The organism is Paenibacillus sp. PvR133, from assembly GCF_017833155.1.
In the GTDB taxonomy this organism is placed as follows: Bacteria; Bacillota; Bacilli; order Paenibacillales; family Paenibacillaceae; genus Paenibacillus; species Paenibacillus polymyxa_B.
In genome coordinates, this window is sequence record NZ_JAFIBS010000001.1 from 2058529 (window position 1) to 2173871 (window position 115343).

The 115343-nt window shown below is 46.0% G+C and carries 107 protein-coding genes, 2 pseudogenes and 1 riboswitch (2 of these 110 only partly in view); of the genes and pseudogenes, 78 read left to right on the forward strand and 31 right to left on the reverse strand.

Annotated features, from left to right (window positions below; genetic code table 11):
• The 3 genes in view from JOE49_RS09145 to JOE49_RS09155 are tightly spaced (at most 38 nt apart) and all read left to right on the forward strand, a layout consistent with a single transcriptional unit that may run on beyond the window.
• On the forward strand, nucleotides 1-10 hold the end of the coding sequence (locus JOE49_RS09145; RefSeq protein WP_023986929.1) for an ABC transporter substrate-binding protein. The gene continues 1271 nt to the left of window position 1, outside the view; the window shows 10 of its 1281 coding nt (coding positions 1272-1281); its start codon lies beyond the left edge, outside the window; it ends in the stop codon at nucleotides 8-10.
• A gap of 38 nt (nucleotides 11-48) precedes the next feature.
• Nucleotides 49-933 carry a carbohydrate ABC transporter permease gene (locus JOE49_RS09150; RefSeq protein ID WP_023986930.1) on the forward strand — a complete coding sequence of 295 codons (885 nt, stop codon included), beginning with the start codon at nucleotides 49-51 and terminating at the stop codon, nucleotides 931-933.
• On the forward strand, nucleotides 930-1757 hold the full coding sequence (locus JOE49_RS09155; RefSeq protein WP_013308681.1) for a carbohydrate ABC transporter permease: 828 nt from the start codon (nucleotides 930-932) through the stop codon (nucleotides 1755-1757). The genes JOE49_RS09150 and JOE49_RS09155 overlap by 4 nt, the downstream gene beginning before the upstream one ends.
• 235 nt (nucleotides 1758-1992) lie before the next feature.
• On the opposite strand, the gene JOE49_RS09160 is transcribed toward JOE49_RS09155, so the two are convergent.
• Nucleotides 1993-2391: a hypothetical protein gene (locus JOE49_RS09160; protein ID WP_209940949.1), complete on the reverse strand. Its 399-nt coding sequence runs from the start codon at nucleotides 2389-2391 to the stop codon at nucleotides 1993-1995.
• 173 nt (nucleotides 2392-2564) lie between these two features.
• On the opposite strand from JOE49_RS09160, the gene JOE49_RS09165 reads away from it, so the two are divergent.
• On the forward strand, nucleotides 2565-3611 hold the full coding sequence (locus JOE49_RS09165; protein WP_025722283.1) for a hypothetical protein: 1047 nt from the start codon (nucleotides 2565-2567) through the stop codon (nucleotides 3609-3611).
• Nucleotides 3612-3888: 277 nt separating this feature from the next.
• Here JOE49_RS09165 and JOE49_RS09170 read toward each other — a convergent pair whose 3' ends face one another.
• Complete coding sequence (locus JOE49_RS09170; RefSeq protein ID WP_209940950.1) at nucleotides 3889-7188, reverse strand: DUF5695 domain-containing protein; 3300 nt, start codon at nucleotides 7186-7188, stop codon at nucleotides 3889-3891.
• A 151-nt stretch (nucleotides 7189-7339) separates the two neighbouring features.
• On the opposite strand from JOE49_RS09170, the gene JOE49_RS09175 reads away from it, so the two are divergent.
• Complete coding sequence (locus JOE49_RS09175) at nucleotides 7340-7978, forward strand: pentapeptide repeat-containing protein (protein WP_209940951.1); 639 nt, start codon at nucleotides 7340-7342, stop codon at nucleotides 7976-7978.
• 9 nt (nucleotides 7979-7987) lie between these two features.
• On the opposite strand, the gene pdxR is transcribed toward JOE49_RS09175, so the two are convergent.
• The gene (gene pdxR, locus JOE49_RS09180; RefSeq protein WP_209940952.1) at nucleotides 7988-9502 is read right to left on the reverse strand and encodes a MocR-like pyridoxine biosynthesis transcription factor PdxR; all 1515 of its coding nucleotides are present in this window, start codon (nucleotides 9500-9502) and stop codon (nucleotides 7988-7990) included.
• A gap of 115 nt (nucleotides 9503-9617) precedes the next feature.
• On the opposite strand from pdxR, the gene JOE49_RS09185 reads away from it, so the two are divergent.
• The 7 genes from JOE49_RS09185 (at nucleotide 9618) to JOE49_RS09215 (ending at nucleotide 15257) form a co-directional block, all read left to right on the forward strand.
• On the forward strand, nucleotides 9618-10229 hold the full coding sequence (locus tag JOE49_RS09185; protein WP_023986938.1) for a pyridoxamine 5'-phosphate oxidase family protein: 612 nt from the start codon (nucleotides 9618-9620) through the stop codon (nucleotides 10227-10229).
• Nucleotides 10230-10483: 254 nt separating this feature from the next.
• Nucleotides 10484-11068 (forward strand): TetR/AcrR family transcriptional regulator, encoded by a 585-nt coding sequence (locus tag JOE49_RS09190; protein WP_023986940.1) that lies wholly within the window; start codon nucleotides 10484-10486, stop codon nucleotides 11066-11068.
• Nucleotides 11069-11181: 113 nt separating this feature from the next.
• A complete protein-coding gene (locus JOE49_RS09195) occupies nucleotides 11182-11283 on the forward strand; it encodes a hypothetical protein (RefSeq protein WP_014599460.1) in 102 nt (33 codons plus the stop codon).
• 350 nt (nucleotides 11284-11633) lie between these two features.
• Nucleotides 11634-12089 carry a MerR family transcriptional regulator gene (locus JOE49_RS09200; RefSeq protein ID WP_023986943.1) on the forward strand — a complete coding sequence of 152 codons (456 nt, stop codon included), beginning with the start codon at nucleotides 11634-11636 and terminating at the stop codon, nucleotides 12087-12089.
• A 40-nt stretch (nucleotides 12090-12129) separates the two neighbouring features.
• The gene (locus JOE49_RS09205) at nucleotides 12130-13341 is read left to right on the forward strand and encodes an MFS transporter (protein ID WP_023986944.1); all 1212 of its coding nucleotides are present in this window, start codon (nucleotides 12130-12132) and stop codon (nucleotides 13339-13341) included.
• 27 nt (nucleotides 13342-13368) lie between these two features.
• Nucleotides 13369-13797: a universal stress protein gene (locus tag JOE49_RS09210; protein ID WP_023986945.1), complete on the forward strand. Its 429-nt coding sequence runs from the start codon at nucleotides 13369-13371 to the stop codon at nucleotides 13795-13797.
• A gap of 41 nt (nucleotides 13798-13838) precedes the next feature.
• The gene (locus tag JOE49_RS09215; protein WP_209940953.1) at nucleotides 13839-15257 is read left to right on the forward strand and encodes an aldehyde dehydrogenase family protein; all 1419 of its coding nucleotides are present in this window, start codon (nucleotides 13839-13841) and stop codon (nucleotides 15255-15257) included.
• A gap of 111 nt (nucleotides 15258-15368) precedes the next feature.
• Here the strand turns inward: JOE49_RS09215 and JOE49_RS09220 are convergent, their stop codons facing one another.
• The 3 genes from JOE49_RS09220 to JOE49_RS09230 all read right to left on the reverse strand — a co-directional run bounded on the left by JOE49_RS09220 (nucleotide 15369) and on the right by JOE49_RS09230 (nucleotide 17676).
• A complete protein-coding gene (locus JOE49_RS09220) occupies nucleotides 15369-16163 on the reverse strand; it encodes an SDR family oxidoreductase (RefSeq protein ID WP_025722292.1) in 795 nt (264 codons plus the stop codon).
• A 162-nt stretch (nucleotides 16164-16325) separates the two neighbouring features.
• Nucleotides 16326-16676, reverse strand: a complete 351-nt coding sequence (locus tag JOE49_RS09225) for a nuclear transport factor 2 family protein (RefSeq protein WP_068941386.1) — start codon at nucleotides 16674-16676, stop codon at nucleotides 16326-16328.
• 88 nt (nucleotides 16677-16764) lie between these two features.
• Entirely contained in the window at nucleotides 16765-17676 is a 912-nt protein-coding gene (locus JOE49_RS09230) for a helix-turn-helix transcriptional regulator (protein ID WP_209940954.1), read from the reverse strand.
• A 427-nt stretch (nucleotides 17677-18103) separates the two neighbouring features.
• Here JOE49_RS09230 and JOE49_RS09235 point away from each other — a divergent pair, with 427 nt between their 5' ends.
• Complete coding sequence (locus JOE49_RS09235) at nucleotides 18104-18670, forward strand: NAD(P)H-dependent oxidoreductase (RefSeq protein WP_209940955.1); 567 nt, start codon at nucleotides 18104-18106, stop codon at nucleotides 18668-18670.
• A 177-nt stretch (nucleotides 18671-18847) separates the two neighbouring features.
• Here JOE49_RS09235 and JOE49_RS09240 read toward each other — a convergent pair whose 3' ends face one another.
• Both JOE49_RS09240 and JOE49_RS09245 read right to left on the reverse strand, forming a co-directional pair.
• Nucleotides 18848-19372, reverse strand: a complete 525-nt coding sequence (locus JOE49_RS09240) for a hypothetical protein (RefSeq protein ID WP_209940956.1) — start codon at nucleotides 19370-19372, stop codon at nucleotides 18848-18850.
• 497 nt (nucleotides 19373-19869) lie between these two features.
• Nucleotides 19870-20334 carry an AbrB/MazE/SpoVT family DNA-binding domain-containing protein gene (locus JOE49_RS09245; protein WP_013308700.1) on the reverse strand — a complete coding sequence of 155 codons (465 nt, stop codon included), beginning with the start codon at nucleotides 20332-20334 and terminating at the stop codon, nucleotides 19870-19872.
• Between the two features lie 249 nt (nucleotides 20335-20583).
• Here JOE49_RS09245 and JOE49_RS09250 point away from each other — a divergent pair, with 249 nt between their 5' ends.
• A complete protein-coding gene (locus JOE49_RS09250) occupies nucleotides 20584-20904 on the forward strand; it encodes a hypothetical protein (protein WP_245248361.1) in 321 nt (106 codons plus the stop codon).
• A gap of 267 nt (nucleotides 20905-21171) precedes the next feature.
• The gene (locus JOE49_RS09255) at nucleotides 21172-21576 is read left to right on the forward strand and encodes a VOC family protein (RefSeq protein ID WP_053325236.1); all 405 of its coding nucleotides are present in this window, start codon (nucleotides 21172-21174) and stop codon (nucleotides 21574-21576) included.
• A 498-nt stretch (nucleotides 21577-22074) separates the two neighbouring features.
• Here JOE49_RS09255 and JOE49_RS09260 read toward each other — a convergent pair.
• Nucleotides 22075-23336, reverse strand: a pseudogene (locus JOE49_RS09260) (IS110 family RNA-guided transposase).
• 355 nt (nucleotides 23337-23691) lie between these two features.
• Here JOE49_RS09260 and JOE49_RS09265 point away from each other — a divergent pair.
• Both JOE49_RS09265 and JOE49_RS09270 read left to right on the forward strand, forming a co-directional pair.
• Complete coding sequence (locus JOE49_RS09265; protein ID WP_245248362.1) at nucleotides 23692-24051, forward strand: hypothetical protein; 360 nt, start codon at nucleotides 23692-23694, stop codon at nucleotides 24049-24051.
• Nucleotides 24052-24166: 115 nt separating this feature from the next.
• Nucleotides 24167-24538 (forward strand): MerR family transcriptional regulator, encoded by a 372-nt coding sequence (locus tag JOE49_RS09270; protein ID WP_013308707.1) that lies wholly within the window; start codon nucleotides 24167-24169, stop codon nucleotides 24536-24538.
• 76 nt (nucleotides 24539-24614) lie between these two features.
• Here the strand turns inward: JOE49_RS09270 and JOE49_RS09275 are convergent, their stop codons facing one another.
• The gene (locus JOE49_RS09275) at nucleotides 24615-26330 is read right to left on the reverse strand and encodes an oxidoreductase (protein WP_080751594.1); all 1716 of its coding nucleotides are present in this window, start codon (nucleotides 26328-26330) and stop codon (nucleotides 24615-24617) included.
• 242 nt (nucleotides 26331-26572) lie between these two features.
• On the opposite strand from JOE49_RS09275, the gene JOE49_RS09280 reads away from it, so the two are divergent.
• Nucleotides 26573-27337, forward strand: a complete 765-nt coding sequence (locus JOE49_RS09280; RefSeq protein WP_160788762.1) for a MerR family transcriptional regulator — start codon at nucleotides 26573-26575, stop codon at nucleotides 27335-27337.
• Nucleotides 27338-27435: 98 nt separating this feature from the next.
• On the opposite strand, the gene JOE49_RS09285 is transcribed toward JOE49_RS09280, so the two are convergent.
• Nucleotides 27436-27912, reverse strand: a complete 477-nt coding sequence (locus JOE49_RS09285) for a hypothetical protein (protein WP_023986958.1) — start codon at nucleotides 27910-27912, stop codon at nucleotides 27436-27438.
• Between the two features lie 89 nt (nucleotides 27913-28001).
• Nucleotides 28002-28481: a GAF domain-containing protein gene (locus JOE49_RS09290; protein ID WP_023986959.1), complete on the reverse strand. Its 480-nt coding sequence runs from the start codon at nucleotides 28479-28481 to the stop codon at nucleotides 28002-28004.
• A gap of 341 nt (nucleotides 28482-28822) precedes the next feature.
• On the opposite strand from JOE49_RS09290, the gene JOE49_RS09295 reads away from it, so the two are divergent.
• The 8 genes from JOE49_RS09295 to JOE49_RS09330 all read left to right on the forward strand — a co-directional run bounded on the left by JOE49_RS09295 (nucleotide 28823) and on the right by JOE49_RS09330 (nucleotide 38544).
• Complete coding sequence (locus tag JOE49_RS09295; RefSeq protein ID WP_023986960.1) at nucleotides 28823-29128, forward strand: hypothetical protein; 306 nt, start codon at nucleotides 28823-28825, stop codon at nucleotides 29126-29128.
• 218 nt (nucleotides 29129-29346) lie between these two features.
• A complete protein-coding gene (locus tag JOE49_RS09300; protein WP_023986961.1) occupies nucleotides 29347-29943 on the forward strand; it encodes a GNAT family N-acetyltransferase in 597 nt (198 codons plus the stop codon).
• Complete coding sequence (locus tag JOE49_RS09305; RefSeq protein WP_209940957.1) at nucleotides 29927-30685, forward strand: energy-coupling factor transporter transmembrane component T family protein; 759 nt, start codon at nucleotides 29927-29929, stop codon at nucleotides 30683-30685. Before JOE49_RS09300 ends, JOE49_RS09305 begins: the two co-directional genes overlap by 17 nt.
• 157 nt (nucleotides 30686-30842) lie before the next feature.
• Nucleotides 30843-31430: an ECF transporter S component gene (locus JOE49_RS09310; protein ID WP_023986963.1), complete on the forward strand. Its 588-nt coding sequence runs from the start codon at nucleotides 30843-30845 to the stop codon at nucleotides 31428-31430.
• A 56-nt stretch (nucleotides 31431-31486) separates the two neighbouring features.
• Nucleotides 31487-33046: an ABC transporter ATP-binding protein gene (locus JOE49_RS09315; RefSeq protein WP_209940958.1), complete on the forward strand. Its 1560-nt coding sequence runs from the start codon at nucleotides 31487-31489 to the stop codon at nucleotides 33044-33046.
• A 175-nt stretch (nucleotides 33047-33221) separates the two neighbouring features.
• Nucleotides 33222-34736 carry an MDR family MFS transporter gene (locus JOE49_RS09320; RefSeq protein WP_209943581.1) on the forward strand — a complete coding sequence of 505 codons (1515 nt, stop codon included), beginning with the start codon at nucleotides 33222-33224 and terminating at the stop codon, nucleotides 34734-34736.
• Nucleotides 34737-35345: 609 nt separating this feature from the next.
• Entirely contained in the window at nucleotides 35346-36845 is a 1500-nt protein-coding gene (locus tag JOE49_RS09325) for a glycoside hydrolase family 68 protein (RefSeq protein ID WP_023986966.1), read from the forward strand.
• A 106-nt stretch (nucleotides 36846-36951) separates the two neighbouring features.
• Entirely contained in the window at nucleotides 36952-38544 is a 1593-nt protein-coding gene (locus JOE49_RS09330; protein WP_209940959.1) for a glycoside hydrolase family 32 protein, read from the forward strand.
• A gap of 175 nt (nucleotides 38545-38719) precedes the next feature.
• On the opposite strand, the gene JOE49_RS09335 is transcribed toward JOE49_RS09330, so the two are convergent.
• A complete protein-coding gene (locus JOE49_RS09335; protein WP_013369372.1) occupies nucleotides 38720-39184 on the reverse strand; it encodes a MarR family winged helix-turn-helix transcriptional regulator in 465 nt (154 codons plus the stop codon).
• Nucleotides 39185-39474: 290 nt separating this feature from the next.
• Between JOE49_RS09335 and JOE49_RS09340 the strand changes: the two genes are divergently transcribed.
• Nucleotides 39475-39909 (forward strand): hypothetical protein, encoded by a 435-nt coding sequence (locus JOE49_RS09340; protein WP_209940960.1) that lies wholly within the window; start codon nucleotides 39475-39477, stop codon nucleotides 39907-39909.
• A gap of 206 nt (nucleotides 39910-40115) precedes the next feature.
• Nucleotides 40116-41453, forward strand: coding sequence for an amino acid permease (locus JOE49_RS09345; protein WP_209940961.1), 1338 nt, complete (start codon nucleotides 40116-40118; stop codon nucleotides 41451-41453).
• 21 nt (nucleotides 41454-41474) lie between these two features.
• Here the strand turns inward: JOE49_RS09345 and JOE49_RS09350 are convergent, their stop codons facing one another.
• Complete coding sequence (locus JOE49_RS09350; protein WP_029515810.1) at nucleotides 41475-42107, reverse strand: LysE family transporter; 633 nt, start codon at nucleotides 42105-42107, stop codon at nucleotides 41475-41477.
• Nucleotides 42108-42378: 271 nt separating this feature from the next.
• Between JOE49_RS09350 and JOE49_RS09355 the strand changes: the two genes are divergently transcribed.
• The 6 genes from JOE49_RS09355 (at nucleotide 42379) to JOE49_RS09380 (ending at nucleotide 49933) form a co-directional block, all read left to right on the forward strand.
• On the forward strand, nucleotides 42379-43347 hold the full coding sequence (locus JOE49_RS09355; RefSeq protein WP_209940962.1) for an SIS domain-containing protein: 969 nt from the start codon (nucleotides 42379-42381) through the stop codon (nucleotides 43345-43347).
• A 28-nt stretch (nucleotides 43348-43375) separates the two neighbouring features.
• Complete coding sequence (locus JOE49_RS09360; protein ID WP_076295367.1) at nucleotides 43376-44188, forward strand: PfkB family carbohydrate kinase; 813 nt, start codon at nucleotides 43376-43378, stop codon at nucleotides 44186-44188.
• Between the two features lie 96 nt (nucleotides 44189-44284).
• Nucleotides 44285-44998, forward strand: coding sequence for a GntR family transcriptional regulator (locus tag JOE49_RS09365; RefSeq protein WP_028541026.1), 714 nt, complete (start codon nucleotides 44285-44287; stop codon nucleotides 44996-44998).
• A gap of 135 nt (nucleotides 44999-45133) precedes the next feature.
• Nucleotides 45134-46717, forward strand: coding sequence for an amidohydrolase (locus tag JOE49_RS09370; RefSeq protein WP_209940963.1), 1584 nt, complete (start codon nucleotides 45134-45136; stop codon nucleotides 46715-46717).
• A gap of 2 nt (nucleotides 46718-46719) precedes the next feature.
• Nucleotides 46720-48150 carry a YfcC family protein gene (locus JOE49_RS09375; protein WP_160788771.1) on the forward strand — a complete coding sequence of 477 codons (1431 nt, stop codon included), beginning with the start codon at nucleotides 46720-46722 and terminating at the stop codon, nucleotides 48148-48150.
• Between the two features lie 112 nt (nucleotides 48151-48262).
• Complete coding sequence (locus tag JOE49_RS09380) at nucleotides 48263-49933, forward strand: ribonuclease J (RefSeq protein WP_028541023.1); 1671 nt, start codon at nucleotides 48263-48265, stop codon at nucleotides 49931-49933.
• A gap of 282 nt (nucleotides 49934-50215) precedes the next feature.
• Here the strand turns inward: JOE49_RS09380 and JOE49_RS09385 are convergent, their stop codons facing one another.
• Nucleotides 50216-51478 carry a BaiN/RdsA family NAD(P)/FAD-dependent oxidoreductase gene (locus JOE49_RS09385; protein ID WP_209940964.1) on the reverse strand — a complete coding sequence of 421 codons (1263 nt, stop codon included), beginning with the start codon at nucleotides 51476-51478 and terminating at the stop codon, nucleotides 50216-50218.
• Between the two features lie 290 nt (nucleotides 51479-51768).
• Here JOE49_RS09385 and JOE49_RS09390 point away from each other — a divergent pair, with 290 nt between their 5' ends.
• The 3 genes from JOE49_RS09390 (at nucleotide 51769) to nadE (ending at nucleotide 54995) form a co-directional block, all read left to right on the forward strand.
• Nucleotides 51769-53508: a two-component system sensor histidine kinase NtrB gene (locus tag JOE49_RS09390; RefSeq protein ID WP_028541021.1), complete on the forward strand. Its 1740-nt coding sequence runs from the start codon at nucleotides 51769-51771 to the stop codon at nucleotides 53506-53508.
• A 141-nt stretch (nucleotides 53509-53649) separates the two neighbouring features.
• Complete coding sequence (locus JOE49_RS09395; protein WP_209940965.1) at nucleotides 53650-54084, forward strand: BrxA/BrxB family bacilliredoxin; 435 nt, start codon at nucleotides 53650-53652, stop codon at nucleotides 54082-54084.
• 101 nt (nucleotides 54085-54185) lie between these two features.
• On the forward strand, nucleotides 54186-54995 hold the full coding sequence (gene nadE / locus JOE49_RS09400; RefSeq protein ID WP_075153725.1) for an ammonia-dependent NAD(+) synthetase: 810 nt from the start codon (nucleotides 54186-54188) through the stop codon (nucleotides 54993-54995).
• Between the two features lie 211 nt (nucleotides 54996-55206).
• On the opposite strand, the gene JOE49_RS09405 is transcribed toward nadE, so the two are convergent.
• A complete protein-coding gene (locus JOE49_RS09405; protein WP_069080781.1) occupies nucleotides 55207-56034 on the reverse strand; it encodes an alpha/beta hydrolase family protein in 828 nt (275 codons plus the stop codon).
• 184 nt (nucleotides 56035-56218) lie between these two features.
• On the opposite strand from JOE49_RS09405, the gene acpS reads away from it, so the two are divergent.
• Together acpS and mutY are read left to right on the forward strand one after the other, a co-directional pair.
• The gene (gene acpS, locus JOE49_RS09410; RefSeq protein WP_071559312.1) at nucleotides 56219-56623 is read left to right on the forward strand and encodes a holo-ACP synthase; all 405 of its coding nucleotides are present in this window, start codon (nucleotides 56219-56221) and stop codon (nucleotides 56621-56623) included.
• Between the two features lie 4 nt (nucleotides 56624-56627).
• Nucleotides 56628-57860 (forward strand): A/G-specific adenine glycosylase, encoded by a 1233-nt coding sequence (gene mutY / locus JOE49_RS09415; protein ID WP_209940966.1) that lies wholly within the window; start codon nucleotides 56628-56630, stop codon nucleotides 57858-57860.
• Nucleotides 57861-58110: 250 nt separating this feature from the next.
• Here mutY and JOE49_RS09420 read toward each other — a convergent pair whose 3' ends face one another.
• The gene (locus tag JOE49_RS09420) at nucleotides 58111-59004 is read right to left on the reverse strand and encodes a TetR/AcrR family transcriptional regulator (RefSeq protein WP_029515796.1); all 894 of its coding nucleotides are present in this window, start codon (nucleotides 59002-59004) and stop codon (nucleotides 58111-58113) included.
• A gap of 125 nt (nucleotides 59005-59129) precedes the next feature.
• On the opposite strand from JOE49_RS09420, the gene JOE49_RS09425 reads away from it, so the two are divergent.
• Complete coding sequence (locus tag JOE49_RS09425) at nucleotides 59130-59708, forward strand: hydrolase (RefSeq protein WP_029515795.1); 579 nt, start codon at nucleotides 59130-59132, stop codon at nucleotides 59706-59708.
• A gap of 94 nt (nucleotides 59709-59802) precedes the next feature.
• On the opposite strand, the gene JOE49_RS09430 is transcribed toward JOE49_RS09425, so the two are convergent.
• Together JOE49_RS09430 and JOE49_RS09435 are read right to left on the reverse strand one after the other, a co-directional pair.
• Nucleotides 59803-60084, reverse strand: a complete 282-nt coding sequence (locus tag JOE49_RS09430; RefSeq protein ID WP_209940967.1) for a hypothetical protein — start codon at nucleotides 60082-60084, stop codon at nucleotides 59803-59805.
• A gap of 228 nt (nucleotides 60085-60312) precedes the next feature.
• Entirely contained in the window at nucleotides 60313-61134 is an 822-nt protein-coding gene (locus JOE49_RS09435) for an AraC family transcriptional regulator (RefSeq protein WP_023986988.1), read from the reverse strand.
• 174 nt (nucleotides 61135-61308) lie between these two features.
• On the opposite strand from JOE49_RS09435, the gene JOE49_RS09440 reads away from it, so the two are divergent.
• Both JOE49_RS09440 and JOE49_RS09445 read left to right on the forward strand, forming a co-directional pair.
• Nucleotides 61309-63501 carry an alpha-galactosidase gene (locus tag JOE49_RS09440; RefSeq protein ID WP_209940968.1) on the forward strand — a complete coding sequence of 731 codons (2193 nt, stop codon included), beginning with the start codon at nucleotides 61309-61311 and terminating at the stop codon, nucleotides 63499-63501.
• Nucleotides 63502-63525: 24 nt separating this feature from the next.
• Nucleotides 63526-64959: a PTS transporter subunit EIIC gene (locus JOE49_RS09445; RefSeq protein ID WP_209940969.1), complete on the forward strand. Its 1434-nt coding sequence runs from the start codon at nucleotides 63526-63528 to the stop codon at nucleotides 64957-64959.
• 191 nt (nucleotides 64960-65150) lie between these two features.
• On the opposite strand, the gene JOE49_RS09450 is transcribed toward JOE49_RS09445, so the two are convergent.
• Both JOE49_RS09450 and JOE49_RS09455 read right to left on the reverse strand, forming a co-directional pair.
• The gene (locus tag JOE49_RS09450; RefSeq protein WP_023986991.1) at nucleotides 65151-65642 is read right to left on the reverse strand and encodes a DinB family protein; all 492 of its coding nucleotides are present in this window, start codon (nucleotides 65640-65642) and stop codon (nucleotides 65151-65153) included.
• Nucleotides 65643-65776: 134 nt separating this feature from the next.
• Nucleotides 65777-66391 (reverse strand): superoxide dismutase, encoded by a 615-nt coding sequence (locus tag JOE49_RS09455; RefSeq protein WP_023986992.1) that lies wholly within the window; start codon nucleotides 66389-66391, stop codon nucleotides 65777-65779.
• 521 nt (nucleotides 66392-66912) lie between these two features.
• Here JOE49_RS09455 and JOE49_RS09460 point away from each other — a divergent pair.
• The 7 genes from JOE49_RS09460 to JOE49_RS09490 all read left to right on the forward strand — a co-directional run bounded on the left by JOE49_RS09460 (nucleotide 66913) and on the right by JOE49_RS09490 (nucleotide 72448).
• On the forward strand, nucleotides 66913-67338 hold the full coding sequence (locus JOE49_RS09460; RefSeq protein ID WP_023986994.1) for a GNAT family N-acetyltransferase: 426 nt from the start codon (nucleotides 66913-66915) through the stop codon (nucleotides 67336-67338).
• 131 nt (nucleotides 67339-67469) lie between these two features.
• Nucleotides 67470-68054, forward strand: coding sequence for a signal peptidase I (lepB, locus tag JOE49_RS09465; protein WP_028541011.1), 585 nt, complete (start codon nucleotides 67470-67472; stop codon nucleotides 68052-68054).
• A 93-nt stretch (nucleotides 68055-68147) separates the two neighbouring features.
• Nucleotides 68148-68585, forward strand: coding sequence for a ribonuclease HI (gene rnhA / locus JOE49_RS09470; protein ID WP_023986996.1), 438 nt, complete (start codon nucleotides 68148-68150; stop codon nucleotides 68583-68585).
• A gap of 95 nt (nucleotides 68586-68680) precedes the next feature.
• Nucleotides 68681-70429, forward strand: coding sequence for a tRNA epoxyqueuosine(34) reductase QueG (gene queG / locus JOE49_RS09475; protein ID WP_209940970.1), 1749 nt, complete (start codon nucleotides 68681-68683; stop codon nucleotides 70427-70429).
• Nucleotides 70430-70534: 105 nt separating this feature from the next.
• On the forward strand, nucleotides 70535-70789 hold the full coding sequence (locus JOE49_RS09480) for a YneF family protein (RefSeq protein WP_013308742.1): 255 nt from the start codon (nucleotides 70535-70537) through the stop codon (nucleotides 70787-70789).
• Between the two features lie 54 nt (nucleotides 70790-70843).
• Entirely contained in the window at nucleotides 70844-71437 is a 594-nt protein-coding gene (gene folE, locus JOE49_RS09485) for a GTP cyclohydrolase I FolE (RefSeq protein ID WP_013308743.1), read from the forward strand.
• A gap of 165 nt (nucleotides 71438-71602) precedes the next feature.
• On the forward strand, nucleotides 71603-72448 hold the full coding sequence (locus tag JOE49_RS09490) for a lipoate--protein ligase family protein (protein ID WP_160789328.1): 846 nt from the start codon (nucleotides 71603-71605) through the stop codon (nucleotides 72446-72448).
• A 20-nt stretch (nucleotides 72449-72468) separates the two neighbouring features.
• On the opposite strand, the gene JOE49_RS09495 is transcribed toward JOE49_RS09490, so the two are convergent.
• Complete coding sequence (locus tag JOE49_RS09495; RefSeq protein ID WP_209940971.1) at nucleotides 72469-73848, reverse strand: Fe-Mn family superoxide dismutase; 1380 nt, start codon at nucleotides 73846-73848, stop codon at nucleotides 72469-72471.
• A 253-nt stretch (nucleotides 73849-74101) separates the two neighbouring features.
• Complete coding sequence (locus JOE49_RS09500) at nucleotides 74102-75139, reverse strand: alpha/beta hydrolase (RefSeq protein ID WP_023987001.1); 1038 nt, start codon at nucleotides 75137-75139, stop codon at nucleotides 74102-74104.
• 298 nt (nucleotides 75140-75437) lie between these two features.
• On the opposite strand from JOE49_RS09500, the gene JOE49_RS09505 reads away from it, so the two are divergent.
• A complete protein-coding gene (locus JOE49_RS09505; protein WP_209940972.1) occupies nucleotides 75438-76181 on the forward strand; it encodes an IclR family transcriptional regulator in 744 nt (247 codons plus the stop codon).
• Nucleotides 76182-76336: 155 nt separating this feature from the next.
• A riboswitch (TPP riboswitch) is annotated at nucleotides 76337-76449 on the forward strand.
• A 187-nt stretch (nucleotides 76450-76636) separates the two neighbouring features.
• Nucleotides 76637-78481 carry a phosphomethylpyrimidine synthase ThiC gene (gene thiC, locus JOE49_RS09510; RefSeq protein WP_245248363.1) on the forward strand — a complete coding sequence of 615 codons (1845 nt, stop codon included), beginning with the start codon at nucleotides 76637-76639 and terminating at the stop codon, nucleotides 78479-78481.
• 119 nt (nucleotides 78482-78600) lie between these two features.
• Here the strand turns inward: thiC and JOE49_RS09515 are convergent, their stop codons facing one another.
• A complete protein-coding gene (locus JOE49_RS09515) occupies nucleotides 78601-78753 on the reverse strand; it encodes a hypothetical protein (RefSeq protein ID WP_010348453.1) in 153 nt (50 codons plus the stop codon).
• Nucleotides 78754-79259: 506 nt separating this feature from the next.
• Here JOE49_RS09515 and JOE49_RS09520 point away from each other — a divergent pair.
• Nucleotides 79260-80096, forward strand: a complete 837-nt coding sequence (locus tag JOE49_RS09520) for a YitT family protein (RefSeq protein WP_023987004.1) — start codon at nucleotides 79260-79262, stop codon at nucleotides 80094-80096.
• A gap of 267 nt (nucleotides 80097-80363) precedes the next feature.
• Here JOE49_RS09520 and acnA read toward each other — a convergent pair whose 3' ends face one another.
• On the reverse strand, nucleotides 80364-83075 hold the full coding sequence (gene acnA, locus JOE49_RS09525) for an aconitate hydratase AcnA (protein WP_160789324.1): 2712 nt from the start codon (nucleotides 83073-83075) through the stop codon (nucleotides 80364-80366).
• A gap of 421 nt (nucleotides 83076-83496) precedes the next feature.
• Between acnA and JOE49_RS09530 the strand changes: the two genes are divergently transcribed.
• From JOE49_RS09530 to JOE49_RS09595, 14 genes are all read left to right on the forward strand, one after another.
• A complete protein-coding gene (locus JOE49_RS09530; protein WP_209940973.1) occupies nucleotides 83497-84492 on the forward strand; it encodes an amidase domain-containing protein in 996 nt (331 codons plus the stop codon).
• Nucleotides 84493-84565: 73 nt separating this feature from the next.
• Entirely contained in the window at nucleotides 84566-85654 is a 1089-nt protein-coding gene (locus JOE49_RS09535; protein ID WP_068939418.1) for a D-alanine--D-alanine ligase, read from the forward strand.
• A gap of 101 nt (nucleotides 85655-85755) precedes the next feature.
• Complete coding sequence (locus tag JOE49_RS09540; RefSeq protein WP_023987008.1) at nucleotides 85756-86079, forward strand: hypothetical protein; 324 nt, start codon at nucleotides 85756-85758, stop codon at nucleotides 86077-86079.
• Between the two features lie 138 nt (nucleotides 86080-86217).
• On the forward strand, nucleotides 86218-87219 hold the full coding sequence (gene uvsE / locus JOE49_RS09545; protein ID WP_160789719.1) for a UV DNA damage repair endonuclease UvsE: 1002 nt from the start codon (nucleotides 86218-86220) through the stop codon (nucleotides 87217-87219).
• Between the two features lie 174 nt (nucleotides 87220-87393).
• Nucleotides 87394-88260, forward strand: a complete 867-nt coding sequence (locus JOE49_RS09550; RefSeq protein ID WP_023987010.1) for an inositol monophosphatase family protein — start codon at nucleotides 87394-87396, stop codon at nucleotides 88258-88260.
• 37 nt (nucleotides 88261-88297) lie between these two features.
• Complete coding sequence (locus tag JOE49_RS09555; RefSeq protein WP_023987011.1) at nucleotides 88298-88540, forward strand: hypothetical protein; 243 nt, start codon at nucleotides 88298-88300, stop codon at nucleotides 88538-88540.
• A 124-nt stretch (nucleotides 88541-88664) separates the two neighbouring features.
• The gene (locus tag JOE49_RS09560) at nucleotides 88665-90395 is read left to right on the forward strand and encodes a sensor histidine kinase (protein ID WP_023987012.1); all 1731 of its coding nucleotides are present in this window, start codon (nucleotides 88665-88667) and stop codon (nucleotides 90393-90395) included.
• Nucleotides 90373-91932 carry a response regulator transcription factor gene (locus tag JOE49_RS09565; RefSeq protein WP_023987013.1) on the forward strand — a complete coding sequence of 520 codons (1560 nt, stop codon included), beginning with the start codon at nucleotides 90373-90375 and terminating at the stop codon, nucleotides 91930-91932. Before JOE49_RS09560 ends, JOE49_RS09565 begins: the two co-directional genes overlap by 23 nt.
• 175 nt (nucleotides 91933-92107) lie before the next feature.
• The gene (locus JOE49_RS09570; protein ID WP_028541002.1) at nucleotides 92108-93397 is read left to right on the forward strand and encodes an ABC transporter substrate-binding protein; all 1290 of its coding nucleotides are present in this window, start codon (nucleotides 92108-92110) and stop codon (nucleotides 93395-93397) included.
• Nucleotides 93398-93635: 238 nt separating this feature from the next.
• On the forward strand, nucleotides 93636-94544 hold the full coding sequence (locus tag JOE49_RS09575) for a carbohydrate ABC transporter permease (protein WP_023987015.1): 909 nt from the start codon (nucleotides 93636-93638) through the stop codon (nucleotides 94542-94544).
• 5 nt (nucleotides 94545-94549) lie between these two features.
• On the forward strand, nucleotides 94550-95389 hold the full coding sequence (locus JOE49_RS09580) for a carbohydrate ABC transporter permease (RefSeq protein ID WP_023987016.1): 840 nt from the start codon (nucleotides 94550-94552) through the stop codon (nucleotides 95387-95389).
• Nucleotides 95390-95502: 113 nt separating this feature from the next.
• The gene (locus tag JOE49_RS09585) at nucleotides 95503-96615 is read left to right on the forward strand and encodes a rhamnogalacturonan acetylesterase (protein WP_209943585.1); all 1113 of its coding nucleotides are present in this window, start codon (nucleotides 95503-95505) and stop codon (nucleotides 96613-96615) included.
• A gap of 72 nt (nucleotides 96616-96687) precedes the next feature.
• Nucleotides 96688-97722 (forward strand): glycoside hydrolase family 88/105 protein, encoded by a 1035-nt coding sequence (locus JOE49_RS09590; RefSeq protein ID WP_023987018.1) that lies wholly within the window; start codon nucleotides 96688-96690, stop codon nucleotides 97720-97722.
• Nucleotides 97723-97775: 53 nt separating this feature from the next.
• Entirely contained in the window at nucleotides 97776-98189 is a 414-nt protein-coding gene (locus JOE49_RS09595) for a sensory rhodopsin transducer (RefSeq protein WP_023987019.1), read from the forward strand.
• 94 nt (nucleotides 98190-98283) lie between these two features.
• Here the strand turns inward: JOE49_RS09595 and JOE49_RS09600 are convergent, their stop codons facing one another.
• The 3 genes from JOE49_RS09600 to JOE49_RS09610 all read right to left on the reverse strand — a co-directional run bounded on the left by JOE49_RS09600 (nucleotide 98284) and on the right by JOE49_RS09610 (nucleotide 101973).
• Nucleotides 98284-99243, reverse strand: a complete 960-nt coding sequence (locus JOE49_RS09600) for a DMT family transporter (protein WP_071559300.1) — start codon at nucleotides 99241-99243, stop codon at nucleotides 98284-98286.
• 208 nt (nucleotides 99244-99451) lie between these two features.
• A complete protein-coding gene (locus tag JOE49_RS09605) occupies nucleotides 99452-100768 on the reverse strand; it encodes a glutamate-1-semialdehyde 2,1-aminomutase (protein WP_280922058.1) in 1317 nt (438 codons plus the stop codon).
• An 83-nt stretch (nucleotides 100769-100851) separates the two neighbouring features.
• Entirely contained in the window at nucleotides 100852-101973 is a 1122-nt protein-coding gene (locus JOE49_RS09610) for an LCP family protein (protein WP_023987022.1), read from the reverse strand.
• 103 nt (nucleotides 101974-102076) lie between these two features.
• Here JOE49_RS09610 and JOE49_RS09615 point away from each other — a divergent pair, with 103 nt between their 5' ends.
• Genes JOE49_RS09615 through bcp form a run of 4 tightly spaced genes read left to right on the forward strand, consistent with a single transcriptional unit; the run spans nucleotide 102077 to nucleotide 105216 of the window.
• Entirely contained in the window at nucleotides 102077-103117 is a 1041-nt protein-coding gene (locus tag JOE49_RS09615; RefSeq protein ID WP_023987023.1) for an ABC transporter ATP-binding protein, read from the forward strand.
• Nucleotides 103110-103904, forward strand: coding sequence for an ABC transporter permease (locus JOE49_RS09620; protein WP_053324641.1), 795 nt, complete (start codon nucleotides 103110-103112; stop codon nucleotides 103902-103904). Before JOE49_RS09615 ends, JOE49_RS09620 begins: the two co-directional genes overlap by 8 nt.
• Before the next feature lie 4 nt (nucleotides 103905-103908).
• Nucleotides 103909-104697 carry an ABC transporter permease gene (locus tag JOE49_RS09625; RefSeq protein WP_028540996.1) on the forward strand — a complete coding sequence of 263 codons (789 nt, stop codon included), beginning with the start codon at nucleotides 103909-103911 and terminating at the stop codon, nucleotides 104695-104697.
• 42 nt (nucleotides 104698-104739) lie between these two features.
• Entirely contained in the window at nucleotides 104740-105216 is a 477-nt protein-coding gene (bcp, locus tag JOE49_RS09630; RefSeq protein WP_209940975.1) for a thioredoxin-dependent thiol peroxidase, read from the forward strand.
• 206 nt (nucleotides 105217-105422) lie between these two features.
• Here bcp and JOE49_RS09635 read toward each other — a convergent pair whose 3' ends face one another.
• Nucleotides 105423-105776 (reverse strand): spore germination protein, encoded by a 354-nt coding sequence (locus JOE49_RS09635; RefSeq protein ID WP_068939403.1) that lies wholly within the window; start codon nucleotides 105774-105776, stop codon nucleotides 105423-105425.
• A gap of 156 nt (nucleotides 105777-105932) precedes the next feature.
• On the opposite strand from JOE49_RS09635, the gene JOE49_RS09640 reads away from it, so the two are divergent.
• Nucleotides 105933-107165: an MFS transporter gene (locus JOE49_RS09640; RefSeq protein WP_209940976.1), complete on the forward strand. Its 1233-nt coding sequence runs from the start codon at nucleotides 105933-105935 to the stop codon at nucleotides 107163-107165.
• On the opposite strand, the gene JOE49_RS09645 is transcribed toward JOE49_RS09640, so the two are convergent.
• Entirely contained in the window at nucleotides 107166-107822 is a 657-nt protein-coding gene (locus tag JOE49_RS09645) for a DedA family protein (RefSeq protein ID WP_209940977.1), read from the reverse strand.
• 145 nt (nucleotides 107823-107967) lie between these two features.
• Here JOE49_RS09645 and guaA point away from each other — a divergent pair, with 145 nt between their 5' ends.
• From guaA to JOE49_RS09675, 6 genes and pseudogenes are all read left to right on the forward strand, one after another.
• Nucleotides 107968-109506 (forward strand): glutamine-hydrolyzing GMP synthase, encoded by a 1539-nt coding sequence (gene guaA, locus JOE49_RS09650; protein ID WP_023987031.1) that lies wholly within the window; start codon nucleotides 107968-107970, stop codon nucleotides 109504-109506.
• 227 nt (nucleotides 109507-109733) lie between these two features.
• Nucleotides 109734-110834, forward strand: a complete 1101-nt coding sequence (locus JOE49_RS09655; protein ID WP_245248364.1) for a DNA cytosine methyltransferase — start codon at nucleotides 109734-109736, stop codon at nucleotides 110832-110834.
• Nucleotides 110835-110852: 18 nt separating this feature from the next.
• The gene (locus tag JOE49_RS09660; RefSeq protein WP_209940978.1) at nucleotides 110853-111473 is read left to right on the forward strand and encodes a hypothetical protein; all 621 of its coding nucleotides are present in this window, start codon (nucleotides 110853-110855) and stop codon (nucleotides 111471-111473) included.
• Entirely contained in the window at nucleotides 111463-112593 is a 1131-nt protein-coding gene (locus JOE49_RS09665) for a DUF262 domain-containing protein (protein WP_209940979.1), read from the forward strand. Before JOE49_RS09660 ends, JOE49_RS09665 begins: the two co-directional genes overlap by 11 nt.
• Nucleotides 112594-112627: 34 nt before the next feature.
• Nucleotides 112628-112804 (forward strand): annotated as a pseudogene (locus JOE49_RS09670) (GMP synthase (glutamine-hydrolyzing)); the annotation flags it as partial.
• Between the two features lie 474 nt (nucleotides 112805-113278).
• Nucleotides 113279-113896, forward strand: a complete 618-nt coding sequence (locus JOE49_RS09675; RefSeq protein ID WP_209940980.1) for a Type 1 glutamine amidotransferase-like domain-containing protein — start codon at nucleotides 113279-113281, stop codon at nucleotides 113894-113896.
• A 70-nt stretch (nucleotides 113897-113966) separates the two neighbouring features.
• Here the strand turns inward: JOE49_RS09675 and JOE49_RS09680 are convergent, their stop codons facing one another.
• Nucleotides 113967-115097 (reverse strand): Gfo/Idh/MocA family protein, encoded by a 1131-nt coding sequence (locus JOE49_RS09680; protein WP_209940981.1) that lies wholly within the window; start codon nucleotides 115095-115097, stop codon nucleotides 113967-113969.
• A gap of 131 nt (nucleotides 115098-115228) precedes the next feature.
• Between JOE49_RS09680 and JOE49_RS09685 the strand changes: the two genes are divergently transcribed.
• Nucleotides 115229-115343 carry the start of a LysR family transcriptional regulator gene (locus JOE49_RS09685; RefSeq protein ID WP_209940982.1) on the forward strand. It continues 731 nt past the right edge of the window, so the window shows 115 of its 846 coding nt (coding positions 1-115); its start codon is at nucleotides 115229-115231; its stop codon lies beyond the right edge, outside the window.

Below are 115343 nucleotides of genomic sequence, written 5' to 3' on the forward strand. Positions count from 1 at the left end.
GAACAAGTAACGGTAACCTACAGAATTACACCGGGAGGGAGAGACTCCATGCCTTTTAAAATCTATAAAAAATACGTCATGTTACTGGCGTTTACAGCCCCGGCGCTGATCTTTTATGCTATCTTCCTGCTCATTCCAACGATCAGCGGCATGTACTACAGCTTTACAGACTGGAACGGATTGAATCCTAATTACAGCTTTATCGGCTTGGGGAACTTTGTGGAATCGTTGAAGGAAGACCCCGATTTTCTCAATTCCCTTTGGTTTACCCTTAAATACGTATTGGTCATGATTGTGCTGCAAAATGTACTGGCACTGGCACTGGCAGTGTTGATTGAGTCGCGTACACGTACCAAAGGATTTTTTCGGACGATATTTTTCATGCCCAATATGATCAGTACCATTATTAGCGCATTTATGTGGACCTTCGTTTTTTCTTCCGTGCTGCCACAGATCGCCGAAAAGACGGCTATCGCATTTTTGGGCCAATCGTGGCTGGGCGATCCGAAAGTATCTTTCTTCTCAATTATTATCGTGTCGCTCTGGAATGGTGTCGGTTATATGATGATCATCTATCTGGCTGCGCTTCAAGGTGTACCACAAAGCTTGAAGGAGGCTGCTATTATTGACGGGGCGAACGCATTTCAGACATTGCGAAGCGTAACGATGCCAATGATTACTCATGCGATTACGATCTGTTTCTTCCTGACGCTGAATGGTGCCTTCAAAGTGTATGAGGTCGTATACGGACTGACTGGCGGGGGGCCGGGGCGCAGTACACAGGTGATTACGATGAACATTTATGAGGAGGCGTTCTCCAACAACTTCCGTTATGGTTATGCGAGCGCCAAATCCGTTATTTTGTTCGCAATCGTTCTCATTTTCACCCTGATTCAGCTGCGTGTCATGAAGAAGAGGGAGGTGGAGGCATGAGGCTGAAGAAAGCCAATTCCTTGTTGATTACGCTGATTCTGTGCGTGGGCGCAGTCGTGTCCTTCTTCCCAATCTACATGGCGGTAATTAACTCGTTTAAAACACAGGGTGAGATGTTTGCATCCTTTACGGCGCTGCCGACGAAGCTTCACTTTGAAAATTACAGTCAGGCTTTTCATCAGACTCATTTGCTGAACAGCGCTCTTAATTCCACGATTATTTCTTTTATCGGCATTGGTGGCATTGTGATCTGTTCGGCACTGGCAGGCTACAAGCTGTCTCGTACACAGGGGAAACTGAGCAGTGCGATTTTCTTCCTGTTTGTCGCATCGATGCTGGTGCCGTTTCACTCTATTATGATACCGCTTACGCGAATGGCAAAAGATTTGTCCGTTCAGGGCAGTACGTACGGCTTGGCCCTGATCTATATCGGCTTGGGTGTGAATATGGCGATCTTTTTGTATCATGGATTCGTCAAATCCATTCCGCGTGAGCTAGAAGAATCCGCGCAAATGGACGGCTGTAATGAGTTCCAAACGTTCTTTCGCATTATATTTCCTTTGTTGCTGCCGATCACAGTTACCATCGCGATTTTGGATTTTCTGTGGATTTGGAACGACTTTTTGCTTCCATTGTTAATGCTGACGGATGTAAACCATTACACCCTGATTCTCTCGACCAATATGCTGTTTGGAGAGTACAACAAGGATTGGTCGCTTATTCTGGCCGCACTTGTGCTGACCTCCATCCCGGTTATCCTGATCTATGCCTTCTTTCAGAAATTCATCATGGAGGGCATTGCGGAGGGAGCGGTTAAGGGATAACTGGAGACGGCGGGCAGTCAGATGGTACTTCCCATCGCCCTCATATCATAAAGATCAAAGCCTTCCTATAAACAAGGAAGGCTTTTGTTTTGGAACAACTGTACACCCAACTTTCACTTCGAGAAAATGCTGATAATAAGCATTTTGCATAAATCCCAAGAGCGTTTTCAAATCAGTAATATATAGATCGAAACGCTTTAGTTCGTCTATATATTGTACTTACGAGCGTTGGAAATCAATTATGCAAAATACTGATAATAAAAAATAAAAGCGAAATGATGATCAAAAATAGATATATACTAGAAATCCGTTTTCCAATTGTAGCTCCAAACTCCTTAGGATTTTTATATCCAATGATTAAACTGGGAATAAAAAAAATACTGGATAGAAAAATGGTGTAGTGAAACCTAGTATTATCAACACTGTTAGACCAGGTGGGCAATCCTAAAAAGGAAAGCAACTGGTCTCCCAATATGTAATTACCAAATTCGAAAGAAACAGCCATACCAAGAAGAGATAAAAGCAGTGAAAGTGATCCCCAGCCTATTTTTTTTCTGTTTTTTCTCAACAATTCAAAGATAATCAGTAAAATTACAATTGCTTGTATGCTGTATGTCAACATGATTGAAAACATAAAGTACCTCCTTGAACATCAGAATCAAATGATAAGATGTCAATTTCGGAAATGAGTATACCATTTTTTGGAATGTTTTCATATGCCTTTCAATACAGCGATCGTATGATCAAATGGAACGCGAAGCGGCCTTAGCCATACAATATTTCATCTGAATGTAAAAGGAGATGATTATGTTGGCTACCTTCTCGGCCGCGCTTCAAGTGAAAAAGCGGATGGCCAAGCGAGTCTTAAAAATGTCCGGTGTCCACGGCATTGGCGTAGGGTACAGGGACCCTGCCCATCCCAAAAGAGGAGCCGCTGTCATTGTGTACACAGACCGTCTCGTTTCGGCCTCTACCGGACTCCTGTCGGCCACCGCATTAGGAAAGAAAACGAACGTTCCAGTCCGAATTGTAAAGACTGGAAAGATCAGAGCCAATGCCACGGACTACAAAGTGCGCATACGCCCGGTCATCGCCGGCTACAGTGTCGGGACGATTGAAGGCTCCGGTTCAACCGGACTCATCGTTGCTCCAACTGGAGCGCCGGCGACACGTTATCTTTTTAGCAATAACCATGTCCTCAATCCCTCCAATACAGACAATCGAGAGGCTACAATTCAGCCAGGCGGAGCCGATGGTGGGACGGTTGCCCAGGATCGTATAGGACGGCTTTATCGTTACGTACGCTTGAATCCCACCGGAACGAACCTGATTGATGCGGCGCTTTCGCTTCCGACCCGTAACAACTTGCTCAATCCGCGTTATGCTACAGTAGGAGCGATTCCGGGTCATGTGACCGCTTATCGCATAGGGGAAAGATTGAAGAAGGTAGGGCGTACGACCGGGCGGGTCAATGGCACGGTAGAGTCCGTCTATACGGACTTGCAAATCAATTATGGTGGAGAGTTGGGCTTACTGACCTTCGAAGATCAGACGGTTATTAGAGGTACGACTCCCGTATCACTACCTGGGGATTCCGGCTCTGTATGGCTCAGACAGTCAGATAATTATGCAGCTGCGGTCAACTATGCAGGTACGGCAGATGGTCGCTTATCCATAGCCTTTCCGGTGCAGTGGGCCATGCAGGTATTCAACACACGGGTAGCCCGCCCCAACGGGGCAGGCAGAGTACTGAGGGTAGATACAGGATCTTCCCCTCGCTCCTATACTAGGCAACTCACTAGTGAGGAACTGGTTCGCTTAAGACCAAGAACGACACGCATTAGACGGAGCTAAACGCCCTCCAGATGGAAAAGTTGCCGCTGATCGTCCCGGTAAGGCGGTCGCTTTAAATGCTTTCCATAGGGTGGCTCGCTCGGAAGCATCATCTCCCCGGATTTCTCCCCTGATTACAGACTTAACTTAAGAAATCCGGGGGTAGAGCTAATATAAGCAAGAATCATTCACGATACCAATCATTCACGACACAAATGATTCACGACACAAATGATTCACAGTACAAATCATTCACAATCTAAAACGTTAACGGCATGAATGAATGCGTAAATGTATTCTAATCTGCTCCTTCGGCATATGAACGGGCTCCCTCATCATGGGCTGTAATGGTGCTGCTTGCAGAGGCCAAGCCCCGGATTTCCTGAGCGGTCAGGGCTCTGTTGTAAATGATCAGTTCATCCACTGCACCGTTCAGGTAGGGATCATCAAACTGGGATTTCCCAATATAGTTCCGGTCTGTCAGTCCAAGGCTGGAAGGCTTCAGCGTCATGTTGGTGTTACGCGTCGCCTCTACACCGTCCACATACATCATTCCAGTATTGCCTGACAAAGTCACGGCGACATGCTTCCAAACCCCTGTTGCCAGCTCTGGCGCATTCAACTGTTGTTCCTCTCCGTTCCCCGAGACGGTGATAGCAAAGCGCATACCAGTTCCCTCGGCCTTGGGTGTCAAAAACATATACCGATCCGTGCCTGCTCCAAAATCAAACAGGCGTGCCCAGCCGTTATGCGTGTTCACCCGTACCCACGCGGCAATCGTAAAGTCATTTATGCTGCTAACGATACCACCGGGCAGACTAGCATAGGCGTCTGTACCGTTAAAGTGCAGGGCATTGCCTTTTCGTCCGGCTCCCCACGCGCCTCCACTTACACTGGCCTGCTGTCCATAACCTGATGAATCGGCTGCGGTAGATCCGGCCGTTTCGTCAAATTCATAACGGGCTACAATGTCTCCGGCGGGAGACGGGTTGTCTGTACTCGACTGGATACGGATATCATAGTTGGCTGCCGTACCAATATTCAGTCTGACCGTGGTCGCAGAGCTGTTAGCAGCCGTGACGGACCCGGTTTTTGTGCCATCTACAAGCACGTCATACGTACCTGCCGCGAGTCCGGTCAAGCTCATAACGGTGGTATGAGTCGTGCCTGGGGTCATATTTTTCAGTGTCAGACGGATGTTGTTCTTGGACTTGGACACGATGGCCGAGCTATATTGATCCCGATTCAGCTCCAAACTCAGCTTTTGGGTGATCAGATGCAGTCGTTGGAATACACCGTCCTTTGGAGTAATCGCGTAGCTGTTACTGCTTTCTGTAACGTCACAGCCATAGCCGAACAAGCCGAATATTGGATCTACAGCAACATCCGAGCTTAGGATTTTGATGGCTCCAAACAGTCCCAGATCGGCTTCCCCGGACATGCCGCGCCATCCGTTAAAGAGAGGGCCGCCGTCCAGACCAAGTGCGCCATAATTGCCTTTGCCCGCCTGATATGTCCATGATACTGCCCCGATGTTGGCAGGATCAGAGCTGATCTGTCCCGAGTTAATCGCTCCGATGTTCGCCAGCTTGGCGGCATAGGATAGACGCTGATCCACTTCGGGCTTGGACGAATGCCGACGTGTCCAGTCATCCATCACATAGCCGGCAAGTGAGGTGGTGTACTGGAAGTTCCACCAATTCTCTCCGGTGATGGTGACCGGATCGGCGTAATAGTACCAGACAGGCATATGACCGCGTGCAGCACGCGTTTTGGAGTTGATTTTGCTCATCATCGTCGTGTTGTTGTTCATTTTGGCGAGTGTATATACGGCTTCTTCGCCTGTATTGTCATAGTTATACTCAGAGCCATAAGGATAGGTGGTGTTTTTGAAATTGTTGTACTTGGTAGCCATTTTGCCAATCAGGTCGTTAGCCTCGGTGGTCAAGCCTTCTTCCTGAAGCGCTTTAATCATATCAGGTGTAGTTAGCTCACCCATGAGTCCCGTGTTCCAGTTATAAGCAACAGGGCCTTCATACAACGCTTTAAAAATACGATAAGCACGTAGCAAATATGTGTTTTTGCTATTGCGATAGCTGATCAGGTTGGGATACAGCTTGGCAATTTTATACATGCTAAAAAACGTATTATAAATGTGCGGATAGGCATAGCCACGGTACGTTGGTGTCGTGTTAGGCTGCGGCATCAGGAAATCAGGGACCAGATAATCGGTATGATGGCCTTCCATCAAATTCGTCCAGATGGCTACTTCCAAATAATCATCGACTGCCTTGATCTCAGATGCCACGGGCTTCTGAACGTTTTTCTCCGCCAGAAACTGGCCGTGAGTTAGTCCCCAATCATCACCCCAGCCCCAGTAACCAGCAAAGCTGTTGCGTCTAGCCTTGTACTGCATCATCCAGTCATCAAAGACCTTGTCCCTCAGGTCGCCCGGCACGTTCCATTGGGTGCTGTTGACCATGAAGGTAGAGTGACGCTGAAGTGCAGCTTCGACTGGCTCGATGGCATAGAACTGGAGAACGGTTTTTTCGCCGTTACCATAGTTTACAGTAATATTGTTATGTCCCAGTCGTCCCAGTGTAAGTTCATATATTTTATGGTTTGTAGGGGCTGTTTCCAGATAGCTGATGGTCGTTTCAGACGGATATTGCGCTGTGACAGAGGTAATGGATTTGCTGGTATGCAGATCGAATTTGGCCTTGAGATTGGTCGGGAAAATCATGCCCGGAACCACGGTCACATCCACATGTCCCTCACTGTACAGCCTGTCCTTTACGGCCTGCTCGTCCGCTACCTTGTAAAATTTAAAGGCATACGTTTTGCTTTCACCAGGAGCCAGCGACAGACTGGTGCTTCCAAGATAGCCACGGTTGGTGCTCTTGATGACATTGGAATGGATATAGAACACATTCAGTCCTTCGGACCAGCCACCTTGCTCCATAGCCCATGTGCTGCCGGGATGCTCCTCAGTTCTCCAATGGTCCTGATATTCGAGACCAGCACCCGTTGAGGCATCAGGGATCAGCAGTACATACGGTCCGATGCCGCTAGGTCGTCCAGCGGTAATAAAGGAGCTGTTATGGCCTACAAAGGAGTGTGAGAGTACTCTGGTTTCATAAATTTGTTCATTATTGCCGCCGGACCAGTACTCGTTAAACGGAAGCGGCAGTCCCCAATCTCCGATTTCCAACGTTTGATTAGAGGTGTTCGTTACTTTCATTTGCCAGTGCAAATAATCGTTAACCAACGAATAAGTTTCATGTAAAATGAAATTACGTATTCCCTGATTGTTTGATGAATTCTGATAGGCTACCTGGACACTGTTTCCAGAAGAGGTGATCTGGCGCGCATCAGCAGAATTACTTGTCCATGCCCGAGTCCACGCTCCGTTGCCGAGACGATAGGTGAACATCAGTTCACCTAGCCACTGATGATCCGACGTATTCTGTTTAGGTGCGTTAGAGCTGTTCATGACATAGTTGGTATTAAAAGTGTCCCCTACCAGCCGCAAGGAAGAGAGATCCCCGTAATCTCCGACAGAAATAGAGAACACTTGATTAGACAGCTGTACTGCCATGCTATCAACCTCCTAACAAAGGTTCGTGAGCGTGCTCACAACGTTAATATATGTGTGAGAAATACTTTTGCTACCCTATGTATGAGAATTGATAGAAAATAGATTCATATAGATGTCCTAGAGGGCTCTCAATCGTGGAGGTAGAGTTATTATGAAAATTAAAATGGAGTTGCCAAAAATTCCTGTGGACTTACCCGTACTAAACGAAGAAATGTATTCCTTACGGTCCAAAGGCGAATATAGTATGGGGTCTGTAGAAGATATGATTTTGGATAATGTGGAAGCGGTTAAGGTTTCATTAGAGAAGATGACTTTTAAAAATGTAACGATCATGGAATCGTCATTACTGGAAAGTGAATGGACAGACGTCATTTTTGATAAATGCGATCTGTCTAATGTTCATTTTTCCGGTTCCTTTATCCATCGGGTAGAGTTCAAAAACTGCAAATTGCTTGGAACAGACTTTTCCAGAAGCAGACTCCAAAACGTTCGTTTTTCGGATTGCTTAGCGGATTATTCGATGTTCCGTTTTGCTAATTTTAAGCAAGTTGGTTTTGAGGATTGTTCTTTAATAAGTGCCGATCTGTATCATTTAACACTACAAAAAACCTTTTTTAACCGTTGCAATCTGGATCAAGCGATGCTATCGGGGTCCAAGCTCAACGGGATTGATCTGAGCGATTGTGAATTTGATGGGTTACAGGTGGATATAGAAGATTTGAATGGCTGCATCATCTCACCGCATCAAGCTTCATCATTTGTAGGGCTGTTGGGGCTAGTGATTAAATAAGGGAACTCCTCATTGATTTTTAATATGGTCCCAAGCCTGGCGCAGACGGTTAAACCCTTCAACAATTTGTTGCTCCGTTAAATGGGCAAAGATAAAGCAGGCTGATGGAGGTCCCGGTGTCAGTTGGTAATCGGCGGCATCACGCCATGTGACTCCGTAAAACTGTGTTGTCTGCATCAAATGATAATACTGGGCAGGCTCATGCTTCCAGATGGCATAGGCATGTAGTCCACAATCGTTCTGATGCCAGTGAAACAGTTCACTTAACTGCTGTATTTCACGTTGGAACACGTCGTAGCGTGATCTGTATATTCGAGTCATCCGTCGCACATGGCGAACGTAGTCGCCGCGCATCATAAAACGTGCCAGTGCGCGCTGTTCCAAGCGGGCAGGCGGCAGGGGATCGTATAGTCGTTTGGCAGCTGTCAGCGCTTGGGCTAATTCAACGGGCAAGATTGCAAACCCGAGTCGAAGGCTGCTGAACATGCTTTTGGAAAAGGAGCCGACATAGATGACACATTCTGTGCGATCCAGTGCTTTTAATGGTTCAATGGGTCGTCCTGCCCAACGGAATTCACTGTCATAATCGTCCTCAATGATCCACGCTCCCTTGGATGCTGCCCATTGCAAAATATGTTGACGGCGTGTTAATGGCAACACTGCACCGGTTGGAAACTGTCGTCCAGGTGTAACAAATAGGAGTTTGGAATCCCAATCCTGTGGGACAATTCCATGTTGATCCATCTCAGCAGCATGTATCTGTCCGCCTGAGGCAGTAACTGCACGGTAGATGCCGGAATAACAGGGGTTTTCTAATACAATTCGATCTTGTTCATGAATAAGCAACTGACTTAATAACGTGATCACTTCCATGGAACCACTGCATAATACGACTTGATCCGGCGTGGCTGTAATTCCGCGTGTTCTGCCAACATGATGGCAAATCGCTTCACGCAGCCATTCATCACCGCTCACTGGTGCAGTCGTCGCGTCAGCCGAGGGCTTTTGCAGATCCTTTCCAGCGGCAGTCATTGCGCTTTTCCATGCGATCTGTGAACTGCCCTCCAATACAACTTCTCCTGCCTGAAAAGAAATCAAAGGCTGTTGCGCACTGTCTCTATATGTAGCAGAAGCAGGAGACGGCTGTAAGTTTCGTTCCCTTTCGATCTGCATGATTCGTTGTCCCCAAGCTGATAGAGCAGGGGCTTTTTGTTTTACAACAGGTGAATTTTGGTTCTGCTGTTTGATTAAAGATTTGTCGGGCAGCACCGCTGTCTGTTCCATAACAAAGGTTCCTCTGCCTACTGCCGAATCTATATATCCTTCTGCCAACAGCATATCATATGCCTCTTTAACGCTCCCTCGTGAAATTCCATACATCACAGCCAGATCACGAGTGGAAGGCAGACGCGTACCACTGGCAAGGGAACCATTGAGGATTCCCTCACGAAGAGCATGATACAATGCCAAATATTTCAAATGATATTTTTGAAGCGCACGCTGATAGGCAATCGTGATATCCATACTCTTCTCCTTCGATTGGGCCACTCATTTTCGTTCATATTGGATCTTTTTATGAATCCATTTTCAACATAATCTGAAATGTATCATTGGTCAATAGATGGAAGGAGAGTTCCCTGTGAGAAGAAAAGAATTTACGGTGGCAGAACTAGAGGAAATAGAGCAGTTTCTAAGCGAGGTCAGTTTCGGATTTTTAGGCATGAACAGCGAGGATGGTTTTCCGCGTGTGGTTCCCTTGAATTTCGCTTATGGAAATGGCGTTTTTTATATTCATGGCAGCCGTGCTGGAGAAAAGATGGAACGGATGAAAGAAGATAATCGAGTTACTTTTTCAGCCGCCAAAGAATATGCGCTCATTCCGTCTTATTTTACGGATGAACATATGGCATGTCCGGCGACTTCATTTTTTAAAAGTATTACCGTGCGTGGTCATGCGGAGCATGTAGTGGATTTGGAAGAAAAAGCATCGGCCTTTTCCATTTTTATGAGTAAGCTGCAACCGGAAGGCGGGTATGACACGATTGATGCCAGCGATTCTCGGTATGCTTCACGTTTAAAAGGGGTCGCTCTGATCAAAATTGTACCGGAGGAATGGACTGCCAAGTTTAAATTCGGTCAAAATGTTAAAGATCAGGAACGTCAGCAAATTATCGACGGCTTGCAACAACGGGGGTTGGATGATGATCTGACAACGATTGAGATGATGCGCAAATATTGTCCTCATCACTGATATATATCGAAAGTCAGGGTTGTGCAAAATCCTCAAGTATAAATATTTGAATTCGGCTTAATAATTCCTGCTCGCTCACCGTCAGATTGGTTAATTATACCTTGCAGGGAGATGCCCTTGATTTTCCAAAACGTTCAGTCCTTCTGTATTAGGACTTTTGAAGGACAGGTATATATCATCCTCAAGCCCGTTGTTCTTACTGCAAAGGAACTTTATAATACGATAGATTTGTGGCGTAAGGGGGCAAGACCGTGATGAGAGCAGGAGTCAGAAGTCGGGAGAGTCGACGGTTGTTACTGGAAGCGGGGGCTGAAGAGTTTGCTCAGACGGGGTTTTATCAGACAAAGGTAAGTTCGATCGCGGCACGTGCAGGATTGACGCAGCCGGATTTTTATATTCATTTTGAAAGCAAGGAACAGTTGTACGAGGAGCTTGTGGAGAGCTTCGGTACTTTGGTGAATGATACGGTACAAAGCATGAAGATAGGCCCAGACCTAAGCGAGGCTGAAATTTTGAGACGGGGACAAGTGTTTCTGGAAGCTATTTTTCGCGTGTTGTCTAATAATCCGGCGATCACTCGTGTCGGATTTTACCAGGCGACAGATTCGGTGCGTATTAAGGCGGAAATGGCTGAGCATATCAAAAAACATCTGCTGGCGGCGCAACGATGGGGCTCCTGCCGTGAGGAGCTGGACCCTGAACTGACAGCAGAATGCGTGATCGGCTTGATTGAACGGCTGACGTTAACTAAATTGCTGCCTGGACGTGAAAGTCCGTCTGTGCTAGCCAAGCAGGCACGAAACCTCCTGTATCACGGCATGCTCGGGTCCGAAGAATAACAGGACAGTACAACCCCAACCTAGATTTGGGCGGTTGGCGCGGCATTTGTCCCTATCATGGAAGACTGCATAAGCATAAGATGCTCTTGTAAACCATGAAGGGAGGAATCAGCATGTCTGGAGTAGGCGCTGGTTATGGAGCTTTTACATCTACAGGAGCGATTCTGGTACTTTTCATTCTGCTCGTTATTATTTCCAAAGCATTCGTCATCTAATTCGTAGCTCATGAATCTGATTTCGGGCGATTTGTTGTAATCGACAGAGAGAGGAGGAACTTAAGATGGGTGAAGTAGAAAGAGGTTGCGGTGGTGGCGGCTACAACATGTTTACTTCCACTGGTGTTATTCTGGTACTCTTCATTTTGTTGGTTATCATCACACGTACCATTTTCATCTAAAGCTATATTCATGGGCTTGAGCACCGATGCTCGGGTCTATGACCGTGCAAGCCAAACTAGGAACCGTCTCTAATAGAGGCGGTTTCTTTTTTATATAAAAGTTTACGTTGACGTTAACGTTATAGAGGCGTAGTATTTATATATAATCTTTTTCATAAGGTGGGTGTCATGGTTACGTATAAAATTGATGAGGTCGCCAAACAAAGCGGATTAACCAAGCGAACCATTCGTTATTATGAGGAAATCGGCTTATTGCCCTCTCCGCAGCGCAGTGAAGGAAATATGCGCCTGTATACGCAGGAGGATGTGGACTTACTAAAAAAAATAGTGAGTGCCAAGGAAGTACTTGGATTCTCCTTGCAAGAGCTTCAGCGTTACATGTCCGCAGCGGAAATGCTTAAGGGTCAGCGGGAGGAATATCGCGAGCGAACGGAGCATTTGCAACCGAACGAGCGACGGGCCATGTTGGAGGATATGGAAAGTACATTGAACGAGCAGTTGGAATTAATGGAGGGAAAAATCAACAGCATCCGTATGCTCCAGACTGAGTTGGAGGAGTTACGGGTTAGGGTGCGTGAACGCAAGGTTCTTCTGGATGATGAACTTGATCACGACCCGTCATAACAAGAACATTTACATTCAGATGTGGAGGTAACATCATAATATGAGTTCACAACATGCATTACCTGAAGAGTTAAAAGAACGCTCAGGCTTGCTGTCTCAACCTAAAGCGGTCTGGGCAGTCGCCTTTGCTTGTGTTATTTCATTTATGGGTCTGGGATTGGTCGATCCGATTCTTCCGGCCATTGCTGATCAGCTTCATGCTACGAAAAGCCAAGTGTCATTGCTGTTCACCAGCTATAATCTGGTAACAGGCGTTGCGATGCTGATTACAGGCGTTGTATCTAGTCGATTGGGTGTCAAATGGACACTACTAACCGGGATTTTATTTATTATTGTGTTTGCTGGACTGGGCGGCACAGCCAGTACAGTTGGCGGAATTGTGGGCTACCGGGCAGGCTGGGGTTTGGGGAACGCTTTGTTTATCGCAACAGCGTTGTCTGCGATTGTAGGTCTGTCCACTTCTGGAACAGCTAAAGCAATTATTTTGTATGAAGCGGCATTGGGCCTCGGGATTTCAGTGGGTCCGTTGCTGGGCGGTGAGTTAGGTTCCATTTCCTGGCGCGGTCCGTTTTTCGGTGTAGCCGGACTGATGGTAGTGGGATTTTTGTTCATTACGTTTATGCTGCCTTCCATTCCAAAGCCCAAAAAACGCGGTTCCATTGCCGATCCGTTCAAAGCGCTCAGTTATCCGGCTTTGCTCACGCTCGGTATTGTAGCGTTGTTATATAACTTTGGATTTTTTACGTTGATGGCGTATTCTCCATATGTAATGAATCTGGACGAGCATGGTTTGGGTTATGTGTTTTTTGGCTGGGGAATTATGCTGGCCTTTACCTCGGTGTTTGTAGCACCGAAGATTCAAGCACGCTTGAGCGTGGTATCTTCCATTAGTATCATGCTGACGCTGTTTGCCATTGATTTAGGTGTTATGGCGATCGGGACGGTAGCTGGTTCACCAACGACTGTCATTGTCGCCGTCATTGTGGCTGGTATTTTTCTGGGGATTAACAATACATTGATTACAACTGCTGTTATGCAGGCTGCTCCAGTGGAGCGCTCGACAGCATCTGCGGCCTACAGCTTCATGCGGTTTTTGGGCGGGGCAATTTCGCCGTGGCTTGCAGGGAAGCTGTCAGAGTGGTACTCAGCAGAAACCCCATTTTATTTTGGAGCATTGATGGTACTGATTGGCGTAGCTGTGCTGATCGTACGTCGTCGACATATGCAGGATATTCAGGTGGATGCACACTAAGATCGAACTTCTGAGGAGGAAAAGAGTATGAGCGAATACAAACATATTCTGGTCGCGATTGATGGTTCGGAACATGCTATGAATGCGTTGCAGACAGCCAAAACGTTGTCTAAGCAGCTTCAGGGGAATCCACATCTGACTGTATTACATGTAAACCCGGCTTTATCCATGAATGAGCCCCCGGTTGGGGTTGATGTGGATGAGCGAATCGAAGAGGAAGGTCGTCATATCTTGGAACCAGCATCCGACTATTTGAAGGACGAGGGTATTTCTTACCGTATGCTGGCGGGTCACGGTGATCCGGCGAGTGTCATTTGCGAAAGTGCAAAGCAGGAAAAGACGGATTTGATCATTATGGGAACGCGGGGCAAAGGACTTGTTTCTGAAATGATACTGGGTAGCGTGAGCCATCAGGTGATTCAGCATGCACCTTGTCCGGTGTTGACGGTAAAATAGATGGTAAAAGGAACGTGATATCAAGAGAAGGAGGAAAAAGCATGCAGCAGCATTTATTTATCGGTGGAGAATGGAAAGCAGCTTTATCGTACACGACGTTGAAATCACCGTATTCCGGGGAAATCATTGCTGAGGTGGCAGAGGCCACAGCAGAGGATGCCAAGGCTGCTATTCAGGCGGCCTCTGATGCACGCTCGGAGATGCGGGCCATGCCAGCGCACCAGCGGTCAGCCATTTTGGAGAAGCTGGCCGACCTGCTGGAAGAGCGGCGTGAGGATGCAGCGCGCATCATTGCACGTGAAGCGTCCAAACCATGGAAGGCTGCGCTGGCGGAGGTTGACCGGACGGTGCAAACCTACAAGTTCGCAGCTGAAGAAGCCAAACGGATTCACGGGGAAACCATTCCGCTGGATGCCGCACCGGGCGGCGAGGGTCGTATGGCCTACACGCTCAAAGAACCTGTAGGGGTAGTAGGAGCTATCACACCATTTAACTTCCCGTTGAACCTGGTCGCTCATAAAGTGGGTCCCGCGCTGGCAGCAGGCAATACGGTCGTATTGAAGCCTGCGGAGCAGACGCCGCTGTCGGCTTACTTGATTGCGGAGCTGCTGGAGCAGGCTGGATTGCCTGCGGGCGCTCTTAACGTGATCAGCGGCGATGGTAAAACCATTGGCGACATACTTGTCACTGATCCGCGCGTCAGCTATATCACTTTTACCGGTAGCCCGGCGGTCGGTACAGAAATTCGCTCCAAGGCTGGCTTGAAGCGGGTCACGCTGGAGCTGGGTTCCAACGCGGCCGTTATTATCGACCGTGATACGGATGTAGACGCGGTCATCGACCGTTGTGTGAGTGGAGCCTTTGCCAATCAGGGGCAGGTATGTATCTCAGTTCAACGTATTTACGTTGTCGATGAACTGTATGATACCTTTGTATCCCGATTTATAGAAGCAACTCAACGTTTAAAAATTGGAGATCCGCTAGAGCCGGACACGGATGTATCCGCGCTTGTTTCAGCCAAGGATGTCGAACGTGTCCGTGAATGGCTGGAAGAAGCGGTTCAAGCAGGCGCAAGGATCGCTCTGGGGGGCCAAGCCAAGGGAGGTATTCTGGAGCCGACGGTTTTGCTTAATGTGGACCCGACTTCCAAGGTGTCCTGTCGTGAAGTGTTTGCCCCGCTTGTGCTGATTCATTCTGTTAGCTCTATAGATGAAGCCGTAAACCATGTAAATGATTCGATCTATGGCCTGCAGGCGGGAATTTACACTCGTAATATCACGACCGCGCTGGATGCAGCGGACAAGCTTGAGGTGGGCGGCGTGATGATCAATGACATTCCAAGCTTCCGTGTTGATCATATGCCGTATGGTGGTGTGAAGCAAAGTGGCACGGGACGCGAAGGTGTAAAGTATGCCATGGAAGAAATGCTGGAAACAAAGCTGATCGTTATTAAACGGTAGTGGTTATTTAAAAGCCTATCTGATGAACATAGATAATACGTTTTGCGTATGTCTGCTCATTAGATGGGCTTTTTTTCACCTTTTGCGCGATTGTCAGATGAAAATAAAGTGTTAGACCGTTGGAACTGTTCCACCGTCAATATTATATTCACTTCCTGTAATTGAAGCGGCCCGGTCGGATACCAGAAAAGCAACAAGCTCAGCGACTTCTTCTGGTAGTCCTGGACGACCAATTGGAATTCCTCCCAACGAGTCCATCAGTTGCTTTAATGCACTTTCTCGGTCACCTGTCGTCTCAGCAATCCGATCAATCAAACTTTGTGCTGCCTTCGTTTCGATAAAGCCTGGCGCAACTGTATTAATACGAATGCCTTGAGGTGAAAACTGCTTGGATAACCCTTTGCTGTAAGTAGTTAAAGCTGCTTTGGCTGCAGCATAAGCCAATGTTGCATCATATAGCGGCAAGCGACGTTGAATGGATGAAATATGAATAATAACACCGGAACCCTTTTCCACCATAGCCGGCAGCAGTCCACGGTCTAAACGGACGGCAGCAAACAGATTGGCGTTAAAAGTTTGCTGCCAATGCTCGTCTGTCAAGATAAGAGCTCCCCCAGATGGGGCTGACGAGCCTCCAACATTGTTGACAAGAATATCTACACCGCCTAGGCGCTCAAGAACACTGTTTACTACTTTATCTACACCTTCAGGCGTACTAATATCGGCTGGAATAAACAGGTCTGGATTTTCTAAATTAACTGGAGTCGTTCGAGCCGTAGTTATTACGGTAGCACCTGCAGCCGTAAGTCTCTTAGCAATAGCCTCTCCCATTCCTTTGGTACCGCCTGTGACCAAGGCCCTTTTGCCTTTAAACTCACTTAATATGTTTTCTAATTGAAAACTCATGCGAATAATTCCTCCTAAATTTTACAATGTGGTTGAGGAATACCTCTAGGTATCTCCACTCCGAGAATAGAGTTGGAGTTCAGTTTGATCGGTACTCTGTTCACGTATAAAAACAACATAAGCAGGCATATTCGTTTTCCCTTTCTTATTTTTTAAATTCCTTTATGGAAGTGTAATAATCAGTTCTTTAATATTATTGTTGTTTACTAGAAATTGATGTTTAAGGAGGAGTGGGTCGGGAAGATTCGATTTATCAAAGTCTCCGTCTACTTTCGCAATTACGACGATGGTGTTATTACTGTCATCCATATCCACGATCTCGAAGGTGACATTCGGCTCCAATATTTCTGCTTCACACCATGATTTTATGGCTTCCATACCTTTGATTTCGCGATGATTATCCAAGATCAACGCATCTTTATCGAAAGCGGAAGTAAATACTTCAAGCTGGGATTTGTTCGCTGATGTAAAGTAAGTTTCTACTGCCGGTGGCATGGTTTTATGTGGATTCATTAATCCTTCAACCTCCTATGGTGAGTATGTTGTGAGCGATAACTTCAAACTCATCATAGCAGTAATAATATGACTACATGGTGTCATATTATAGAGGATCATTTAAATTTCTTTTCATCGTTTCTAAATGAGACAATATTCTTGTACGTACTTGTTCGGGGCTAACCTCTATAAGGAGGGGACCAAAGGACAGCAGATAACTGTCCAGCCAATTGCCTACAGGAAATTGTGCCGTGACGGTATAAGAGCCGTCTTCCTTCTGAGTAATTGTTTTCTCGGCAAATTCATCGTATACGCGGTAAGCTCCTTGAGCAGAAATGTGAAGAGTTACTTCAATGGTATGAAGCAAGTCGTTCATCTTTGTATCTGTAGATGCTACGACCGTTCTTGGCTCATAACTAATTTCGGTAACTGCAATCTCTTTCATTCGGCTAATCTTAAATACACGATGACTTTCGGTATTTAAACAGTAACCTTCCACATACCAGGATTTATCTTTAAACAAGAGCTTGGCAGGTTCGACGCTACGATAACTCTGTTCCCCGGCGACGTTATAATAGCGGAACTTTATAACACGGTTTGTGATTATTGCGTTGCGTATAAGAGTGAATAGCTGTCTCTGGCTGTTTTGGCTTCCCCATGGCGAAAAATCTACTTCGATCCAGTTTCCCATGTCTTTTTTAAAAAGCCTACTCAACTTGTTTAGCACTTCTTCTACCTGTGGGATGGTAGCTGTAGCCACACTCTGAAGGGCCATTAAGATATCATCTTGTTCCTGCTCGGACAGTAAAGAGGTGTTAAAGACATAACCCTCCATCAATGATATTCCGCCACCCTTGCCTCTACTGCTGTAGATGGGAATCCCAGCTGCGCTTAAGGCATCTATGTCCCGATAAATCGTTCGTGTGGAAACCTCAAAATGCTCTGCCAATTCATCAGCAGTCACTTTTTTCTTATGGAGTAATATATAAACGATTTCAAAATGTCTGCTTAACGGCATACGCTTCACCTCTCTCAGTAGCATACAACTTATAATATGACATTATAAAGTCATATTAAGTGATTGCTTGACATCACACCATGATGGACATCAATCTGTTTAAAACCAACTGGGGGACTTTATTTACTTTGAACAGCGATAATAACACTGTTTTGGGATCAGACCTTTTTACAATCTTTTATATAAAGTTGAACAAAAAGCACTTGTAAAGTAAAAAGGAATATACTATACTGAGGCCAATCATTAGTAATTGATCAATCACTAACTAACTAAGCAACGGAGGTGATATTCATGAGCAGGATACCGCTAAAGTTTACTCAAACGTATCTTTATCCGAACTATGGATTAAGCATATTCAGTTGATTGAAGGAGTACGAAGTTAAGTAATTGATCAATCACTTATTTTAAAGTAAATGGAGGAGAGAACATGAAGCATCTTATTATTTACGCACATCCATCCGAGGGAAGCTTTAATCATGCAATTTTGACCACAGCAGTCGAGGGGCTAAAGCAAAAAGGACATGATGTGGTTGTTCGTGATCTATATGCAATCAACTTTCAACCTGTGATTAGCAGCAGCGAGGTCATTGAAGGAATCGGAGAAGATGTTGTACGGGAACAGGAATTTTTGCAATGGGCAGAGGTAATCACCTTTATTTATCCTATTTGGTGGACGGGGATGCCAGCTATTATGAAGGGGTATATTGACCGTGTATTCTCTTATGGATTTGCTTATAAATATGTAAATGGAGTGCAGATGGGAATGCTCAAGGGAAAGAAAGCTATTATCCTCAATACGCAAGGGAAATCACATGAGGAGTACGCCAGCATTGGAATGGATCAAGCAATTCGCTTGACGTCTGACAAAGGCATATTTGAATACTGTGGACTTGACGTCATGTATCATCTATTTTTCGAGTCGGTACCCCATTCTGATGAAGATACGCGTAAGAAGTGGCTTCGCCAGATTGCAGACATGGCCAGCAAAGCCTAATATTTATGTTCAGAGCCAGAGGATTAAGCATTAGGGGAATCGAAGTAGCCAGTGGCTAACCCAAAAGGCATCGCGTGCATCTACAGGCGATGCCTTTTTGGGTTGGTCCAATATTGAATGTGTTCCAATCGACACTCGCTCATGGCAAGCGGCAATTGCTACAATAAGGGTTGGATATTAGTTTTTCCGATTTTTCCGATTGGCGCTACGAGATCCACCGGAAGGCCACTGTGATCCACCACCTTGACCATGTTGAGGCCACCACTGTGACCCACCGCCCTGACCGCCGCCTTGACCATGTTGAGGCCACCACTGCGATCCACCGCCCTGACCGCCACCTTGACCATGTTGAGGCCACTGCGATCCACCACCTTGACCGCCGCCCTGACCATGAGGAGGCCACTGCGATCCACCGCCTTGGCTCCCACCCTGACCACCGCTTTGTCCTGGAATAGAAGGCATACTTGGATAAGGGCCTTGTGCCTGACTGATTTGAGTAACATCAATATAAGACTGTGTGCCATTAGGATATAGCACTAACATTGATTTGTTAGTGGGATCTACGCTTTTTACAAAAGCAACGATCTGTTGACCATTTACAGTAAATATACCCCATAAATTAACAAAATTGTTCACTTCAGTAGTGGTCGTGAAATGTGGTTGTAACGGCCCCATCGAACGATGAGAAGAATGTTTAGACAAGGTGTGTATCTCTCCTTTAAATTGAATTTTGCAACATCATATGTGCAAACGTACTCGTTGGAATGGGCAATGTTCCTACAAGATATTTTCTTGAAAAAATTCATTATCCCAAAAAAGTACAAAAAGGAGCATTTTTGCAACGGTCCCTATTGTTAACCCGTTAATTAAAAAAGGCAGTCATCCTTTTTGGACGGCTGCCTTTATTAGAAGTGTGTGGTGGTTTACTATAGAAAAATGAATAAATAAATGAAATGACCTTCTCTAATTAAAGAAGGTCATTTTTTAATTCAGGAACCATTATTAAATGTAGCACAGCCTTCTGCTTATAGGCGTTCTCGCTTGCAAGTCATTCACTGGTTCTTTATACCTAGTGTGGAATTTTCGCATGGACGTTCATGCGTTTTGTCGGTTAGCTATGATGCTGCGTATCACGGTTCAAAAGTAGCTGCACATGATGAAATCTCTGGTGTATATCTATGTAGGGTATCAAGCTGTAGTTAGAGCATTTTTTTGAGCTGGGATATACGGGCTTGGGAAACCTCAAGTATTTTGGCATATTCGTGCTGTGCTGCATTGGGGTGTTTTTGCATTAATTCTTTTAGACTTTCGATCATCTGTTGTGTCGATCGCCGCAGACGTTTGGGCTCTTTAATAGATCGTTGTGAGTTGGATAAAGCTGATTTGGCTGGTCTTAGGATAGGGCTAAAATGTATTCCCTTTTTTAAACTTTCAATACATTCCCCGCAAATAAAGCTGTCTCTAAAATAAGTTAATTGTTCTGTTGAACCACACATTTTACACGTCACCCCAGTATATTTTCGAAAGGCAAGAATACCAGTTTCCTCATCTGCAAAAATCTCAACAGGATCACCCACATTATAATCCATGGAAATTCGCATTTCTTTGGGGATAACGATACGGCCTAACGCATCTAGGGGACGTGTCATACCTGTACTTTTCAAATGATAACCTCCTTTTTTTATATCCTTATAATACTAAATAGTTATGATAAAAAAGAATAGGCTTAGAGAAGCAATCGCATATATTTAGTAAACTGTTGAAAAGTATACAAGTAATTCCCAAAATATGTTTTATTATTGGGGGAAACGTGTTGAGGAGATTATAAAGAATTTCCGATATATATTCATAAAGGATATTCTAGTTGGCAATGAAATTGTTAGTAACACGGGATAAGGAGATGTGAATTACATATGAGAATACTTCAATTTTGGAAGAAGAATAAGAAAGCTGTGGTGGCAATCGATTTGGATACTGCTATTCCAGCAGCGATTATAAAGGTTGGCGGATTAATAGATCAACCAGAGGAATTTACCGTCGAGGCGAAGAAGTCTGCTGCTATGCTGGGGGAAGAGGCACTGGCTCTATTTCCGCGTTATTTTTTTGGGACGGAGTTGCAGAAACCAGAGAGCTTGGCGGGAAAGTACGAAGGTTTGGGCGACTGGCTTCATATTCAACAGGATGCGATTTTTGAGATCATCTACTTGTCAGAAGAAAATAAAGTATTAGACTGAAAAATAAAGTGTTAGACTCGGAAAATAAAGTTGTAGACTGAGAAAATAAAGAATTAGACTGGCGGGTGCTTCATTACGCTAACAGGCAGAATATATAAACGGGTATCAACTTTAGCAGAGAGAATACCCGAAAATGTTAAAATGCTACTGACATAACGTTGTCAGTAGCGTTAGTTTATTATCGATTAGGTAAACATAATGGGGTGGATAGCTTGTTCTTGCCCTGATAAGATACTGTATCATTTATTATAGGAAGGATGGTATTTTATGAATTTTGCTTCTGTACGTATCATTACCGACGATGTGGATCGTCTTGTTGAGTTCTATGAGAGAGTCATGGGTGTTTCAGCGGAACGTCCCGCGGCAGCCTTTGCCGAACTCGTTGTGCCATCGTGCACCCTGGCGATCGGTCACTCCCATACTGTGCCGCTGTTCGGCATTGGTTCCGCAGTGGCGGCCGACAATCGCACTGTCATACTCGAGTTCCTCGTCCATGATGTCGATGCCGAATACGAGCGCTTGAAGCCGTTTGTCGACGAGTGGGTAAAGGAACCGACCACGATGCCGTGGGGGAACCGTGCTGTGTTGTTCCGTGATCCCGACGGCAACCTCATTAACCTCTTCAAGCCGGTGACCGAGGAAGCGATCAAAAGGTTCAGTGGTAGGGGGTGACTCATGGGGAAACAGTTTTGCCTCTCCTTATAGCCTCACTCACTGTGAAATTGAGACTGGCCCTTGTAGCGCGGTACCTAGAAAGGTTATCTGTTTAGAAGGGAGGAGGTTCCTTTGATTCACTAAACTCCCTCAATATGATTTAGTTTCCTCACTCAGGCTCATGAATTCGCAGGATTTCACCCTTAATTAAGTGTGAGAGGAGAAGGTTCACGGAGGGGCCGGTGGTTTGGAGTAGTACAAAGGGCATGCGGGAACAAGGGTGAGGAGTATTCACCCAGTTTATCCCATATTATGCACGTCTCCAAGTCGCCCCTAGCGATTCTCACTCCCATGTCTCAACGGGTCTAAGCCCTTTCATTCCTTCGTCACATCTAACTAAGGGGTGGAGTTCGGTTTTTCTAACGGAACGGGTCCGAGCCCTTTTGTTTAATGCCTCCCGATACTCCGTGCTTCTTGTCCATCCTGCGAATGCATGAGCTGGTGAGAGAATGCTGCTTAAGCTGCTTGCGGAGACACTTTAGTCGAATCGTAAGCTTCGCTGCTCTTGGCCAGACTGACAAGCATTCGGGCGACTTTACCGCACAATTTCATAATAGATTTCATTTTCTTCAATTTTTTCACGTTGACATTGTGGTGATGCAGGGCTCGAATATCTGGATTGGTCATGACCATGCACATCGTTATGAGATAGAGAAAACGCCGGAGACGGGGGCGCCCGCGCTTGCTGAGCACCATTTTTCCACGCCACTTCCCCGAGCAGGCCTCAGATTTAAACCCGCATGTCGTAGTAATGCGTTTCCGTGCGCATAGCCGCTCAGATCACCGGCTTCGCCTAGAACCCCAGCTAAACTCGTTGCATTTACGCCCCGAATGGTAAGGATTTTCTGAGCGTATGGAATACGCTCCAGGATGTGATGAAGCTCGTGTTCAATCTGCTCAAGCTGTCGCTGCGCCAAGTCGTATTCTTCAAGCAGTTGACCCAAGTGCAGCTTGTAGGCATGCAGCGCCTGCGTAACGCCCACGCTGCGTTTAGCCAGTGCAATGAGTTGCTCGGCTCGATGCACCCCTGCATGACGCTTCACGTATTGCTTCCAGCCAGCAATGACTTGCTCCGTCGTTAAACGGCTAATTTCCTCCGGGAGAGGAAATAGCCTTAACGTGGCAATGGCACTGGTGCAGGTAAGGATTTTAAAGACATGACGAAGTTCTGGAAACACAATATCTACCCAGCGGTGAATTTGATTAACGGCGCTGTTAAGCCGTTTGGCAACCGTGTCGCGATTAGCCATGAGAATCCGAAGTTCCTCGTAGACTTCCGGATTAAAGCGTACAGGGGAATAGTATCCGTTTTTGACCATATCCGCGATGACAAGTGCATCTTTACGATCACTTTTGGATGGGGTATTATCTCGGTTTTCCTTGTTCTTTTTGACGAGATGAGGATTTGCGAGAACAGCCTCAACTCCTTTGGCTGAAAGCCAACGAGCCAGGCTTAGCCAGTAGTGGCCGGTTGGTTCCATGCCAACGATGATTTTGTTCAGCTTGTACAACTTAAGCAGATCTTGAATCCAGCGGCTGAACAACTGAAAACCCTCGTCATGGCTGCCAAACTCGAGTGGAGATCCGAGAGCAATTCCTCGGTAGCTAACCGCACGAGCTACGTGAGCTTCCTGGGCAATATCTACACCAACAACAAGGTGGGATGGGGAAATGTTTTCAATGAGTTGATTTTGTTTGTCCTGGGCTTTAAACTTCATAGTAGAGCGACCTCCTGGATGGGCTTTTTGAGGCTATGACCTCGTGCGCAACCCCATCGTACCGAGGCGCTCGTTTTTATGCAAAGAGCAAATTATTCGTTTTACAGGAATTCTAACGGGAAACGTTAGTTCAATGAAATAGCGACAGTCTAGGACTTTATTTTCTCGTCCTTGGCTGTCGCTGTTCCAATTTTTAAGGTCAGTCTAAAACTTATTTTATGAAGTCTGGGGGGAACAATTCGAAAAGTCGCATGGAATACGGACACCCAGTCTAGTACTATATTTTCTTTTGACACTACTATTACAAGGAACAATCGATTCCCATGTTGTATGAGGTGGCGTTTGGTGTGTACGATTGCCGATCGATGCCTTTGATATTTTCGAGAATTTGTACCGTTGTTCGCCGGATGTTGCCATGAGGCATGCCGATTTTCTCAAAGCAATTGCCCGCGGTGAAGGCCTAGAAGGCCGTTCTCCCTTGCTGGATGGAGCTATAGGGACTACCGATGAGAATGGAAAGCAAGAGTACCACTGGCCCGACGATGAACCTGTCGAAGAGCATCACCAATTACGAGCGGCCATATTTTATTATCGGCTGAATCGTCAGGATGAGGAGGTTAATCGGCTGTTGGATCATTGGGAAGTGAACCATCCGGAGGAGAATGTTAGGAGTTATATTGGGAAATTGAGAGAAGAAGGACAGGGAGAGGGCTAGCTTTTCTGCTAGACGAATATAGGAATCTTAATTTTGCACTCTTTACTATGAAAACTTATACTTATCGTTAAAGCTGACTTGAAGAGAAAATAAAAGAACGAGGAGGGGAATAACCATGTACTCCATTAAAGAAGTTCAAATCAAGAGCGGATTGCCCGCATCCACCCTTCGTTATTATGAAAAAGAAGGCATATTACCTGATGTCGGTCGGGATGAAGGTGGAAGAAGGGTATATACCGAAAAACAAATCGATTGGATTAGGTTCCTTATGGCTATGAAAGATACAGGGATGACTATTGAAGAAATTAAGGCATACCTTGAGCTAAATGTAAAAGGAGAAGCCACAATCCAAGAGAGAAGAGATTTCCTTGTAGCCCACAAAAAGAAAGTGGAAGCACATGTGGCACAAACGCAGCACAATTTGGAGAAAATTATTCAAAAGATAGCTTTTTATGATCATGTGGTTATGGGGAAAAGCCTCTCTTAACTAAGCAATTGCTGCAAAGGTAAAAAAGCCAAAGCCGCCTGCTTACATAGTAAACGGCTTTGGAGGTAGCGGGGTACTATATATTTCTAGTAACCTCATAGGCGTCCCAGACAGCATACATAATATTTTGTACTTGCTTGGCATCGCCGATTAAGTAGGACTCGGAAACCTCATTTTGAATGTCTTCATAAAGCGATTGCTGAGGAGTATATCCTACAGCCAGAATCGCTGAATCTGCGTTTAGAATCGTTTCTTCACCATCTTTATTTTGAAGAACGAATTCTTGATCGTTGGCATCGACAATTTTGGCGTTGGTCAGGAGATGGATATCCTTGTATGCAACAAGGTCACGCAGCATATCTTCATTTGCATGGCACAGGGGGCCGCCGACGGTTAAAATATCTTCTTGCATTTCCACCAGCGTTACTTTTTTACCTTGATCAGCAAGCCAAAGTGCAGTTTCGCATCCCACAAGCCCACCTCCGACAATTACGGTGGAAGCACCGGGATCTTTTTTCCCAAGCAAAACTTCTTCTGCGGAATACACCTTAGTAGATGTACCAATGGAGAAGGTTTTGGGAGAGGAGCCGGTAGCAAAAATAACAACATCTGCTGCATATTCATTTACGGTAGTCCGATTAACCTCGGTATTCAATTGGACGTCAACTTTTAAATCCTTTAGCTCCCCTTCATACCAGGTCGCAAGTAAATGATCGTCTTCTTTGAAGTCTGGAATTCCACCCGGGATCAGATTACCTCCCAATCGGTTATTTTTATCGAATAAGGTAACGTGGTGTCCGCGAATAGCAGCTACACGGGCAGCTTCACATCCTGCGGGTCCTCCACCGATCACCAAGACTTTTTTGGACTGATCTGCTTTTCCGAGTGCATAGTCTTTTTCTCTGCCGCAAGCCGGATTAACGGCACATGAAATCGTTGCAAAAGATGCCAATCGACCCATGCAGCCCTCCTGGCAGGAGAGGCAAGGACGAATCTTTTCTATTTTCCCGGCCTTGATTTTGTTGGGGATGTCAGCATCAGCCAACAATGGCCGACCCAGTGCAATCATATCGGTTTTTCCTTCACGTATAGCCTTGCTGGCCAAGTCTGGATTATCCAATCTGCCAGCAGTAATGACAGGTACCTTTAGAATGGTTTTTAAAATTTTGTTATAAGGAAGATAGAGTCCTTTTTCCTGATACATTGGTGGATGTGCCCAATACCATGAATCGTACGAACCAACATCACCATTAAAAGCATCATATCCAGCTTCCTCTAATATTTTGGCCGCTTCAATTCCTTCTTCAATATCCCGTCCCTGTTCCTGAAACTCTTCGCCTGGCAATCCACCCTGACGCCAATCTTTAATAAAGCTTTTGATGCTGTATCGAAGAGATACCGGGAAATCCTGTCCACATTCGGCTTTGATGGCTTGGACGATCTCTATGGCAAATCTTAAGCGGTTTCTCAGATTTCCGCCGTATTGGTCTTTCCGATGGTTAAAGAAAGAAATCGCAAATTGATCCAGTAAATAGCCTTCATGAACCGCATGGATTTCAATACCGTCAAAGCCTGCCTTTTTGGCAATAGCCGCAGATTCCGCAAATTTTCTGACGTAGGTGTGAATTTCATCGATAGTTAGCTCACGACAGATTACATCGGGAAGCCAGCGATGAGGGATAGGAGAGGGAGCGACAGCCGTTTTACCTACAATTGAAGGGATGCTTACCCGTCCAAAGCCTGCGGATAATTGTAGAAATATTTTTGTGCCGTATGCATGAATCCGCTGCAGCTCGTGGGGTCATGTACAACTGGTGTCTTCATGATGGCGACTCGAATTTAATTGTAAATATGCGTGAATATATGAGTCGTCTGATCACGATCTTTAAACAAAAGAATTGATTGTATCCTTGTCACAGGGACGGTTCATCACACGCTTAACGGGTAAAATTGTAGTACCAAGGTGGGCAAGTGGGGTGTTGACTCTCACGCCACGTGAGACACTAGACTGTCAAGCAAGGGAGGTGAAGCGGAATGGCCTATACGGTAAAGGAAGTATCTAATCTGTCGGGAATCAGCGTACGAACTTTGCATTATTATGATGAAATCGGATTGCTGAAACCGCATCATATTGGAAATAATGGATATCGCTATTACGAACATGAACAACTTTTGAGGCTTCAGCAAATCATGGTGTACAGGGAACTGGATTTGCCTTTATCTGAAATTGGAAAGGTGCTGGAGCAAACCAAGGAACAAAAAGCTGAGGTTTTACAGGAGCATCAAGCCAAGGTCGAGGCCAAAGTCTTCCGCTTGCATACTCTCCTACAGACCATCGACGAAACGGTGGCTCATTTGAAAGGGGAACAAGCAATGAAACCAGAGCACATGTACCAAGGGTTTAACCCGGAAAAGCAGGAAATGTACGAACGTGATTTGACAGACCGTTATGGTCAAGAGGCTCAGGAAACAATTCAGGAAAGCAAGACGGCGACAAAGAACTGGAGCAAAGAGGATTATTTGGATTCACAGGCAGAGGCTGATCAGATTCATCGGCAGCTGGCTGAAGCCATGAATAAAGGATTGAAGCATAATAGTGAAGAAGTACAGGCGCTGATCCGCCGTCATCTTCAATGGGTAAGCCGATTCTATACTCCTACAGCAGAAATTTATAGCGGGCTGGGAGACTTGTATGTGGAGCATGAGGATTTCAGTAAAATGTATGAAGGCTATCGCCCCGGACTAGCTGAGTATTTGCGAGACGGGATGAAGGTTCTAGCCAAACGGGAATTAAATTAACAAAGTTTGGAAGAAGGGCTGTAAAAGGTCTGAAAAAGAGGTGAACAACAAGCCAATTCCGATGGCCTGCTGTTCACCCTTTTTGTGTGTAGAGCAGTTTACATGCTGCTTTGTGTCGCTCTCATGCCTTGCTGGCTGTTGTTACCGTACTGCTGCATGCCACTACCGCTTACATAATGCTGTCCAGTCGTCCCCATGTGTTGCGGGAAGCTGTGATTCATGTGGCTTCCTGCATTATAGGAGGATGGTTGCATACTGCGTGAGGCGTAGCTATCGCCAAATCCGGGCTGAGTCATTTGACTGCTGGAACGGATGGAGTTTTCCAACTGACTACACAGTTGAATAACTTGCTGGTACTGCTGCATAGCCTGCTGGTGATGCTGAATTGCAGTTTGGATCATTTGAGCTGCACTTCGTTCACGTTGCACCAGGCTTTCAAGACTGGATGCATTTTGTTGTTCCTGTTGCAGCAACTGCTGATACATGGCAGTTCCTTGCTGTGTTTGTTGTACCAATTGCTGCATGATTTGTTCACATTGATGAAGTTGTTGTTGTGGAGCCATGTTGTTGTACATGAATCATCAATCTCCTTCGCCGCATAATTTTGGGTTTCAGACCCTCATTTATTGTGGCGAAGGGAGACCATATATATGCACAATTTTGGTTACAAGCTAGACACCAGAATAGCCGTAAATTCCTCTAGGAATACACGATCTTCGTGATCAAAGCGGCCTTTTAGCGGGCTGTCAATGTCCAGCACTCCAATCAGTTCCCCATTCTTGACAAGGGGAATAACAATTTCACTATTGGAAGCAGCGTCACAGGCAATATGTCCTGGAAACGCATGCACATCATCTACAACAAGTGTTCGTTGTTCAGCTGCTGCGGTACCGCATACGCCACGTCCCAATGGAATCCGTATACATGCAGGTAAGCCCTGGAAAGGACCAAGTACAAGCTCAGTACCATCATAAAGATAGAAGCCGCTCCAATTAATATCTGGAAGGAAATGACCAAGTAGTGCTGAAGCATTCGCCAGATTGGCAATGGTATTGGATTCATCATGAATAAGTGCCCGGAGTTGTCCGAGAACCGATTCGAATTGTTCATGACGTGTGCCCTCGTAAGGTATAGTTTGAAACATGTAGAGTTCACGCTCCTAACATTAAATTTTTACATCAACTGTTGTATATATCGTAAAAAATAGGTAATTATGCAATTCGCTTTTACCATTGGTTAATTAATTTAAGATATAACGATTGTATATATTCAGTCAAGTGAAAAATCACTCTGTAACCTTTGGGTATCTCCGTACTCTAACCTCTGTACAGAATCATTTTGGGAAGGGGATAAGCTATACGTTTTAGCGGGGCAAACAGTATAGAAAGTAATCCAGCAAGGGTTGCCCTCATCTGTTTCCAGCTTATCCTCTATGGGTAAAAACATTGTAACATGGTTGGCCTAGGCCAGGGAGGAGTTGCAATTATGCATGCAGATGTTCAGAACTTGTTTATCCGTATACAGATGCTTTCTTATGCACATCAGAACGATCTCACGGTAAGAGATATTCAACCTGTGTTGGAAGAACGCGGTTACCGTGTAGGAGAACGTGAGGTCAAGCAGGAGCTTGAAAACTTGACGCAGGAAAACTTTCTGACACCGCATGATGATATGTTTAGCATTACCGGTGCAGGGATCGATGAATTACAGGAAATTCAGTCGATGCTAGGCGTACTGTACAAGGATGTTGTGAAGAAACCGACTCGCACCACTACCCGAGTCTCTTCTTAAAGGCTTAGAGGCTCGATAATTTTGATTTGGAAGACAAGCTCGCACAGTTTAATCTCTTATAATATAGAAGATGCCCTTCTAATTCCTAATCCTAGGAACAGGAGGGCTATTTATATATTTAAGCTTCTCAGCTTTAAATAAGGTTGTGTTTGTTAAAGGTGTATGCTTAAATGTAGCGTATATTTATTGTCATTTTAATGTTGGAAGGATGATTGAACATGTGTGCATATGCATGTAAGGGGCATATACCACCGCTGGAAAGTCCTCGTCTTCGGCTGCGAAGGATGGAAAGCGGGGATGCGGCTACGATGTTCGCTTGCTGGTCTGACCCGGAGGTTCACCGTTATATGAACCTTTCTGGTATGTCAGGACGTGAGGATGCAGAGGATATGATTGAGTTGTTGAATGAGCTGGCGAAGACGGAGGATGCGCTGCGCTGGGGAATAGAACTGAAGGAGAATGGGAAGTTGATTGGAAGCTGTGGGTTTAATTATTGGCAGACGGAGGGAGCTTATAAAGCCGAGATTGGTTATGAGATAGCCAAGCCTTATTGGCGTCAGGGTTACATGACCGAGGCGCTACGCTTGGTGCTGTCATTCGGGTATAACACGATTCGGTTAAATCGGATCGAAGCGCTGGTGGACCCGCGTAATACAGGCTCGCAAGCCCTGCTGTCCTCGATGGGCTGGACACAGGAAGGACTGTTGCGGCAGGTACAGCATACATCTACAGGCTTTAAGGATATGCTGATGTATTCTTTACTGCATGAAGAATGGCTCAGACTGGAGGCACAACGAAATGCTGTTTCAGTATAACGGCGGTTCGTCGCCGCTGCACAGGCTAGGGCCGTTAAGTAAGCTAATATGGGTGGGGTGCTTTAGCCTCCTGTCGATGGCATGGGATTCGACGTTGCGGGAAGCAGCACTCTTGGCTGTACTGATTGCTGTGGCTGGCTTGGGCGCACGTTTGACCTTAGCACGCCAATTTCGGGCTATGTCGTTCCTGATTGGTTTAGGTATCCCGTATTTTATACTGTCTATCCTAGCGATTCGAGAAGGACATACCGTGGCTTCATGGGGACCCATTGTCATTACAGCAGAGGGACTGGATATCGCAGGGGCGTTAACGTTGCGGATTTTTGTGTTGTTTTTGGCATCTTATATCTATCTCTCGACGACGGATCCCCGAGATTTTGTGCAGGCATTGAATCTGCGCTTGCGTGTTCCTTATCGGTTTGCGTTCGGTATTTCAGTGGCACTGACGTTTCTCCCCTTATTGGAAGAAGAAGGGCGAACAATTATGGCAGCACGGCGTGTTCGTGGACAGGAACCACCACAAGGGTGGGGCAATCGGTTATCATGGTGGAGCGGGTATGCGGCTGCCGTGTTGGTGAATGCTGTAAGACGGGTTCAGCAGACGGCGCTGGCTATGGAGGGCAAAGGTTTCGGCGCTTATGCAGAACGGACATACCTTCGTACACTGAACAATGGGCGTGTAGGCAACTTATGTGCTGTGACTGCTGTATTAACTACGGCTGTTTTATGGTGGAGCTTATAAAGTGAAGCCTCTTATTTTTGTTCTTATTGTCAACCTGTAAAATATAATTAGGTTGACAATAAGGCTGCAAATGAATACATTTATACAGTAGCAGCTTGTACAAGGATCAGAGCTGTAATCTTATAGATTAGATAGGGAGAGGAGTCAAGAAATACATATGAAGGAATCTCGTATGTTTGCAAAGTTTACAACGCTGGATATCGTACTCATGGCGATGCTGGCCACGTTGAACGGCGTCATGACCGTGTATTTGTCGCTCATTAACAAAACATTAAACAGTCTGGGAGGGCCTATCGCAACTTCCGCTATTGTCGGGCTGTACATGATATACGGCTTGTTGGCCTATTATATTATTCGTAAGCCGGGTACGGCGGTTATTGCTTATGCATTTGGCGCGGTAGTGCAGTCTTTTATGGGCTCTGCCTATGGAATTGCTTCTATTATCGCGGCGGCTGTCTGCTATATGATTGCGGCTGAGTTGGTATTTGCCTTGTTGCGGTATCGGCGCTGGAACGCAGTTTCGCTGATGCTAGTGGGTGGGGCTATGGTTCCGCTGTGGTTTATTGTCGCAGCCAATATGTTTGGCTATATGCATTGGGGGTGGAAGGTGCTGACGATTGCACTGGTCGTTCGTATCCTGAGCGGCATTGTCCTGTGCGGTCTGCTGACGAAAGTGCTGGGCGATGCCTTAAATCGTACGGGACTGTTAAAACGGTTTGAACTGGGACGCGCTTCACGTGCATAGCCGTGGCTATGCATGTGGTTATATCTTCAACAATGGGGATCGAGGATATTTCAGTTATGATTGAACATAGCGATTATAATTCTAGCCGTAAAATAGCCGTATCCTTGAAGAATTTTGGCTATCGGTATGATGATCAGGTAGAGCCAGCGTTACATGGTCTGACACTGGACATTGCGGTGGGTGAGCATGTAGCCATTGTCGGAGCTAGTGGAAGTGGAAAGTCTACGCTATGTCAGCTGCTTCATGGTGGATTGTCCCGTTCCGGTGAGGGCGAACGGACAGGGGAGCTGACCGTGTACGGGATGGACCCCGATATCGCTGATCTGGCTACTGTCGCCACCACTGTTGGCGTCGTGCTTCAGGACCCGGATGCCCAGCTGGTGCAGGGAATCGTCGAAGATGAGATTGCTTTTGGGCCGGAGAACCTGCGCGTGCCTCCGGCAGAAATAGCGCAGCGCATTGCTGCTGCGCTGGAGGCCGTCGGCCTAGCTCCCGAGCGCGACTCCTTCGTGCGGCGCCTCTCGGGAGGCCAGCGCCAACGCACCGCGATTGCTGCGGTACTGGCGTTGGAAGCGCCGCTGGTCGTGTTCGACGACGCAGCTGCGCAGTTGGACCCGCCGGCTGTATGCGACTTCGTAGAGTTATGTCGGCGGCTCCATGCGGCGGGTCGGACGGTGGTTACCGTGTCCGGCCGCATAGACGATGGCGCGCGGACAGCGCAGCGCGTCATCGTCTTGAAGGGCGGGACCGTACAACTACAGGGTCCGCCCGAAACGCTGCTGCGCGAACATGGTGCGCAGCTGGTCGCCTTGGGGCTGCTCCCCTCTCCCGCAGGGAGGGGAGACATGCCGCGTGAGCCGGGGGTGAATCCCGGCTCAGCGGCGGACCGCGCTGGGCAGCCGTTGTTGGAGGTGAAGGGATTGACCTTCACCTATCCCGGTAGCCAGCGGACAGCGCTAAAGGGCGTGAGCCTAGCTCTTGCGCCCGGTGAACGAGCCGTGCTGCTGGGTGAGAACGGCTCGGGTAAAACCACGCTCGGCAAGCTGCTCATGGGCCTGCTTCCAGCACCGAAGGGGTGCATGCGGTGGGAGGGGCAGGATATGGCGAAGCTGCCCATTCACCAGCTGGCTGCCGGAATCGGCTATGTGTTCCAGCAGCCAGAGCATCAGTTTGCAGCTGCAACGGTATGGGAGGAGTGCTTGTACAGCGTGCGCGCCAAGCTTGGTTTACGGACCGGGGAGCCGGTTCCCGCCGCATATGTGGAACGGGCGCAGCGCTTACTGGCCGCCGCCAGGCTGGAGCACAGACTGGATGCCTCCCCGTACCTACTAAGTGGAGGCGAAAAAAGACTGTTGAGCGTTGCGGCACAGTTCATCTTGCCCAAAAAGCTATACATTCTGGATGAGCCTACCGCAGGAACGGATTACGAAGGGGCGAGAATTCTGCTCCGTATGTGCACAGAGCAGTCTGCCGAAGGTGCGGCTTTTCTGGTCATCACCCACGATATGCAGGTGGCTGAAAGCTTTGCCAGCGATGTTCTGTGCATGGAAGAGGGTCATCTCTATAAAGTGGAAAATAGTGAGATTTATCATACGATTACAGTTGACAAAAATTAACGACATGTAGACAATAATATATATACATCGTACAAAACAGGCGGCCTATATAGGCCGCCTGTTTACGATTATGCAGTGCGGGTAATAATCCAATCTGGAAAGGCAAACCGCGCACAGATACAACACAGTTTTTATAAGGGAAGGATTTGTGATTTGCTTGGCAAACGATAAACCCATGAAGCGCGGACTCGTGCTGACAGGTGTTCTATTGGCCACTTTTTTGGCCGCAATTGAAGGAACGGTTATCGGTCCGGCGGGACCGACGATTGTTAGCGAGCTGGGCAGCGTGAATTTGCTCAGTTGGATTTTTACGGCATATTTGCTGACTATGGCTGTGACCACACCCATTTTCGGCAAGCTTAGCGATTTGTTTGGCCGAAAACCCATATTTTTAATCGGCTGTTCGTTGTTTGTACTTGGCTCTTTGCTTTGTATGCTGGCTGGTAGTATGGAGCAACTTATTATCTACCGGGCCATTCAGGGTATTGGTGCGGGTGGTGTCATTCCTGTTACTTTTACCATCATCGGTGATATATACAAAATGGAGGAACGCGGCAAAGTCCAAGGCATGATTAGCTCCGTATGGGGGATTTCTTCCCTGATCGGGCCTCTCTTGGGTGGTTATGTGGTTACCTATTTTGGCTGGGAGTGGATTTTCGGTTTTAACGTTCCCTTTGGATTGCTGGCTATGTTCTTCATCGCCCGTTACTTGCGGGAACAGGTAAGCAAGCGTACTGCGCGTATCGACGTGCCGGGAGCGGTTACCTTTACCATCGGGATGACGGCCCTCTTGCTCGTATTGGCACTGGGCGGGCAGTATATCGGCTGGGCTTCTCCTGAATTGTTGGCCTTGGCTGCCGTAGCCATTTTGTTCCTGATTCTGTTTTTGGTTATCGAAAAACGCGCTCAGGAACCGATGGTGCCACTAAAGCTATTTCGGATACGGGATATCGCTTTTTCCTGTGCCGCAGCACTGTTAGTCAGCACCCTGCTGATCGGACTGACTAGCTATCTTCCACTATGGATTCAAGGTGTACACGGTGGAGATGCCGCTTCATCTGGTCTCGCGCTGGCTCCAATGTCCGTAGGCTGGCTATTTGGCTCCATGATCGGAGGACGCATTTTGCTGACCCTGGGCTCACGTCGAACCTCTTTGATTGGGCTGACCCTGATTGTTTTGGGGGCTTTCGTCATGACCTTGATGGGCCAAACGGCTCCGATCTGGCTGCTGTTCCTGTCTACATTGTTGTATGGACTGGGGTTTGGCTTCTCGATGACTGTGTTTACGATTATTGCCCAGTCCTCGGTCGGGTTCCAGTTGCGTGGCGCGTCTACAGCTTTGAATACATTCCTGCGCACGTTGGGGCAAACGATCGGGGTTGCAGCCTTCGGTTCATGGCTGAATTATCGCATTGCTGCCCAGACAGCAGATGGACAGCTTACACAGCAAGGGGTAACGCAGGAGGATATTAACGGTCTGCTTGCACCTCATGCTTCACAGAGTCTAAGTGACAAGGTTGCCGGATTACTTCGTTCTGTATTGGAAAACAGTCTGCATTCTCTGTTCGTTATCATGGTCGTTATTGCGGTTATTAGCTGGTTTGTCGTCCTCGGAATGCGGAACCGTCCGCCGGGCACTGAAGAAGAGGCAGATCAGCGCGTAAAGACACCACAAAGAGAACATGCATAAAAAATAATATAAATCTTTCATGATAAAGAGACAGTCCGGTACACCAAATAAGGGTCCGGGCTGTCTCTTTATGCAATGGTCTCTCCTCCTACTGTTTCAGCAAAATAGCCACCTCGTATAGGACCGATAAATTCCCCAGTATACAAAAAGGAGATAAAAATCCCCTAGAGTTGCTATATATTCATAGGGTATAGGTAACAAAATGGTAAAAAAGTCTTAAGATATTGTAACAAAAAATATGTTTCTGAATTGAGCTGTAGGGTACTAAGGAACCATTTTTTTGAACCCGCTTACAAATCGGGCTTTGTATGATTTATTTTAGAACGATTTTGCATGTGAATGAAGCAACCAACCTAGCAAAATGGGACACGGAAAAAAATCAAGTAGCAAATTATTCTGAATGTAATAGGAATGAAAAAAAAGGAATTTTCAGAAAATTACTAGGAAAATATGAGGATGAAATTCATAGAGGAACCTGTTTTTTTACCTCACATAATAGGGCTTTTCAGTCTATATCAATCGTTTGACATACCATATAAAATGGCCCTACCAACCAAAAAGTTGGGTTTCAAATCTAGAAGCATAATTAGATTAAGGGAGATGGAGTACTTGAAGTTTAACAAATGGTTCAGTAAAGCAGCCACTGCAACAGTAGCAACTACCTTGCTGTTAGGAGGCGGCGTTCAGGCTTTTGCCGAGGAAAATGATGCATCTGATCTCAAAACAGACAATGCATTTACCCAAATTACGCGTAATGACATGCTGAATATTTTCAAACAGCAAGGCAAAGAGAAATATGAGGTTCCGTCCTTCGATGCCTCTACAATTAAGAATATTCCTTCTGCTATTGGTCGCGACAGCTCAGGCAAGCTAATTGATTTCGATGTCTGGGACTCTTGGCCGTTACAAAATGCCGATGGCACAGTAGCCAATTACAAAGGGTATAATATCGTTTTTGGATTGGCAGGCGATCCTAAAAGAGGCGAGGATACATTCATATACCTGTTCTATCAAAAAGCGGGCAATACTTCACTGAGCGGCTGGAAAAATGCCGGCAGAGTATTTAAAGACAATGATAAATTGCTTGCCAACGATCCGATTCTAAAAAATCAGTCAGAAGAATGGTCAGGTTCAGCTACCTTAACCTCTGATGGACAAGTACGTTTATTTTATACCAGCAGACAGCCCTATGATCCGAATAACAAATTATACGGCAAGCAAACCTTGAGCACGGCTCAAATTAATGTCTCTCAGCCTGATGATAAGACACTGAAAGTAGATGGAGTCGAGGATTTGAAATCGATCTATGACGGTGGAGATGGGAAAACCTATCAAAATGTGCAGCAAAGCGTCGGAGTGGATATGGATAACCATACGTTTAGAGACCCTCACTATGTCGAGGATCAAGGCCACAAATATATTATATTTGAAGCCAATACAGGGACAGAGACAGGCTACCAAGGCGAAGATTCGCTTCAAAACTCAGCTTATTATGGCGGCAATAAGAAATTCTTCAGGGAAGAGCTTTCTAATCTGCAGCAAAGTCCTAAGAAAAAAGGAGCTGAGCTGGCGAACGGCGCACTGGGCATCGTTGAATTGAATGATGATTATACGTTGAAAAATGTAATGCCTCCTTTGATTGCTTCCAATCTGGTAACAGATGAAATTGAACGGGCGAATGTGTTCAAAATGAACGGTTTGTGGTATTTATTTACGAGTACAAGAGGTTCCAAGGTGACTGTAGATGCGATCGGAGACGATGATATTTACATGCTGGGTTATGTTTCTACTTCCTTGACAGGGCCTTATAAACCGTTGAATGGAACCGGTCTCGTTCTTCATCAGGATCTGGATCGTGATGATATTACCTGGACGTATGCCCATTTTGCTATCCCGCAAGGCAAAGGCAATAACGTAGTCGTTTCGAGTTATATGACTAATCGAGGGCTTTTCCCGGATCACAAATCTACTTTCGCGCCAAGCTTCCTGCTGAATATTAAAGGCTCGAAAACGTCTGTTGTGAAAAACGGTATTTTGGAGCAAGGGCAAATCACGGTTGATCCAACGAATGACAAAAAAGAATCTCCAAATGAGTATGGGAAGAAATAAGTAGGTATATGCAGTATGTCCGAAGGCGGCGGTTTGGTAGCTTACCGATCTGCCGTCCGTCGGACGATACATAACAATGCAATGAGAGGTAAGGAGGATCGTCATAATGAGAAAAAAAGCTCCCAAGAGCATTTGGATACGATCCGTTGTAATCATCACAGGCTTAACTATATTTATAGCTATGGGATGGAGTATGTACCAACAGGATGCAGCCAAACCCCAAAAACCTGCTGCAATTCCCAAAAATCAAGCTAATCAAAGTAAGCATACAACACCGACCTATCGGGCATCCTATCATTTTACTGTTCCGGATAAGTGGAAGAATGATCCTCAACGGCCCATTTATTTTGATGGAAAATATCATTATTACTATTTATATAATCGTGACTATCCCAAAAAGAACGGTACAGAATGGCGACATGCCACATCAACCGACCTGGTACATTGGAAAGATGAAGGGGTGGCGATTCCCAAATATACGAACCCGAATGGAGATCCTTGGTCCGGTTCGGTCGTGATCGATGTTAATAATACCGCGGGTTTTGGAAAAGGCACTCTAGTAGCCATTGTGACGCAGCCCTCCGCAGATGGCGGAAAGCAGGAACAATTTTTGTGGTACAGTAAGGACAAAGGCAAGACGTTTACTTCTTACCGCAACAAGCCTGTGATGTCCAACCCCGGTACAAAGGACTTCAGAGATCCCAAAATCATCCGAGATCCTCAACGTAATCAATGGGTGATGGTCATGGCAGAGGGAACAAAGATTGGCTTTTATGAGTCTGATAATTTAAAGAATTGGCGGTATACGAGTGGCTTTCAAACGGAAAATATCGGGCTTGTGGAGTGTCCTGACCTTTACCGGATGCGTGCGGATGATGGAACCTATCAATGGATTCTAGGCGTGAGCGCCAATAGCAAATCAACAGGCGGGCCCAACACGTATGCCTATTGGACGGGAGATTTTAATGGAGAAGCATTTCTCCCTGATCACAGTGAACCTGAGTGGCTGGATTATGGGTTTGACTGGTATGGTGCAGTTACGTTCGAGGAAGGAAAAGACAAAGATAAATATAGTCACCGTTATGCTCTGGCCTGGATGAACAATTGGGATTATGCCAATAACACGCCTACCCTAAAGGAAGGCTTTAATGGAATGGATTCGATTGTTCGCCAAATTCGACTGAAACATACGGCAGATGCTGGATATCGTTTGGTTTCACAGCCGGTGCCCAATTTGGAGCGATTCCAAACATCCAAAAAATCATTAGGAACGATTAAAGTAGAGGGTACTCACCGGCTTCCAGTAGCAGGCGATGCCTATCAGCTAGAGGCGGATGTATCTTGGTCCACGATTAAAAATGTAGGATTGAGGCTTCGAGAGTCGACGGATGGCAAGCGTCATGTCGATGTGGGTGTCTCAGTGGAAGGTCAATACTCTTACGTAAACAGAGCGAACACTGGGCAGCCGGATCAGAGTGGAAAATATGTAGAGAGCAAGGCGCCATTTGATCCCGATAAGAAAAAGGTACACCTGAACATTCTCGTCGATAAAACCAGTATTGAAGTGTTTGTCGATGGTGGAGAAGTAGCTTATTCCTCTTTAATATTTCCACGGTTAGAGGATCAGAAAATCACTCTGTTTTCCGATGGAGGTCCAGCAATTTTTAATAATGTAGTGGTCAAACACTTTAGTCGATAGTAGGTACTTATGCTGCTCGTAAGCTTGGGCATATTTCGCTCTATTCAGGTATATGAAAAGTCCACCCATGAATATAAGGGTGGACTTTTCTGTGTAAATCTAAATTTTCGTTTAGCACAGCTATAAGATTGTTCGTTTATTCACAAACGATCAGTTGCTAAAATTACTATTCGTTCTATTTGTGATAAGGTGACAGGTTATCAGCGCTACGGCCCAATTTTTTAAGCAAGCCGATGAGTTGATCTCTTTCGGTTTCACTGATTCCGCTAAAGGCACGTTCAATCTGACGTGTATAATCAGGATAAATTTCGTCCATGACACGTTGTCCTTCGTCCGTCAATTCTGCATATATAATCCGACGATCTTGGTCGCACGGGTGACGGTGCAAATAACCGCGGCTTTCCAGCTTGTCAATAACATAAGTGACATTTCCGCTTTGCAGAAGCAGCTTTGCTCCAATTTGTTGGATTGGCTGCGCGCCCTTGTGATATAAAACTTCCATCACGGCGAAGGCCGTTGGGTTGAAGCCCACCGTTTTGATGCCAGCAACCGCATGTTCGTTTACACTTTTGAATGACTTGGCAAACACGCTATACAAATGCATAGATTGCTGTGTCACCAATGTTCGGTAATCTATCATCTTCATTCCGCCTTTATGTATGGATTTGGGCATCCTTTGACCGCTCGGCTCGGATGACCGGGCAACCATACCCTTGTTACTAGCATAAAGGGATTTACGTAGCGAAAACATGCGATTTGTCACAGTAGCTGCTTTTTTAACTATTTAATTTCAAAGCTTTAAAGTAAATTTTTGAAAAATAAAGGTTTTGAATGTAAAAATACTGTTCCGGTTGGTTATATTAAAAATAACATACCTAACCTAATGAACCCCAATTAACAAAATAAGCTACTTCAGAGGAGATGAAACACATGGATACGGGTTCTTTCCGTTTTCAATTTCGTGATCCGCAGCAAGCCACCCAAGCCTGTGAAACATTAAAGGAAATTGGATACTCCGCCAGCACAAATGGTGACACAGGTCTCAGTGTTCATATTGAGAACCAGGATGTGTTGTCTGCATTGGAGATTTGCCAAGGCTATGAAGGAAGTATGATTGAGGTAGGAACTCTTTTCTCTAGACCGGATGCAATTCCCGATCTGCAAGGAAATGTCGGTGTACAAAATCCAGGTTATAGCCCGGAGGACTGGATTATCCCGGCGCACACGATCAACGAGGATTGGAGTGAAGCGTATAAAAACGGTTCCTCTCGAACGTACAGCAACACAACTGGGGAGCACAACGTCAGCTCTGATCAACAACCGGAAGACGAAGTGGATGGATTTTCTGGAAGCATCCATATTTGACCCAAATGATGACGCTATGTCGATTAGGCGGTTGTTTATGTTCCAAATGTTTTGTGAAGTAAAAAGCACCAGTAAACCTTGAGCGGGTTAGCTGGTGCTTTTTTATTGATAAAGAAGAGTCATTCATTCACATGAAATATATTGGAGAGGGCAATCTAAAGAATGGAGAGATCTGTCCCAAAATCTAGGAGTAGGGTGATTTTTTAATGGACAAACCGTCTGATATGCAAAAAGAACAAAAACTAAAATGGTGGCAACTTAGCTTGTTAGGAGTTGCAGGTACTATCGGTACAGGATATTTTCTGGGGTCCGGCTTAGCGATTTCTATTGGCGGTCCAGCCGTACTGATTGCATACTTTTTGGCAGCGGTTGGAACATATGTAGTGTTTGATGCTCTTTCGCGAATGACGGCAGATCATCCTGAACAGGGTTCCTTCCGTTCCTATGCCCAAAAAGCATTTGGAAGTTGGGCAGGATTCGGCAGTGGCTGGGTATATTGGTTTTCGGAACTCCTTATTAATGGGAGCCAGTTAACTGCGTTGTCTATATTCTCACGTTTTTGGTTTCCTCAGGTACCGATGTGGATCTTTGCGGCAGGCTTCGGGATTTTAGGGCTTGTGATTGTTTTTTTTGGCAATAAGGGTTTTGATCGAGTTGAAAATGTATTGGCCATCATTAAGATGGCAGCTATTGTTATGTTTCTGGTCTTGGCCGTAGCTCTTTTGGCAGGCTGGATCGGAGGAGGAAAATATAATCCAAAGCTCCCCAACAGTTACAAAGAGTTTTTCCCTACCGGCGGTATAGGATTGTGGTCATCTTTTATTTTTGCCTTTTATGCATACGGAGGTATTGAAGTGCTCGGAATTATGTCAAATCGGCTTCAAAAACCGGAGGATGCACCTAAAGCAGGAAAAGTAATGCTGGTTACACTGGTTGCAGTGTATGTGCTTTCGATTGGTCTGGCTGTGTCTATGGTGCCATTAAGTGCCTTTAACCCGAAAGAAAGTCCTTTTGTGCTTGCGCTCAGCAGCGATCATCTAGTTTTTGTGCCTCATTTATTTAATGGAGTGCTTATTATTGCAGGGTTCTCAACAATGACAGCATCCCTATATGCAGAGACATCAATGATGATTACGCTCGCACAGGAAGGAGATGCACCCACATTATTTTCACGGAAGTGGAAGGGTAAATATCCTCTATATGCACTTAGTTTGATCTCCGTTGGATTAATCTCAGCCATCGTAATGTCGTTGCTACTACCGGGAAAAGTATATGAATATATCACTACTGCAGCGGGTTTAATGCTGTTGTATAATTGGTGCTTTATTTTGCTGTCTTCAGGTAAGCTACTGGAATCGAGTAGATCAAACCATATTAAATGTTGGATTGGATTATTGTTGATAGCTATGGCTGTGGTCGGATCATTTTTTCATAAGCTTAGCCGCCCGGGAGTTTACATCAGCTTATTGCTTGTCTTGTTAATTGCAATATGTGACCTTATCGTACAATGGGTTCGCCGAAAACACACGAAGGTATCTCGGTAATTTTGCCAAGAAGCCAAAGAGTTAGTGTAAAAAAAGTAATTGAAATGCTTGTACACCAAAATAAAAGCCAAAACCGATAAGAGATAATCCAGACATCCAAGAGATGGTTTTAAGCAATCCGGTTTTTAGAAACCTACGGAAAATACTTGAAGCGGCTGCCATAGTCACATCCCAGAGTAGCACACCTAATACAATCGCTCCGCTAAAGATCATTAGCTGTTGTACTGGATATGTATTAGCTACGTTTGCGAGTATGGACCCGTAAATCCCAAGCCAGAACAGGATGGAGAGGGGATTGAATAATGACATCAGGAAGCCCGCTAGAAATGAGTTGGTTAGGGTATTACCATTTCCCCGTAATTCGGACTCTGAAATCACGCCAGCATTTTTAATACTTTCAACACCTGTATACACAAGCACGAAAAATCCAAACAACCATAAAAAAGCTTTGACAAACGGGGCATTAAGAAGGTGGATCATTCCCAAATAGACAAGCAGCATATAGATTATATCTGCGGTTATTGCACCAAGACCAATAAACCAGGCATGCCAAAACCCATTCTTAATACCTCGATCCAACTGTGCGGCATTAATCGGTCCAATGGGAGCGGAAAGTGACAAACCGAGAAAAATATAACTGATAAACGTATTAATGTCCTTTTTCCTCCTTGAGTAATATTGGATGTTATGTATTTGTCTATATTAGTTTATTCGGACAAACTCATCTGTAAGACCATTTTTTTGTACGTATATTGCAGGAGTAGCCTCTAATCCCGTACACAAAAGGATTAGAGCTTTTTTAATGACAGGTTATAAAAAAAGTCTATTTGATCGAATAATTGGGCTTGACACTTTTATTGAAAGCGCTTATATTTATCTCGTAAACAATACGTTATATAACGTTATATAAAAGGGAGAGATAACAATGAATGTACATCAGACGGTTCAAACGATTTATGAACAAGCGAGTGGGAAGATTTCAGAGGTTTATTTAGTAGCCTGCGGGGGCTCATTAGTCGATATGTATCCCTCAAAATATTTTCTGGATAGTGAAGCAAAGAAGCTGGTAGCAGGCATGTATACGGCGAATGAGTTTGTGCACGCGCTGCCAAAACGTTTAGGTAAAAACGCAGTAGTCATCGTTTGCTCCCATGGTGGAAACACGCCGGAATCGGTTGCGGCTGCTAAATCAGCCAAAGAGAAAGGCGCTTACACCATCGGCTTAACCCACAATAGTGAAGCGACACTGCTCAATTATTCCGATTATTCATTCCTCTACGAATGGGGAGATGAGAGCGATGTCAAAAATAATCCTATGGCTATTATTTTGGAGCTTACTGTTGAGCTGCTTCAAATCGCTGAAGGCTATGTGCATTATCAAGCTTTCCAGAACGGCTTGGGAGCAATCAATGGAATTATTAACCGGGCAAAAATACAAGTTGAACTGCGTGCCAGTGTGTTCGCTGACAAATATCGCAATGAAGATCTCTTCTATATTCTGACTAGCGGAGCTTCTTATGGACATGCCTACGGATTTGCTATCTGTTCTCTGATGGAAATGCAATGGCTCCATGCGGCTTCAATCCATTCCGGTGAATTTTTCCACGGTCCGTTTGAAGTAACGGATAAAGAAACTCCATTTATTCTGATGATCAACGAAGGACGCACACGGGCACTGGATGAGCGGGCACGGACTTTCCTAAGTCAATATGCCGAGAAAGTGGAAGTGATCGATGCGAAGGAGCTTGGAATCGGAACCATTGCCGACGAGGTCGTCGAGTTTTTTAACCCGGTTTTATTTTACAGCATTGTATGTGTTTATCGTGAAGCACTCGCAAATGTACGCAATCACCCACTGGAAACTCGCCGTTATATGGGCAAAGTAGCTTACTAAGCGCTCTTACCAACAGGAGGAAACCATCATGAAAGTTCTAGGCATTGGCGATAATGTGGTAGATAAATATGTTCATCTGCACATGATGTATCCTGGCGGCAATGCGCTTAATTTCAGTGTATTTGCCAAAAAAGCGGGAGTAGATGCAGCCTTTATAGGAGTATTCGGAGATGATAACGAAGCGCAGCATGTAGAACACATTCTCCGTGAGCTGGAAATTGACATTTCACGGTGCAGATATCACAGCGGTGAGAACGGCTGCGCACGTGTAACCCTGGAAGACGGAGACAGAGTATTTCTGGGCAGCAATGAGGGAGGAGTTACACGTCTCCATCCGCTGGAGCTGAGTGAAGAAGACAAGGCCTATGTTGGCGGGTTCGACCTTATACACACCGGCTTGTACAGTCATACAGGGCACTTGCTGCCTGAATTGGAGACACTGGGAATCCCTCTTTCTTTTGACTTTTCGGATGATTTCGTAGATGCACAAGTGGAGAAATATATTGCGTATGCCGATTTCGCTTTCTTCTCTTGCAGCCATATGACGGATGAAGAGACACAGAACTATATCCGCTCCAATCGAAAAAAAGAGGGGCAAATCCTGGTAGCCACACGCGGCGGAGATAGATCTATTGCCTATGATGGTACTAAGTTCTATTTTCAAATGCCTGATTCCGTTGACGCTGTGGATACGATGGGGGCAGGAGACTCTTATATAACCGCCTTTTTACTGAGTTTTTTAAAAAATAGCAACATTCAGGACGCTATGGCAGAAGGCTCGAGGGTTGCCGCCCAGAGCTGTCTGGTAGAAGGTTCTTTCGGATACGGCGTCCACTACTAATAAAATATTTTCAAATATCTTCACTTGTAAGAATATGTAACATTTGATACTCTAAGTGGGAGTAATATAACGTTATATGACAAGTGAGGGCACATTATGTTGAATTCAGACCAAGCAGAGCCATTATATATTCAATTACAAAAAGCAGTCAAAACCGCTATTCATAATGGAACATTTACGCAGGGAAGTCGTATACCGACCGAAACTGAGCTAAGCGAGACCTACAATGTAAGTCGAATTACCGTAAGAAAAGCAATTGCCGAATTGGTTCATGAAGGTTATCTGACCAAACGTCAAGGAAAAGGTACCTTTGTCAATGTACCCAAAATTGGGCGGAAGATTGAACATATTATCAGCTTTACAGCTGCCTGCAAATCCAACGGCCTCTCTTCACACAGTGTGGTCACAGAACGTGAAATCATAGAAGCAGATGAGGAAATTGCACATCAGTTGCAGCTGCCACAAGGAGAAAAAGTGTTATTTATTCAGCGCAAGAGATACGCCGGTGATCGACCGCTAATGCTGGAGAATAATCTTTATCCTTATGACCGATTTTCTTTTCTAATGGAAGAACAGTTGGAGGGCTCTGTATACGAACTGCTGCGTCATAAATACAGCATCGATCCTAACCAACCGGGAGAGACGATATTACAAATCGCTTTGGCGGATGAATACCAAGCAAAGCTGCTGGAGACGGCCATCGGACAGGCGTTGTTCTACATGCACACGATTATTTATGATCAGCATGGAAGCCCCGTTCATGTAGGTAAGCAGTACATCATTGGAGACCGTTATCAATTCTCAATATAAATCCATTGCCTGTTAGGTAATGTTATTCAGGTACGGCGCAGCTTCTGCTTCCACTTCATAAGAGAAGCAGAAGCAATATTATAACGTTATATTACGTTATGTTATAGGGCGGATAAATAATGAGGGGGTGAAATTGTGCAAGGGAAGAATGACACATTAGCGGACAAAGTTTTACTGTCAAATGCTATTTTTAATGGCTTAGAAAATGAAGCCTCGCCTGGGTTTATTGCACTGCGAGGAGAATGTATTGCAGCAGTGGGGCGTCCCGAGGAAGCACAAGCTTGGATAGGAGCGGGAACGGTTGTCTGTGATTTGGGTGATGCTTTTATCATGCCAGGAGTTCATGACAACCATGTATTTTTTACCGGATATATGTCGATGCATCGGGGCGTGGATTTGACTCATGCAGCCTCGATTGAAGAAGCAGTGGAATCAATGCTACAAGCGGCAAACAATCTTCCGCCAGGGAAAGATGTAACCGCTTACGGTTGGAGCGAGGAAGGATGGGGCAAGCTGCCTGAGCAAAGCTTGTTGGACGAGCTGTTCCCTGATCGGGCGGTAATTGCCATTAACCTAAATAAAAGCTACTGCTGGATGAACCGACTGGCTCAGGAGAAATATCAATTTTTGCCGGATCAATGCAGTGCTGAGGCACGCGCTTTGCTGCTCCAAGCTATGATGCAGGACCACAGTCTTGTCAAACAAGAGTTTATGGAGTTTTGCCGCATACTAGCTGCACGAGGAGTTACTTCCATAAAAGATATTGGCTTTGACCGGCATAGCGAGTTGCTGCCGATTCTAGAAGAATTGAAAGAAACAGGGGAACTGCCACTCCGATTTCATTTCTCGCTTGAACCCGTTGTTGAATCGCTTGATATTGCCACCGGTATGAAGTATAAAGCACTTTATAATGGAGACCTTATTCGTTTCCAAGGATACAAGCTGATGCTTGACGGTGTCGTAGCAGATCATACGGGGGACATGCTGGAACCTTACGCAGATATGCCCGGAGTAACGACTTTGAGGACGGTTGACTACAAAAAGATTGAAGCCTCTGTGCTGGAAGCAGACAGCCAAGGTATCAAATGCTGCCTAACTGCAGAAGGTGATGCTGCGATTCGCCAAGCGGTATCCATGATTGAAAAATGCCGCGAACAACAAGGTAATAACCTTATCAGACATTCGATCAGTGATCTAGAGTATCCTCATCCAGATGATCTGATCAGAATGGGTGAAAACGAAATTTTTGCCGAAGTCTACGCTCAAATCCTGCTACTGAATCCAACCTATGAAGAGGCCTATATGCCTGTTGTGGTAGGCAAAGGTAATGAAAATCGGTTTTATAATTATAAATCTATGCTGGAGGCTAATGTGCCAATAACCATTGGGACTGATCTGCCCTTATTTATCACGAGTGTTCCCGATTCACTGTACTCAGCTTCTCATCGGTTATTTCCGGACGGATCACCTGCTGGAGGCTGGTATCCCGATCGGGGGATGCCGCCATCCGAAGTTTTAAAGGCATGGACCATTAATGGAGCCAAACATTGTTATATGGAAGAGGTTACAGGCACGCTAGAGGCTGGAAAATATGCTGACATCGCCGTTTTTGATCGCGACCTCCTTAACGCATCCGCTGGTGACATCAGGGACGCCCAAGTGATATTGACCATTATGGGAGGGAAGGTTACGTATAACCATTCTTGGAATGAGGGATAAACATGAACATCAAGAATATGAAATGGAAATTATCCTTGCCCCATAGCTATACTTTAATATTTTTGATTATTATTACAGTCGCCGCATTGACATGGATTGTGCCCAGCGGACAATTTGAGCGTCATGAAGTGACAGTGAACGGTGTGACCAAAACGGCGATCGTTTCGGGAACCTATCACACTGTACCCAAAACTGGTGAGAACGGTGATTTAAGACAAGGACTCCCTCAAATCCTAAGCGCTCCTATTGAGGGGATTATCAATGCCGCGGATGTGGTCTCTTTTGTCCTTATTGTGGGCGGCTCCTTCGGGATTATACTGCAGACGGGAGCCATCGATCGTGCCCTGACAGCTCTTGCCAGACGGCTGAAGAATAAGGGGATTCTGCTTATTCCAATTGCCATGGTTATATTCAGTCTCGGAGGCTCTACCTTTGGGATGAGCGAAGAAATTATTCCGCTTTATGCGATTTTTATTCCGTTAATGTTTGCCCTAGGCTTCGATTCTATGACTGCTATTCTCATTCTATTTCTGGGAACGCAAATTGGCTATGTTGGTTCGACTGTTAATCCATTTTCAGTATTGATTGCCCAGGGGATCGCAGGAGTGGAGGGGAATCCTCAGCTCTGGCTGAGATTTATTGAATGGCTTGTATTTACTATGATTTCTATTGCCTTTACGATGTGGTATGCGCATCGTGTTAAGAGAAATCCGCAGAAATCCATTGTTTTTCAGAGTGATATTATAAATCGTGAGCAATTTATAAAAGAAAATACAGGTGAGGACGTCGTCTTCACGTTTCGGGACAAATTAATAATAGGTGGATTTATTGTAACGCTTGGAGCAATTGTTTGGGGAATTTTGTCCAAAGGCTGGTATATGACTGAAATTGGTGCCCTTTTCTTCGCACTCGGTCTTTTTGTCGGAGTAGTTACTAAAATGAGCCAGAAGGAAATAGCTGAGAATTTTGTAAAAGGGTGTGGAGAATTCATCTACGCTGCAGTGATCATAGGTCTCGCCCGCGGAATTCTGATCATCGCCGAGCAGGGTATGATCATCGATACCGTATTGAATGCACTCGCAAGCATTCTGGAAGGATTGCCAAGTTACTTGTTCACTACCATTATGTTGGTTGCACATAATATTATTACTTTCCTGGTCCCATCTTCTTCGGGGGAAGCAGCACTAACCATGCCTGTACTTGCACCGCTTGGCGATCTTGTAGGTATCAATCGTGAAGCAGTAGTCACAGCGTACCAATTCGGTAACGGGTTAACCAATCTAATTTCACCGACAGGCGGAGTACTGCTGGCGGGATTGGCCATTGCCCGGATCAGCTTTGGACAGTGGCTGAAGGTAATCTTCAAGCTATTCCCGATCCTGTGGTTAGTTGCTGCTATTTTTGCTGCTATTTCGGCTGCGGTGGGTATCTAATAAATCAAGTGAGAGCCCCTGTCTTTTAGAGACAAGGGTTTCTTTTTGTGCATAAGTTTACGTGGAAAATGAATAATATGGATAGCATTTTCCTAAGGAGGAAATAAAATTGATGCATGCTGATAATAGATTACTCATTGCTGCTCTAGGCGGTGTTAATGAAATCGGGAAAAACATGTATTTTATCCAATACGATCAGGATATTGTCGTTATCGATTGTGGTTCCAAGTTTCCTGATGAGAACTTGCCTGGTATTGACCTCATTGTGCCGGATGTCACCTATCTGCTGGAAAATCAGGATAAAGTCAGAGCGCTCATTGTGACTCATGGGCATGAGGATCACATCGGAGGTATTCCCTATCTGCTGAAGCAGATTAATATGCCCGTTTATGGAACAAAGCTCACCATCGAATTAATTAAAATTAAGTTAAGGGAGCACAACCTTTTACGTGATGCTGAGCTTCATCTTATAGATGCGGATTCAACCGTTCAAGCAGGAACGATTCAGGCATCCTTTTTCACTACCGTCCACAGTATCCCGGATTGCCTGGGTGTCTTTTTTCAGACACCGGAAGGAAATGTGGTCCATACCGGGGATTTCAAATTCGATATGTCTCCCGTTAGTGGACCTTTCCCCGATCTTCATCGCATGGCTGAAATAGGAAAGAAGGGGGTAAAAGTGCTGCTCTCCGAAAGTACAAATGCCGAAAGGCCAGGATTTACTCCTTCAGAGCGTTTGGTTGGCGGACATATTTTGGATGCTTTCGCCAGAGCCAAACAGCAAGTATTTATTTCTACGTTTGCATCCAATGTGAACCGTGTCCAACAAGTCATTGACGCGGCTGTAGAAACAGGCAGAAAACTCGTTCTACTGGGTCGCAGCATGATAAATGTGGTGTCAGTGGCTAAGGAGCTGGGTTTCTTGCACATGCCTGAGGACTTGTTGATTGAGGCGGGAGAAACAGAACGGTTTCCTGCAGAAGAAATTGCTATATTATGTACAGGAAGTCAGGGTGAGCCAATGGCTGCACTGTCCCGTCTAGCCAATTCCCTGCATCCCAGAATCGAAATTTTGCCTGGTGATACTGTAATCATTGCTGCAGGAGCCATACCCGGGAATGAACGGAATCTTTCCCAGGTCATTGATAACCTGTACGTACTGGGCGCCAACGTTATTTATGGATCAGGCAGTACCACAGGGATGCACGTGTCCGGTCATGGCAGCCAGGAAGAATTAAAATTAATGATGACCCTGATGAAACCCGAGTTTTTAATTCCCATACACGGCGAATTCAGGATGTTGTATCAGCATCGTCAGCTAGCGGAGTCTGTGGGAATTCCGATGGAGAATGTATTTATCGTCCATAACGGTGACACTGTTCAAATCGAAGAGGGAAGGGCATCCCTAGGCCCCAAAGTAGCAGCAGGCAATAGCTTGGTAGACGGGTTGGTCACAGGGGACGTAGGTAATATTGTACTGCGAGACCGTAAAAAGCTTTCATCAGACGGAATGCTGATTATTGTGATGACGTTGAGCAAAAACGAGAAGCAAATGCTCGCAACGCCAGAGGTCATATCAAGAGGGTTTGTATATGTTAAGGATTCCGAAGAGCTCATGAGCCAGATCCACGACACGATTATGTCCACAGTGAACGAGTTAACAGAAATCGAAATGAGTCAGTGGGGACTGATTAAGCAGATGTTAAAAGATGATGTTGGCCGGTTTATTTACAGTCAGACGAAGAGAAGACCCATGATTTTACCTATCATTATTGAGGTATAGAATAGCGGCAAATGTCAAAACAAGATGGAGCTTGTTCAATACGCGAGTACTCAAAAAAAACTTAGATCAGCAATACGACTGATTTAAGTTTTTTTACTTCCTGTTTTTCCTAAAAATGCGGTTGTAATGACGGTTTCTAGCGAAGCGGAGGATTTGAATCTGGAGAAGCGAAGCGTTCGCCTTTGCCACGGAATTCTTACCCTTAAATGTTTTATATAATCAAGAGAATCCCGTGGCAACAGCGATCGTAAGATCAAATCCTACGCGTAGTGTCTCCCACTCCTACAGCATCACGTTTAAAGCCGCTTGCGTTCCTGCTGTATGCCCTGTTGTAAACGCCGCTGTAATATTATAACCACCTGTGTAACCGTGAATATCGAGAATCTCACCGCAGAAGAACAATCCAGGCATCAGCTTGGACTCCATTGTTTTCGGATTAATCTCCTTCAAATTCACACCGCCCCCGGTAACAAATGCTTCCTTCAGAGAGAGCGTACCGTTCACACGGATTGGAAAGGCCTTAATGCGATGAGCAAGTTCTTGCCACTGCTGCTTGGGAATATGATCATAGGTCAAGTCCTCACGCAGTTCGGCTTGCTGGAGCAACAATGGAATTAAGCGTTCCGGTAAATAAGGCTTAAGCACGTTTTTGATCGCTTTTTTAGCATCGACCGATGCCAATTCCAGTGTCTCACGGTAGACTTCATCGGCATGTTTGTGAGGCTGCAAATCGAGAGTCAACAACATCGTGTTCACCTTATCCTTTTTCATTCCCTTGACGACAAACTGACTGCACCGCAAAGCAGTCGGGCCAGATAGACCAAAATGTGTAAAAATCATATCTCCTTCATGGACGACAACTTTCTTTTGCTTCGCATTCCATACGGTCAGACTGATGTCGCGTAAGGATAGTCCCTGAAGCTCTTTCGTCTGGATAAACGTCTCGCCTGAGGTCAACGGCACCTCTGTTGGATACAGCTCCGTAATGGTATGCCCTGCTTGTTCTGCCCATGCATAGCCGTCACCTTCCGAGCCTGTATGCGGGACGGATTTGCCACCAACGGCTACAATGACATTACGGCTATGTAGGATTTCACCGGAACGCAGTCGCACCCCAGCTGTATGACCTTCATTGTAAATAACCTCTTGAACAGGACAGCTTGTCCGAATCTCGACTCCTTGAGAGCGTACCTTGTTGATCAAAGCATCGACAACTGTTTTGGCTTTGTCCGTCACTGGAAACATACGCCCGTTGTCTTCTTCCTTTAAGGCTATACCCAACTGTTCAAAAAAGGCGATGATATCCCGATTGCCGAAAGCCGCCAGTGCACTGTGCAGAAATCGGCCATTGCCGGGAATGTGCCGTATGAGTTCGTCCAGCTCTTTGGCATTCGTGACATTGCAACGGCCTCCACCAGAGATCCCCAGCTTACGCCCGAGTTTATTTCCCTTTTCCAGCAAAATCACCTTGGCACCTTCACCGCTGGCAGCAGCAGCCATTAATCCGGCTGAGCCGCCTCCGATCACAATAACGTCGTAAGTCATTAACCTCTTCCTTTTCGTCGACAAATTTTCAAAATCATTCAGAACGGTGTAACCGATTGTTCATCATAACGTAATACCGTCACTTTAGATAGTTTTCGAGTACAGTAACGCGTATATCTTTCAATTGTAGGGATATGGATTGCGTAAAAACGCTCCTCTTATAAACATCTAGTATTTAGCAAATTTTGTCGTTCTACACCGGGATTTTAACACATATATTGTAATATATTGTAGCCTGTGCTTTAATTCAACTAACGGCGTCAAGGAAAGATGATGAGGGGGAGAAGTCCTTGTTAATTGCGTTGAAGGAAAGTGTGCTCCAAGTTCTCCTTGCCGTTATATCGGCGGGTTTTTTCTCTATATTAACGGATTATGGGGATAAGAAAAAGGTTTGGGGTGGCAATCTGCTTCCTGGACCCAATCAAGGAATACTGTATTTGTGTTGCTTGCCAGCCATATTGCTATGTACACTCTTTCAATATCAGTCTCCATATGGTCTACCTTCCAATCTCGGTATTATTCCCCTTGCAGTTGGCATCATGTACGGTAGACGTCGCACTGCCTTCGTGCTCGCCGCTTCCGCACTGATGGGAGTCCTAATTATAGCCCAGTCAACAGAAATGTCCCCGATGTACGTGGGCACGGGTTTTATCCTTTTTCCTTTTATGCTCCTGCATGTCAAGTTTTTTCAAAGAGGAACAATGTTGGACAAAAAGCTCCTGATCTCCGCATATGTTGTGGCTGATATGCTGTTTAAGGCGATATTTCCGCTACTGTGGGGCAAACAGGATATTGCGGTATACATTCCTGACTTACTTACAACGTTTTGGAATATTGGTGCAGGGGTGCTGGCAAGTTTTACGGTCGTGAGCCTGATGCATAATGCCTTTGAGAAGCTGGCGTTACGGCGTGATGTGACTGAGTTTACGAGCAAATATTTAATTGAAGTGGATAAGTTGCGTCAAGTTATGGATTTGATGCCGTTATCTCTTGTTACTTTGGACAGCGAAGAACGAGTTATACATATGAACAAAACGATGCTGGAACTCTATCGGGACTACGATCCCTACATTACGCTGCCTGAGGTAGTAGGTCGTCCATTCACCTCGTTATATGGTTTTAGCGCTTTGCCTGCGGTTAACGAACGAGTTGCGAAAGCGTTGGAAGGAGAGGCGGGGGCTGATTTTATAAATGTTACCCCCAAAGTATTCTTCTCAAGTTTCCTTCCTATTCGGGATAAACATGCAAACCAAACGACAGGTGTCATTATCGCCTTGCAAGATATTACAGAGCTGGAGACGCTGCGCAGTGAGCTGGGTAATTTTGAAAGGCTCAGTCTGGTTGGACAGATGGCAGCAGGCATTACTCATGAAATACGTAATCCGATGGCGGTTGTGCGTGGTTTTTTACAGCTTATGCGTGAGAAAAGCCCAGAATCCCTCAACCATTATTACCGCATTGTGATGGAGGAACTTGACCGGGCGAACGGGATTATTAACGATTTTCTTTCACTGGCCCAGAATCGAATTGTCGAGAAGGAGCAATGTCATCTGCATGATATTATTCGCGAACTGACGCCTTTATTGTGGGCAGATGCGAATCTGAGGGGACAGACGATTGAGCTAAAGTTAGAGGATCATGTGACGATGCTGCATTTAAACCCTAAGGAAATGAAGCAACTGCTGCTTAATTTATCGCGTAATGCGATGGAAGCTATGGGGGAAAAGGGAGTGCTGACCATTTCGACTCATGAGGAAGGGGATTTCGTGGAAATGGAAGTAAAGGATACAGGTCCGGGAATTCCGCAAAAGCAGCTTGAAAAGCTGTTCCAACCTTTTTACACGACCAAAACGAAAGGTACAGGTCTGGGTCTGGCCTTATGTCAAAGTATAGTGGAGCGTCATCACGGTACAATTGCCGTAGATTCGGTGGAGGGAATGGGCACGCAGTTTAAAGTTCGATTGCGCAGAACCGTTCCGACTTACCGGGATCATTCTGAGTTTCCTGTCATGAATTCGATACAGAAATAATCGTGCAAATATATATCCGGATTTTTGCAAATTACGTGAAAAAGATTGTATAATGAAGTTTAGATGTCCATGCCTTTACTACGGCAAAGGATGAAATTAGAAACGTAGTATACATGATTTTTGGAAAAGGAGTGAAAGAATATGTCTATGTCTTTCGATCAATATATGAGAGATTCAGTTCAGCCAATGCGTGATGAACTGACGAATCTTGGGATTCAGGAACTGCGTACTTCTGAAGATGTGGAGGCCAAGCTGCCTAATGCTAAAGGTACAGTGCTGGTTGTTGTGAACTCGGTATGTGGTTGTGCCGCAGGCCAATGCCGCCCAGGTGTGGCTGAAGCACTGAAGCATGATATTACGCCAGATCATCTGTATTCGGTTTTTGCCGGACAGGACAAGGAAGCAACAGCAAAGGCTCGCGAATTTTTCTCGCCTTACCCACCGTCTTCCCCTTCTATCGCGCTGTTGAAAGACGGCGAGCTGGTTCACTTCATCGAGCGTCATCAGGTGGAGGATCGTTCGGCAGATCAGATCGCTGCTGATTTGACCAGTGCATTTGATCGTTTTTGCCGGTAAGACTGCTCAAGCTATGCCCCGCATTTTTCGCCTGCGAAACTTGCCGGGGCTTTTGCATGTTGGCTTGTGAAGGAAATTCCTAAAAAAGAGGTGCTTATCTGATGAGTTTGCAGGAACAGATTATTGCTGAATTGGGAGTACAACCTACGATTAACGTAGAAGCGGAGGTCCGCAAGCGTGTGGATTTCCTCAAGTCGTATGTAACGAAAACGGGAAGCAAAGGGCTGTTGATCGCCATCAGTGGCGGGATTGACAGTGCCGTAGCAGCCGCTTTGTGCAAGCGGGCTACAGATGAATTGACGCAGGAGCAAGGGGACGAATACAAAACGCTGGGTGTATTCCAGCCATATGGCCAACAGGAAGATATCGAGCATAGCTACGCGGTATCCAAAGCGTTCGACCTGAAATATGCTGGGGAAACGAACATCAAGGAAGCCGTGGACAAGGTTGCCGTGGAAGTGGAGCATACGTTAAAGGATATCGGTCTGGAGCGTTCCATTACTCCGCAAGTGAGAGGGAATGTAAAGGCAAGAACACGTATGGTGGTTCAGTACGCACTCGCGAATGAGCTGAATCTGCTCGTCGTTGGCACAGATCACGCTTCAGAAGCCATCACAGGCTTTTATACCAAATGGGGCGATGGAGCGGTCGATATTACGCCACTTAGCACGCTTAACAAACGTCAGGTGCGCTTGCTGGCCAGCTATCTCGGAGTTCCGCAGGCCATTTTGGACAAAGCGCCTACAGCAGGATTGTGGGAAGGCCAGACGGATGAAAAAGAACTGGGGATCTCCTACGAAGCAAACAGCGACTACCTAGAAGGCAAGGAAATTGACCCGGCGGCACGCGAAAAGCTGGAAAGCTTCTTTACACGTACAGCGCATAAGCGGACAAGCATCCCAGGAGTGTAAGCATTAATCATTATGGAATTGTAAAATGCTCAAGTGAGGATTTTGCAAAAATCCAATAAGCGATTTTCAATAAACAATATATAGATCGAAATGGTCTAGTTCGTCTATATATTGCACTTGGAGCGACTGGAATCGAATTTTGCAAAATCCTGAAGTAAATAAATGCGGCGATCCGCCCGGCGGATCGCCGTTTGTATTGAAGGGGCAATAATTAATTGGCGATCCACTCAATGAAGCGGCGGGTTTCGGTAATCGCCTGATCGAGTGGAAGACTGCCTCCCTGGAATGGATGAACGGTATTAAAGGTATGAGTGCCGCCTTGAATTTGTACCCATTCGATGTCGGGACGAACGGAAGTGAGCAGGGCAGAGCCTTCCCGTAGACGTTTGGAATCTTCGGTTCCCTGGATCAGTACAGCTGGGAGCTGGCTGTTGGCAAGTCTGTCTACAATGGCAAAACGCTGGCGATTTTGTTCCAGGTCTTCCAGAATGACAGCATCCAGCGGAAGCTGTTGTCCGGTTCTGGCGTTTTCCACATAGCTGCGCCCCTTGGCGCGCATTTCTTCTTTTTGCGGTAAAGTAAACAGATCAAGATCTGTCACGCCATTCCATGAAATGACGCCAGCAATCTCACCGGGATGATCTAGAGCATATACAAAGCAGCTCCCCGCGCCTCGGCTATGTCCTAACAGAAACAACGGCAATTCTCTGAACTCATGACGTGCTCTCAGATTGGATAGCAATAGTTCCAAATCCTCTTGTTCGCGGCTATAGGTGTTGCGTGCGAACTTTTCCAGCTCGGTAAAATTCTCTAGATCCTCACCTATGCCATTATGTGAAAAGTTGAAGGTCACAACATGGTTATCCGTACTCAATGCTTCTGCTATATAGGGGAACATGCCCCAATCCTTAAATCCTTTGTAGCCGTGAGCGATGATGAGCAGGCTTTTGGCTGTATTTTTAGCGGGAAACCAGGAAGCCCGGATCACCGCATCTGTTCCTGCTTCGGTACCTGCTTCAACAATAATGGTTTCTGACATCCAATCCTTCCTTTCTACGGGAATTTTTTTAAATGGGCATATCAGCTGAATTTCAAAACATTCACCTATAGCCTTTCTTATTTTAACATATTTTGGTGCCGTTTTTACGCCTTTGTGACTCGCCAGGGTGTGGACGCACTGTTACAATAGATCCAGTAAAGTAAAAAGGACGGGGAATACCCAAATGATCTACGGAATTGGACATGATGTGCTGGAAATAAGCCGTATGGCTGATATTTTGGCAGGTAAATATGCAGACGCGTTTTTGAATCGGGTGCTGACCCCGGCAGAACGTGAGCTTGCTGTGGAACGCAAGGGTAGACTAGCGGAGTTCGTAGCAGGGCGCTTTGCCGCAAAGGAAGCGATAACGAAAGCCTTCGGTTGCGGAATTGGGCAAATCATCGGGTTCGGCGATATGGATATTTTACCGGAACCTGGGGGGAAGCCAGTAGTTTATTTGTCTTCATCCGCGTGGGATAGACTGAGGTTGCCGTCTACAGGTGACTCGAATTACAGCATTCACTTGAGTATTACACATCAGCCTAACATTGCCTCTGCTTTTGTGATTGTCGAATATAAGGAGATGTGATGTGATGACTACAAATACATTGGAACAAAAGCGTTATTTCAGCTTTGAACTGTTGAATTGGTATACACGTAACAAACGCGATTTGCCGTGGCGCCGCCATCGGAATCCTTTTTATATCTGGATCTCGGAAATTATGCTTCAGCAGACGCGTGTGGATACGGTCATTCCGTATTTTAACCGCTTTATTGCACGTTTTCCTACAATTGAAGCGCTGGCGGAAGCACCCGAAGAGGATGTGCTTAAGCTGTGGGAAGGGCTGGGTTATTATTCGCGGGCCCGGAATTTGCAAACTGCGGCAAAACAAGTAGTTGAGCTTCACGGCGGGCAGGTACCGGATGATACACAAGCTGTCGCTGCACTGAAAGGAGTAGGCCCATATACGACGGGTGCGATTATGAGTATCGCCTTTAACCGACCAGAGCCTGCTGTGGACGGGAATGTGATGCGTGTGCTGTCGCGTTATTTTCTCATTGAAGAGGATATTATGAAGGGTAGCACGCGGGCGCATATGGAAAGTCTGGTACGGGAGCTGATTCCCGAAGGAAGAGCCTCTGATTTTAATCAGGCTCTGATGGAGCTGGGGGCGCTGGTCTGCACGCCGAAGTCGCCTCATTGTCTGACCTGCCCAGTCATGGAGCATTGCTCGGGCAGGTTGGCAGGTCGCGAGGAGACACTGCCAGTCAAGACCAAGGCGAAGCCGCCGCGGCTGGAGCCGCGCTCCGTTGCTCTCATCGAGGGCAGCGGAGCGAACGCCGGCCGCTTGCTCGTACGGCAGCGCCCGGCCAAGGGCCTGTTGGCCCGCATGTGGGAGCTGCCGCATGAGCTTGCCGGGCCGGAGGGCTACAACGGCCCGGTGCCGGATGAGCCCGTCATGGACCATCTGGCGGCTCATTTGCTGGCAGAGGGCGTGCTTGCGCGCCCGGTGCGGTTTGTACGTGAGGCGGAGCACACGTTCAGCCACATTCACTGGAACCTGCGTGTGTTCCAGTGTGAAGAGGTCGCCGCCCCTGCCGGGGAGGCGGGAGGATATCCGCTGGCTGCCGAACAGCGGGCCAGCTACAGCACCGGAGCGAAGCCGGGTGCATTGATTACGCTGGCTGAGCAGGCGGAGCACGCGCGCAATGTGCTGCCAGCGGGGTACCGCTGGATCAGCGAGGCAGATATGGCCACCTTGGCGTTTCCCAAGGTGTTCCTTGATCTGATCACCGAGTATTATACGAAGCAAAAAGAGAACTGATGTTAATTGAATAGCTGTCAGCAAAAAATAAAGTATTAGACTGAGCCTAGAAAATGGAAACAGTGACAACCAAGGACGAGAAAATAAAGTACGAGACTGTCGCTGTTTCCATTGAACTAACGTTTCCCGTTAGCGGAATGCTCGCTAACCGTAACAACATTAGACGTACCTTTCTCGCGTATTGTTCTCTCCACCCCTAGAGTCTTCACTCTTGTCCCCGATGGGGTTAGATTTGATTTCACATAACAAGCTATCTCCCCCTACCTGAATAAATAATATTCCTTAACTGGATGACCTGACTTTTAAGCTCTTTCTCTCTCTCCAAAAAGTAGAGCGAAGCTTGCAGCAACGGGAAGTTCGGTTCCGCTTTACGAGTTTCGTTCTGGATAAAATGGTAAACCTCTTTCAACTCCGAACGATGTTTTGCGCCGGATGGAAGAACATTAAGGGCCGAATCCATCTCCCGGAACAGCTCGGTAAGGAACTGCTCTCTCTCCCCTTGGCGGTCCTCGAGCCCCCAGCTTAAATACCTCTCGAACGAAGCCTGTTTCAGCAGAGGCTTCAGGTTAGAGGCCATCATATGCTTAACGAGCACATTGAGCTTATCCAAAATGAACCTTGCCGTTTCCTCAAGCGATAGAGACTTTTCTTCATAAACGATCCAAAATAAGTACTCCTTCAGAATCGCACGATAGATGGAAACCAAATCCCACAGGAACGGATAAATTTCTTCGCCATAAACCTGTATCAAGCACTCTTTATGCCATCGGATGAGCCGCCCTCTAACCTTGTGTCTAAGCGGCTGGAACTTGGGATCCTGTTGGATGGGGAGCTCCGTGAATTCGACCAGAATATGCTTGTATTCCATAAAATAACGGAATCGCAGAATGATCTGCTGCAGAAACTGCTCTTCTGGCGAGAGTTCGGGAAAGCGTTTCAGTTCATCGACTTGATCAAAATAGGCGTTATGGCATTGATCAAACACCTCGCTGAAGAGGTCTTCCTTGGAAGGAAAATATTTATAGACTGATCCTTTGGCAATACCGCAATCCTCGGCAATATCCTGTATCGTCGTCGAAAGAAACCCATGTTCCTTAAAAAGCTTCATCGCCGATTTTAAAACCTCTTCCCTTGTCACACTCATAAGAAAAATCTCCCCCTTGACTATTCATGAATGATAGTACAAAATACGAAACATGAAGTCAAATGACTATATGTTCGTGTAATTAAACATACGGTCAAATCGAAGAGATGAGGAGAACATACAGAATGGAACGATTATGGGATCCACAAAAAACAGCGTTGGTTGTTATTGACTTGCAAAAGTGGATAGGAAATCAATACGCCCCTTATTCTGCTGAGCAGGTAGTGTCTAACGCCGCAGCCTTGGCAGATACTTTCCGTGAGCAAAGCTCAATGGTTGCACTGGTCCGGGTATCTAGTAAAGATTTGAAGGATATCCCGCGTCCTAAGTTGGATTCGCCTGGACCACCCCTGAATCTGCCTGAAGGATGGGATCAAATCGTCCCGGAAATGCGGGTCACCGAGACAGACCATATCATCACGAAGAAGCAATGGGGGGCTTTTTACGGAACGGAGCTCGACCTTCAGTTGCGCCGCCGGGGAATTGATACCATCGTCTTATGCGGCATCGCTACTGAGTTGGGCGTTGATACGACTGCGCGGGAGGCGTTTATGCATGGGTATCAGCTGATTTTGGCGATTGATGCTATGACTGGATTTTCCGAAACCGGGCATGATTACGTAAAAAATTTCATTTTTCCACGCATCGGGCGTACCCGGACAACACAGGAAATCCTCTCTGCCCTTTCAGGCAACTGTTTATAGTTGAAAAAATGACTTTCCCATTCCCCGTGTATTATTTGACCGAATACACGAAGAACGCCACTGCTTGAAACTCGCTTTGCGTTTGCTGGGAATCTCATCTGGCCATACTTAAAGGACGATTATGTGTTCTCAGGGTGAACATATTGGCTGACGGCATGGGATACGACCTGCTGCACCAAATATACAAAGTAACCGCTGAATGATATAGAGCGAACGGCTCGTCGCAATTGGCACGCGCTTCTTGTATAGCAACCAGCATGAGTTCCGCAGTGCCCAATGGGACGAGTACGCCTAGTGGCGCAGCGCTAATGCTAATAAATTTGCATAATTGCCAGTGGAATTGGTGGTGCTCTTTTAAACGGTCTTTTCCAATCATGAGCTGCGCTTTTATTGTCTTTCGTAAGGCCATACGATTTATCGAAAGCTTTAAACTATCCTGCCCGTTAGCTTAATGAAGCAACGTCAGTCTAATACTTTATTTTTCAGTCTAGAACTTTATTTTCTTTTGACAATAGCGGCAGTATGGACATGAGGTTGATCCATGCTGCCGCTATTTTTCTGTTTTTGGAATGAATATGCCTAATTTAATTGCGAACGAAGCGTGTTATTTTGGGGGATTTTTTCGGTATTCGGATGGAGTCACCTTGTTGACCGTTTTGAACATTTTGGAGAATAGGAGTACATCTTTATACCCTACAGACCGCGCAATATCTCCGATTTTAAGGGAAGTATTTCTTAATAGGGAGCACGATTTTTCAATCCTCAAATGTAATAAAAATTCCTGCGGTGACTTATTTAGTTGCTGTTTAAATAAACGATGCAAATACGAACGGTCAATTGAAATGTACTTGGCAATGTCACTTACGGTAATGAAGTGTGAATAGTTTTGCTGAATGAAGAGAAGCGCTTCTTTAATATACCGCTGCTGTCTTACTTCATGGTTGACTTCCTGATTAGGGTAATGTTCAAACATCAAATACAGAAATTCATATAGCTTGGATGCAAGCAGCAGGTCTTTGTTGGATTTCAGTGTAGAAGAAACGACGATGCTCTCCATACAGCGGGCAAGGCTACCCTCCGCTTCAAACCGGAAAATGGGATTGTCCCTATTGATACAGGTCCGGCTTAGATATTCTTTTGCTTGCACCCCATTAAAACCAATCCAGGCATATTCCCATGGGTCCATTTCATCTGCTTCATAATAAATTAAAACCTTCGGCTCAATGAAGAAAGCATCGTTTTTCTCCAAATGATAGATTTTATCGTTGACTTTAAAGATCCCTTTTCCTTTTAAAATATAATGCACCATATACCCGCTTCGAATGGCTGGACCATAAGAGTGCTTGCTGGTACAGCTTTCTTTGCCACATGTGTATAAATTGAGATCCAGGTTGTTATAGGAATGATTGGAAAAGTGCGAACTCATTTGTTTTCACCCCTTAATTCATCTCTGTATATTATCACACCGTTTCATATAGAGTCTACATTATTCCATATAATTATTAAAACTATTCAATTATTATTAGGATGTAAACAATAAGAAAACAACATAATTTATAATTTTGAAAAAACGTACTATTGGCGCTATAAGGGGGTTGCTATGACTATACACATCGATAAAGAGAATCTTTTATTCCATTTACAAGGCAGCAATACGAGTTATGTCATGCAGGTTATACGAGATGGTTATTTAGCCCATCTGTATTGGGGAAAGAAAATTCAGAACTATCGGGGAAGCAATAAAATCATCTTTATGGATAGAGGATTTTCACCCAATCCGGATGGTGAGGATCGAGCCTTTTCACTGGATACCATCCCACAAGAATATCCGTCATTTGGAAATAGTGATTTCAGGATTCCTGCGTATCAGCTTCAATTGGAGAATGGTTCTACCGTGACAGACTTTCGGTATAAAGAACATCAGGTTTACCAAGGCAAGCCCAAATTGAAAGGGCTTCCTTCTACTTATGCAGAGGATGATGGCGAAGTAGAAACTCTGGAAATCGTCCTTGAAGACCCATTAATTGATGTAAAGATTGTACTATCCTATAGCCTATATCAAAAGTGGGATGTCATCACCCGTTCAGTCCGGTTCGATAATGAAGGTCGGCAGCAGCTAAAACTGCTTAAAGCGTTAAGTGCTAGTGTGGATTTTCGTGATGATGAATACGAACTAATTACCTTGTACGGTGCGCATAATAATGAAAAAAATATAGCAAGGCGAAAAATTTTACCCGGAATTCAAATGGTAGACAGCTGCCGTGGAGCCAGTAGCCCGCAACAGGCACCCTTTATGGCACTTGTAAGAGAAGGAACAGATGAAGAACAGGGTGAAGTGTACGCCTTTAATCTGGTGTACAGCGGGAACTTTACGGCCCAGACTCAGGTAGATTCCTATCGGAACACAAGAGTCACGATGGGGATTAATCCTTTTGATTTTACATGGCTGCTTGAACCGGAGGAATCGTTCCAAACGCCAGAAGTGGTCATGGTATACACCGAAAATGGATTGGGCGGTATGTCGAGAATTTATCATGAATTATACAGGAGCAGATTATGTCGTGGGCCTTTTCGTGACAAGGAGCGGCCGATCCTGATTAATAACTGGGAAGCCACCTACTTTAACTTTGATGCCGACAAGATTGAGCAGTTGGCGAAGGAGGCTCAAAGTGTAGGAGTGGAGCTGTTTGTACTGGATGATGGGTGGTTTGGAAAACGGGATGATGACAATACTTCATTAGGCGATTGGGTGGTGGATCGTCGCAAACTTCCAGATGGATTGCCGGATCTTGCAAACCGCATACGAAATCTGGGTATGGAGTTTGGTCTGTGGTTTGAACCTGAAATGGTATCCATAGACAGCGATTTATACAGAAAGCATTCAGATTGGTGTATCCATGTCCCTGATCGTCCGTATACGTTGGGAAGAAATCAACTGATGTTGGATTTATCGAGGAAGGAAGTGTGTGAGTACATTATTAAGTCGGTTTCCGATATTTTATCGGACGTTCCAATTACTTATGTAAAATGGGACATGAATCGTCACATGACGGATGTGGGTTCGGCAGCCTTGCCACCTGAGAGACAAAGGGAGACGGCGCATCGTTATATCCTGGGACTCTATAATATTATGGAAGAGCTTACATCAAAGTTTCCCCATGTCTTATTCGAGAGCTGTTCTAGTGGAGGAGGCCGTTTTGATGCCGGCATGCTCTATTACATGCCTCAGACCTGGACGAGTGACAATACGGATGCCATTTGCCGACTGAAAATTCAATGGGGAACAAGTCTTGTCTACCCTCCAATTACCATGGGGGCACACGTCTCCACAGTACCCAACCATCAAGTGGGCAGAATAACTCCCTTGGAGACAAGAGGTTATGTCGCCATGGCCGGGAATTTTGGATATGAGCTAGATTTGACGACATTAACCGTTGAGGAAAAAGAAATAGTAAAAAAACAGATAGCTCTATATAAAGAAATGAGATCGCTCATTCAATTTGGGAAGTTTTACAGAATAATTAATCCGTTTGATGAAAATGAAGCCGCATGGAGCTTTGTATCAGAGGATCAAATGGAAATGGCGGCCAGCTATTTCAAGATTTTATCCCAACCTGCTGCCGCGATTAAAACATTAAAATTCAAAGGTCTGAATCCAGACTACGTTTATAGAAATGTAGAAACCGGTGAGCTGTTCGGCGGTGATGAATTAATGCATGTCGGCATAACGCTTGCCAGGGTAAAGCAGGACTTTTTAGGCATGTTCTGGAGATTTGTTAAAGAAGACATCTGACTCAGCTAGAGGAGGTTTTACTAGATGGAAGCAAAAGAAAAGCAGTATAAGCAAATTTCTCAAGAAATTTTAAAATATATCGGTGGTGAAGACAACATTATCGGTGTGGCCCATTGTGCCACCAGATTAAGAATTGTACTTGAGGACAATGAAAAAGCGGAATTAAAAAAGATTGAAGATATTGATCTGGTTAAAGGCGTTTTCATAGCGGGGGACCAACTGCAGATCATTTTTGGAGCAGGGTTGGTCAATAATATCTATGCCGTATTTTCCAAACTGACCGGAACGGAAGATATGTCATTAAGTGATGTCAAAACGAAGTCCGCACAAAGGCAAAATCCTTTTCAAAAAGCCATTAAATCGCTGTCAGATGTCTTCATTGAGATCATGCCGGGAATTCTTGCCGCCGCATTGTTAATGGGGATAACCGGGCTATTAGGTCAGAAGGGGTTATTCGGTCCTAAATCGATTGTGGAGATGTATCCAATTTTTCAAGGGATCAATCGCTTCGTTCAAATCGTTTCTACGGGTATTTTCACCATCCTGCCGCTGCTTGTTGTTTATTCTGCAACCAAGAGATATGGCGGTCGTCCGATTCTGGGGCTTGTGCTGGGTGCAATTATGCTTCATCCAGCCCTGGCGGATGCCTTTGAGGTAGCTAAAGGGAGTCAAAACCCGGAATCGATCAGTCTTTTCGGCCTTCCCGTACAGTTGGTTGGATTTCAGGGCGGTATTATTATTGCTCTAATGATGGGATATGTGGTAGCCAAGTTGGATCAGTTTTTTAACAAAAAGGTTCCGGACATGATTAAACTATTTTTGGCTCCGTTGCTGACTGTCTTTGTTTCTTCCCTGCTATTGTTTACCATTATCGGCCCTCTTGGGCGAGAGTTGGCTAGTCTGGTCACCGTTTCGCTGCTTTGGATGACGCAAAACCTTGGGATATTCGGTTTTATGTTTTTTGCAGGCATTCAGCAGATCATTGTTATTACAGGCTTACATCATGTTATGGGTGCGGTAGAAGCGCAGCTGTTAACCGATACAGGCAGAAATTTTATCAACCCATTGGCATCAGTAGCTTTGATGGCTCAAGGGGGCGCCGTTTTGGGGTATATTCTTTTGAATCGCAAAGACACCAAGGTTAAAGAAATGGGTTACTCTGCATTCGGGTCTGTACTTTTTGGAATCTCCGAACCAGCGATCTTCGGGGTCACTTTAAAGTATAAGTTCCCCCTGATTGCTGGATGCCTTGGAGGAATGATTGCGGGAGCATATGTATATTTAAGCAAGCTGACAGCCATAGGATTCGGAACCACGGCTCTTCCTGGCTTTGCAATTGCAGCGTCAGAGAACCATGGTCATATGAATTATCTTATCGCTCATCTTATTGCCCTGTTATGTGGAGCATTATTTACATTGGCTTACGGTGCTATCAAGAGCAAGAGGTCAACACTCTGAACCAAGAGAGTATTGATAAGTTGAATAACTTAATCAGTTACAATCAGGCTTTATGAAAACGGTTAAAAGAAGAGAATATGCGTGGAATGGACAAGAGAGTATAGATGAAAAAGTAAAAGAGCCGTCCTCAGTCGTTAAAATGACCGAGGACGGCTCTGAGTCACATGAATATACTTGTATGTTCGTTAAAGCTAATCGATGCCACCATCGCTTTCAATCAGCCCTTTGCCGATTACATTGGCCGAAACCGGAGGCTTGCCTAGCTCCCGAGACCATATGGACAACTGCCCAATATGGTGGATTTGGTGGGCGATGACATGACGCATCACCTCGCCCCAGGCATCAATTACAATCCTGCCGTCCGGGAGGTGATCTTCAAACCTTTTCCGTTCCAGACCATCATGCCAGGCGAGCACGAACGGCTCGACATCGAGTCGAAACTTTGCATCCAGCTCACGGACTTTGTCGAGCGTATCATACAGAGAGAAGTCCTCCTGAAAGTCGGGTTTGCCCTGAATCGTTTGAATCCAGCTCCACTCCACATCAACGATATGAAAGAGTGTCTTTAGAATGCCGCCGACTCCGCCGACCCGTTGTTTCAGTAATTCCTCCTGCGACACCTCTTCACACCAGCGGTACCATTGTTCCCGAATCATCCAGTTGTAACGAAAAAAAGTCTGCATCCATCAACCTCCAGGGACTATATTTAAGAATCATCTCCACCAGTTTACCATGGAATGCCAAAAGGGCTGTCTCATTCGTAGAAAATCTACTTTTGAGACAGCCCTTTATTATAGGATAGAGATGTTGTTATGGCTTATTTCTTTGCAGCCGCGTAACGTTTGTTTACTTCATCCCAGTTGATTACATTGTAGAATGCTGCAATGTAGTCTGGGCGTTTGTTTTGATATTTCAGGTAGTAAGCATGCTCCCAAACGTCCAGTCCAAGTACCGGAGTCAGACCTTCGGACAGCGGGCTATCCTGGTTTGGAGTGCTAGTGATCGCCAGTTTGCCGTCTTTGCCGACAACCAACCAAGCCCAGCCGCTACCAAAACGTGTTGTAGCTGCTTTAGTGAAGTCTTCTTTAAATTTGTCGTAGCCGCCCAGCTCGTTGCTGATTGCTTCAGCAATAGCACCTGTCGGTTGTCCACCGCCGTTAGGACCGATAACTTCCCAGAACAGGCTGTGGTTGTGGTGTCCACCACCGTTGTTGCGAACCGCAGTGCGGATGCTTTCAGGAACGCTGTCCAGATTGGAGATCAGATCCTCCAGGCTTTTGCTTTGCAGTTCAGGAGCGCTCTCCAGAGCTGCGTTTAAGTTCGTTACATATGTGTTATGGTGACGATCATGGTGAATTTCTACTGTCAGTGCATCAATGTGCGGTTCCAGTGCGTCTTTTGCGTAAGGAAGTTCTGGTAATTGAAATGCCATAGTAAAATCCCTCCTGGTTATATGGTTGGGTAAGTGTTCCTATGTAATAATACCCTCGACAGTTATATTAAACCGCATTCAGCCTATTTAATCAACATTTTTGTTTGTAAAATAGCAAACTGGGCAATACGGCCTGGTAGCTAGCATGTCCAAAAACCCGATTGGAATACATAATACCTAGGTAATAAGAGGTAAATTGTGAACATTGAAATGTAAACGCTTTATATACAGCGCTTACATGAGAAAAAGGGATGTATTCCATCAAAAAGTATGGTTTAATGGTCAAGGAAGCAGAAATTTCGGCTTTTTTGTCGTCTGCTATAATCTGTCATGTCTATGACATGACGAACTTGAGGGCATACACCCTTTTCCTGTTCTTCATTTCATATATAGCAGATCGTATGCATTTTTATCATAATGCCTTGTGATTAACACCATGATAAGAAATTTAAGGATTTATGTAAAAATGACGGTGCTGTCTCAATTTTTTTATTATGCTTACGAAAAGGGAGATATTACTTATGCACGTTCGTTCCTTTCAATTAAGTGATGTGAACTCAGTAACGGAACTCATGCAAATTGCCTTGTCAGAGGAGTGCTACAAAGAGACGGTGAGTGCGTTTGCCCGTCAGCTTTCGTGGGATTCCGGTTTGATCATCGTTGCAGAAGAAGAGGGAGAGATCGTTGGTGCTTTGATCGGCACGATCGATCAGAATGATGGTTGTTACTATCGTATCGCTATTCACCCGGATCGTCGTCGGATGGGAATCGGCAAATCGCTTGTGGAGTCCATGGAGCAGCGTTTTCAGCAACGTAAGGTTAGCCGTATTTGGGTAGCAGGGGACAAGCATAACAGTGCGGCCATGCCTTTGTACGAAGCGATGGGCTATGGAGCAAGCCAGATTTTACAGGCTTTTCAGAAGCTGAGTATTTTGGCGCCTCATTAATCGGGAATCGAAATAAAGAGAATTGAATAACATTAAGTATAATATTTACATTTAGAGCATATCTGAGTAACCGTTGCAATCGGGTACGGGATATGCTTTTCTATTTATAACAGGGTTGAGGAGGTTTAATTATGGACGCTTTGGCTCCTTCGCCAGGCCCGCTTCCCTCGCCGGAAACGTCCAAACCAGCAGGTCGCTCTGGTTACATACGCGATTGGTTAGTCACCCTTCTGATTGCCATGGTCGTCTTGCTGCTTCTGAACCTGTTTGTATTTAACTTGTCCACGGTCAGAGGACATTCGATGCAGCCGACGCTAATGGAAAGCCAGCATTTGTTCGTGAACAAGCTGGTTTATAATTTTCATGATCCGGGCAGGGGGGACATTGTGATTTTAAAAGATCCCGATTCCAAGCTGTCGAGTCCAAGATTTTTAGTGAAAAGAGTCATAGGTATTCCCGGAGATGTAATCCGAGTTGAACATAATCATTTGTATGTGAACGGTGAACTGCTAAATGAACCTTACACCAACTCTGACGTGGAGGATGGTGATTATGGTCCTTTTACGGTGGAGCCGGAGCACTTTTTTGTCATGGGAGATAATCGCCATACTGCAGCAAGCAAGGATAGCCGCTATTTTGGCAGCATTAAATCTCAAGATTTACTGGGACGTGCAGAATTTATATTTTGGCCGATATCTGAGTGGAAATGGCTATAGAGCAACTAAAGTCTGAAATTAATGCGGAACACGTCCGAACCGATCTTGACCATGACGGAGCAGGCGGTTACCGATGAGGAAAGGAAGAGGATGATGAAAGAAGTGATGGTATATACCGACGGTGCTTGTTCGGGAAATCCGGGTCCTGGGGGCTGGGGGATTGTTTTGCTGTATGGGGAACATCGTAAAGAGCTGTCAGGTGCCGAGAAAATGACGACAAACAACCGTATGGAGATCAAGTCCGTGATTGAAGCACTGAAGCTGCTCAAGGAGCCTTGCCATGTGAAAGTACACAGTGACTCTGCCTATGTCGTCAATTGCTTCAAACAGGGCTGGATTAAGAATTGGCTTCGTAATGGCTGGCGCAACAGTAAAAACCAGCCAGTGGAGAACAAGGAACTATGGGAAGAATTGTGGGAACTGATGGGTAAGCATGAGGTTGAATATGTGAAGGTTAAAGGGCACAGTGACAATGAACTGAATAATCGCTGTGATTTTCTGGCGACCAGTGCTGTTAAAAATTTACGGTAGCATCTGCTGCTGTTTTCTGTTGAAATTTGAGATATGAGAATTTTGCAAATCCTCATATCTGTAATGATGAAAAGTGGAAGAGAGGTGAGTATCGGATGCAACGCGGATTGACTCAGGCGGCTGCCGGAACCGCTTCGACTTGGGCTTCGCTCAAGCAGGAAATTATTGAGGCAGCTCCAGGGCTGGGTATCGACTCCATCGGGTTCGCATCCGCCGACCCCTTTCTGTCTCTGAAAGCTATATTGGAAGAGCATCGTGCGAAAGGCTATGAATCCGGCTTTGAAGAGCCAGATATTGATAAGCGGATCTACCCGGAGCTGTATGGCTCACAGCCTGCATCTCTGATTGCTATTGCGGTGGCGTACCCTTCCAAAATGAAGGACCCGCCGAAGTCGGACAAGGGGAAGTACCGTGGTATTTTGGCACGTTCAGCCTGGGGGAAAGATTATCATCTGGTACTACGCGAAGCGATGGAAAAGCTTGAGGCTTTTATAAGTGAGCGGGTACCTGATGCCATATTGAAAAACATGGTGGATACCGGAGAATTGTCGGATCGAGCCGTTGCGGAACGCGCAGGGATTGGCTTTAGCGGCAAAAATACGATGATGATTTCACCGACGCTGGGATCATGGATTTATCTAGGTGAGCTGTTGACGAACATTCCTTTCCAGCCAGATGAACCGGTAACGGATGGTTGCGGCGAGTGTACCAAATGTTTGGATGCCTGTCCTACGGGCGCGCTTGTGGGTCCTGGACAGCTGAATGCCCAGCGGTGTGTGTCCTTTTTGACGCAAACGAAGGGCTTTCTGGATGAGGAGTTTATGCGGAAGATAGGGAATCGGCTATACGGATGTGATACCTGCCAAATGGTATGCCCCAAAAATCGGGGTCTCAACTGGGATCACCATCCCGAGCTTACACCCGATCCTGAAATTGTGAAGCCGTTGCTGCTGCCGTTATTGGATTTGAGCAACCGTGAATTCAAAGACCAATTTGGACAAAGTGCGGCGGCTTGGCGGGGGAAGAAGCCCATTCAACGCAATGCAGTCATTGGACTGGGCAATTTCAAGGATATCAGCGCGGTGCCCAAGTTAACGGAGGTTTTATTGGATGATCCGCGTCCCGAGCTACGAGGCACGGCGGCGTGGGCTTTGAGTCGAATAGGAGGGGAGAACGCTATGACAGCGATCAAGCAAGCATCAGAGAAGGAACAACATGAGCAAGTACGCGAAATGATCGCGCAAGCGCATTCCAAACTAGAGGAACAAGAGCAGGCAGAACAGCAAAAGGCGTCTGAATTACCAATATCAGAAGTAACGGCCGGAGATTCACAGGGTCCAACCACCATTTATTATGATGAGATGGAGACACCTGTGGGCACGTTGACGCTGTGCGCTACGGATCGGGGGCTGTGCCGAATAGACTATGGCGTTTTTCATGCAAAGGAAGCACTGCTTCAGCAATGGGCCCGAACATGGATTGGGGAATATGTCTATGTGCAGGAGCCGGAAAAACTGCGCGAAGCCGCGGACCAACTGCGTGAATATTTTGCGGGAGAACGACGGGAATTCAGTATAGCCTATGATTTGAGAGGCACTCCTTTTCAAGAGCAGGTATGGCGTGCATTACAAAATATTCCGTACGGACAAAGTGTGTCCTACAAAGATATTGCAGAATCGATCGGACGAGCCAAGGCGGTACGTGCTGTGGGTGGAGCCAATAACAAAAATCCGTTACCCATTCTGTTTCCATGTCACCGGGTATCGGGTGCAAACGGAAGTTTGGTCGGTTATGCTGGAGGCTTACCAGTCAAGACGAAGCTGCTGGATTTGGAGAAACAATAAGGACATATGTTTGCAAAAAGTGATTTGCTAGCTGTCCCATGTTTTGCTATGATAGGTTCGTGCAATTCAAGATGTTTCATATAAATATACAGAGGTGACGACTTCGTGGTGTGGAATATTGTCATTCCGATTATTACCCTGATTGCTGGTTTGGTTGGGGGATTTTTCATCGGTGCTTATTATCTTCGTAAACAGCTTGAAAAGATGCAAAACGACCCTGAAACGCTGCAAAAAATGGCCAAACAGATGGGTTACAACCTGAATGGGAAACAAATGCAAAAAGCCCAGCAGATGATGAAGAACCAACAGTTCTCCAAAAATCAGCCTGGTCCGCGTAAAAATCAGGGCCGTCGGAAATAATGAGCAACGTGAGCACGGATGCCGCATGAGGTTGCTGCATAGAGGAGGATTACTGTGGCTGGCGTAAAAGATTATATTAACCGCAAAGCTGCGGATAACCGGGATAAAATCGAGTACCATGTGGAGCAGATTTTACAACTGATCGGTGAGGACCCCAAGCGTGAAGGGTTGTTGGAAACACCGGCACGCGTTGCGCGCATGTATGAGGAAATATTTGCGGGTTATGAGGTTGATCCCCGGGATGCGTTGGGTGTGACATTTGACGAGAATCACGAGGAGCTTGTGATCGTGAAGGACATCGTCTATTACAGCCAGTGTGAGCACCATATGGCTCCTTTCTTCGGAAAAGTGCATATCGGCTATGTACCCAGCGGCAAAATTGTAGGACTGAGCAAGCTTGCACGCCTGGTAGAGGCAGTAACCCGCCGATTGCAGGTACAGGAGCGTATTACATCACAGATCGCTGATATTTTAAATGAAGCGGTCTCCGCTCACGGGGTTATGGTGGTCGTGGAAGGTGAGCACCTGTGCATGTGTGCAAGAGGTGTCAAAAAGCCTGGTAGCAAAACGGTAACGTCTGCGGTACGCGGTACGTTTCGTGATGATGCAGCGCAGCGCGCAGAGTTTTTGTCGCTGCTCAAGGATTGATCGAACATCGCAAGACGTTTATGTGATGAACAAAAAAAGGGTGGTTTACGCATAGGCGTAGCCACCTTTTTTTGTTAACATCAGAAATAGAGACGACGGGATAGCTGCCTTAAAATTACGATTTGCCTATGGATAACAGTTATTTTTATAGATAGGGGATAACGTATGGAGAATGTACATAGATCAACGGAAAAAACAACAGCTTTGCCTGAGTTACAGTGGTTTGAAACGCCACTCGCGGCCACTCAGGAGGATGTTTTGTCTCCGCTGGCTTGGGAGGAGCTGGCTTGTCGGCAAGTAGGGAAAGGAGCTACACCCATTTTGCATCTATGGCGGCATCCGTCAGCGCTTGTGATCGGTCACCGGGACCGCAGGCTTCCCTACGCCCCACAGGCGATGGAACGAGTGCGCAACGCGGGAACCTCGGTATGCGTACGCCCCTCGGGTGGAGCAGCCGTCATGCTGGACAGAGGGGTACTGAACCTGTCCTTAATCCTGCCGAATCCACAGCGGGCCATCAGCCTACATGAGGATTTTCGGCTCATGGCAGCGCTAATTGCCGATGCGCTGGTTCCGTGGTCTGGCGAGGCGCAGACCGGAGAAATCCTCGGGTCCTTCTGTCCCGGGGATTACGATGTCAGCGTCCGGGGCCGCAAGTTTTGCGGCATTGCACAGCGGCGCCAAGCCAAGGCGTATATCATCACAGCCTTCGTGATGATTGAGGGCAGCGGTACAGAGCGTGCACAGGCGGTGCAGCATTTCTATACAGAGGCAGCCGGGGACACATCGGCAGGCGTGCAGCAGCAGGATTACCCCCGGGTGAATCCAGCAACGATGGGTAGCCTGGCAGAGCTGGCTGGAGTGCCGTCTGTTGAGGCGTACACGGCATCTCTGCGCCGTGTCGTTGAGAGCCGGACAGCCATTTTACCTGCCGATGGCTGGTTGGTACAACTGGAAGGATTGACCGAACAAATGGCAGCGCTCAGAGAGCGATACGATTTGCAGGTGTAGTTTTTCTTTAGCTTAGAAGCTTAGAAGGGTTGCCATCTCAGTTTGGAGGCTTGATCGTAGCGCGCTTCCACTTCAGGCCAGTTAACGACATGCCACCAATCCTCAATGTATTTGTTACGCTCATTTTGATGCTTTAAGTAATATGCATGTTCCCATACATCTATCGCCAGCAGCGGAATGGACTCCCATTGAGTCAGATTCTGGTGCTTTTCGGCCTGCAAAATTTCAAGCCGGCCCGCGCGTGGACTCCATACCAGGATAGCCCAGCCGCCACCCTCGACCTTTTCGGCTGCCGAGCTGAATTGCTTTTTGAACGCATCGTAGCTGCCAAAATCCTTTTTAATCTGTTCAGCCAGCGGTCCGCTTGGGTTTCCACCACCTTTAGGACTCATGATCGTCCAAAAAAGAGTATGCAGATAATGGCCTGCGCCGTTGAATGCCAGTTCACGTTCCCAATGTTTTACGAGGTCAAAATCACCTGTTTTTCGGGCTTCTTCCAGCTTCTTTTCCGCTTTATTCAGGTCATTCACATAGCTCAAATGATGCTTATCATGGTGAATACGCATCGTTTTCTCATCAATATACGGTTCAAGCGCATTATAGGGGTAAGGGAGCGGCGGTAGGCGATGTCCCCCAATAGGAACCGAGCGGCCGATTGAGGTTTTTTCCGTTGCCGAAGGTTGCGCTTGGCTGGATTTGACGCTTTTAGTCGTCCATGCGCCTTCTCCCCTTATGCCTGCCTGCCGTTCTCGAAACGCTTCCTCTGGGTAATTCTCACCCTCTGCCGCTACATGATACAACCTAGCAGCCCTTGCGATGGAGCCAGGTTCTTGAAAGGGGGTTGTCGAGATTAGGAAATATTGGCTTTCATGTGCCGCGTGTAATACAACTCCGGCAGATTTTGGCTGCTGACGCAATGCATGACTGTGCTCGCTCAGCAGACCGAGCTGTCGTACATACTCCTGTGACTGACGGTTTGCGGTTTGCAGCAAATCCTCCAGTCGACGATTTAATTCTTGTGAGTCAGGCTGAGAGTTTAAGGCTGACTCTGACAATGGCATCTTTACAGATGATGATGCGTCTAATCCCCTTGACTGTTTTGAATGTTCAGTGAATTCGTGTGTATGTGCTTGTGGAGCAGCCGACATCTGTTTCCATTCCTGATGCCACGCCTGATCTGCCGGATCGAGTACGCTCCTTTGCTCTTCCAGCAACTCTATGGCGGTGCGTTCCGTCTGTTCGAATACAGTCCGCCAATCATCCAGCAACCGTACATAAGTTGGCTCCAATCCCTCGGTAGCGGATTTAATCACTTCCACATGCCAACTTTCCTGCTGCTTCCAATGCCGAATTTCCTCCAGCACACGTAAGGGCAGGAAAGACCCATAAGTACTCAGCATCGTTTTTTTACCTCCCGTATCCTACTATGGCTATCCGGCGGATCTGGCAGATCTGCCCTGGATGCATACGTACCCAGTATATTCGCTGTCTCATCAGGAATATGTCTATGAACTCCCTTAATCCGGTCACATCTGTTACATAAAACAATGAATACCCATGGAAAACGAAAAAGAAGCCCAGCTACGGCACGGGTTAAGTGTCCATAGGCAGGCTTCTTCCAGACGAAGAATAGAATACAGTTCTTCGAAAAATTTACTTCGTAGTCGTTTGTTTGTGGGCATCAGCGATGGTTTTCTTGTCCTCCAGCTCCTGTACACTGCTTAGAAACGTCGATACCCGTCGCAAATATTCACGAGGGTGCTCTCTGAAAATAAGCTCATGTATCCCGTTTTTAACAATCCATACACTGGAAAGCGGGTTGGTTTGATTGGCAGCGAGCTTTTCCGCAATAGGATAAGGAGCTTTTTCATCCTGTGTACCATGCACAAACATGATCGGGAACGGATAGTTTTCCTTTTTAACTTCCTGATATGGAATTTGATGCAAGCTGGTTCCGTTCAAGACTGGAAACAGCAACTCCAGAATTTCCAAAGACGGATGTCTTGGCAGATTAATTTGATTGTGAATGTTATGGTACAGCGTATCTGGCTCCAGCAGGAAGGTGCTGTCCAAAATCATTGCGTCCACATCCTTGGTTTGCAAGCCCGCCTGAAGAGCGGTTCCTGCCCCCATGGAAAAGCCCCATACGATAATCTCCGACGAGCCGCGTTGCTTCGCAAGCTGAATTGCTCCGAGGAGCTGTTGGGATTCTGCTTTGCCTCCGGTTGCGACTGCTTTGCTGTTTTGTGACGCGAATCCATAATCGAACATGACCACATTAAAGTTCAAACTGTGGGCATAATGCGCCAAATCATACATGGGAATCCAGCTTTCTTCGCGGTTAGCCCCATAGCCATGACTGAAAATAATCGTTTTCCGCGATTGGTCCGCCGGGATATACCAGCCTTGTACCATGCGGCTACCATCCTTGGCAGGGAAGCTGACTTCCTCATAAGGCATGCTTTTAGCCTGCATCGGATTAGAGTACAGTGGTGCAACGGTGGGATTCGTAAGTACCCATGCGATGTAAGCATGCAAGGCAATAAAACAAAACAACAGAAAAAAGACGACCGACAGCAGCAGAGCAATCACAACGTGCTTGAACCGCAGCAGACGGGGATTAAAGAGTGGGGTGGACGGCTCCTGAACAGCGGTCTGTAGCTGAGCGTTGCGCTGGGATGTCGAAATCATGTAAGAGCCTCCTTATATAAAATTGATCTTCGTTTCATAGAATTTAGGTATAATTCCACTTGAAAATAGTAGTGTAGATCCGTATAGATACCTATTATCGTATGATGGGGATTATCCAAAGTCAACGCCTGAACCGGAAAAGTAAAAATGATGCAAAGAATTGTCGATGTTTGTTCTCGTTCTGTAATATGGTTGTCACAAAAACATCGGTTTACAGTAGCCGCGACTATTCTATATAATTTATGTAACCATGTTTCATAGTGTGAAACGAATATGGATACAAGAGGAGCGCTTCACGATGGAAGACCGTAAATTAACCGTTCGCGCTGTAGAGCGTGCACTTGATATATTGCTGTGTTTTACCGCAGATTCGGATCTTGGCCTGACGGAGATTGCCTCCAAAATTGGTCTACATAAAAGCACGGTTCATCGGCTGCTGACTACGTTAGAGGATCGGGGCTTTGTCGTTCGGAATGCCGAAACGGAAAAATATCGACTTGGCTTCCGCATTTGGGAGCTATCCACGCATTTGTCCCAAAGCGACGAGCCGGCGGTGTTGTTACAGCCTGCAATGGAAGGACTACGTGATCGTCTGGGCGAGACGGTCAGCTTGTACTTACGGGACGGCAGCATGCGTATTCGCATACAAGCCGTGCAGAGCAATCAGGCGATCCGCAGGGTTGCGCCTGTAGGTGCGCGTATGCCGCTGGCTGTAGGGGCCTCCAGCAAGGTGCTGGCAGCCTTTATGCCGCCGCAAGAGCTGGAAGCCCTGCTAAGCGGGGATGAATGGCCGTCCTCAGTAGACCCGGAGGTCTATAAAGCCCAGCTGCAGGACATTCGCGAGACGGGCTATGCGACCAGCTATGAAGAACGGGAGCCAGGGGCTGCTGCTGTGGCTGCCCCAATTGTAAACCGGAAGGGACAGGTCACTGCGGCTTTATCTGTATCCGGTCCGGTCAGTCGGCTTGCACCCGAGACGCTACATGACTTTGCTCCGATTTTGATTGAAGCGGCGAAGGAAATGGGACTTATGCTTCCGTAACAAGAATGAGCACAGTTGAAGCAAGCAAAGTGATTTGATGGGGAGCGTCTCCTTAGTAAAGGGAACCTAGAAGGGTTGCCAAAGCCATAAATTTAAAGTAGTCTGGTAAGGATGGCGGGATATCTGTTATAGCCGCCTCATGTGAATAGAAGTATCACAGTTACTGGGGGAGCCTGTAATGCCGGGCTGAGATGGAATCGTGCAAGATTCCGGACCCTTTGCACCTGATCTGGATCATACCAGCGTAGGGAAGTAATCGGCCATTGAAATGTATACGCGGCTGCTGTCTACAGTGGCGCATTGGAATAGGATTATTCCACATGCGTACTGTCTGGATAGCTGCCTCGTTAGATTAGCCGGTTCCCTAGGGAACCGGCTTTTTTGCATAGATCAGCGCCACCCTGGGAATGGTTCCGGATCGGTGTGTCATTTCATCGAAACGGGAGGAATGGACAATGAAGCCGACAGAAGTAGAAGGAACAAAAGGAACAGAATTGAAATCAACAGAAGTAAGATTGGTAGGAACAAAAGAAGTTGAGGTAGAGAAGACAAACGGGGAGCAAGCCAGAGGGGTAACGCCCTTTCCGGGGAGCCGTAAGGTATATATTCAAGGCTCACGGCCGGACATTGCCGTGCCAGAGCGCGAAATTGCTCTTCATCCTACACATACGCCGCAGGGCACGGAGCATCATGAGCCATTGCGTGTGTACGATACGAGCGGTCCCATGACCGACGAAGCCTATCAGGTCGATATCCGTCAGGGCCTGCCTCCATTACGGCGAGCTTGGGCCCTGGAACGGGGCGATGTGGAGGCTTACGAGGGACGCGCCGTCAAGCCGGAGGATAATGGACTGAAACCTGGCTCCAAACGGGAGACAGTGGAATTTCCCGGCGTGACCAACCGTCCGCTTCGTGCTTCGCTAGGACGTGTAGTGACGCAAATGCATTATGCGCGGCAAGGGATCATTACGCCCGAAATGGAATTTGCGGCGATCCGCGAAGGGGTGGAGCCTGAGTTTGTACGGCAGGAGTTGGCGGCTGGACGAGCCATTTTGCCTTCGAATATCAATCACCCGGAAAGTGAGCCAATGGTCATTGGGCGTCATTTTCACGTGAAGATCAATGCGAACATTGGTAATTCTGCGGTTACCTCCTCCATCGAGGAGGAAGTGGAAAAAATGACCTGGGCTGTGCGTTGGGGCTCGGATACAGTTATGGACCTGTCCACAGGCCGTAATATCCATACAACACGTGAATGGATCATTCGGAATTCTCCTGTACCGATTGGGACTGTACCGCTGTATCAGGCACTTGAAAAGGTGAACGGCGAAGCAGAAGCGCTGACGTGGGAGCTGTATCGCGATACGCTGATTGAGCAGGCGGAGCAGGGCGTGGACTATTTTACAATTCATGCGGGTGTATTGCTGAGGTATATACCGATGACGGCGAATAGAATGACGGGAATTGTATCCCGTGGTGGGTCGATCATGGCAGCCTGGTGCCTTGCGCACCATCAGGAGAATTTTTTGTATACGCATTTTGAAGAAATCTGCGAAATTATGAAAGCCTATGATGTGGCCTTTTCTCTCGGGGATGGTCTACGTCCGGGTAGCATCTATGATGCGAATGATGAAGCACAGTTTGCAGAGCTGGAAACGTTGGGCGAGCTAACGCAAATCGCCTGGAAGCATGATGTTCAGGTCATGATTGAAGGGCCAGGACATGTCCCTATGCATAAAATTAAAGAGAATGTGGATTTACAAATGGAGATTTGTAAGGAAGCTCCTTTCTATACCTTGGGACCGCTCACGACGGATATTGCCCCCGGATATGATCATATTACCTCAGCCATCGGGGCGGCGATGATCGGTTGGTTCGGGACGTCCATGCTGTGTTATGTTACGCCTAAGGAGCATTTGGGTCTGCCCAATAAGGATGATGTCCGTGAGGGTGTCATTACCTACAAAATTGCGGCACATGCTGCCGATCTGGCGAAAGGTCATCCACGGGCGCAGCAGCGGGATGATGCTTTGTCCAAGGCACGCTTTGAGTTCCGCTGGCGGGACCAGTTCAATCTGTCGCTTGATCCCGAGCGGGCCTTGTCCTACCATGATGAGACGCTACCGGCAGAGGGCGCCAAGGAAGCACATTTTTGCTCGATGTGCGGCCCCAAATTTTGTAGTATGCGTATCACTCAGGACATTCGCGCCTATGCAGCGGATAAGGGGCTGAACACTCAAGAAGCAGTAGCTGCCGGGATGCGTGAGAAGGCAGAGCAGTATCGGGATGGAGGTCAGTAAAACGAACGTGGGAGTTTAGGCAAATGAATTAAAAAAGCCGTGGTTCTCTACAGTCGATGTAGGAAACTACGGCTTTTTAGCTTATGTAAAGCGGATCATGCAACCGGATAAACGGCGCCTTATTTTTTACCCATTTTTTCATTCAAAATGTCCTGAAAGCTGAGCTTCTTCTCCGAGCTATCTTCTTTCTTCTGCATACTCACCGCGTTGGCACGTTGGTATTGGTGGTGAAAGGGCATCAGGGTGTGGACGGTTAAGTTCATTGTATTCATGTAGGTCATTCCTCCAATTCCATATTGTCAAATTCAGATTGAGTTGCTTAGGACGTCTGTATAGGACTATTTGTATGTACTTGATGTCGTGATGCTATGTAGGTTGCTTGGTAATGTTTCAATCATTATACCCACATTTTTTCAAAGTAAAACGCTTTTGACATAAAACAGGAAGATGGTCATATGTGTCCAAAATGTTGATTAGGAGGATGGTCGTTTTAGAGGAAAATGTGCCTAGGTCTAAAACAAGGGCTAGAGGCCCGTTTTCTTAGTTTAGTAGTCGGGATTGTGTTATTTTGTCGAAAAACCTTGTAAAAGGAGAATTTTGCGGAATCCAAGTCAGGATTGAGGCAGTCTGGTGGCGAATTAAAGTGTCAAAGTTGTATTGACTTTATGTTTGGTAGTAGATACCATGAACTGGTTGTCAGCGTATTTTGACAACAAGAGTCAGCCAATCCATCTGGCGATTCATCCTTTGAAATGTTAGAGAAAGGATTAGAGCATATATGAAAAAAAGTATTGCAGACATCGCATTTATTATTCTGGGTGCGTTTTTTTTCGCGCTAGCTGTTAATCTGTTTGTGATCCCGAATGAGTTTGGTGAGGGGGGCGTTACAGGGGTTACGATCATTTTGTACTACCTGTTTCAGTGGTCTCCCTCGATCGTCAATCTGGTGATCAATGGCTTGCTGTTGATTGTCGGATATAAATTTTTGGACAAGAGAACGACCCTGTACACTATAATTGCGGTCGCTTTTAACTCGCTGTTTCTACATTTAACGGTCAACTGGCGGATTGATTCGCATGAGCCGACGATTAATGCTGTATTTGCCGGAGTTTTGGTGGGGGTCGGCATTGGCTTAATTGTACGGGTAGGCGGCACTACGGCGGGAACGGTCATTTTAGCCCGAATTGCCAACAAGTATCTGGATTGGAATATCAGCTATGGCCTGCTGTTTTTTGATTTGATTGTCGCGTTCTCTTCCTATTTTATTATTGGTCCAGAAAAATTGATGCTAACTATCGTTATTTTGTACGTTGGTACGAAGGTGATGGACTTCATGATCGAAGGACTAAACCCTAAAAAAGCGGTCATGATCATTTCGGAGCACCAAGATAAAATTGCCGAGATGGTTATCACGAAAATGGATCGTGGAGTTACCGTCCTGTCAGGCCACGGATATTACACTAAAAATCCAAAAGAAGTGCTGTATATCGTCATTAGTAAACAAGAGGTATCAGCGCTTAAAAAGATAGTGAAAGCCATCGACACAGCAGCATTTATCACCATTCATGACGTGCGGGATGTGTTCGGAGAGGGCTTTTTGGATATTTCGAAGTAACTCGCGTGCGAAGGTAAGGTTATAAGAGAACGTGGCTAGAAGTCGGTCCTGAGGGATCGACTTTTTTTGTTTTATATAAATAAGATGAACTTGAAAAATGAACATCAAAACGGAGTAGGCGGAATAGTGCTGTACAAGCGAAGCACCATCCGACTGCGCAGTGGCGCTATAGGTAACTCTTAAGTTCGGTTTATATAAATAAAAAAATACCCCCGATTGCAGCTTTATCTGCAAAACGGGGGTTCTTCACATATGAAGTTCATAAACTTAGCTTTCGATCATTTGACGCAATACGGTTTGCAGAATACCACCGTTGTGGTAGTAGTCGATATCGACAGTGCTGTCCAGACGGGCAATTACCGGGAATTCGAACTTCGTACCATCCTCGCGTTTAGCCACAACCGTAAGCTCTTGACCAGGCTTCACGTCATTGTCGATGCCAAGAATGTCAAACGTTTCACGACCGTTCAGACCCAAGCTGGACCAGCCATAGCCTTCCTGGAATTGCAGAGGCAGTACACCCATGCCGACCAGGTTACTGCGGTGAATCCGCTCGAAGCTTTCGGCAATGACAGCCTTAACACCCAGCAAAAGCGTACCTTTGGCCGCCCAGTCACGGGAACTGCCTGTGCCGTATTCCTTACCAGCAATGACGATCAGGTTCTGATCGGCTGCCTGATATTTCATGGACGCATCATAGATGGACATTTCCTCATCCGTTGGCAAGTATTTGGTCACGCCGCCCTCGGTGCCTGGAGCCACATTGTTGCGGATACGGATGTTGGCGAATGTACCGCGCATCATGACCTCGTGGTTACCGCGACGGGAGCCGTAGGAGTTGAAGTCCTTGCGTTCCACGCCATGCTCCTTCAAGTACAGTCCTGCCGGGCTGGAAGGGGCAATGTTGCCTGCTGGTGAGATATGGTCCGTTGTGACCGAATCATTCAACAGGGCAAGCACACGGGCATTACGGATTTCCTTGATATCCTGCACGCCATCCTGAAGTTTTTCAAAGAATGGTGGATTTTGAATATAAGTTGATTTTTCATCCCATTCATATAGTTCGCCTTCAGGAACCGGAATGGAGTTCCATTTTTCGTTAGCAGTAAATACATTAGCATATTTACGACGGAACATATCCGGGCTGAGAGACAGGCTGATGGCTTCCTTGATCTCCTCGGAGGTTGGCCAGATATCTTTCAAGTAGACAGGCTGATTGTCCTGATCGTAACCGAGCGGATCATTCACCAAATCAATGTTCACTGTGCCTGCCAGCGCATAAGCGACAACCAGTGGCGGTGAGCCGAGATAATTGGCTTTGACCTGCGCATGCACACGACCTTCAAAGTTCCGGTTGCCGGAAATGACTGCTCCAACCGTCAAATCATTGTCTGTGATGGCTTGACTCACTTCGTCAGGAAGTGGGCCGGAGTTACCGATACAGGTTGCGCAGCCGTAACCTGCCACATGGAAGCCGAGGGCTTCGAGCGGTCCGATTAATCCGGCTTTTTGTAGGTACTCCGTCACGACGAGGGAGCCTGGTGTCAAGCTTGTTTTAACATAGCCCGGCTTTTTGAGCCCGCGCTGCACTGCTTTTTTGGCCAGCAAGCCCGCACCGAGCATAACGCTTGGATTGGAGGTATTCGTGCAGCTTGTGATAGCTGCAATAACGACTGCTCCTGTACCCAACTCGCTGGTGGAGCCGTCCGGATGGGTCAGCGGAATCTTCTGTGCGATTTTTTCATCGCTCAGTCCATAGCCGCCCTTGTCCACCGGGGTACGGATAATGCCTTCAAACGTTTCTTTCATGCGGCTAAGCTCAACACGGTCCTGCGGACGTTTGGGTCCCGCGAGACTCGGTACAACCGAAGCCAGATCCAGCTCAATCGTATCGCTGAACACAGGGTCCGGCGTATCGGATGTGCGGAACATGCCTTGCGCCTTGTAATATTCCTCTACAAGGCTTACTTGCTCATCGGAACGTCCGGTGCTGCGCAGGTAGGCCAGCGTTTCCGCATCGACCGGGAAGAAGCCAATCGTTGCGCCGTATTCCGGTGCCATGTTGGCAACTGTCGCACGGTCAGCCAAGCTGATGTTAGCCAGACCAGGCCCGTAAAATTCCACGAATTTGCCGACTACGCCTTTTTTACGCAGCATTTGCGTTACAGTGAGCGCCAGATCGGTGGCGGTAGAGCCTTCCGTCAGACTGCCTGTCAGCTTGAAGCCAATCACATCGGGAGTGACAAAATACAGCGGTTGCCCCAGCATACCCGCCTCTGCCTCAATCCCGCCGACACCCCAGCCAACAACACCAAGGCCGTTAATCATCGTGGTATGGGAGTCTGTTCCCACGAGGGAATCCGGGAAGACGACCGTTTCGCCGTCAATAGTTTTGGTGGCGGCCACGGAGGCGAGATACTCCAGATTGACCTGATGGACGATACCGGTGGACGGCGGTACAGCACGGAAGTTGTTGAACGCCGTTTGCGCCCAACGCAGAAAACGGTACCGCTCCTCGTTGCGTTCAAACTCTACATTAATATTGTAGTCCAGCGCGTCACTGGTACCGAAAGCATCGACCATGACCGAGTGGTCGATAACGAGATCGACAGGAACGAGCGGATTGATTTGTTTCGGATCACCGCCCGCTTTTTTCACCGTATCACGCATAGCTGCCAAATCGACAACCACCGGGACGCCGGTAAAATCCTGTAGCACGATGCGTGCAGGAATGAACGGAATCTCCTTGTTGGTGTCACGATCCTCAGCCCATCCTGTCAGCTGTTGCACATGTTCTTCTGTAATGGCGCGTCCGTCAAATTGGCGAACCGCAGCTTCCAGCAACACTTTAATGGAGAAAGGTAGCTTGGCAATACCGCTCTTTCCTTGTTCCTCCAGTGCCTTAAGACTATAGTAGCGATAAGGCTTACCGTTAACTTCGAGACTACGGGCAATGGAGAATTGATCTTTTCCTGACATAAGTATTACCTCCTTGAAGTGGATGCTTGGGGGAAAATAGGGATGTCGTTTTTTCGACGTCTTGCACAGTTGGTTTAAATTGGTTGCGTTCTCAATTACATCTTCAGTGGTTCATTACGTGTTAGAGGTTGCGATCAATGTAATTTGTTTCATTAGATGAAACATGATTTCAAAATGATTGCTTTTGGATTAAGTATACCGTTTTCAGGCAGTTCCGTAAAGTTTTTTTGGCCTAAAAGATGCGTTGCAGATTGGAAAATAAAACGTTCCGCTCCCTCGAGTTTCGATGTTCATACCAAGCTTTAGAGATTCATACTTATAGTATAGAGAGCATATCAGACCAGAGAGGGAAGAAAGGAAGTTATACATCATTCCGGTTATCCCCGGAAAAGGATAGCGGGACGAATATGGAGGGATTGGGATGGGGGAGCGGGAATGGAAACAGGCCCTTTTTGCTTACGTGAATCAATACAATCGCAGTGAAGTGAATGGTGTACCGCAGCCGGATGAGTATCTGGAGGTGGGTCAGCGGATGGAACGAGCAGCACGTGCTGCCAGATTGGAGCAGTGGTACAACGAACGGGATGCTGTTCCCCTACGCAGCGAGACACGCGCCAAGCCGCTACGAATGGTGCAGGATACCCCGGATGAGGCTGTGGTAGATGTACAACTGCATGTCCGACTCTTTTATGAGAAGGGCGGGATGACTCACCGGGAGGATCGGATTGAACGGGAGCGTCTGACGTTCACACACGAGGGTGAAGCCTGGCAGGTAGCGAGAATTGAGCGCGATCCGGCAGAAAGGAAGCCAGCGGGGGGAGAGGTTCCTTTTGAACAGGCTTCGTTTAATCAAGGAGGAAATCTGCCGCTGCTGAATCGCGGTGTGCTGGGCTTCGGTTCATCAGCACGTCCCAGCCGATATCGCCGCGAAGAAGCAGCGGCTTATGCAGATCAGTGGTGGGATAGCTTCAATCCGGAGTTTGAAGGTTTTGATGTGGATTGCACCAATTATATCTCGCAATGCCTCTTTGCAGGGGGAGCACCGATCCACTATACTGGTAAAAGAGAATCGGGCTGGTGGTATAAAGGACGGGTCGCCGGACGTGAGCTGTGGAGCTACAGTTGGGCAGTTTCCAACAGTCTAGAGCGGTATTTGGGCTCCAGCTCATGGGGGTTGACCGCTGAGCAGGTGAGTCGCCCAGAGCAGCTCATGCTGGGGGACGTCATTTTTTACGATTGGGATGGTGACGGAACCTTCCAGCACAGCACGGTGGTCACGGCCTTTGATGCGGGCGGCATGCCGCTAGTCAATGCACATACGGTAAGCTCCAGACATCGTTATTGGGACTATAAAAATTCGTATGCGTGGACCGACAACACGGTATATCGCTTTTATCACATCGCCGACTATTTTTAAATGAGATGATGGATAACAGGTACAGTGATGCAAATCAGTCACAATGACGAAAGCAGGAAAGCGGAGGATAGGCATGGCAAATCAAAAATTGACCGTAGGGCTGGTGTACGGTGGCAAATCGGGTGAACATGAGGTTTCGCTGCAAACGGCGTATGCGGTAATGAACGCTTTTAACTATGAGAAATACGAGATTATTCCTTTTTATATTACGAAGGCTGGCGATTGGCGTAGAGGGGCGCTATTAAGCGCTCCTCTGGCTTCTGTAGAGCAATTGAAGCTGGAACGCGCAGAGGGTGGCACCAAGGCGGCATTAGATACATTGTTCGGCAAGCTGTACGGAGAGCAGACGCTGGATGTGCTGTTTCCGTTGCTGCACGGTACCTTTGGCGAGGACGGAACGATTCAGGGTCTGTTCGAAATGGCGGATATGCCTTATGTCGGTGCGGGAGTGCTGGCTTCGGCAGCAGGTATGGATAAAGGCGTCATGAAGAAGCTGTTTGAGCATGCAGGATTGCCGCAAGTGAAATACTGTTATTTTAATAGTACACAGTGGGCCCAAACCAGTCATGATCTGGTACGTAACATGGAAACCGAGCTAGGTTATCCTTGCTTTGTCAAACCAGCCAATCTGGGATCAAGTGTCGGTATTTCCAAAGCCAGCAACCGAGAAGAGCTGGAAAAGGCTGTAGATCTGGCTTTGCAATTTGACCTAAAGGTGATTGTCGAGGAGTACGTCGATGCCCGTGAGATTGAGGTCAGCGTACTGGGCAATGATGAGCCGATTGCCTCGGTACCGGGTGAAATTGTATCGGCGAGTGATTATTACGATTACGCTGCCAAATATACGGATGGCCAATCGGAAATGCTTATTCCGGCACCGTTGGATGAGGAAGTGGCAGATCGTATTCGTGAAGCCGCATTGCAAGCATTCCGCGCTCTAGAAGGCTGCGGGATTTCCCGTGCCGATTTCTTCGTCAGACGCTCGGACGGACATATCCTTATTAATGAAGTGAATACAATGCCTGGTTTTACACCGTTCAGTATGTATCCATTACTGTGGAGAGAAACAGGCGTATCCTATGCAAGTCTGCTGGACCGCATGATTGCCCTTGCACTGGAGCGTTATGAGCGCAGGTCGGCACTGCACTACGAGAACTCATAAACGAAACAAAGGGGAGCTGATCACTCTCCTTTTTGTTCATATAAATGGCATATCTTTGAGCACAACACTAAACCCTTAATCATGAAAGGTGGCGGCTACACATGGGCTTTCAAACTGAATTTAACTCAGTGTGCAAATTCAAGAGCGAACAAGAACTTTACGAACTGCTGGAATACGGACGTGGCAAGATGGTTAAATCCGGGCTGCGCGTGTTTCCGACAGGCCAGAAGGTCATCGCTTACAGCGTGGATAACGTGGCAGTAGCCATCGTGCAGATTGTGGGCTGTATCGCCGAAATTAATTTCCAGGGCGATGAAGTGACCGAAGTTGAAATGATTCTCATTCGTAAGCTGAATGAAGAGGAAGCGAGAATTCAGACTGCATTGGCGGATGAAATGTTTTTTGGAGCACAGCAGCAATCCTAGCTGATTCCTTCTTGCAATTTGTGCGATAACACCGAATCAGCAGGTGCTTTTCCGGGTATGATCAGTAGAAAAGGGTTTTAGGTCACAGAACGAAAGCGGCCTTACCATCTACTGCGACTGCTGAAAGGAAGACACCCTATGATCGTAAGGTTCGGTTATGTAGCCATGTCGGTTACCGTGCAAAATGCATCCCCCTCTAAAACCATGACAATGAGCAGCTTTAACAAGATTGGAGACCGAGAAGCTGCGATCCGCAAGCTAGAACGGATAGCAGCCGAAAATCTCCATAATACTTTGAGGCTGCTGCGCCATAATCGCGCGAGTGATATCCAGGTCTATCGTTTCTCATCTAAGCTGATTCCGCTCGCGACCCATCAGGATCTGCGGGATTGGGACCCTTTTCAGGCGCTTGCTGCTGACTTTGCAGAGGTTGGGAACTATGTCAAGGCGAATAGGATGAGGGTATCGTTTCACCCTGACCATTTTACAGTGTTAAGCACTCCCCGTCCTGAGGTGTTGGAGAGCTCCATTAATGATCTGAAGTACCACAAAGCGATGCTGGAGGCCATGGGGCTCGGTGCCGAAGCCAAGAACAACATTCATATTGGTGGTGCATACGGAGATAAGGTGACCTCAGGCCAGCGTTTTGTAGAGCAGGTTAGTGCGCTGGATCTTTCGTTAAGAGAACGGTTAACGCTGGAAAATGATGATAAAACGTTCAATGCGGTGGAAACGCTGGAGGCTTGCAAATTGACGGGGTTGCCGATGGTTCTCGATATTCATCATCAATGGGTGAATAATGAGGGGGAAAAGCCGTGGGAGCTATGGCCGGATATTTTGGATACCTGGAAAGGGGAATTGGCCCAAGCCGGATCTTCTGTTGATCATCCATTGCCGCCCAAAATCCATGCGTCCAGTCCCAAAAGTGAAAAAGATCCCCGGGGCCATGCGGAGGGTGTTCTAGTGGAGCCGTTGCTTACCTTTTTGCGCAATATTGCCGGATATACGGATCGGATTGATGTCATGCTTGAAGCCAAGCTTAAGGATGAAGCGTTATTCGGATTGATGAATGAACTGCGCCTTCAGGAAGACAATGGGGTTAAAGTGCTGGATGGGGCTTCCGTAGAAATTATGCCTTAGAAAGTAGCATTTCGCGGATAAAGCTCCCATTTAGAGAAACTTTATGCAGTTTATTGTGTATACTAGAATGTGTAAACTAGCAAACTTGTAATGAAACAGAGATGGTTAAGAGACTGTGCTGTAGGGCAGCTTCGTAAACCACGTAACAATGATATAGAAAGTAGAGTGAACACGTTGAACGAACATGAAAACGAAAAGGTTCCCTATATCGTATCAGGAAAAAGCTATACTGCCGTGGCTATTAACGCGGCATCCAAAGCCGGGGAATGGATTAAGAGCAGACTGGGAACTGTTGAACATTTGAATACCAAACAGTCTCCTACGGATCTAGTGACCGAGGTAGATAAAGGTGCAGAGCAGATGATTCGCAGACTGATTCTGACCCATTTTCCCGATCATGCTATTTTGGGTGAAGAGAGTGTAGAGCCGGGAGCCGAAGCTTCGGCCCGCGCATTAGAGGCTGCCCGTGAAGAGGAATATTTATGGATTATTGATCCGGTAGATGGCACTACCAATTTTGTACACAGTCTGCCGTATTACAGTGTGTCTATTGCCTTGGCCCATCGTGGAGAGGTGATTGTCGGGGTCATTTATGATCCGTCCCGTGATGAAATGTTTGTAGCGGAAAAAGGAAAAGGCGCGTATGTACATGGCAATCGCATGCAAGCCTCGAGAGAAGAAACACTGGGAGATAGTCTGGTCTGCATCGGCTTCCCACCGGACCGTACGTATGCACAACCGCTAAATATGAAAATTACGCAGGTTCTTACACCTCAAGTACGTGGCATTCGGGCGCTGGGATCGGCAGCATTGCATCTGGCTTATGTAGCGTCAGGACGGCTGTCGGCTTATTGCGAAATTGGTTTGAATGCGTGGGATGTAGCAGCGGGCGCTTTGCTGGTACAGGAATCAGGCGGTACCATCACCGATACATTGGGCAGACCTTATGACCTGAGTGTACGGCATATTGCAGCTACGAATACAGCTATTCATTCTCAACTTATTCAAGTGCTGAAAGAAGCAGACGCAACCGGGTTATAATTCTACGTAGACCATCATCCTGAAGGAGGAAATCGCGATGAGCCAATCCGAAGAATTGGAACGCCAGCTCAGTGAACTGCTGACGGAAGGCGAAATTCGTGAGAATGAGGCCAAAAAGCGGGAACGGCTCAGCCCTAAATATGAGGTGCGGGTTCAGACTCATATCGATCCCATTGTTGAGGAGACGCGTAAATACCGGAGTATGGCACGTGAACTTGATGACCGATACGACGAATATATGAGCAAGGCGGACAAATCGAAACCATCCGATCAACGCTAAGCAAATACAAATACCTCTTGCCGAATGACCAAGGCATGGGGTATTTTGTATGTTATAAAGGAGGCGACATTCACTGATTACCTACTTTAAAAGCGCTTACAAAAATGCTGGAATCCATCATAAAATGGTACTACTGATTACGGTGCTTATGCTGGTTAATTTTGCAGTAGTTGCAGTCATACTTAAGTACGTATTTCATATTTATGATAATCAAATGTACAAAAAAACATCCGAAGTACTCAATATTTCTTCAATCGGTATAGAAAATGAGTTGAAGGATGTGGAAAAAGTTACTTTCAAGGTAACAACGGACGAGCAGCTTCAACGTTATTTGCTGCAATTGGAAAAGGAAACGTCACCTTATGCCAAAATGGTGCTGCGTAAAAAAATAACGAATAGGCTCGTCGCCTTTGCCGGCTCTGAGACCTATGTCTATTCTATGATAGTGATCGATAAAGAGGGACAGGTCATGAGTGCGGGCAACCGCGAAGGTATTCCCCAAGAACTTCGATCCACCCTGTCGGAGCTGGCAGACGAACATGACGGTTCCAATGCATGGTATGCGGCAGGCCATTCCTCCTTGCTGGCAGCTCGGCAGTTCAAATCCTTTACCGATTCCAATTTTACGCTGAATGGGCTCGGAACGCTTGCGATTCGTGTGCGAATTGACCGGATTGTAGCGGACCGCGTGCAAACCTCCGGCCGTGACGGACAACTGATGATTACAGATGGAAGGCGGATGATTTATCCCGAAACACCACTATTGAGTGAGAGTGATATTCAGGCCGAGCTTGGCCGAAAGCAGCCTTACGGGATTGCGACCTACTCAGGAGGAACCTTTTTCGCTGCTCAAATCAAATCCTCTTATACGGGTTGGACGTATTTGCATATGACCCCCTTCGATGATATGTTTCGCAGCATTACGATCATTAAAGAAGTTGTAAGCGCTATTTTTGTAATTATGCTTCTTATTGCATTGGCACTGGGAGCTAGGTTGTCAGGCAGCATTACCAAACCGATCGTTCAACTAATCCAGAACATGCGTAAAATAGAAAAAGGCGATCTCGACCGTTTGGAAGAAGAAGCACTTGGCGCGGTCCCCCTTTCCACACAGGACGAGGTAGGCTTGCTACATCGGACATATAAGAAAATGATTCGCCGCATTCGTGAGCTCATTAATGAAAATGTTGCCAAGCAGCTATTACTGAGGGAAACAGAGCTAAAGGCACTACAAGCACAGATTAATCCACATTTTTTATACAACACGCTGGAATCCGTGAACTGGCTCGCCAAGGCCAATAAGCAGGATCGGATTTCAGAGATGGTGGAAGCACTTGCTTTTCTATTGCGTAGTGCGGTCAGTTTTGAAGAGCAGCTGATTCCGCTTCGAAAAGAACTGGATATTGTAAGGAGCTATGTAACGATCCAAACAACACGTTTTGATGAACGTCTCGTTTTCCATCTGGATGTCCCGGAAGAACTGATGGATGCGCAAATTCCGAAGCTAACGCTTCAGCCTTTGGTGGAGAATGCCATCCATTATGCGTTGGAGCCGCGAATTGAACCCTGTCGGATTGCTATTATTGCGAGAGAAAGCGAGGGGGCTCTATTTCTGCGAGTTGAAGATGACGGACCGGGAATGACGCCGGATTTCTTGGAAAAACTGCGGAGCGGGCAGGTCACGACTCGTGGGCAGGGCATTGGACTTACGAATATTCAAGAACGGATTAACCTGACATTTGGTACACCTTGGGGGATAGAGCTGCATAGCGAGTCAGGAACAGGAACGTCGATTCATGTCTGTATTCCATATGTGAAAGGGGATCAGGGTCGTGTACAAGGTGCTACTGGTTGATGATGAGCGTATGATTTTGGAAGGCATATCGCAGGTGGTTGATTGGGGTAAAGCGGGAACGAGATTGGTGGGTACGGCACGTAACGGGATTGAGGCTTATGATCAGATTCAGGCCAGCCCGCCTGACTTTGTGATTAGCGACATCTCTATGCCTGGATTGGACGGCATCGGACTGGTTGCCAAAACGACGGAGCACTTTCCAGACGTTCGTTTCATTCTGTTGTCTGGTTACAAAGATTTCGACTATGCCTGTCGGGCCATGCAATACGGGGTGAAGCACTACTTGTTGAAGCCATGCAATGAGCGGCAAATTCATGAGGCTCTGACCGAGTTGGGGCAGGAGCGGGAGGAGCAGGAAGAACGCAAGCAGTTTGTAAACCGGATGAAGCTAGATTTTCAGCGTATGCTGCCTCATGTGAAGGAACACTTTTTGAAGGAGTTTATTTCCTATAAAACTTACGGTAGCCGCGATATCGCATTTTATGAGCGGTTATTCGGACTTGAATTGCAAGATAAGCAGGTTCGAATGCTACTGCTGCGGGTGGAGGAATCACATGAGCCGGAGCATTTGTTTGCATTGCAAAATATAGCGGCAGATTTGATGGATGATGTCTTGCTCAGTACGACCATGCAGGGGCAATTGCTCATCGTGCTGGAAAGTGAGGATGACACGTCACGGTTTATGAAACAGATTGAAGCGGTACGTGCGACATTTCATCGCTTTTACAAGCTGGAGGTAACGGTCGCAGTTAGTGAGTCGGATAGTATGCAGCATTCACGGGGGATGTATCGGGAGACACTGCATTGTATGAATCACCGTTTTTACACCGGGGAGGGCAGTCTGATTACGAAGGAGGATTTAGCGGCTGAGGATACCCGGGAGATGGCAGATTTGGAGCTGGACGAGGAGAAGTTCGGTCTGCTGATCAAGGCTGGAAATACGGTGGAGGTTGCACAGGAAGTGGATCGGTTGTTCGGTATTCTGTCCCGTATGAAGCTGGAAATTTCCGTGACCCGCTCCTATGTGCTTCAGCTCTATGCCGCTATGATCCGTATATGCCCCGAAGAAGAGCGTGCGGCGTTTACGAGCCGAATGGTGGTGCTGGCAGAGCAAAAAACGCTGGCATGTCTCAAATCTTTTGTACAGGAAGCTGCCGAACGAATGACCGCAATCTATTATAAAAGTAATGTGTATCGCCAATCTTCCACCGTTGATAAAATGATCACTATTATTGAGCAAAACTACAGAAAATCGGATCTGTCGCTGAACGGAGTGGCAGGTCAAATGCTGTATATGAATTCCGACTACTTAGGGAAGATATTCAAAAAGGTGACGGGCGAAAACTTCTCACACTACGTCAATCGTTATCGGATCGAACGTGCAGCTGAGCATATTCGGGAGACGGGAGACGTGAAGGTGTTTGAGCTGGCGGAATGGTTCGGCTTCGGTGGGAACGCACAATATTTTAGCCAGGTGTTCAAAAAGTGGGCGGGTATGACGCCTTCCGAGTACATTAAATCACATGAACGGGGATGAGCGTATGGAGTCCCACTGTTTTTTAAACCTAGGAAACCTGATTTGTGTATTCCAATGTTTCTCGGCTTTTGGGAAAATAACAACAGGAGCTAATGTAAACGCTATCAAAATTGCGGAAATACGTTGTCACTCGTAATTTGGCTCCTTTCTAGAACAGCGAAAAGGGGAGAGATAGGTGGGCAAAAAGGGATGGTTTCTGATCATAGCTATGCTGCTCGTTTTGACGACGGCATGTAGCGGAGCGGGCGGCGGCAATTCGGGCACAAGTGCAGACGGGAAAGTAAAGTTACGTATCGCTTGGTGGGGATCGGATACGCGTCATGAATACACGCAAAAGGTCGTTGATTTGTATAAGCAGAAAAATCCAAATGTAACGATTGATGTGGAATATGCCTCTTTCGATGACTATTGGAAAAAACTCGCTCCGCAGGCTGCGGCTAATCAGTTGCCGGATATCGTGCAAATGGACATTTCGTACATTAGCCAATATGCGAAAAATGGTCAACTGGAGGATCTCGCGCCCTACTTGAATCAAAAAATTCAGGTTGCTGATGTGACCGAAAATGTACTCAAAACCGGCGTAATTGCTGGAAAGCAATATGGTATCCCAACCGGTGTTAATGTTCTGGGTTTCCAGTATGATCCGGCGTTGCTCAAGAAGGCGGGTATAGACAAAATTCCTGACAACTGGACATGGGATCAATACAAAGAAATGGCTTTAAAGGCTGGTTCCAATAAAGTATACTTTGACAGCTCGATGGCTGCCGATATTTTCTTCCACTACTATTTGCGTACTCAAGGAAAGACTCTCTACAATGCGGAAGGAACAGGATTGGGGTATGACGACGATAAGCTGTTTGTTGACTTCTTCAGCGGATTGGCTGATCTGATTAAGAAGGGAGCGACCCCGCCTCCTGAAATCATGAACCAGACCAAGGGGATTCTTGAGGAATCCGATATCGTAAAAGGAACAGGCATCGGTATTTGGCAGTGGTCCAATCAGTATGTGGGCTTACAGCAGGTCGTTAACCGCCCAATGGCACTGGCTCCGATGTTTGGGCCGAATATGGAAAAAGGCGTATATATGCAGCCTACGATGTACTGGACGGTTGCTTCCCGTTCACAGGTGAAGGATGAAGCCGCTAAGTTTATTGATTTCTGGATGAACGATGTAGAAGCGAATAAATTGATTAAAGGCGAACGGGGCGTGCCGATTTCCGCCAAAATCAAGGAAGCTGTTGCACCAGAGTTGAGCGAGCCTACGAAGCAGGTGTTTGAATTTGTAGCTTCCATGGAGCCGAAGGCTTCTCCAATGAGCCCGCCGCCACCAGTCGGATCGCCGGAAGTGATTGCGACTCTGACCGATTATATTGAGCAGGTCAATTTCGGACAGATGACGGCTGAAGACGCAGCGACCAAATTCCGGGCTGATGCGAATACCATCCTTGCGAATAACAAGCAATAATAAGCGTAATGAGACCTTTAGGATATCTGACAACGTTTTAGCATAAGAATCGATAGGATCGAAGGAACATTTCGTTAAGTTAACCGTGCGTAGTCCAAAACATGATTGCGCACGGTTGATTCGACGAAGCAACTGCATAAGCACCCTTTGCAGACATCACGATATTATTCTCATAACAACGAATTATTGACATTATAAAGTTTTACTAATTCTTTAAATGCAACAGAAGGGAGGCTTGATGAGCTTGCGAAATCATCAGAGCTTGAAAGCCAATATGACCGGATATGCGTTTATCAGCCCTTTTATTGTGGGCTTTCTGGCGTTTACGTTAATTCCAATGTTTATTTCGCTGTATCTGTCCTTTACCACCTACAACCTGTTCACCCCGCCCAAATGGATTGGTCTGGGTAACTTCGAAAAGATGTTCACAGGCGACCCGAAATACTGGAATTCGATCAGGGTCACGTTTACGTATGTATTGGTCGGTGTACCGTTGCGACTGATTTTCGCGCTGTTTGTGGCTATGATTTTGAATACCAAATCGCGCATGGTCGGCACCTATCGGACGATGTACTATCTGCCATCCATTATCGGAGGTAGCGTTGCGGTATCGATTATGTGGCGGAACATTTTCAGTAATAACGGCATAGTGAACAGCCTGCTTTCGACTCTAGGGGCGACCCCGGTGAAATGGTTTGGTGATCCGGATGCTTCGCTTACGATGCTGATCACCCTGTCCGTATGGCAATTTGGCTCCTCCATGCTAATTTTTCTGGCAGGTTTGAAGAACATTCCTGTTGAATTGTACGAGGCGTCCAGTGTAGATGGCGCTAAGCCAGTACGAAAATTTTTCAGTATTACGCTGCCGTTGCTTAGCCCCATTATTCTATTTAATCTGATTATGCAGACGATCAGCGCCTTTATGACCTTCGTCCCGGCTTATGTTATTTCTAAGGGCGAAGGAGGCCCGATGGATGGAACGATGCTGCATTCACTGTATCTGTTCCGGCAGGCGTTTATGTTCAGCAACATGGGATATGCGGCAGCCATGGCTTGGGTCATGCTCATTATGATTGGGATACTGACAGCGATTTTATTTATAACCTCCAGATACTGGGTATTTTATGAAACGGAAAAGGGGCGCTGATACTGATGGCATGGAAAACGGTCAAATGGCCAATTTATCACATACTGGTTGCTGCACTGGCGCTCCTGATGCTTTATCCCGTTTTTTGGATGCTGTTCAGCTCGTTTAAAGAAAGTCGGACGATATTCGTCACGGCATCCTCGCTTTTCCCTACAGAATGGATCTGGCAAAACTATGTAACAGGTTGGAAAGGGACGACTGGCTACAACTTTGGCACGTACATTCTGAACTCGCTCACGATCGTGGTGATTTCAACGATTGGAGCTGTGCTTTCCTCCTCATTGATCGCATTTGGCTTCGCACGCTTGAAATTCAAAGGGCGTAACTTGTGGTTTGCTTTGATGATGGTGACGCTTATGCTACCAGGGGATGTGGTACTGGTACCGCAATATATTATTTTCACCAAGCTCGGTTGGATCAATACGATCTTACCGTTAGTGGTACCCTCCTTCTTCGGGATGCCGTTCTTCATCTTTCTGATGGTGCAGTTTATACGGACGATTCCAGCAGAGTTGGATGAGGCGGCGACGATTGACGGATGCGGCAAGTTCCGGCTGTATTTCAGAATTATTTTACCCTTACTTAAATCGTCGTTGGCTACAGCGGCAATCTTCTCTTTCTACTGGAAGTGGGAGGATTTGCTTGGTCCGGTACTGTATCTGAATTCGCCAGAGAAATATACCGTATCTATTGCACTCAAGATGTTCCTCGACAGCGAGTCGGCTTCCAACTGGGGAGGAATGTTCGCGATGTCTATCCTAAGCCTGCTTCCAGTTATCGCTGTATTCTTCGCATTCCAGAAGCAAATTGTAGAAGGAATGAGTACGAGTGGTTTGAAGGGGTAAGATCCAAAATCCATAGCGTGGGGACATGAAGCTTACGAGTGGAAATGGAAGGCATCCGGGATTGTACGATTGAATGGACGGGATTTGAGGGCGATGGCTGAGAGGTGAGTAAATTGTGGAAGTTTGATTTTGGTCCGGGGGAGCCTGCGGATGGCTACAAGGGAGTGTCTTCGGATTGCTTATATACAACTGAACAGGGCTATGGCTTTGAGACTACGGAGCATGTGTACGGTCGGAAAAGGCAGAGTGCAGCCAAGGATGCACGCACGCGGCTGCGAAGCAGCTTTTGTATTCCACTAAACGCTGCATTTGTTGTAGATGTGCCAGACGGGCTGTATCTTGTCACTATACTGGTCGGCGATTCGCAGGCGGAAACGCTCACGCGACTCAAGGCTGGTGAAGGCAAGCACATGCTTCCCCCAGTGCACACGCTGCCAGGGCAGTTCACCGAAGCACTGTTTGCGGTGCCTGTCTGGGGTGGCAAACTGCGCCTCACTGTATCAGGCACCGCGCCAAGGCTCAATGCGCTGGAGATTGCACCAGCGCCACAGACCCTCCGGCTATTCCTAGCCGGAGATTCCACGGTTACGGATCAGGACGCATCCGGCTATCCGTATACAGGCTGGGGTCAGGCTTTGCCCGCCTTGTTCAAGCATGATGTCTGCGTGGATAATCATGCCGTATCGGGGCGAAGCTCCAAAAGCTTCATGGACGAAGGACGGCTGGGTGTCATTTTGGGCGAAATAAAGGCAGGAGATTTCCTGTTCATCCAGTTCGGTCATAATGATCAGAAGCCTGATCCGGAGCGGGCTACAGAGCCTTTTACAACCTACAAGGAGCATCTTCGCCTCTATATCGACGGCGCAAGAAGCCATGGGGCAACCCCGGTACTGGTCACGCCCGTACATCGTCGCTATTTTAGCGAGGATGGTACGCTATCTGACACACATGGTGACTATGTAACAGCGGTTCGTGAGCTGGCGGAAGAAGCGAATGTACCGCTGATTGATTTGTCTGCCCGCACGCAGGAGTTATATGAGCAGCTGGGTCCCGAAGAGAGTAAAGAGCTTTTTATGTGGTTGCTGCCTGGTGAATACATGAACTTTTCCGGCGGCTTAGAGGATAACACGCATTTTCATGAGAATGGCGCGGTTCGTATTGCAGACATGGTGGTGGATGCTGTGAAGGAACTGGATTTGCAACCGCTGCGCATGTATTTACGTTGAAGGACGACCTTTTCATGTACGGGCGTCAAGGAGGTAACTCACGTGAAACTTACCAAAGGGGGAGACGTGGAAATGCCTGCATTGATTTTTGATGAAGAACAAGTTAAGCAGGTGATCGACCGGGTAGTAGAACGCACCTTTCAAATGCACTACAGCTGGGATTGGCCGGGCGGAGTAGCCTTTTACGGAGTATGCGAAGCGTATGAAGCGACAGGGAACGAAAAGTATCTGACCAAGCTAAAAGAATGGGTAGACGAAAATATCGAGGATGGGCTTCCGTCTCTCTCGGTGAACGGCGTTTCTGTCGGGCACTGTTTGTTGACGCTTTATCAGGCCACAGGTGAGCAAAAATACCTTGATATTGCCATCGAGATGGCAGAATTTTTGGCCAAAAAAGCGGAGCGGTTTGCCGACGGCATTTTCCAGCATACGGTGAATTCACTTCATGATGTATTTCCGCAGCAAGCATGGGTGGATACGATGTTTATGGCCGGTTATTATTTGCTGCGTATTGGTCATCTGTTAGGCAACAAGGAGTATTGGGAGGATGGAATTCGTCAATATCACGGGCATGAAGAATTTTTGCAGGACCCGGATACGAATCTGTATTATCACGGATGGGATCATGCGAATCAAAGCCGGATGTCAGGAATATATTGGGCGCGCGGCAATTCATGGGCAGCCCTCACGATGGCAAAAGCGCTGAAACTTGTGGAGGTGCAGCATCCATCTTATATGATCATCGACGGCTCGCTGCGTGACCAGCTCAATGCACTGGTGCGGCTGCAATCCCCAGAAGGGCTGTGGCATACGGTGCTGAACGATGATACCTCTTATCTGGAAACCTCGGGCTCGGCAGGAATTGCGACCGCCTTGCTTATGCAAGGAAGATTGTTTAACAAATACACCCAAAAGGCGATCGAAGGTATTCTTTCCCGCATTAAGGACGACGGCACAGTAACGGGTGTATCCGCGGGAACTGCTGTGATGAACGATATTGACGGCTATCGAAACGTTCCATATAAACGCATTCAGGGATGGGGTCAGGGATTGGCGCTTGCTTTTCTGGCCCAACTGTTGCGTACCAAGGAGAATCCGTACGGCTAGAAGAAGGGACATAGGGAAACGAAAGTATTCATAGGTCAAAGGAGGCCGATAGCATGGGAGATACTGAACTTTCTCAGGAGCTTTCTCATGAAAAAGTAGCTAATCAGCCGCGAGGCAGCCTATTCTGGGTCATCCCCGATGGGTATATTCCACCGGAAAGCCGGGGTGAGCTGCTCAGTCATGAGAGTATATGCGTGCTGAATTGTGGGAGCCGTGTGGCAAATCTGAGTATAGACATCTATTTTGAAGACCGCGAGCCATTGGAGGGATTGATCGAGGTGGTGGAAGGAAGACGAACCCGTCATATCCGAACAGCCTCGTTGGAGAAATCCGGCGAGCAGATTCCGGTAGGTATTCCTTACGCAATTACGGTCACTAGCGATGTGCCCATAATCGTACAATATAGCAGATTGGACACGACACAGCCGGAATTGGCGTTAATGAGTGTCATGGCGTACCCTATCTAATGCGACGAAGACTAAGAAATGAAAAAAGAAATCTCTCGGCTGGAATTGCGCAGCTTGGAGATTTCTTTTTTTGCAGGCAAATGAGTGTCTATTTTTAGCCCGTTTTTTGTGATTTTGCCGAAGTTGTTTTGATTGGCGTGAAGTTTTTTCGTCCTCCGAAATTGGTACCCAACACGCCGATAATGATCATCACAGCCCCAATAATGTGATAGTAGGCGAGCTGCTCCTTCAAAATGTAAGCACCGGCAATCATGGAAATGAGGGTGGATAAATTGCCGATCACACTCATTTTGGAGGCTTCGATCCACTTCAAGGCAAAGCTCGATAACAGCGAGGTGACGAGGGTAGACAGAATGCCTAGATAAATCAGTGCCATCCAATAACCAGGCTTCACCAGTGGAGCGGTATAGGCGCTCATGGAGCCGTCTATGGCATGATATCCCAGTGCCACCACGTTAAAAACGATACATCCCAAAATAGAGGTAACGTAGGTCAATTCCATTGGGTTGTACTTTTGTGTTAATGGTCGTGCCAGCACATTATAGCCAGATAGGCATATCGCAGAAAGCACGAGCAGAAGAATACCGCCATAGCTATTGGATGCTAGCGGTGCTCCGCTTTTCATCACAAATATAAAAACCACGCCAAAGACAGAGAGCAGTAAGGAAATCTTCTGGACTACCGTTGTACGCTCTTTAATAAAATAGGAAGCTAACAGCAGCGTAAAGATGGGAACGGTTGCTTGGATAATTCCACCTTCCGATGAAGAAGTGCTCATCAGCCCGAAGGCTTGCAGTGGAAAATACACTAATGGCGAGAGCAGCGCCAGTGGTAAAATGCGCAGAATGTCACGCATCTTGATGTTGATCTTGATCCAACCGAGCAACACGGGAATGGTCAAAGCGATAAAAGACAGCGCAAAGCGGTGGGCGATCACATCCAGCGGGCTCGCCTCTGTGACTGTCAATTTTACAAATAAAAATGAAAATCCAAGTATAGCTGCATAGCTGAGAGCTGCCAGATAGGCGGCTCCATTTCTGGAACGACTGTTCATAATAAACCTCCGTAATAATGACCTTAACCTGTGGTTCTCTCAATATACCCGGATGGCATAACTTGATACAATCCATAAAATCTGCAACTGTACGGGTACAGTTGTGAAATGAAAAAAAGCCGGAACGAAGTCCCAGAGGTCGGATACCCATCCCTAAGACTACTTCCAGCTCTTATCCTATTCATATTTTATCAACTTACTGTTTAGTTTACTTACCTTGTGACATCGCCCGGAACGAATCGTCCGCCGCTTCCAGCGTAGTATCCACGTCTTCATCCGTATGCGCTGTTGTGAGAAACCAGGCTTCGTACTTGGATGGTGCCAGATGAATACCGCGATCCAGCATGTGACGGAAGAAGGATGCAAACGCTTCGCTATCCGTATCCTGCGCCTGCGCGTAATTCGTGATCGGATGATCACAGAAATGCGTCGAGAACGCTCCACGAATTCGGTTGATCGTCAATGGCACGCCGTAGCGTTCGGCAGAGGACTGGATACCGTCCGTCAGCCTCACAGCCAGACGTTCCATCTCTTCATACACGCCTTCCCCTTGAAGGACTTCAAGGCAGGCGATGCCTGACGAGATGGACGCCGGGTTGCCCGCCATCGTACCCGCCTGATAAGCCGGGCCGAGTGGGGCAACCTGCTCCATGATGTGCTTGCTGCCGCCGTAGGCACCAATCGGCAGACCACCGCCCATGATTTTGCCCAGCGCGGTCAAATCTGGCTGAATCGCATCATGGTTGTCCAAACCTGCATACGTTTGGGTGGAACCGAAGTGGAATCGGAATGCGGTAATGACCTCGTCATAAATGACGAGTGAGCCGTTCACACGCGCCATGGAGCACAACCCTTCCAAATAACCGGGTTGCGGCATGACCATGCCAAAATTACCGACAATGGGCTCGACCATGACTGCCGCCACATCGTCGCTCCAACGCTCCAAGGCTTGGCGTAACGCGTCGAGATCATTGAATGGTACGGTAATAACCTCGCTCGCAATGTTGGTCGTAATGCCTGCACTGTCAGGTATGCCTAGCGTGGAAGGGCCGGAGCCTGCGGCAACAAGTACCAGATCCGAGTGACCGTGGTAGCAGCCGGCAAATTTGATGATCTTGTTCCGCCCAGTATAGGCCCGTGCAACACGAATCGTTGTCATAACCGCTTCTGTGCCAGAATTCACAAACCGGACCTTGTCCATAGAAGGAATTGCTTCCTTCAGCATCTTGGCCAGTTTGATTTCCAATACCGTTGAGGTTCCGTATAATACGCCGTTCGCGGCCGCTTCGCTGATAGCCTTAGTAATATGGGGATGGGCATGTCCAGTAATAATAGGGCCATAAGCCGCCAAATAGTCGATATACCGATTATCATCCTCATCCCAGAAATGAGCACCTTTAGCGCGTTTCATGAATACTGGAGCGCCGCCGCCCACAGCTTTAAAGGAGCGTGAAGGGCTGTTAACGCCCCCGACAATATGCTCCAGGGCTTCTTTATATAGTGCTTCGGAGTTTTCCCGTTTCATCATCAAAAACTTCCTTTCCGTTCATTAAAATAGGGTATACACACGCCAAAGGGCAGCGTTCACGGCTGCCCCTGCATACATCATTATAGCTCTTTTTGTCCCGTCTTTGTTGTTGATTGTGTGGAAGCATCCTCATTACTGGTTTTACTGCCCCCTGTAAAAGAAGCTTTATCCTTCTTGGTAGACGATGCACTGTCTGGCTGTTTCGTTTCGTTTTGATCCTTATTTTGTTCCTGTGTTTGTGCGGGTGGATTATTAAATATATCCTGCACATACGTTTTCAGTTCTTCCGGATCGCGGACAGTAAGAACTGCCGCGCCGCCCACATTCTCTTCTCCGAGCATCTTCATCGGTGGAACCTGTTCGCTGCCGGCAAAGTTGCTTTGGTACCCCACATTTGCCAGCTTCCACATATCGTTAACACTGAGATTCGTGTCAATGAACGGGTTAACCTGCTCTAAAATATTCGGCAAGTTAGCGATGGAAGTCGTGGTCTGCATTTTCTGGGCTATTGCCTCCAAAAATGCGCGTTGCCGTCCTGATCGGGAGAAGTCGGACATTGCATCGTGGCGGAACCGCACATATTGAAGCGCCGTGTTGCCATCTAGATGCTGCATGCCCTTTTTCAAATCAATATCGTACTGATGTTTATCCGCATTACTTGTATAATGCATATCCTTTTCCACTTCAAAATCAATCCCGCCTACGGCATCCACCAGTTTGATAAAGCCCTGGAAATCCGTGTACACATAATATTGCACCGGGATGCCTAACAGATCGCCAGCCGTCTTCATGGCTGTGTTGGGTCCGTGAGTAATGGCGGTGTTAATTCGATTTTTTCCATAGCCGGGAATATCCACGTACGTATCACGCAAAATAGAGAACAGGTGGATTTTTTTCTTAACGGGGTCCAGCGATACGACCATCATACTGTCTGATCGGGGAACTTCCCCTTTCTGGATACCGCGCCCATCGACACCCATCAGCAAAATGTTAACCATATCGGTACCTTCCCACTTGGGCGGTTCTGGCGTACGAACCTGATCGACCTGCTTTACATTTTTGAAGGGGGAGTTAGCGCCTTCTTTATGCAGATTATCCAGCTGATTATAAATGGATGTAAAATAGTACACGGCAAAGCCGACAATCGCGACGATTACCACGGCTAGAACCGACCATATCGTCCTTTTGGTTCTGCTTGTCATGGATGCTCTCCCTTTCGCTTTTCAGTTCATTACATTATAATTTCTTTTTGGAGCACAATCAATTTAACTATGGATTTTACAAATCCTGATTGAGAGGTATAACATGCTGGCAATTGATGTGCAGGATCTGCGCAAAACATTTAAGGTTCAAAAAAATCGCGAGGGCTTAAAAGGTGCCTTCCTTGATTTATTCGCCCGCGAATACAACGAGGTAGCCGCGGTCAAAGATATATCCTTCCGTATTCCGCAAGGAGAAATATGCGGTTATATCGGTGAGAACGGCGCCGGAAAGTCCACCACGATTAAGATGCTGACAGGCATTCTCGTGCCGACATCGGGACATCTCAAGGTAGGCGGTTATGTTCCCTATGAGGAACGCGAGAAATTTGTAGGCAACATTGGTGTTGTTTTCGGTCAGCGCAGCCAGCTTTGGTGGGACATCGGTGTGATCGAGTCTTTTCAACTCCTGCGGAAAGTATATCAGGTTCCGGCTACGGACTTCAAACGCAGGCTGGATGAGCTGGTAGAGAGACTGCAATTGCAGGATCTGCTAAGCCGCCCGGTACGCAAGCTTAGTCTCGGGCAACGGATGCGCTGTGAGTTAGTAGCAGCCTTGCTGCACAATCCGTCCATTGTTTTTCTGGACGAGCCGACCATTGGGCTCGATATTATGGTAAAGTCCGAAATCCGCGAGTTTCTAAAGGACATGAATCGGGATTATGGTACGACTATTTTGCTGACAACCCATGATTTGCAGGATATTGAAGCGCTGTGCTCGCGCGTCATTATGCTGGATGATGGAAATATCATTTATGATGGTGGTCTGGAGGATCTGAAGGCGCGTTGGGGGACAGGTCGAGAAGTGCGGTTCCAGTTCGGCACATCGACCCAGTTGGAACAATTACAGGCATGGACTGCTGATATGCCACTGGCTTGGACGATGGATAATGATTTGGCTGCCAAAGTATGGATTCCTCTTCATATTAATGTATCGGATGTTCTCGCTTGCGTAGTCGGTCGCACGGATATTACGGATATCAAAATCATTGAAACCAACACGGATGATATCGTCCGCAGTATCTATCAGTCTGGTTCGGCTGAACGCCAGGGCAATCCGATAGTGGAGGCCAAAGTTCATGCTTAGCGTATACACCGATTTTATTCGTATCCGATTTCTCACGATGCTTGCGTATCGTGTGAACTATTATTCAGGAATCCTTATTTATTGCATGAATATTGGCGTATATTATTTCACATACAAAGCGATATATGGCGATGCGGGTAGCATTGGAGGTTTTACCGCTGCTCAGATGACGACGTATGTAGCAGTATCGTGGATGGCGAGAGCCTTTTATTTTAACAATCTGGATCGTGAAATCTCGACGGATATACGTGATGGAAGCATTGCAATTCAGATGATCCGACCTTATAACTATGTACTTGTTAAATTTATGCAAGGACTCGGCGAGGGAATGTTCCGTTTTCTGCTGTTTATGATTCCAGGCATGGCGATTGCGATGCTGCTATTTCCGGTAAAGCTTCCCACGGATCCGGTAGCCTGGGTTGGTTTTCTGGTCATGCTGTTTTTTAGCTTTATGATCAACACTCAGATCAATATTATTACGGGGTTAACGGCCTTTTTTATCGAAAATAATGAGGGCATGATGCGTATGAAGCGCGTAGTTGTAGATCTGTTTTCTGGGTTGATTTTGCCAATCAGTTTGTTTCCAGGCTGGCTGGCGACGATCGCCCAATGGATGCCGTTTCAGGCGATTACCTATTTGCCGGGCTCTGTATTTACGGGACGTGTAAAAGGCGTTGGCATCTGGAATGTACTGGGTATCCAAATCATTTGGCTGGTCGTTCTGCTCGTGCCGATGATCATCATTTGGCGACTGGCGCGCAGACGTCTGTTCGTGCAGGGAGGGTAAGCCGATGATGTACTATTTGGGTCTCATTAGCGAATATTTAAAAAATTACATGAAGTCACGGCTCACCTATCGGGCCGACTTTTGGGTAGAAGTGATTTCAGACCTGCTGTTTCAGGCCACAAATCTTATTTTTATCCTGGTTATTTTTATGCATACAGACAGTTTGGGCGGCTGGAGTGAAAATGAAGTCGTGTTCGTTTATGGATTTTTCATGGTTCCATACGGACTATTCAGTTGTTTTGTAAATCTTTGGAACTTTAGCGAGCGTTACATTGTGAAAGGTGAACTCGACCGGGTAATGACCCGTCCCGCGTATAATCTGTTCCAGATTTTCCTTGAAAATGTGGATCCGCCTGCGCTGGTGGGTTCTGTGATTGGCCTGATTATTATGGGAATCAGCGGGGCACAGATGGACTTGGCTATGGAGTGGTGGTTCGTACCGGCGCTGATCATTTTGAGCCTAAGTGCCGTGGCGATCTATACGGGCATCTACACCATATTGACATCCCTTTCGTTTTTTTCGGATGCGCCGACAGGAATTATCCCGCTCATGTACAATATTCAGGGCTACGGACGTTATCCAGTGACGATCTATAACCGTGCTATTCAGGTTGTGCTAACTTGGATACTGCCTTTTGCTTTTGTTGGTGTATATCCAGCCTCCCTGTTCCTTCACCGAGAGGATATGCGCCATATGGCCCTGTTAACTCCTGTGATGGGAATTGTCTTTCTGACTTTGGGTTTACTGGCATGGAACTGGGGAGTTCGCCGTTACAGAGGGGCAGGCTCATAGGGCGGATCACATAAGAACTCCCACAAGATAGGAGATGATGAGATGTCCACGACATCTACCATTATTGGGCAAGAGGCACCGGATTTTGAATTGCCTGGGAGTGAGGGAAAGCGTGTCAAGCTGTCTGATTATCGAGGCAGTAGGGTATTGTTGTATTTCTATCCCAAGGATTTGACCTCTAGTTGCTCGACCCAGGCTTGTGATTTTCGGGATAAACATACGGAGTTTGAAGACTTGAACACGGTGATTCTGGGGATAAGTCCTGATCCACTCAAACAGCATGACAAGTTTATTGCAAAGTACGGACTCCCTTTTCAGTTGTTATCTGATGAAGAGCATCAGGTGGCTGAGACGTATGGTGTATGGCAGCAAAAACAGATGTACGGCAAGCAGTATATGGGCATAGTTCGGTCTACGTTCCTTATTGATGAAAATGGTATCCTAATTCATGAATGGCGTGGTTTAAGAGTAAAAGGACATATTGATGCTGCGCTGGCATACATTCAGGATATGGCGTAAGTGAAGAACCAAAGAAAACCTTTTGAAACCGGATCGTGCTTTCAGGCGCATGGGTTTCAAAAGGTTTTTGTTAATTTCCAGATGTGTTTTGCCGATGCTTCCACTTTTGCTGGCAAAGGTAAATACCCCATAATATAAGCGGAATGAACAAGCCGTTGCCACAGAAAATGAATACATGTACAGATAACAGCATCTCACTAACGCGACTAAAAGCCTCTATTCCCGATAGTACAGTAAACACCAGTAATATCCATTTCCTCCAAACTACCTGAGTTACCAGCAATCAATACTTGATCCTTTAAATAGTCGAATGGTTCCGCGCCCTCTGGTACATGATGTTCGTTTTCCCGCATTAATGAACGCAGAACGGAATCATGGAGTAATTGAGTGTTAATCAGACCATTGATATAAAACAAAGCCGCTGGCCATTTTTGCATCCATAATAGCTCTTTAATGATTAAATCTCCGCTGTTTCCAAAGGAGCTTTCAATATGGTTTACATTATCCCTCAAGTTAGAGGACACATGAGTAACTGGACAACTTTTATTCTGATTTGGCATACGTAAAATCCTCCGATATTGGAGTTTCTTGGCTTAGTATGCTCTGAATATATGAATTTATGCCTTGACGGTTGTATAGTAAACTTATAAATTAGACAAATAACTAATTAGATTTATATATAATAAAAGAATTCTATCGATATGGAGCTGTTTAAAATGTTAGACAGGCAATACAGGAAGTTATTTGCCGCAGGCATCATTAACGGAATTGGAGACCGTTTCTGTCAGATCGCTTTGTTGGCTTTGATTTATCGGCTTACCAGTTCAGGATTCAGCGTAGGTATAATGCTGGGATTGCGAGTGATTCCTTTTTTAGTCCTGTCACCTGCGGCGGGTGTGCTTATTACCCGCATATCCCGGCGTACACTTATGATGACCACGGATCTATTCAGAGGCTTGGTAGCCCTTGGTTTTTTAAGTGTTCATAGTCCTGAGGATATATGGATCATTTATGGGGTTAGTACCCTTCTAGCTTGCGGAGAAGCGGTGTATGCTCCTGCTCGTAAATCATCCATCCCGCTGCTTGTTCGTCCGTCGGAGTTATTGAAAGTGAACAGTCTTGAGCAAGTGATGAGTGGGCTGGTGCTGGTCGTTGGTGCTGCTGCCGGAGGCATCATATCTGCTCTCTTTGGACCACAAGCCGCATTTATACTGAACGCAGCAAGTTTTTTTGCCGCAGGTCTGATCGTTCGCAATATTGCATTCCCACCTGTCATGAAGGAGAAAATAAACAGGGAGGATTCCTGTGTTAAACCACATAAAAGCCCTTCGTTGTTAGATCATCCAAACCGGAGCAGATCGCGAATGTTGGACTGTATTCGTGCATCCGTTCCTCTCCAAGTCGTTGTTGCATTTGAGTTGCTGGTTCCCATGCTCAATGGCATTGATAATGTTCTGATCAGTGTATATGCAGTGCAGGAATTCAGGCTGGGCGATGCCGGGATCGGATTGTTTTACGCCGCTTTGGGCGTGGGTCTGGTTGCCAGCTATGCAATAGGGCGTTTATTCAGTCGTTCTTTGTTGAAGGGAGGACTGATGTGCCTTTTGTTGGAAGGGATTTTACTTATGGGATTAAGCGGTATTTATCACGTATGGGCGGCGGTTGCCATTTACTTCTTAATTTCGTTGGCTGGCGGGGTGGGGGCGATTTGTCTGGATACATTATTAATGCAGGAGACCCCATTGTATTTACAGGGTCCATTGTTGGGCATGCTGACGGCGTGGAGCCAAGGTATCATCGGACTGTCTATGTTTGGAGCAGGGGTGGCGATTGAAATGATGGAGCCGCGTATGTTGGGCTTGGGTGGAGGCGCGGGGTTTGTTGTGATATCTATCGTGATTTCAATGTATTATGCAAGGACCCGTAGTCGTAAGGCAGCAGGAGTTTGACTACTCCGTGTCATCCTTGTTGCTGGTTTTCACTGATTTTTCGGATTTGCGTAGCCAACTAAACAGAAAGTTTCTCCACCGGTAAATAATATACAGCAGGATCATAAACCCAACGACTCCCGCAATTCGCAGTGCATACAGCTCTACCAAATGGAAAATGACATCCCATTGGGGACCAAACAGCTTGCCGATGCTTAGAAAGAGGATGACCCAGAATAAAGCGCCGCTGTAAGCATACAAGACAAATTTACGGAAAGAAAGAGCAATAATCCCGGCAAAATAACCGGTAAAATGCCTGACACCGGGGATGAAATATCCAAGGAAAATAAGCCAGTATCCATATCGTTGAAACCATTTTTGTGTTTTCTGAAGCTTGTCCGGCGATAACAAAACCCATTTACCATATTTCTGAATAAAGGGGAGTCCAGCCCACTTTCCGATAAAGTAGGTAATAGTCATACCGATGGTTGTGCCCAAGAAAGCTAGTAGCACCAGTTTACCGTAATCCAGGGTACCGGCATAGGAAAGATATCCCGCATAAGCCATTGTGGTTTCCCCGGGAAAAGGTAAAGCAATAAACTCAAGCAGCAAGCCGAAAAAAAGGACGCCGTAGCCGTATTCTTCGAACAATTGCGCGATCCACTTCAGCACATCCATCGTTTACACTCCTACGAACAGATTGAGTATTTTAGAATCAATTCATTTTAACAATCTTTTCATGCCCACTCAACTCCGGTTGATTTCTTGACGTCTTGTTTTATCGTTGCGTATAATGAAACGAACAATTGAGGGAGGCACGGTAATGAATAAGCCTAATGAAATCGTTGTAGTTCTCGATTTTGGAGGACAATACAACCAGTTAATCGCAAGAAGAATTCGGGATCTCGGTGTATATAGCGAGCTCCTTCCATACAATACGCCTGCGGAGAAGCTGAGAGAGCTGGCGCCAAAAGGGATTGTTTTCTCAGGCGGACCTTCCAGCGTATATACAGACAATGCTCCTCAGGTGGATCGGGCAATTTATGATCTTGGCATCCCTATCTTTGGTATTTGCTATGGCATGCAGCTGATGGCTCACCAACTGGATGGTAAGGTAGAACGTGCGGGCAAGCGTGAGTATGGCAAAGCAGACGTGCAATTCAATCAGGATGCTCGCTTGGCTAAAGGACTGGATTCTCGTCAAACCGTATGGATGAGCCATGGGGATCACGTTACAGATCTGCCAACCGGATTTACACTAGATGCAGGAACAGAGAGTGCGCCGATTGCCGCGATGAGTAACCTGGAGCGGAATCTGTATGCGGTGCAATTCCATCCAGAGGTACGTCATTCCGTTCAAGGTAACGAGATGATCAGCAACTTCCTTTATGAAGTGTGTGGTTGTGAAGGCAACTGGACCATGGAATCGTTCATTGAAGATCAAATTCGTGAGATTCGTCAACAGGTTGGCGACAAGAAAGTATTGTGTGCCTTAAGCGGTGGCGTGGATTCTTCCGTTGTAGCGATGCTTATTCACAAAGCGATCGGTGACCAACTGACGTGTATGTTCATTGACCATGGATTGCTGCGCAAAGGTGAAGCCGAAAGTGTAATGGAGACGTTCGTTGGTAAATTTGATATGAAAGTTGTCAAAATTGACGCACGTGAGCGCTTCTTGTCCAAGCTGGCAGGAGTTGATGATCCGGAACAAAAACGTAAAATCATCGGTAACGAGTTTATCTATGTGTTCGAGGAAGAATCTTCTCAATTTGACGATTTTACTTTCCTGGCACAGGGTACGCTGTATACGGATATTGTAGAGAGCGGAACAGCAACGGCACAGACCATTAAATCCCATCATAATGTGGGTGGTTTGCCGGAGAACATGAAGTTCAAGCTGATCGAGCCGTTGAATGCCCTGTTCAAGGACGAAGTGCGTAAAGTCGGCGAAGAATGCGGACTGCCACCTGAGATTGTATGGCGTCAGCCGTTCCCAGGTCCGGGTCTTGCCATTCGTGTGCTGGGTGAAGTGACAGAGGACAAGCTAACCATTGTTCGTGAGTCGGATTACATTTTGCGCGAGGAGATTGCTAAAGCCGGTCTGGACCGGGAAATCTGGCAATACTTTACCGCTTTGCCGAATATGAAGAGTGTTGGCGTTATGGGCGATGCTCGTACGTATTCTTACACTGTAGGTATTCGTGCAGTAACCTCCATCGACGGTATGACCGCCGACTGGGCACGTATCCCTTGGGATGTGCTGGAGAAAATTTCGGTACGTATCGTAAACGAAGTGGATAACGTGAATCGCATCGTGTATGATATCACCTCCAAACCACCAGCAACGATTGAGTGGGAATAGAAATGTAAGTTAAAAGGTTAAGAACTTTGTTAATCAAAGTTCTTAACCTTTTTTATTAATGTATTGAAAACGTATGTTCTTAATTATAAACTGGAAGATAGAGTTTATTATGGACTATTAACATATATAAAATATATAATTTAATAGACAGAAACCGATGTTTATTATCATGAGTGATAAGCGTGTGGAATTATTCATAAATTGAGTGGGAAAAGTAGGTAATCAATATGAATGTAAGTATTTTTTCTTTTTTTTCGGGTTCTGGATTTTTAGATTTAGGATTTGAAAAATCTGGATATAAAGTTGTAGAGGTGAATGAATTTTATGAACCTTTTTTAAATGCCTATAAATTTTCACGTCAAAAAATGCAAATACAACCCCCTAAATATGGTTATCATGCTGAGGATATTACTACTTATTTAAATAGTAATAGTTTGAGAAAAAAAATTATAAATGAGAGAAAAGAAGGTGTAGTTGGTTTCATTGGTGGGCCACCTTGTCCTGATTTTTCTTCTGCAGGGAAAAATAAAGGAAGTGACGGTGATAATGGTAAATTAACGAAAACTTACTTTGAACTAATAGTCAAAGAGAAACCTGATTTTTTTCTTTTTGAAAATGTTAAAGGACTATTAAGAACAAAAAAACACAAAATTTTTTATGACGAAATGAAGAAGCTGCTTCATATGAACGGTTATATTCTTCAGGATAGATTATTAAATGCATTACAATATGGGGTGCCACAAGATAGAGAAAGAATATTCATGGTGGGTTTTTTAAAAAAATCTTTGAAAGAAGATTCTAGTATAGTTGAAAAACTGATTGAGAATTTTGGATGGGGAGTTAGCCAAGATAATTTAGAAGAAATAAAAAGCTATAATTGGCCTGAACAAACCGATTATTTGGTTGACGATGATTTAGATATGCCAAATAATATTAAACCTGAATTAACTATTGAATATTGGTTTAAAGAAAATGATGTATATAATCATCTTAATTCAGTTGATTATTTCAAACCTCGGCAGGCTTTAGAAAAATTCAACACTATTTTAGAAGGAGACATTTCAAAAAAATCTTTTAAACGTTTGCACAGATGGAGATACTCTCCAACAGCAGCTTACGGAAATAATGAAGTACATTTACACCCTTATAAGAGTAGAAGGTTATCTGCATCAGAAGCATTAGCTATTCAATCATTACCTAAAGAATTTGTATTGCCTGAAACCATGACTTTAACAGATAAATTTAAAACAATAGGTAATGGCGTCCCATATTATATGTCACATGGAATTGCTAAGAGTTTATATAAATTAATTTCTAACATATTTTAATATTGGAGTGCGAACTAAATGTATGAATATAGCGTGATGAAAAGTGAATTGATACAATTAAAACCAGCTGAATTTTATATGAAGTATATAGTGAAATCATATAACTGGTATTTTGAAGAATACTCCAATGGTGAGAATGAGACAGTAATTGAGAAAATTGATACGTTTAAAGAAATAGTCACAAAAAATTTTGAAATTAGTTTTCATAGTGTTCAAATGGTAGGAAGCGCAAAAATCGGTTTTAGTTTGTCTCCATATAAAGGGCTTCGTGAATTTGTAAAACAATCATTAAATGATAATGACAAAGTTTCTGATATAGATTTGGCAATAGTTTCAGATTCCTTATTTGATGAGATATGGAGAGCAATGAGAAAGCATAAATCAACCTACTATATGTCGAACTATCAAAGAGTTGCTAATTCAGTTTTTTTAGGATATATAAATGATAAAGATTTTACTGATATGCCTAATTTCAATTCTGAAATAGAAACTAGAATTAATAATACTAATAGGGAATTAATAGAGGAATTATCAATTATTCATCCTATATCTTATAGAATATATAGATCGTGGGAAGACTTAGAGGAATATCAACTTACTAGTATTGAAAAAGCAAGGAGTGCTAATTGTGCAATTTAAATTTACTGAGAACACTAAGTCTGTGCGAGAAATTCATGCAATGTTCAAAAAAGAAGAATTAATAGTGGATGATTCTTATCAAAGACGGTCTGTTTGGATAGAAAAAGATCAGATTCGGCTTGTAGAGACAATGCTATTGAATTTTGTAATACCTTCTATTTACTTCTGGCAAAGTGAAACTGATCCTGATACTGGTGATGCTATAACACATATTGTAGACGGACAACAAAGAATTAAAGCGATAATTAATTTTATTGACAATAAATTTTGTTTGAAAGAAAACTCTTTATTGGAAGAATCGATGAAAAAATCTTTTAGTGACAAATATTTCAGAGATTTGAATAATGAAGAGAAAAAAAATATTTGGAATTATAGATTATCTGTTATTGAAATTGATTTAGAGGCAAAAAAAGGTGATATTATTAAAATGTTCGATCGGCTAAATCTAACCGAATATACTTTGAATGATCAAGAAAAACGTAATGCTATTAAAGGACTATTTCATGAATTAGCAGAAGAAATAGCATCTAATAATTTTTGGAATGATATAAATTTTTTTACTGGCCAAGATGTAAGAAGAATGAATGATGTTCAATTTAGCGCGACTATTATATTGCTATGGAGAAATGGAATAATAGAACAATCAAATGCATCTTTAGCAATCAATAAATCGTATGAAGAATTTAAAACAAAATATCCCGATAAAGAGAATGACCATAAAAATATTGTGAAAGCTATGGAAATGATATGGGAGTTATATGATGAAGATACTACAAAAACTTTTATAAAAAGAAAAACCCAAATATATACTATATTTTCTCTGTGTTTTTATATGATTAGAAAAGACATTCATATAAACAATGAGATTATTAACAAATTTAAAAATTTTGTTAAGATTTATAATAAGTATAAAAATGAAGAGATTGCCACTTTGTTTCTTAATAGTGAAGAAAACAAAATATATGATTTGTTTAAAAAATATAAACAAGCTTCTTCAGAAGGCATAAATAAATTTTCTAATAGAGTTGCTCGATTTGATGTTTTGAAAAAGTTTTTATTAGAAAACGATTATCCTCAAGAAATAATGAACTCAGTTTATGAGAAACTAAAAAAATCATAAATATAAATTTTTGATTTATACTTAATCTATTTCCTACACCATAGGTATCCACTGCGTTACCTCCATCGACGGTATGACCGCCGACTGGGCACGTATCCCTTGGGATGTGCTGGAGAAAATTTCGGTACGTATCGTAAACGAAGTGGATAACGTGAATCGCATCGTGTATGATATCACCTCCAAACCACCAGCAACGATTGAGTGGGAATAAACGCGGAGACTCCCGCGCCGTAACCATGAATCCTTTAAGATTTACCTATACAACATCAGGACTCCTCCGTATCGGCGAAATATCGCTATGCGGTTGGAGTCTTTTTTACGGGTGCCAGGTCGAACCTTTGCTCGGGAAAGTTTACTGTACGGCAACCTCAATCGACAGGGGTTAGCTAAAGGCGAACAGCATTGCCTCATGCGGCGGAGATATGAAGTCATTTATTGTTGCAAAACGGAATATGAAGCTGAAAAAAGGAGATATTATTCAATGGTAATGTCTCCTTTTTTTATATGGTTTTATTAGATTCAAGCTATAAATAGCTTAAATCAAGTATGAAATTAAACGTTCACTTCTTTTTTATGTCATGCTCTAATGGTGTCATGTTTTGATACTAATATATTTTATAATGTACCTAGATTAAAGTGTTGCATATCTCGTTTTATTAAACGCTGTTCTAAGGAGAATAAAGAGATGAAAAAATTATTTCTGTCGTCCTCATTTAAGGATGTTGCACCATGCTTAGTCCATTTCGCTGGTGAAAACTTAGAAGGAAAAAAAGTCACCTTCATCCCAACCGCAAGTATTCCAGAGAAAGTTAAGTTTTATGTGGATTCAGGGAAAAAAGCATTAGAGAATTTAGGATTAGTCGTGGATGAAATCGAAATCGGCACAGCAACATTGAATGAAATAGAGAGTAAAATTAGAGAAAATGACTATATTTATATTACCGGAGGCAACACATTTTATTTACTTCAAGAGTTGAGAAGAACCGGGGCTGACAAAATCATTGCTGATGAAGTTAATGCAGGGAAGTTATATATAGGCGAATCGGCAGGTTCGATGATTTTATCACCGAATATCGAATATGCCCGACTTATGGACAATGTGGAGGAGGCGCCTGCTTTGGATTCCTTTGTTGCGCTCGGGATAATTGAATTCTATCCAGTCCCCCACCATACGAACATCCCGTTTAAAAAAGCGGTGGAGAACATCATTGAGGAATATGGCAGCCAATTAAATTTATATCCAATCAGCAACGCGGAAGTTATTTTGGTTGAAAGTGACAGTATAAAGGTCGAGAATGCATGATTTTAAAAGATCAAGAACCTTTAGCTCCACATCTATCGTGGTGTTAAAGGTTCTTTTTTATAATTCTACCTTACCATACGATCCTTTTCCCAGTTGCAGCCGATTCCTCAATGCGGTCCAGTAGCTGATGCAGCTTTAAGGCATGGTTGAAATCGGGAGCGAGACGGGTGTGTGTCAAAATATCCTCGGCAAAAACATAATGAGCCTTGGCTACATTTAGGGTTACCCCTTCTCTTGGGAAATCCAGGCTTATATTAGGCTCTCTAGTTATACTTATTTGTTCAAAAGCGCCATTAGGACCATGACTTTGCGTACTGCTTGGATCGTACACAAGTTTTTCGAGCGTTAGATTCCCGAATTGAACATGCCCAAGCGAAGGATTCTGTGACAAACGCAAAATGCCCTTTTTCCCTTGAATCTCTATCTCAAACTTAGAATTCACCCCACCTTGAATGTGAACGGATACAGGTGCTCCTTTTTCCAATAGTCCGTGAATCAGAATCTGATCGGCTGTATCCTTGGAAATGACTTCACCCGTTTCCTGAATAGTGGCTTCGTGATAACGGGATGATGTGATGGCCGATAGCTCGCGGAATTCGCCAACGATGTATTGCAGCGCATCCAGGGAATGTCCGCCATTAATCGTGAGCAGATTAGCCCCATTGGCTCTATTCAGCAAATAAGCGGTGTCCTGATTTACTTGTCCTCCTTTGCCGGGAGTAGCTACTTGCATATGACAGGATATAATTTCACCAATCTCTCCGCCCTCCACGAGTTTTTTCATCGTTTGCACTTCAAGATCCTGCCGTGCCTGCAAGCCGACGGTATGATGAATGCCTGCCAGTTCCGCCGCCTTGGCCATTTCAGCAGCTTCCGCAGTGTTTGCCCCCAAGGGCCATTCACAAAAAATATGCTTTCTCTCTTGAATTGCCGCCATCACCGCCTCGTAATGATGGGGAACTTTTATGCTCACCACGACCATGTCCACATCCTCGGAAGCTGCGAGCTTTTTGGAATTATCAAAAGCTAGTGCCGCACCTACTTCTTCTGCGCTTTGTCGCGCACTCTCCATACGAGAGGTACCGACGGCAGTGATATCCAGGTTCGAGTGCTTGAGCAAAGCCGGAATATGCGTTTGACTGGCCCATTTATTATTCATCGAACCTCCTACGATACCTACACGAATCTTCTTTTTGATCATGTTGCCATACCTCCTGATTTTTAAAATGAGGGTGGAAAATAGCATCCAAGGCCAATATAATACACTTAACTCATAAATAATAATGCTTGTTTATGATACAGGTATCATTTTATTTGATGGGAGGTGAAGGGATGGATATTGAAAATATGCAGGCATTTGTTTCGGTGGCAGAGCTGAGAAGCCTGACAGAAGCAGCACAAAAGTTGAATCACCTGCAATCGAATATGACGGCCAAAATAAAGAAGC

What these genes read in the sequence shown, in the direction of transcription:
- JOE49_RS09575 (WP_023987015.1), top strand. Translation starts at nt 93,636, where the DNA reads ATGAGCTTGCGAAATCATCAGAGCTTGAAAGCCAATATGACCGGATAT.
- JOE49_RS09315 (WP_209940958.1), top strand. Translation starts at nt 31,487, where the DNA reads ATGATTGAACATAGCGATTATAATTCTAGCCGTAAAATAGCCGTATCC.
- JOE49_RS09280 (WP_160788762.1), top strand. Translation starts at nt 26,573, where the DNA reads ATGGCCTATACGGTAAAGGAAGTATCTAATCTGTCGGGAATCAGCGTA.
- JOE49_RS09230 (WP_209940954.1), bottom strand. Translation starts at nt 17,676, where the DNA reads ATGCCGTTAAGCAGACATTTTGAAATCGTTTATATATTACTCCATAAG.
- JOE49_RS09505 (WP_209940972.1), top strand. Translation starts at nt 75,438, where the DNA reads ATGGAAGACCGTAAATTAACCGTTCGCGCTGTAGAGCGTGCACTTGAT.
- JOE49_RS09255 (WP_053325236.1), top strand. Translation starts at nt 21,172, where the DNA reads ATGAATTTTGCTTCTGTACGTATCATTACCGACGATGTGGATCGTCTT.
- JOE49_RS09635 (WP_068939403.1), bottom strand. Translation starts at nt 105,776, where the DNA reads ATGCCAAATCAGAATAAAAGTTGTCCAGTTACTCATGTGTCCTCTAAC.
- mutY (WP_209940966.1), top strand. Translation starts at nt 56,628, where the DNA reads ATGACTACAAATACATTGGAACAAAAGCGTTATTTCAGCTTTGAACTG.
- thiC (WP_245248363.1), top strand. Translation starts at nt 76,637, where the DNA reads ATGAAGCCGACAGAAGTAGAAGGAACAAAAGGAACAGAATTGAAATCA.
- JOE49_RS09425 (WP_029515795.1), top strand. Translation starts at nt 59,130, where the DNA reads ATGGAACGATTATGGGATCCACAAAAAACAGCGTTGGTTGTTATTGAC.
- JOE49_RS09445 (WP_209940969.1), top strand. Translation starts at nt 63,526, where the DNA reads ATGGAAGCAAAAGAAAAGCAGTATAAGCAAATTTCTCAAGAAATTTTA.
- JOE49_RS09200 (WP_023986943.1), top strand. Translation starts at nt 11,634, where the DNA reads ATGGTTACGTATAAAATTGATGAGGTCGCCAAACAAAGCGGATTAACC.
- pdxR (WP_209940952.1), bottom strand. Translation starts at nt 9,502, where the DNA reads ATGGATATCACGATTGCCTATCAGCGTGCGCTTCAAAAATATCATTTG.
- JOE49_RS09160 (WP_209940949.1), bottom strand. Translation starts at nt 2,391, where the DNA reads ATGTTTTCAATCATGTTGACATACAGCATACAAGCAATTGTAATTTTA.
- JOE49_RS09440 (WP_209940968.1), top strand. Translation starts at nt 61,309, where the DNA reads ATGACTATACACATCGATAAAGAGAATCTTTTATTCCATTTACAAGGC.
- JOE49_RS09290 (WP_023986959.1), bottom strand. Translation starts at nt 28,481, where the DNA reads ATGTTTCAAACTATACCTTACGAGGGCACACGTCATGAACAATTCGAA.
- JOE49_RS09625 (WP_028540996.1), top strand. Translation starts at nt 103,909, where the DNA reads ATGATGTACTATTTGGGTCTCATTAGCGAATATTTAAAAAATTACATG.
- JOE49_RS09555 (WP_023987011.1), top strand. Translation starts at nt 88,298, where the DNA reads ATGAGCCAATCCGAAGAATTGGAACGCCAGCTCAGTGAACTGCTGACG.
- JOE49_RS09450 (WP_023986991.1), bottom strand. Translation starts at nt 65,642, where the DNA reads ATGCAGACTTTTTTTCGTTACAACTGGATGATTCGGGAACAATGGTAC.
- JOE49_RS09590 (WP_023987018.1), top strand. Translation starts at nt 96,688, where the DNA reads ATGCCTGCATTGATTTTTGATGAAGAACAAGTTAAGCAGGTGATCGAC.
- JOE49_RS09640 (WP_209940976.1), top strand. Translation starts at nt 105,933, where the DNA reads ATGTTAGACAGGCAATACAGGAAGTTATTTGCCGCAGGCATCATTAAC.
- JOE49_RS09215 (WP_209940953.1), top strand. Translation starts at nt 13,839, where the DNA reads ATGCAGCAGCATTTATTTATCGGTGGAGAATGGAAAGCAGCTTTATCG.
- JOE49_RS09285 (WP_023986958.1), bottom strand. Translation starts at nt 27,912, where the DNA reads ATGTACAACAACATGGCTCCACAACAACAACTTCATCAATGTGAACAA.
- JOE49_RS09520 (WP_023987004.1), top strand. Translation starts at nt 79,260, where the DNA reads ATGAAAAAAAGTATTGCAGACATCGCATTTATTATTCTGGGTGCGTTT.
- JOE49_RS09150 (WP_023986930.1), top strand. Translation starts at nt 49, where the DNA reads ATGCCTTTTAAAATCTATAAAAAATACGTCATGTTACTGGCGTTTACA.
- JOE49_RS09515 (WP_010348453.1), bottom strand. Translation starts at nt 78,753, where the DNA reads ATGAATACAATGAACTTAACCGTCCACACCCTGATGCCCTTTCACCAC.
- uvsE (WP_160789719.1), top strand. Translation starts at nt 86,218, where the DNA reads ATGATCGTAAGGTTCGGTTATGTAGCCATGTCGGTTACCGTGCAAAAT.
- JOE49_RS09500 (WP_023987001.1), bottom strand. Translation starts at nt 75,139, where the DNA reads ATGATTTCGACATCCCAGCGCAACGCTCAGCTACAGACCGCTGTTCAG.
- guaA (WP_023987031.1), top strand. Translation starts at nt 107,968, where the DNA reads ATGAATAAGCCTAATGAAATCGTTGTAGTTCTCGATTTTGGAGGACAA.
- JOE49_RS09430 (WP_209940967.1), bottom strand. Translation starts at nt 60,084, where the DNA reads ATGATTGGAAAAGACCGTTTAAAAGAGCACCACCAATTCCACTGGCAA.
- JOE49_RS09250 (WP_245248361.1), top strand. Translation starts at nt 20,584, where the DNA reads ATGAGAATACTTCAATTTTGGAAGAAGAATAAGAAAGCTGTGGTGGCA.
- JOE49_RS09395 (WP_209940965.1), top strand. Translation starts at nt 53,650, where the DNA reads ATGTCTATGTCTTTCGATCAATATATGAGAGATTCAGTTCAGCCAATG.
- lepB (WP_028541011.1), top strand. Translation starts at nt 67,470, where the DNA reads ATGGACGCTTTGGCTCCTTCGCCAGGCCCGCTTCCCTCGCCGGAAACG.
- bcp (WP_209940975.1), top strand. Translation starts at nt 104,740, where the DNA reads ATGTCCACGACATCTACCATTATTGGGCAAGAGGCACCGGATTTTGAA.
- JOE49_RS09645 (WP_209940977.1), bottom strand. Translation starts at nt 107,822, where the DNA reads ATGGATGTGCTGAAGTGGATCGCGCAATTGTTCGAAGAATACGGCTAC.
- JOE49_RS09460 (WP_023986994.1), top strand. Translation starts at nt 66,913, where the DNA reads ATGCACGTTCGTTCCTTTCAATTAAGTGATGTGAACTCAGTAACGGAA.
- JOE49_RS09270 (WP_013308707.1), top strand. Translation starts at nt 24,167, where the DNA reads ATGTACTCCATTAAAGAAGTTCAAATCAAGAGCGGATTGCCCGCATCC.
- JOE49_RS09165 (WP_025722283.1), top strand. Translation starts at nt 2,565, where the DNA reads ATGTTGGCTACCTTCTCGGCCGCGCTTCAAGTGAAAAAGCGGATGGCC.
- JOE49_RS09490 (WP_160789328.1), top strand. Translation starts at nt 71,603, where the DNA reads ATGGAGAATGTACATAGATCAACGGAAAAAACAACAGCTTTGCCTGAG.
- JOE49_RS09335 (WP_013369372.1), bottom strand. Translation starts at nt 39,184, where the DNA reads ATGATAGATTACCGAACATTGGTGACACAGCAATCTATGCATTTGTAT.
- JOE49_RS09675 (WP_209940980.1), top strand. Translation starts at nt 113,279, where the DNA reads ATGAAAAAATTATTTCTGTCGTCCTCATTTAAGGATGTTGCACCATGC.
- JOE49_RS09620 (WP_053324641.1), top strand. Translation starts at nt 103,110, where the DNA reads ATGCTTAGCGTATACACCGATTTTATTCGTATCCGATTTCTCACGATG.
- JOE49_RS09365 (WP_028541026.1), top strand. Translation starts at nt 44,285, where the DNA reads ATGTTGAATTCAGACCAAGCAGAGCCATTATATATTCAATTACAAAAA.
- JOE49_RS09360 (WP_076295367.1), top strand. Translation starts at nt 43,376, where the DNA reads ATGAAAGTTCTAGGCATTGGCGATAATGTGGTAGATAAATATGTTCAT.
- JOE49_RS09655 (WP_245248364.1), top strand. Translation starts at nt 109,734, where the DNA reads ATGAATGTAAGTATTTTTTCTTTTTTTTCGGGTTCTGGATTTTTAGAT.
- JOE49_RS09235 (WP_209940955.1), top strand. Translation starts at nt 18,104, where the DNA reads ATGAAGCATCTTATTATTTACGCACATCCATCCGAGGGAAGCTTTAAT.
- JOE49_RS09190 (WP_023986940.1), top strand. Translation starts at nt 10,484, where the DNA reads ATGAGAGCAGGAGTCAGAAGTCGGGAGAGTCGACGGTTGTTACTGGAA.
- JOE49_RS09220 (WP_025722292.1), bottom strand. Translation starts at nt 16,163, where the DNA reads ATGAGTTTTCAATTAGAAAACATATTAAGTGAGTTTAAAGGCAAAAGG.
- JOE49_RS09355 (WP_209940962.1), top strand. Translation starts at nt 42,379, where the DNA reads ATGAATGTACATCAGACGGTTCAAACGATTTATGAACAAGCGAGTGGG.
- JOE49_RS09600 (WP_071559300.1), bottom strand. Translation starts at nt 99,243, where the DNA reads ATGAACAGTCGTTCCAGAAATGGAGCCGCCTATCTGGCAGCTCTCAGC.
- acnA (WP_160789324.1), bottom strand. Translation starts at nt 83,075, where the DNA reads ATGTCAGGAAAAGATCAATTCTCCATTGCCCGTAGTCTCGAAGTTAAC.
- JOE49_RS09205 (WP_023986944.1), top strand. Translation starts at nt 12,130, where the DNA reads ATGAGTTCACAACATGCATTACCTGAAGAGTTAAAAGAACGCTCAGGC.
- JOE49_RS09320 (WP_209943581.1), top strand. Translation starts at nt 33,222, where the DNA reads ATGAAGCGCGGACTCGTGCTGACAGGTGTTCTATTGGCCACTTTTTTG.
- JOE49_RS09330 (WP_209940959.1), top strand. Translation starts at nt 36,952, where the DNA reads ATGAGAAAAAAAGCTCCCAAGAGCATTTGGATACGATCCGTTGTAATC.
- nadE (WP_075153725.1), top strand. Translation starts at nt 54,186, where the DNA reads ATGAGTTTGCAGGAACAGATTATTGCTGAATTGGGAGTACAACCTACG.
- JOE49_RS09435 (WP_023986988.1), bottom strand. Translation starts at nt 61,134, where the DNA reads ATGAGTTCGCACTTTTCCAATCATTCCTATAACAACCTGGATCTCAAT.
- JOE49_RS09605 (WP_280922058.1), bottom strand. Translation starts at nt 100,768, where the DNA reads ATGAAACGGGAAAACTCCGAAGCACTATATAAAGAAGCCCTGGAGCAT.
- JOE49_RS09225 (WP_068941386.1), bottom strand. Translation starts at nt 16,676, where the DNA reads ATGAATCCACATAAAACCATGCCACCGGCAGTAGAAACTTACTTTACA.
- JOE49_RS09680 (WP_209940981.1), bottom strand. Translation starts at nt 115,097, where the DNA reads ATGATCAAAAAGAAGATTCGTGTAGGTATCGTAGGAGGTTCGATGAAT.
- JOE49_RS09340 (WP_209940960.1), top strand. Translation starts at nt 39,475, where the DNA reads ATGGATACGGGTTCTTTCCGTTTTCAATTTCGTGATCCGCAGCAAGCC.
- JOE49_RS09375 (WP_160788771.1), top strand. Translation starts at nt 46,720, where the DNA reads ATGAACATCAAGAATATGAAATGGAAATTATCCTTGCCCCATAGCTAT.
- JOE49_RS09195 (WP_014599460.1), top strand. Translation starts at nt 11,182, where the DNA reads ATGTCTGGAGTAGGCGCTGGTTATGGAGCTTTTACATCTACAGGAGCG.
- JOE49_RS09380 (WP_028541023.1), top strand. Translation starts at nt 48,263, where the DNA reads ATGCATGCTGATAATAGATTACTCATTGCTGCTCTAGGCGGTGTTAAT.
- queG (WP_209940970.1), top strand. Translation starts at nt 68,681, where the DNA reads ATGCAACGCGGATTGACTCAGGCGGCTGCCGGAACCGCTTCGACTTGG.
- JOE49_RS09580 (WP_023987016.1), top strand. Translation starts at nt 94,550, where the DNA reads ATGGCATGGAAAACGGTCAAATGGCCAATTTATCACATACTGGTTGCT.
- JOE49_RS09295 (WP_023986960.1), top strand. Translation starts at nt 28,823, where the DNA reads ATGCATGCAGATGTTCAGAACTTGTTTATCCGTATACAGATGCTTTCT.
- JOE49_RS09420 (WP_029515796.1), bottom strand. Translation starts at nt 59,004, where the DNA reads ATGAGTGTGACAAGGGAAGAGGTTTTAAAATCGGCGATGAAGCTTTTT.
- JOE49_RS09535 (WP_068939418.1), top strand. Translation starts at nt 84,566, where the DNA reads ATGGCAAATCAAAAATTGACCGTAGGGCTGGTGTACGGTGGCAAATCG.
- JOE49_RS09495 (WP_209940971.1), bottom strand. Translation starts at nt 73,848, where the DNA reads ATGCTGAGTACTTATGGGTCTTTCCTGCCCTTACGTGTGCTGGAGGAA.
- rnhA (WP_023986996.1), top strand. Translation starts at nt 68,148, where the DNA reads ATGAAAGAAGTGATGGTATATACCGACGGTGCTTGTTCGGGAAATCCG.
- JOE49_RS09660 (WP_209940978.1), top strand. Translation starts at nt 110,853, where the DNA reads ATGTATGAATATAGCGTGATGAAAAGTGAATTGATACAATTAAAACCA.
- JOE49_RS09345 (WP_209940961.1), top strand. Translation starts at nt 40,116, where the DNA reads ATGGACAAACCGTCTGATATGCAAAAAGAACAAAAACTAAAATGGTGG.
- JOE49_RS09455 (WP_023986992.1), bottom strand. Translation starts at nt 66,391, where the DNA reads ATGGCATTTCAATTACCAGAACTTCCTTACGCAAAAGACGCACTGGAA.
- JOE49_RS09155 (WP_013308681.1), top strand. Translation starts at nt 930, where the DNA reads ATGAGGCTGAAGAAAGCCAATTCCTTGTTGATTACGCTGATTCTGTGC.
- acpS (WP_071559312.1), top strand. Translation starts at nt 56,219, where the DNA reads ATGATCTACGGAATTGGACATGATGTGCTGGAAATAAGCCGTATGGCT.
- JOE49_RS09540 (WP_023987008.1), top strand. Translation starts at nt 85,756, where the DNA reads ATGGGCTTTCAAACTGAATTTAACTCAGTGTGCAAATTCAAGAGCGAA.
- JOE49_RS09170 (WP_209940950.1), bottom strand. Translation starts at nt 7,188, where the DNA reads ATGGCAGTACAGCTGTCTAATCAAGTGTTCTCTATTTCTGTCGGAGAT.
- JOE49_RS09210 (WP_023986945.1), top strand. Translation starts at nt 13,369, where the DNA reads ATGAGCGAATACAAACATATTCTGGTCGCGATTGATGGTTCGGAACAT.
- JOE49_RS09530 (WP_209940973.1), top strand. Translation starts at nt 83,497, where the DNA reads ATGGGGGAGCGGGAATGGAAACAGGCCCTTTTTGCTTACGTGAATCAA.
- JOE49_RS09610 (WP_023987022.1), bottom strand. Translation starts at nt 101,973, where the DNA reads ATGACAAGCAGAACCAAAAGGACGATATGGTCGGTTCTAGCCGTGGTA.
- JOE49_RS09300 (WP_023986961.1), top strand. Translation starts at nt 29,347, where the DNA reads ATGTGTGCATATGCATGTAAGGGGCATATACCACCGCTGGAAAGTCCT.
- JOE49_RS09175 (WP_209940951.1), top strand. Translation starts at nt 7,340, where the DNA reads ATGAAAATTAAAATGGAGTTGCCAAAAATTCCTGTGGACTTACCCGTA.
- JOE49_RS09405 (WP_069080781.1), bottom strand. Translation starts at nt 56,034, where the DNA reads ATGTCAGAAACCATTATTGTTGAAGCAGGTACCGAAGCAGGAACAGAT.
- JOE49_RS09385 (WP_209940964.1), bottom strand. Translation starts at nt 51,478, where the DNA reads ATGACTTACGACGTTATTGTGATCGGAGGCGGCTCAGCCGGATTAATG.
- JOE49_RS09305 (WP_209940957.1), top strand. Translation starts at nt 29,927, where the DNA reads ATGCTGTTTCAGTATAACGGCGGTTCGTCGCCGCTGCACAGGCTAGGG.
- JOE49_RS09310 (WP_023986963.1), top strand. Translation starts at nt 30,843, where the DNA reads ATGAAGGAATCTCGTATGTTTGCAAAGTTTACAACGCTGGATATCGTA.
- JOE49_RS09560 (WP_023987012.1), top strand. Translation starts at nt 88,665, where the DNA reads ATGGTACTACTGATTACGGTGCTTATGCTGGTTAATTTTGCAGTAGTT.
- JOE49_RS09615 (WP_023987023.1), top strand. Translation starts at nt 102,077, where the DNA reads ATGCTGGCAATTGATGTGCAGGATCTGCGCAAAACATTTAAGGTTCAA.
- JOE49_RS09595 (WP_023987019.1), top strand. Translation starts at nt 97,776, where the DNA reads ATGGGAGATACTGAACTTTCTCAGGAGCTTTCTCATGAAAAAGTAGCT.